105 protein-coding genes and 2 pseudogenes (1 of these 107 running past the window's edge) are annotated in these 112,925 nt (G+C 73.7%); 34 read left to right on the top strand and 73 right to left on the bottom strand.

Going from position 1 to position 112,925, the window contains the following annotated elements; genetic code table 11:
• The 5 genes from AB0C02_RS12165 to trpC form a co-directional block, all read right to left on the bottom strand.
• Window positions 1-751, bottom strand: the 5' portion of a protein-coding gene (locus tag AB0C02_RS12165) for an NAD(P)/FAD-dependent oxidoreductase (protein ID WP_357545754.1). Its footprint begins 437 nt before the window's first position; 751 of the gene's 1,188 nt are visible here — the first part of the coding sequence; the start codon lies at window positions 749-751; the stop codon falls past the left edge of the window.
• Between the two features lie 11 nt (window positions 752-762).
• Window positions 763-1,872 carry a prolipoprotein diacylglyceryl transferase gene (gene lgt / locus AB0C02_RS12160; protein WP_357545744.1) on the bottom strand — a complete coding sequence of 370 codons (1,110 nt, stop codon included), beginning with the start codon at window positions 1,870-1,872 and terminating at the stop codon, window positions 763-765.
• Between the two features lie 421 nt (window positions 1,873-2,293).
• Window positions 2,294-3,097, bottom strand: coding sequence for a tryptophan synthase subunit alpha (gene trpA, locus AB0C02_RS12155; RefSeq protein WP_357545730.1), 804 nt, complete (start codon window positions 3,095-3,097; stop codon window positions 2,294-2,296).
• Window positions 3,098-3,179: 82 nt separating this feature from the next.
• Window positions 3,180-4,406 (bottom strand): tryptophan synthase subunit beta, encoded by a 1,227-nt coding sequence (gene trpB / locus AB0C02_RS12150; protein ID WP_357545725.1) that lies wholly within the window; start codon window positions 4,404-4,406, stop codon window positions 3,180-3,182.
• A 38-nt stretch (window positions 4,407-4,444) separates the two neighbouring features.
• Entirely contained in the window at window positions 4,445-5,308 is an 864-nt protein-coding gene (gene trpC, locus AB0C02_RS12145) for an indole-3-glycerol phosphate synthase TrpC (protein WP_357545719.1), read from the bottom strand.
• 316 nt (window positions 5,309-5,624) lie between these two features.
• On the opposite strand from trpC, the gene AB0C02_RS12140 reads away from it, so the two are divergent.
• A complete protein-coding gene (locus AB0C02_RS12140; RefSeq protein ID WP_357545716.1) occupies window positions 5,625-5,885 on the top strand; it encodes a hypothetical protein in 261 nt (86 codons plus the stop codon).
• Here AB0C02_RS12140 and AB0C02_RS12135 read toward each other — a convergent pair.
• The 4 genes and pseudogenes from AB0C02_RS12135 to AB0C02_RS12120 all read right to left on the bottom strand — a co-directional run.
• Window positions 5,878-6,435: a Trp biosynthesis-associated membrane protein gene (locus AB0C02_RS12135; protein ID WP_357545713.1), complete on the bottom strand. Its 558-nt coding sequence runs from the start codon at window positions 6,433-6,435 to the stop codon at window positions 5,878-5,880. The two genes, AB0C02_RS12140 and AB0C02_RS12135, sit on opposite strands and share 8 nt — an antisense overlap.
• Before the next feature lie 55 nt (window positions 6,436-6,490).
• Window positions 6,491-8,044, bottom strand: a complete 1,554-nt coding sequence (locus AB0C02_RS12130) for an anthranilate synthase component I (RefSeq protein ID WP_357545707.1) — start codon at window positions 8,042-8,044, stop codon at window positions 6,491-6,493.
• Window positions 8,041-8,454: a phosphoribosyl-AMP cyclohydrolase gene (hisI, locus tag AB0C02_RS12125; RefSeq protein WP_357546307.1), complete on the bottom strand. Its 414-nt coding sequence runs from the start codon at window positions 8,452-8,454 to the stop codon at window positions 8,041-8,043. Before hisI ends, AB0C02_RS12130 begins: the two co-directional genes overlap by 4 nt.
• A 201-nt stretch (window positions 8,455-8,655) precedes the next feature.
• Window positions 8,656-9,318 (bottom strand): annotated as a pseudogene (locus AB0C02_RS12120) (phosphoribosyl-AMP cyclohydrolase); the annotation flags it as partial.
• A gap of 248 nt (window positions 9,319-9,566) precedes the next feature.
• Between AB0C02_RS12120 and AB0C02_RS12115 the strand changes: the two are divergent.
• From AB0C02_RS12115 to AB0C02_RS12105, 3 genes are read left to right on the top strand one after another with little or no spacing between them, the layout of a single operon-like run.
• A complete protein-coding gene (locus tag AB0C02_RS12115) occupies window positions 9,567-10,310 on the top strand; it encodes an ABC transporter ATP-binding protein (protein WP_357545700.1) in 744 nt (247 codons plus the stop codon).
• Complete coding sequence (locus tag AB0C02_RS12110) at window positions 10,307-11,062, top strand: ABC transporter permease (protein WP_357545690.1); 756 nt, start codon at window positions 10,307-10,309, stop codon at window positions 11,060-11,062. The genes AB0C02_RS12115 and AB0C02_RS12110 overlap by 4 nt, the downstream gene beginning before the upstream one ends.
• Entirely contained in the window at window positions 11,059-11,676 is a 618-nt protein-coding gene (locus AB0C02_RS12105; RefSeq protein WP_357545680.1) for a TetR family transcriptional regulator, read from the top strand. Before AB0C02_RS12110 ends, AB0C02_RS12105 begins: the two co-directional genes overlap by 4 nt.
• Window positions 11,677-11,749: 73 nt before the next feature.
• Here the strand turns inward: AB0C02_RS12105 and AB0C02_RS12100 are convergent, their stop codons facing one another.
• Both AB0C02_RS12100 and AB0C02_RS12095 read right to left on the bottom strand, forming a co-directional pair.
• Window positions 11,750-13,522, bottom strand: coding sequence for an ABC transporter ATP-binding protein (locus AB0C02_RS12100; protein ID WP_357545673.1), 1,773 nt, complete (start codon window positions 13,520-13,522; stop codon window positions 11,750-11,752).
• Window positions 13,519-15,396: an ABC transporter ATP-binding protein gene (locus AB0C02_RS12095; protein ID WP_357545665.1), complete on the bottom strand. Its 1,878-nt coding sequence runs from the start codon at window positions 15,394-15,396 to the stop codon at window positions 13,519-13,521. Before AB0C02_RS12095 ends, AB0C02_RS12100 begins: the two co-directional genes overlap by 4 nt.
• Window positions 15,397-15,527: 131 nt before the next feature.
• On the opposite strand from AB0C02_RS12095, the gene AB0C02_RS12090 reads away from it, so the two are divergent.
• The 3 genes from AB0C02_RS12090 (at window position 15,528) to AB0C02_RS12080 (ending at window position 19,174) form a co-directional block, all read left to right on the top strand.
• On the top strand, window positions 15,528-16,157 hold the full coding sequence (locus AB0C02_RS12090; RefSeq protein WP_357545658.1) for a TIGR03085 family metal-binding protein: 630 nt from the start codon (window positions 15,528-15,530) through the stop codon (window positions 16,155-16,157).
• 129 nt (window positions 16,158-16,286) lie between these two features.
• Window positions 16,287-17,237, top strand: coding sequence for a terpene synthase (locus AB0C02_RS12085; RefSeq protein ID WP_357545652.1), 951 nt, complete (start codon window positions 16,287-16,289; stop codon window positions 17,235-17,237).
• Between the two features lie 110 nt (window positions 17,238-17,347).
• Window positions 17,348-19,174, top strand: a complete 1,827-nt coding sequence (locus AB0C02_RS12080) for a long-chain fatty acid--CoA ligase (RefSeq protein WP_357545647.1) — start codon at window positions 17,348-17,350, stop codon at window positions 19,172-19,174.
• Between the two features lie 178 nt (window positions 19,175-19,352).
• On the opposite strand, the gene AB0C02_RS12075 is transcribed toward AB0C02_RS12080, so the two are convergent.
• A complete protein-coding gene (locus AB0C02_RS12075; RefSeq protein ID WP_357545643.1) occupies window positions 19,353-20,666 on the bottom strand; it encodes a low temperature requirement protein A in 1,314 nt (437 codons plus the stop codon).
• A 74-nt stretch (window positions 20,667-20,740) separates the two neighbouring features.
• Entirely contained in the window at window positions 20,741-22,198 is a 1,458-nt protein-coding gene (locus AB0C02_RS12070; protein WP_357545636.1) for a PLP-dependent aminotransferase family protein, read from the bottom strand.
• Between the two features lie 58 nt (window positions 22,199-22,256).
• Here AB0C02_RS12070 and AB0C02_RS12065 point away from each other — a divergent pair, with 58 nt between their 5' ends.
• Both AB0C02_RS12065 and AB0C02_RS12060 read left to right on the top strand, forming a co-directional pair.
• Complete coding sequence (locus AB0C02_RS12065) at window positions 22,257-22,928, top strand: hypothetical protein (protein ID WP_357545627.1); 672 nt, start codon at window positions 22,257-22,259, stop codon at window positions 22,926-22,928.
• Window positions 22,929-23,070: 142 nt separating this feature from the next.
• A complete protein-coding gene (locus AB0C02_RS12060; protein ID WP_357545623.1) occupies window positions 23,071-23,538 on the top strand; it encodes a hypothetical protein in 468 nt (155 codons plus the stop codon).
• Here AB0C02_RS12060 and hisF read toward each other — a convergent pair.
• The 9 genes from hisF to hisD all read right to left on the bottom strand — a co-directional run bounded on the left by hisF (window position 23,523) and on the right by hisD (window position 29,711).
• A complete protein-coding gene (gene hisF / locus AB0C02_RS12055; RefSeq protein WP_357545614.1) occupies window positions 23,523-24,290 on the bottom strand; it encodes an imidazole glycerol phosphate synthase subunit HisF in 768 nt (255 codons plus the stop codon). The genes AB0C02_RS12060 and hisF overlap by 16 nt on opposite strands.
• Window position 24,291: 1 nt before the next feature.
• Window positions 24,292-24,702 carry a RidA family protein gene (locus tag AB0C02_RS12050; RefSeq protein ID WP_357545599.1) on the bottom strand — a complete coding sequence of 137 codons (411 nt, stop codon included), beginning with the start codon at window positions 24,700-24,702 and terminating at the stop codon, window positions 24,292-24,294.
• On the bottom strand, window positions 24,699-25,427 hold the full coding sequence (gene priA, locus AB0C02_RS12045) for a bifunctional 1-(5-phosphoribosyl)-5-((5-phosphoribosylamino)methylideneamino)imidazole-4-carboxamide isomerase/phosphoribosylanthranilate isomerase PriA (protein WP_357545584.1): 729 nt from the start codon (window positions 25,425-25,427) through the stop codon (window positions 24,699-24,701). The genes AB0C02_RS12050 and priA overlap by 4 nt, the downstream gene beginning before the upstream one ends.
• 16 nt (window positions 25,428-25,443) lie before the next feature.
• Window positions 25,444-25,767, bottom strand: coding sequence for a hypothetical protein (locus tag AB0C02_RS12040; RefSeq protein ID WP_357545569.1), 324 nt, complete (start codon window positions 25,765-25,767; stop codon window positions 25,444-25,446).
• 67 nt (window positions 25,768-25,834) lie between these two features.
• Window positions 25,835-26,458, bottom strand: coding sequence for an imidazole glycerol phosphate synthase subunit HisH (gene hisH / locus AB0C02_RS12035; RefSeq protein ID WP_357545561.1), 624 nt, complete (start codon window positions 26,456-26,458; stop codon window positions 25,835-25,837).
• Window positions 26,459-26,534: 76 nt separating this feature from the next.
• Complete coding sequence (locus AB0C02_RS12030; RefSeq protein WP_357545537.1) at window positions 26,535-26,711, bottom strand: hypothetical protein; 177 nt, start codon at window positions 26,709-26,711, stop codon at window positions 26,535-26,537.
• Window positions 26,711-27,322, bottom strand: coding sequence for an imidazoleglycerol-phosphate dehydratase HisB (hisB, locus tag AB0C02_RS12025; protein ID WP_357545522.1), 612 nt, complete (start codon window positions 27,320-27,322; stop codon window positions 26,711-26,713). Before hisB ends, AB0C02_RS12030 begins: the two co-directional genes overlap by 1 nt.
• On the bottom strand, window positions 27,319-28,392 hold the full coding sequence (locus tag AB0C02_RS12020) for a histidinol-phosphate transaminase (RefSeq protein ID WP_357545510.1): 1,074 nt from the start codon (window positions 28,390-28,392) through the stop codon (window positions 27,319-27,321). The genes hisB and AB0C02_RS12020 overlap by 4 nt, the downstream gene beginning before the upstream one ends.
• Window positions 28,389-29,711, bottom strand: coding sequence for a histidinol dehydrogenase (hisD, locus tag AB0C02_RS12015; RefSeq protein ID WP_357545501.1), 1,323 nt, complete (start codon window positions 29,709-29,711; stop codon window positions 28,389-28,391). The genes AB0C02_RS12020 and hisD overlap by 4 nt, the downstream gene beginning before the upstream one ends.
• 107 nt (window positions 29,712-29,818) lie before the next feature.
• Between hisD and AB0C02_RS12010 the strand changes: the two genes are divergently transcribed.
• Window positions 29,819-30,508: an LON peptidase substrate-binding domain-containing protein gene (locus AB0C02_RS12010; protein WP_357545490.1), complete on the top strand. Its 690-nt coding sequence runs from the start codon at window positions 29,819-29,821 to the stop codon at window positions 30,506-30,508.
• On the opposite strand, the gene AB0C02_RS12005 is transcribed toward AB0C02_RS12010, so the two are convergent.
• The 25 genes from AB0C02_RS12005 to mraZ form a co-directional block, all read right to left on the bottom strand.
• Window positions 30,474-31,160 (bottom strand): DUF2567 domain-containing protein, encoded by a 687-nt coding sequence (locus tag AB0C02_RS12005; protein ID WP_357545484.1) that lies wholly within the window; start codon window positions 31,158-31,160, stop codon window positions 30,474-30,476. The two genes, AB0C02_RS12010 and AB0C02_RS12005, sit on opposite strands and share 35 nt — an antisense overlap.
• Window positions 31,161-31,201: 41 nt before the next feature.
• Complete coding sequence (locus tag AB0C02_RS12000) at window positions 31,202-32,671, bottom strand: AAA family ATPase (protein ID WP_357545479.1); 1,470 nt, start codon at window positions 32,669-32,671, stop codon at window positions 31,202-31,204.
• A gap of 142 nt (window positions 32,672-32,813) precedes the next feature.
• Window positions 32,814-33,719 carry a hypothetical protein gene (locus AB0C02_RS11995; RefSeq protein WP_357545472.1) on the bottom strand — a complete coding sequence of 302 codons (906 nt, stop codon included), beginning with the start codon at window positions 33,717-33,719 and terminating at the stop codon, window positions 32,814-32,816.
• A 9-nt stretch (window positions 33,720-33,728) separates the two neighbouring features.
• The gene (locus AB0C02_RS11990; RefSeq protein WP_357545468.1) at window positions 33,729-34,673 is read right to left on the bottom strand and encodes an RluA family pseudouridine synthase; all 945 of its coding nucleotides are present in this window, start codon (window positions 34,671-34,673) and stop codon (window positions 33,729-33,731) included.
• Complete coding sequence (gene lspA, locus AB0C02_RS11985; protein WP_357545461.1) at window positions 34,670-35,296, bottom strand: signal peptidase II; 627 nt, start codon at window positions 35,294-35,296, stop codon at window positions 34,670-34,672. Before lspA ends, AB0C02_RS11990 begins: the two co-directional genes overlap by 4 nt.
• A gap of 67 nt (window positions 35,297-35,363) precedes the next feature.
• Entirely contained in the window at window positions 35,364-35,783 is a 420-nt protein-coding gene (locus AB0C02_RS11980; protein WP_357545450.1) for a TraR/DksA C4-type zinc finger protein, read from the bottom strand.
• 224 nt (window positions 35,784-36,007) lie between these two features.
• A complete protein-coding gene (locus AB0C02_RS11975; RefSeq protein ID WP_357545440.1) occupies window positions 36,008-37,510 on the bottom strand; it encodes a potassium/proton antiporter in 1,503 nt (500 codons plus the stop codon).
• Between the two features lie 22 nt (window positions 37,511-37,532).
• A complete protein-coding gene (locus tag AB0C02_RS11970; protein ID WP_357545432.1) occupies window positions 37,533-37,841 on the bottom strand; it encodes a DUF167 domain-containing protein in 309 nt (102 codons plus the stop codon).
• A gap of 2 nt (window positions 37,842-37,843) precedes the next feature.
• Window positions 37,844-38,515: a hypothetical protein gene (locus AB0C02_RS11965; RefSeq protein WP_357545426.1), complete on the bottom strand. Its 672-nt coding sequence runs from the start codon at window positions 38,513-38,515 to the stop codon at window positions 37,844-37,846.
• A 71-nt stretch (window positions 38,516-38,586) separates the two neighbouring features.
• Entirely contained in the window at window positions 38,587-39,399 is an 813-nt protein-coding gene (locus AB0C02_RS11960) for a DivIVA domain-containing protein (protein WP_357545418.1), read from the bottom strand.
• 42 nt (window positions 39,400-39,441) lie between these two features.
• Entirely contained in the window at window positions 39,442-39,747 is a 306-nt protein-coding gene (locus tag AB0C02_RS11955; protein ID WP_357545401.1) for a YggT family protein, read from the bottom strand.
• Between the two features lie 29 nt (window positions 39,748-39,776).
• Window positions 39,777-40,490: a cell division protein SepF gene (sepF, locus tag AB0C02_RS11950; RefSeq protein ID WP_357545387.1), complete on the bottom strand. Its 714-nt coding sequence runs from the start codon at window positions 40,488-40,490 to the stop codon at window positions 39,777-39,779.
• Window positions 40,491-40,683: 193 nt separating this feature from the next.
• Entirely contained in the window at window positions 40,684-41,430 is a 747-nt protein-coding gene (locus AB0C02_RS11945; RefSeq protein WP_357545370.1) for a YggS family pyridoxal phosphate-dependent enzyme, read from the bottom strand.
• Window positions 41,431-41,439: 9 nt separating this feature from the next.
• A complete protein-coding gene (ftsZ, locus tag AB0C02_RS11940) occupies window positions 41,440-42,552 on the bottom strand; it encodes a cell division protein FtsZ (protein WP_357545347.1) in 1,113 nt (370 codons plus the stop codon).
• Between the two features lie 231 nt (window positions 42,553-42,783).
• Window positions 42,784-43,596: an FtsQ-type POTRA domain-containing protein gene (locus AB0C02_RS11935; RefSeq protein ID WP_357545336.1), complete on the bottom strand. Its 813-nt coding sequence runs from the start codon at window positions 43,594-43,596 to the stop codon at window positions 42,784-42,786.
• Window positions 43,593-45,086 (bottom strand): UDP-N-acetylmuramate--L-alanine ligase, encoded by a 1,494-nt coding sequence (murC, locus tag AB0C02_RS11930; protein WP_357545324.1) that lies wholly within the window; start codon window positions 45,084-45,086, stop codon window positions 43,593-43,595. The genes AB0C02_RS11935 and murC overlap by 4 nt, the downstream gene beginning before the upstream one ends.
• Window positions 45,087-45,117: 31 nt before the next feature.
• On the bottom strand, window positions 45,118-46,224 hold the full coding sequence (murG, locus tag AB0C02_RS11925) for an undecaprenyldiphospho-muramoylpentapeptide beta-N-acetylglucosaminyltransferase (protein WP_357545314.1): 1,107 nt from the start codon (window positions 46,222-46,224) through the stop codon (window positions 45,118-45,120).
• Window positions 46,224-47,657: a putative peptidoglycan glycosyltransferase FtsW gene (locus tag AB0C02_RS11920; protein WP_357546297.1), complete on the bottom strand. Its 1,434-nt coding sequence runs from the start codon at window positions 47,655-47,657 to the stop codon at window positions 46,224-46,226. Before AB0C02_RS11920 ends, murG begins: the two co-directional genes overlap by 1 nt.
• Window positions 47,658-47,871: 214 nt before the next feature.
• Window positions 47,872-48,996 carry a phospho-N-acetylmuramoyl-pentapeptide-transferase gene (gene mraY, locus AB0C02_RS11915; protein ID WP_357545304.1) on the bottom strand — a complete coding sequence of 375 codons (1,125 nt, stop codon included), beginning with the start codon at window positions 48,994-48,996 and terminating at the stop codon, window positions 47,872-47,874.
• Complete coding sequence (gene murF / locus AB0C02_RS11910; protein ID WP_357545286.1) at window positions 48,993-50,390, bottom strand: UDP-N-acetylmuramoyl-tripeptide--D-alanyl-D-alanine ligase; 1,398 nt, start codon at window positions 50,388-50,390, stop codon at window positions 48,993-48,995. Before murF ends, mraY begins: the two co-directional genes overlap by 4 nt.
• Window positions 50,387-51,946, bottom strand: a complete 1,560-nt coding sequence (locus AB0C02_RS11905) for a UDP-N-acetylmuramoyl-L-alanyl-D-glutamate--2,6-diaminopimelate ligase (protein ID WP_357545265.1) — start codon at window positions 51,944-51,946, stop codon at window positions 50,387-50,389. The genes murF and AB0C02_RS11905 overlap by 4 nt, the downstream gene beginning before the upstream one ends.
• A gap of 52 nt (window positions 51,947-51,998) precedes the next feature.
• Window positions 51,999-54,272, bottom strand: a complete 2,274-nt coding sequence (locus tag AB0C02_RS11900; RefSeq protein ID WP_357545255.1) for a penicillin-binding protein 2 — start codon at window positions 54,270-54,272, stop codon at window positions 51,999-52,001.
• Window positions 54,273-54,275: 3 nt separating this feature from the next.
• On the bottom strand, window positions 54,276-54,875 hold the full coding sequence (locus AB0C02_RS11895; protein ID WP_357545236.1) for a hypothetical protein: 600 nt from the start codon (window positions 54,873-54,875) through the stop codon (window positions 54,276-54,278).
• Window positions 54,872-55,981: a 16S rRNA (cytosine(1402)-N(4))-methyltransferase RsmH gene (gene rsmH, locus AB0C02_RS11890; protein WP_357545220.1), complete on the bottom strand. Its 1,110-nt coding sequence runs from the start codon at window positions 55,979-55,981 to the stop codon at window positions 54,872-54,874. The genes AB0C02_RS11895 and rsmH overlap by 4 nt, the downstream gene beginning before the upstream one ends.
• 207 nt (window positions 55,982-56,188) lie before the next feature.
• Entirely contained in the window at window positions 56,189-56,620 is a 432-nt protein-coding gene (gene mraZ, locus AB0C02_RS11885) for a division/cell wall cluster transcriptional repressor MraZ (RefSeq protein WP_089006009.1), read from the bottom strand.
• A 355-nt stretch (window positions 56,621-56,975) separates the two neighbouring features.
• Here mraZ and AB0C02_RS11880 point away from each other — a divergent pair, with 355 nt between their 5' ends.
• The 3 genes from AB0C02_RS11880 to AB0C02_RS11870 are packed head-to-tail and all read left to right on the top strand — an operon-like array spanning window position 56,976 to window position 59,639.
• On the top strand, window positions 56,976-58,223 hold the full coding sequence (locus AB0C02_RS11880; RefSeq protein WP_357546291.1) for a MurT ligase domain-containing protein: 1,248 nt from the start codon (window positions 56,976-56,978) through the stop codon (window positions 58,221-58,223).
• The gene (locus tag AB0C02_RS11875; RefSeq protein WP_357545183.1) at window positions 58,213-58,935 is read left to right on the top strand and encodes a glutamine amidotransferase; all 723 of its coding nucleotides are present in this window, start codon (window positions 58,213-58,215) and stop codon (window positions 58,933-58,935) included. The genes AB0C02_RS11880 and AB0C02_RS11875 overlap by 11 nt, the downstream gene beginning before the upstream one ends.
• Entirely contained in the window at window positions 58,932-59,639 is a 708-nt protein-coding gene (locus AB0C02_RS11870) for a VTT domain-containing protein (RefSeq protein ID WP_357545177.1), read from the top strand. The genes AB0C02_RS11875 and AB0C02_RS11870 overlap by 4 nt, the downstream gene beginning before the upstream one ends.
• A gap of 142 nt (window positions 59,640-59,781) precedes the next feature.
• On the opposite strand, the gene leuS is transcribed toward AB0C02_RS11870, so the two are convergent.
• Complete coding sequence (gene leuS, locus AB0C02_RS11865; protein WP_357545166.1) at window positions 59,782-62,622, bottom strand: leucine--tRNA ligase; 2,841 nt, start codon at window positions 62,620-62,622, stop codon at window positions 59,782-59,784.
• A 393-nt stretch (window positions 62,623-63,015) separates the two neighbouring features.
• Between leuS and AB0C02_RS11860 the strand changes: the two genes are divergently transcribed.
• The 3 genes from AB0C02_RS11860 to AB0C02_RS11850 are packed head-to-tail and all read left to right on the top strand — an operon-like array spanning window position 63,016 to window position 67,847.
• Window positions 63,016-64,065, top strand: a complete 1,050-nt coding sequence (locus AB0C02_RS11860) for a MoxR family ATPase (protein ID WP_357545147.1) — start codon at window positions 63,016-63,018, stop codon at window positions 64,063-64,065.
• A 1-nt stretch (window position 64,066) separates the two neighbouring features.
• Window positions 64,067-65,365, top strand: coding sequence for a DUF58 domain-containing protein (locus AB0C02_RS11855; RefSeq protein ID WP_357545141.1), 1,299 nt, complete (start codon window positions 64,067-64,069; stop codon window positions 65,363-65,365).
• A 16-nt stretch (window positions 65,366-65,381) separates the two neighbouring features.
• On the top strand, window positions 65,382-67,847 hold the full coding sequence (locus AB0C02_RS11850) for a DUF3488 and transglutaminase-like domain-containing protein (protein WP_357545134.1): 2,466 nt from the start codon (window positions 65,382-65,384) through the stop codon (window positions 67,845-67,847).
• A gap of 146 nt (window positions 67,848-67,993) precedes the next feature.
• On the opposite strand, the gene AB0C02_RS11845 is transcribed toward AB0C02_RS11850, so the two are convergent.
• The 5 genes from AB0C02_RS11845 to AB0C02_RS11825 form a co-directional block, all read right to left on the bottom strand.
• Entirely contained in the window at window positions 67,994-68,386 is a 393-nt protein-coding gene (locus tag AB0C02_RS11845) for a DUF3040 domain-containing protein (protein ID WP_357545128.1), read from the bottom strand.
• A gap of 113 nt (window positions 68,387-68,499) precedes the next feature.
• Window positions 68,500-69,759 carry a DNA polymerase IV gene (locus AB0C02_RS11840; RefSeq protein ID WP_357545120.1) on the bottom strand — a complete coding sequence of 420 codons (1,260 nt, stop codon included), beginning with the start codon at window positions 69,757-69,759 and terminating at the stop codon, window positions 68,500-68,502.
• Window positions 69,760-69,808: 49 nt separating this feature from the next.
• Window positions 69,809-70,972, bottom strand: coding sequence for a nucleotide pyrophosphatase/phosphodiesterase family protein (locus AB0C02_RS11835; protein WP_357545112.1), 1,164 nt, complete (start codon window positions 70,970-70,972; stop codon window positions 69,809-69,811).
• Window positions 70,969-71,718, bottom strand: coding sequence for a methyltransferase domain-containing protein (locus AB0C02_RS11830; protein WP_357545110.1), 750 nt, complete (start codon window positions 71,716-71,718; stop codon window positions 70,969-70,971). Before AB0C02_RS11830 ends, AB0C02_RS11835 begins: the two co-directional genes overlap by 4 nt.
• Before the next feature lie 14 nt (window positions 71,719-71,732).
• Window positions 71,733-71,909: a hypothetical protein gene (locus tag AB0C02_RS11825; RefSeq protein WP_357545106.1), complete on the bottom strand. Its 177-nt coding sequence runs from the start codon at window positions 71,907-71,909 to the stop codon at window positions 71,733-71,735.
• Window positions 71,910-72,089: 180 nt separating this feature from the next.
• On the opposite strand from AB0C02_RS11825, the gene AB0C02_RS11820 reads away from it, so the two are divergent.
• Window positions 72,090-72,809, top strand: coding sequence for a sulfite exporter TauE/SafE family protein (locus AB0C02_RS11820; protein ID WP_357545102.1), 720 nt, complete (start codon window positions 72,090-72,092; stop codon window positions 72,807-72,809).
• Between the two features lie 10 nt (window positions 72,810-72,819).
• On the opposite strand, the gene AB0C02_RS11815 is transcribed toward AB0C02_RS11820, so the two are convergent.
• From AB0C02_RS11815 to AB0C02_RS11800, 4 genes are all read right to left on the bottom strand, one after another.
• A complete protein-coding gene (locus AB0C02_RS11815) occupies window positions 72,820-76,209 on the bottom strand; it encodes an error-prone DNA polymerase (protein ID WP_357545100.1) in 3,390 nt (1,129 codons plus the stop codon).
• A gap of 96 nt (window positions 76,210-76,305) precedes the next feature.
• Window positions 76,306-77,982 (bottom strand): DNA polymerase Y family protein, encoded by a 1,677-nt coding sequence (locus tag AB0C02_RS11810; protein WP_357545093.1) that lies wholly within the window; start codon window positions 77,980-77,982, stop codon window positions 76,306-76,308.
• Between the two features lie 67 nt (window positions 77,983-78,049).
• Window positions 78,050-78,796, bottom strand: coding sequence for a hypothetical protein (locus AB0C02_RS11805; RefSeq protein ID WP_357545091.1), 747 nt, complete (start codon window positions 78,794-78,796; stop codon window positions 78,050-78,052).
• Between the two features lie 77 nt (window positions 78,797-78,873).
• The gene (locus AB0C02_RS11800) at window positions 78,874-79,323 is read right to left on the bottom strand and encodes an SAV_6107 family HEPN domain-containing protein (protein WP_357545085.1); all 450 of its coding nucleotides are present in this window, start codon (window positions 79,321-79,323) and stop codon (window positions 78,874-78,876) included.
• 522 nt (window positions 79,324-79,845) lie between these two features.
• On the opposite strand from AB0C02_RS11800, the gene AB0C02_RS11795 reads away from it, so the two are divergent.
• Genes AB0C02_RS11795 through AB0C02_RS11785 form a run of 3 tightly spaced genes read left to right on the top strand, consistent with a single transcriptional unit; the run spans window position 79,846 to window position 82,546 of the window.
• Complete coding sequence (locus AB0C02_RS11795; RefSeq protein ID WP_357545070.1) at window positions 79,846-81,243, top strand: ferredoxin reductase family protein; 1,398 nt, start codon at window positions 79,846-79,848, stop codon at window positions 81,241-81,243.
• Between the two features lie 20 nt (window positions 81,244-81,263).
• Window positions 81,264-81,722: an FMN-binding protein gene (locus AB0C02_RS11790; protein WP_357545055.1), complete on the top strand. Its 459-nt coding sequence runs from the start codon at window positions 81,264-81,266 to the stop codon at window positions 81,720-81,722.
• Between the two features lie 14 nt (window positions 81,723-81,736).
• Window positions 81,737-82,546 carry an FAD:protein FMN transferase gene (locus AB0C02_RS11785; RefSeq protein WP_357545043.1) on the top strand — a complete coding sequence of 270 codons (810 nt, stop codon included), beginning with the start codon at window positions 81,737-81,739 and terminating at the stop codon, window positions 82,544-82,546.
• Here AB0C02_RS11785 and AB0C02_RS11780 read toward each other — a convergent pair.
• Complete coding sequence (locus tag AB0C02_RS11780; RefSeq protein WP_357545038.1) at window positions 82,528-83,718, bottom strand: FAD-dependent monooxygenase; 1,191 nt, start codon at window positions 83,716-83,718, stop codon at window positions 82,528-82,530. The genes AB0C02_RS11785 and AB0C02_RS11780 overlap by 19 nt on opposite strands.
• Window positions 83,719-83,800: 82 nt before the next feature.
• On the opposite strand from AB0C02_RS11780, the gene AB0C02_RS11775 reads away from it, so the two are divergent.
• The 7 genes from AB0C02_RS11775 to crtI all read left to right on the top strand — a co-directional run bounded on the left by AB0C02_RS11775 (window position 83,801) and on the right by crtI (window position 89,917).
• Entirely contained in the window at window positions 83,801-84,523 is a 723-nt protein-coding gene (locus AB0C02_RS11775; RefSeq protein WP_357545022.1) for a TetR/AcrR family transcriptional regulator C-terminal domain-containing protein, read from the top strand.
• A gap of 100 nt (window positions 84,524-84,623) precedes the next feature.
• Window positions 84,624-85,133, top strand: coding sequence for a YbaK/EbsC family protein (locus AB0C02_RS11770; protein ID WP_357545007.1), 510 nt, complete (start codon window positions 84,624-84,626; stop codon window positions 85,131-85,133).
• On the top strand, window positions 85,130-85,891 hold the full coding sequence (locus AB0C02_RS11765) for a monooxygenase (RefSeq protein WP_357545000.1): 762 nt from the start codon (window positions 85,130-85,132) through the stop codon (window positions 85,889-85,891). Before AB0C02_RS11770 ends, AB0C02_RS11765 begins: the two co-directional genes overlap by 4 nt.
• Window positions 85,888-86,460 (top strand): GNAT family N-acetyltransferase, encoded by a 573-nt coding sequence (locus tag AB0C02_RS11760; RefSeq protein WP_357544986.1) that lies wholly within the window; start codon window positions 85,888-85,890, stop codon window positions 86,458-86,460. The genes AB0C02_RS11765 and AB0C02_RS11760 overlap by 4 nt, the downstream gene beginning before the upstream one ends.
• Entirely contained in the window at window positions 86,457-87,293 is an 837-nt protein-coding gene (locus AB0C02_RS11755; protein WP_357544973.1) for a carotenoid biosynthesis protein, read from the top strand. The genes AB0C02_RS11760 and AB0C02_RS11755 overlap by 4 nt, the downstream gene beginning before the upstream one ends.
• Window positions 87,290-88,417, top strand: coding sequence for a glycosyltransferase family A protein (locus AB0C02_RS11750; protein WP_357544956.1), 1,128 nt, complete (start codon window positions 87,290-87,292; stop codon window positions 88,415-88,417). Before AB0C02_RS11755 ends, AB0C02_RS11750 begins: the two co-directional genes overlap by 4 nt.
• A gap of 12 nt (window positions 88,418-88,429) precedes the next feature.
• Window positions 88,430-89,917: a phytoene desaturase family protein gene (gene crtI / locus AB0C02_RS11745; RefSeq protein WP_357544945.1), complete on the top strand. Its 1,488-nt coding sequence runs from the start codon at window positions 88,430-88,432 to the stop codon at window positions 89,915-89,917.
• A gap of 15 nt (window positions 89,918-89,932) precedes the next feature.
• Here crtI and AB0C02_RS11740 read toward each other — a convergent pair whose 3' ends face one another.
• Together AB0C02_RS11740 and metF are read right to left on the bottom strand one after the other, a co-directional pair.
• The gene (locus AB0C02_RS11740) at window positions 89,933-90,622 is read right to left on the bottom strand and encodes a CDP-alcohol phosphatidyltransferase family protein (RefSeq protein WP_357544934.1); all 690 of its coding nucleotides are present in this window, start codon (window positions 90,620-90,622) and stop codon (window positions 89,933-89,935) included.
• A 45-nt stretch (window positions 90,623-90,667) separates the two neighbouring features.
• Window positions 90,668-91,585 carry a methylenetetrahydrofolate reductase [NAD(P)H] gene (gene metF / locus AB0C02_RS11735; protein WP_357544923.1) on the bottom strand — a complete coding sequence of 306 codons (918 nt, stop codon included), beginning with the start codon at window positions 91,583-91,585 and terminating at the stop codon, window positions 90,668-90,670.
• Window positions 91,586-91,808: 223 nt separating this feature from the next.
• Between metF and AB0C02_RS11730 the strand changes: the two are divergent.
• A pseudogene (locus tag AB0C02_RS11730) lies at window positions 91,809-92,033 on the top strand (helix-turn-helix transcriptional regulator); the annotation flags it as partial.
• A gap of 268 nt (window positions 92,034-92,301) precedes the next feature.
• Window positions 92,302-93,384, top strand: coding sequence for a polyprenyl synthetase family protein (locus AB0C02_RS11725; protein WP_357544912.1), 1,083 nt, complete (start codon window positions 92,302-92,304; stop codon window positions 93,382-93,384).
• A 17-nt stretch (window positions 93,385-93,401) separates the two neighbouring features.
• Here AB0C02_RS11725 and AB0C02_RS11720 read toward each other — a convergent pair whose 3' ends face one another.
• Complete coding sequence (locus tag AB0C02_RS11720; RefSeq protein WP_357546282.1) at window positions 93,402-93,767, bottom strand: Rv2175c family DNA-binding protein; 366 nt, start codon at window positions 93,765-93,767, stop codon at window positions 93,402-93,404.
• Window positions 93,768-93,931: 164 nt separating this feature from the next.
• Between AB0C02_RS11720 and pknB the strand changes: the two genes are divergently transcribed.
• Both pknB and AB0C02_RS11710 read left to right on the top strand, forming a co-directional pair.
• Complete coding sequence (pknB, locus tag AB0C02_RS11715; RefSeq protein WP_357544908.1) at window positions 93,932-95,914, top strand: Stk1 family PASTA domain-containing Ser/Thr kinase; 1,983 nt, start codon at window positions 93,932-93,934, stop codon at window positions 95,912-95,914.
• A gap of 56 nt (window positions 95,915-95,970) precedes the next feature.
• The gene (locus AB0C02_RS11710) at window positions 95,971-96,831 is read left to right on the top strand and encodes a deoxyribonuclease IV (protein ID WP_357544900.1); all 861 of its coding nucleotides are present in this window, start codon (window positions 95,971-95,973) and stop codon (window positions 96,829-96,831) included.
• A 101-nt stretch (window positions 96,832-96,932) separates the two neighbouring features.
• On the opposite strand, the gene AB0C02_RS11705 is transcribed toward AB0C02_RS11710, so the two are convergent.
• From AB0C02_RS11705 to AB0C02_RS11690, 4 genes are all read right to left on the bottom strand, one after another.
• Complete coding sequence (locus AB0C02_RS11705; RefSeq protein WP_357544890.1) at window positions 96,933-97,967, bottom strand: GntG family PLP-dependent aldolase; 1,035 nt, start codon at window positions 97,965-97,967, stop codon at window positions 96,933-96,935.
• Window positions 97,968-98,016: 49 nt separating this feature from the next.
• Window positions 98,017-99,423 (bottom strand): class II 3-deoxy-7-phosphoheptulonate synthase, encoded by a 1,407-nt coding sequence (locus tag AB0C02_RS11700; protein ID WP_357544880.1) that lies wholly within the window; start codon window positions 99,421-99,423, stop codon window positions 98,017-98,019.
• Between the two features lie 99 nt (window positions 99,424-99,522).
• Entirely contained in the window at window positions 99,523-99,966 is a 444-nt protein-coding gene (locus AB0C02_RS11695; protein WP_357544872.1) for a hypothetical protein, read from the bottom strand.
• A gap of 186 nt (window positions 99,967-100,152) precedes the next feature.
• Window positions 100,153-101,781: a glycosyl hydrolase family 18 protein gene (locus AB0C02_RS11690; RefSeq protein ID WP_357544868.1), complete on the bottom strand. Its 1,629-nt coding sequence runs from the start codon at window positions 101,779-101,781 to the stop codon at window positions 100,153-100,155.
• 142 nt (window positions 101,782-101,923) lie between these two features.
• On the opposite strand from AB0C02_RS11690, the gene AB0C02_RS11685 reads away from it, so the two are divergent.
• On the top strand, window positions 101,924-102,412 hold the full coding sequence (locus AB0C02_RS11685) for a glutathione peroxidase (protein WP_357544858.1): 489 nt from the start codon (window positions 101,924-101,926) through the stop codon (window positions 102,410-102,412).
• A 61-nt stretch (window positions 102,413-102,473) separates the two neighbouring features.
• On the opposite strand, the gene AB0C02_RS11680 is transcribed toward AB0C02_RS11685, so the two are convergent.
• The 3 genes from AB0C02_RS11680 to AB0C02_RS11670 all read right to left on the bottom strand — a co-directional run bounded on the left by AB0C02_RS11680 (window position 102,474) and on the right by AB0C02_RS11670 (window position 107,240).
• Window positions 102,474-104,444, bottom strand: coding sequence for a glycoside hydrolase family 44 protein (locus AB0C02_RS11680; RefSeq protein ID WP_357544848.1), 1,971 nt, complete (start codon window positions 104,442-104,444; stop codon window positions 102,474-102,476).
• 199 nt (window positions 104,445-104,643) lie between these two features.
• Window positions 104,644-105,447, bottom strand: coding sequence for an SGNH/GDSL hydrolase family protein (locus AB0C02_RS11675; protein WP_357544835.1), 804 nt, complete (start codon window positions 105,445-105,447; stop codon window positions 104,644-104,646).
• 191 nt (window positions 105,448-105,638) lie between these two features.
• Window positions 105,639-107,240 (bottom strand): NAD(P)/FAD-dependent oxidoreductase, encoded by a 1,602-nt coding sequence (locus AB0C02_RS11670; RefSeq protein ID WP_357546275.1) that lies wholly within the window; start codon window positions 107,238-107,240, stop codon window positions 105,639-105,641.
• A gap of 302 nt (window positions 107,241-107,542) precedes the next feature.
• Here AB0C02_RS11670 and AB0C02_RS11665 point away from each other — a divergent pair, with 302 nt between their 5' ends.
• A complete protein-coding gene (locus AB0C02_RS11665) occupies window positions 107,543-108,028 on the top strand; it encodes a hypothetical protein (RefSeq protein WP_357544821.1) in 486 nt (161 codons plus the stop codon).
• A 108-nt stretch (window positions 108,029-108,136) separates the two neighbouring features.
• Here the strand turns inward: AB0C02_RS11665 and AB0C02_RS11660 are convergent, their stop codons facing one another.
• From AB0C02_RS11660 to AB0C02_RS11645, 4 genes are read right to left on the bottom strand one after another with little or no spacing between them, the layout of a single operon-like run.
• Window positions 108,137-108,382 carry a hypothetical protein gene (locus AB0C02_RS11660; protein WP_357544817.1) on the bottom strand — a complete coding sequence of 82 codons (246 nt, stop codon included), beginning with the start codon at window positions 108,380-108,382 and terminating at the stop codon, window positions 108,137-108,139.
• Window positions 108,382-109,455 (bottom strand): oxidoreductase, encoded by a 1,074-nt coding sequence (locus tag AB0C02_RS11655; protein ID WP_357544813.1) that lies wholly within the window; start codon window positions 109,453-109,455, stop codon window positions 108,382-108,384. Before AB0C02_RS11655 ends, AB0C02_RS11660 begins: the two co-directional genes overlap by 1 nt.
• A complete protein-coding gene (locus tag AB0C02_RS11650; RefSeq protein ID WP_357544811.1) occupies window positions 109,452-109,814 on the bottom strand; it encodes a hypothetical protein in 363 nt (120 codons plus the stop codon). The genes AB0C02_RS11655 and AB0C02_RS11650 overlap by 4 nt, the downstream gene beginning before the upstream one ends.
• On the bottom strand, window positions 109,805-110,059 hold the full coding sequence (locus tag AB0C02_RS11645) for a hypothetical protein (protein WP_357544809.1): 255 nt from the start codon (window positions 110,057-110,059) through the stop codon (window positions 109,805-109,807). Before AB0C02_RS11645 ends, AB0C02_RS11650 begins: the two co-directional genes overlap by 10 nt.
• A gap of 247 nt (window positions 110,060-110,306) precedes the next feature.
• Here AB0C02_RS11645 and AB0C02_RS11640 point away from each other — a divergent pair, with 247 nt between their 5' ends.
• Complete coding sequence (locus tag AB0C02_RS11640; RefSeq protein ID WP_357544806.1) at window positions 110,307-111,578, top strand: helix-turn-helix domain-containing protein; 1,272 nt, start codon at window positions 110,307-110,309, stop codon at window positions 111,576-111,578.
• Here the strand turns inward: AB0C02_RS11640 and AB0C02_RS11635 are convergent.
• Complete coding sequence (locus AB0C02_RS11635) at window positions 111,558-112,592, bottom strand: NAD-dependent epimerase/dehydratase family protein (RefSeq protein WP_357544790.1); 1,035 nt, start codon at window positions 112,590-112,592, stop codon at window positions 111,558-111,560. The genes AB0C02_RS11640 and AB0C02_RS11635 overlap by 21 nt on opposite strands.
• Window positions 112,593-112,925 lie beyond the last annotated feature (333 nt).

Below are 112,925 nucleotides of genomic sequence, written 5' to 3'. Positions count from 1 at the left end.
TCGCGTACCAGCGCTTGAGCAGGGCGAGCTGCGTCTCCGGGGGCTCCGGGCGGGGCGCGCCGGCGGCGGTGGCCACCCAGTAGATGCCGCCCCGACGGGAGGCGCCCGCGGTGCCCCGCTCGCCGAGCGAGGCGGCCACGAAGCGGTAGCCCGCGCCCAGCGTCTCTCCGTACACCGGCTGGTCGTCGGGAAGCTTCGGGGCCCGGTACCAGGGGATCACCGCCCGCCACGCGGCACAGCCGGAGCTGACCACCACCGCCTCCGGGGCCAACTGCCGGCGGATCTCGCTGTCGGTGCCGTCGGCCGCGACCACCAGGTCCGCCGTCACGGTGTGGCGGCCCTCGCCGACCGTCGGGCGTTCCCCGGGGACCGCCCGCACCGTCCGCACGGTCACCCCGGTACGCAACTCCACCTGGTCGCCCAGGCCGGCGATGAGCGCGTCGTGCAGGTCCTCCCGGTGCACCACCACCGGCATGCGCTCCGCCGGGGTGGGGCGGGGCTGCACCAGCCAGTGCCCGTCGGGGCGGCGTACCCCGCCGTCGGGAAGCGGGGTGGAGATCGCGTCCAGCCCGGCGCCGAGGCCGAGGGCGCGCAGCGCGCGTACCCCGTTGGGCCAGAGCATGACGGCGGTCGGCTCCGGGCGGACCCGGTCGGCCCGTTCGAGCAGGGTGACCCGCCACCCGGAGCGGGCCAGCGCGCCGGCCACCGCCAGGCCGCCGAGGCCGGCGCCGACCACCACCGCGGTACGCATGGCCGCTCCGCTCAGCTGTCCCGGTCGCTGACCGTCGCCGCGGCCTCGTCGGCCACCGGGGCTTCGTCGGCCAGGGCTTCGTCGGCCGGCGGCGGCTCCTCGTCGGGGAGCGCGCCGGTCTCCTGGTACGCGCGGAACCGCTCCTCGCTCACCACCCGGTAGCCCTCCGGCACGACCTGGCGCGGCCCGGCCGCCCCGGCGGCGAGGTCGACCTGCGACACGTCGCCGCCAGCGGGCGGGACCGGGGCGGCCGGGAGGCCGATCGGGACCAGGTACTCGCGGGGCCCGCGGACCCGCACGAAGTAGGCCAGCGCCCCGAGGAAGACCAGCCCCGCGGTCCACACGTTGAGCCGCAGGCCGAGGATGTGGTTGGCCTCGTCGGTGCGCATCATCTCGATCCAGAACCGGCCCGCGGTGTAGCCCATCACATACAGCGCGAACGCCCGGCCGCGACCGAACCGCAGCTTCCGGTCGAGGGCGAAGACCACCGCCGCGACGCCGATGTTCCAGACCGCCTCATAGAGGAAGGTCGGGTGGTAGAGCCCCGGCTGGAGGACCGCCTGGCCGGCGTCGTCACGCAACGCGTGCCCCGGATTGTCCGAGTCCATCACGTGCACCTGGAGGCCCCAGGGCAGGCTGGTGAGGCCGCCGTAGAGCTCGTTGTTGAACCAGTTGCCGAGCCGGCCGACCGCCTGGGCCAGCGGCAGGCCCGGCGCCAGCGCGTCGGCCACCACCGTGAGCGGGATGCCGAGCTGCCGGGCGGCGATCCAGGCCCCGATCGCACCGCCGGCGACCGCGCCCCAGACGCCGAGCCCACCCTCCCAGATGGCGAACGCCTTGAGCGGGTGCCCCCCGGCGCCGAAGTACTTCTCGGGCGAGGTGATCACGTGGTAGATCCGCGCGCCGACGATGCCGGTGGGCACCGCCCAGACGGCGATGTCGAGCACCGCACCGGGGGCGACGCCGCGCCGGCGCAGCCGGTGCTCGGTCACCACGCAGGCCACCACGATGCCGGCGATGATGCAGAGCGCGTACGCCCGGATCGGAACCGGGCCGAGCTGCCAGACGGCAGTGCTGGGGCTGGGCAGGGCCGCCAGTGCGGTCATCGGGGCGAGGGTCACGGGTGAACACGCTACCCGTGCGGACCGCATTTCCGGCACCCCGGTCGCCCCCGTCACGGATCGGCCGCCTTCCGGTTCATGCGCGCGACGCGTGACACAGTGTGATGAATCACCCCTGCCCGGGTAAACGGCACGGCAGACTTTGCTCTGCAGCCACCGACGCAACAGCAACTCAGCGTCACCGAAGGCGCTTCGGGAACCGCATGGCAGCCGACAGATTCCGCAGCTGAAAAGGGTGCTGCGCCGATGGCTGCAGAGCAAAGGGGGACGGAGGCGCTTCCCGAATCGGCCGGCTCAGGCACACAGCGTCACATCTCGCCCTCGAACACCGAGTGTCACCATCGAGGGAAAATGGCGCGAGAGAGCCGCCGACCGACCAACGGCTACTCCCGGACGGCGGAGGTGGCGGGGGCGGCGCGGCTCAGCGGACCGGGTTGCGGACGCCCTCGGCGAGTTCGGCGCTCAGCGCGCGCAGCGCGGCCAACCCGGCGGCCTGGTCCGGCGCGTCGAGCAGGCAGCGGACGAGCGCGCTGCCGACGATGACCGCGTCGGCGTACCCGGCGACGGTGCCGGCCTGACCGCCGGTGCCCACCCCCAGACCGACGCCGATCGGCAGGTCGGTGACCGCCCGCGTCCGGGAGACCAGCACCGGCGCCGCCTCGGAGGTCTGCGCCCGGGCACCGGTGACGCCCATGATCGCGGTGGCGTAGACGAAGCCGCGGCAGTGCTCGACCGTCATCTTCAGCCGGGCGTCCGTGGACGACGGGGAGACCAGGAACGTCCGGTCCAGCCCGTACGCCTCGGAGGCGGCCAGCCAGTCGCCGGCCTCGTCCGGGATGAGGTCCGGGGTGACCAGGCCGGTGCCCCCGGCGGCGGCCAGGTCACGGGCGAACGCGTCGACGCCGTACTGCTCGATCGGGTTCCAGTAGGTCATGGTGACCACGGACGCGCCGGTCGCCGCCACCTCCTCGACGACGCGCAGCGTGTCCCGGGTCCGCACGCCACCGGCGAGGGCGATGTCGCTGGCCCGCTGGATGACCGGGCCGTCCATCACCGGGTCGGAGTAGGGAATCTCCACCTCGATGACGTCCACGCCGGCCTCGACCATGGCCTTCATCGCCGCGATGCTGCCCTCGACGGTCGGGAACCCGGCCGGCATGCAGCCGACCAGCACGGCCCGACCGTCCGCCCGGGCCTTGTCGAACACCACCCCGATCCGGCTCATGCCACCGCCTCGCTTCGCTCCGCGGCGGCGCGAGACGCCAGGCTGCTGAGCTGAATTGTTCGCTCGCTCCGCTCGCTCACGTCTACTCCTTGTCGAGGATGCCGAAGTATTCGCCGGCGGTGTGCACGTCCTTGTCGCCCCGCCCGGAGAGGTTGACCACGATGACCGGCTCACGCCCCAGCTCGGCGGCGAGCTGCGGAGCGATCTTGCAGGCGCCCGCGAGGGCGTGCGAACTCTCGATCGCCGGGATGATCCCCTCGGTACGGCAGAGCAGCTCGAACGCCGCCATCGCCTCGTCGTCGTCGACCGGCAGGTACGTCGCCCGCCCGCTGTCGTGCAGCCAGGCGTGCTCCGGCCCGACGCCCGGATAGTCCAGCCCGGCAGAGATCGAGTGCGACTCGATCGTCTGCCCGTCCTCATCCTGCAGCACGTACGTCCGGGTGCCGTGCAGCACCCCGGCGGAGCCGCCGGTGATGCTGGCCGCGTGCCGGCCGGTCGCCATGCCCGCGCCGCCGGCCTCGAAGCCGTAGAGCCGGACCCCGGCGTCGGGCACGAAGGCGTGGAAGATGCCCAGCGCGTTGGAGCCGCCGCCGACGCAGGCGGCCACCGCGTCCGGAAGCGCGCCGGTCAGGTCGAGGCACTGCTGGCGGGCCTCCTCGCCGATGCCGCGGACGAAGTCCCGGACCATCTCGGGGAACGGGTGCGGGCCGGCGGCGGTGCCGATCAGGTAGTGGGTGCGGTCGACGTTGGCGACCCAGTCCCGCATCGCCTCGTTCATCGCGTCCTTGAGCGTCCGCGAGCCGTTGGTGACCGGGATCACGGTGGCGCCGAGCATCCGCATCCGGGCCACGTTGAGCGCCTGCCGCTGGGTGTCCACCTCGCCCATGTAGACCACGCACTCGAGGTCGAACAGGGCGGCGGCGGTGGCCGTGGCCACCCCGTGCTGCCCGGCGCCGGTCTCGGCGATCACCCGGGTCTTGCCCATCCGCTTGGTGAGCAGGGCCTGGCCGAGCACGTTGCGGACCTTGTGCGCCCCGGTGTGGTTGAGGTCCTCCCGCTTGAGCAGGATCCGCGCGCCGGTCTTCGCCGAGAACCGCCGGGCCTCGTAGAGCCGCGAGGGCGTGCCGGCGTAGTCGCGCAGCAGCGCGTCGAGCTCGGCGCGGAACCCCTCGTCGGCCATCGCCTTCCGGTACGCCGCGTCCAGCTCGTCGAGCGCCGCCACCAGCGCCTCCGGGACGAAGCGCCCGCCGAACCGGCCGAAGTGACCGGCGGCGTCGGGGAGCTGGGCGGCCGGGGCGTCAGCGGTCATCGCGCTGTCCTCTCGAGACGTGTCGGTACCGGCGCGGCTCAGCGCACCGGACGGGGCGTGGCCGGATGGTTGCCGGCGTTGACCAGTTCGGCGACCGCCTCGCGGGGGCTCTTCTGGGTGACCAGGCCCTCGCCCACCAGGACCGCGTCGGCGCCCGCCGAGGCGTACCGGATGAGGTCGTGCGGACCACGCACCCCGGACTCGGCGATCTTGACGACGCTGCTGGGCAGGCCGGGCGCGATCCGCTCGAACACCGACCGGTCGACCTCCAGGGTACGCAGGTCACGGGCGTTGACCCCGATCACCTGAGCGCCGGCCTCCAGGGCCCGGTCGGCCTCCTCCTCGGTGTGCACCTCGACCAGCGCGGTCATGCCGAGCGACTCGATCCGCTCCAGCAGCCCGACCAGGACGTTCTGCTCCAGCGCCGCGACGATCAGCAGCACCAGGTCGGCGCCGTGTGCCCGCGCCTCGTGCACCTGGTAGCTGGAGACCACGAAGTCCTTGCGCAGCACCGGGATGTTGACCGCAGCCCGCACGGCGGCCAGGTCGTCCAGCGACCCGCCGAACCAGCGGCCCTCGGTCAGCACGCTGATCGCCCGGGCACCGCCGGCCGCATAGTCACCGGCCAGGTCGGCCGGGTCGGCGATCTCGGCCAGCCGCCCCTTGGACGGCGAGGCGCGCTTGACCTCGGCGATCACGGCCACGCCGGGTCGGCGCAGGGCCGCGTACGCGTCCAGCGGCGGCGGCGCGGCGGCGGCCAGCTCGCGGATCCGCTCCAGCGGCACCTGTTCCTGTCGCCGTGCCACGTCCTCGCGCACGCCGGCCAAGATCTCGTCGAGTACGCCTGCGGAAGCCGTCGAACCGGCCTCGTCCCCCTCCGCGTGCGCATGCTCAGCAGTCACCAACGGACTCCCCTCTCCGGGTGTCATGCGCCGATGCTAGGGGTCGCCGCCGCGTGCCAAGTGCCGGGGGTATGGCGCACCTCACCAGATGGGTTGTGGCATGATGGCCTGCCTCGGTGAACGGCCTGTCACGCACGGCCACCCCCGGCGCTGTGACCAAACTCAAGGCCGAACGCCTCTGCCCAGGTCACCCCGGCTTCCCGGACAGTTGACCCGGACGTCATGGCGGCGAAACGCGAGCCGGACAGGATTCCGCTCGGGCAGACTCGTTGAGGCGCCCGTCAACCGGCGTCAACGGATCTCGTGCGGGGTGACCATGAGCGCCAACGGGCCGAACCACATCGGGCTCACCACCATTTCCCGGACCGTGGCGTCGCTCGCCGTCGGTGTGGTGCACACCCTCGAACGCGCGGTGGTCGGCGACAGCCGGATGCGGACCGCCCGTGGCAACGCCTGGGAGGCGGTCTGCGCCGACCGGGCCCGCGCAGCGCAGCGCCGCGAACTGGACCGCCGGGTGGCCGAGCTGGCCGCCGCCCGCGTCGGGGTGGGGGATGACGCGCGGACGACGGTCAGCTGACCGTCGGGTCCTCGCCCCGGTCGAGCGCCTCCCAGGCGTCCCGGGTACCCCGCTCCACCGCCGGCCGCTCGTCCGCCCGGACCGACGGGCGGGCCCGCCGCTCGTAGCGGGCGCCCATCGCCGGCCAGCCGTCGCCGCGCAGCCCGGTGAGCACCCCGCCGCCCGCCGCGATCAGCCCGCCGACCAGCACCAGCGCCGGCCACTGCCGGCCAGCCCCGGCGAGGGCGGCGGTCAGGCCGTAGCCGCCACCGGCCGCCACGGCCAGCCCGACCAGGGTCAGCAGCCCGCCCAGCAGACGCCGAACCCGGCCCCGGGTGGCCAGCACCGCGCCGCCGCCGGCCAGCCCGACCAGGGCGAGGGCGGAGACCCAGGGCAGCAGGTCCGCGCCAGTGCGCGCGTGCCGCGCCGCCGGCAGCGGCCCCCGGGCGGTCAACTCGACCGACCAGGTCCGGGTCACCGCCCACAGGGCCAGCCCCGCACCGGCCAGGCAGAGCAGCACCGCGTACGTCAACTCGCGTCGGCTCCGCTGCGCTGCACTCCTCGCGCTCACCGGATCCGCCTTTCGTTCGCGACTGCGGGGCTCCGCTGCGCTGCACTCCTCGCGCTCACCGAGCCGGCCTCAGGGTCTCGGCGGCGGCGATCGCGGCGAGCACCGCGGCGGCCTTGTTCCGGGTCTCCTGGTCCTCGGCGGCGGGATCGGAGTCGGCCACCACCCCGGCCCCGGCCTGCACGTAGGCCCGGCCCTCACGGATCAGGGCGGTACGGATGGCGATGGCCATGTCCAGGTCACCGCCGAAGCCGAAGTAGCCGACCGTACCGCCGTAGAGGCCCCGGCGCACCGGCTCCAGCTCCTCGATGATCTCCATGGCTCGCACCTTCGGCGCCCCGGAGAGGGTGCCGGCGGGGAAGGTGGCGGCGAGCGCGTCGAATGCGGTCCGGTCGTCGCGCAGCTCCCCCACCACGGTGGAGACGATGTGCATGACGTGGCTGTACCGCTCGATGGTGGCGAACTCCGGCACCTCGACAGTGCCCGGGCGGCACACCCGCCCCAGGTCGTTGCGGCCCAGGTCGACCAGCATGACGTGCTCGGCCCGCTCCTTCGGGTCGGCGAGCAGCTCGGCGGCGAGCCGGGCGTCCGCCCGCGGGGAGTCGCCCCGCGGGCGGGTGCCGGCGATCGGGTGCAGCAGCGCCCGCCGCCGGCCGTCCGCGCCGACGCTCACCTTCAGGTGCGCCTCCGGCGAGGAGCCGACGATGTCGAAGCCGTCGAAGCGCAGCAGGTACATGTACGGGCTGGGGTTGGTGGTGCGCAGCACCCGGTAGACGTCGAGCGGGTCGGCGTGGGTGTCCCGCTCGAACCGCTGGCTGAGCACGATCTGGAAGCACTCGCCGGCCCGGATCGCCTCCTTGGCCGCCGCCACCGCCTTCGGGTAGCCGCCCTCGGGCGTACGGCTGACCACGTCGCCGGCCGGGGGCCGGGCGACCGCCGAGATCATGGGCGGGATCGGTCGGGACAGCGCCGTGGTCATCGCGTCCAGCCGCCCCACCGCGTGGTGGTACGCCGCCGCGACCAGCTCCGGCCGGCCGGGCGCGTCCAGCGGCGGCAGGACCGCGTTGGCGACCAGGATCGCCGAGCCCTCGTAGTGGTCGAGCACCACCAGATCGGTGGCGAGCATCAGGCCCAGCTCGGGCAGGTCGAGGTCGTCCTCGGTCAGCTCGGGCAGCCGCTCGAAGCGGCGGATCAGGTCGTAGCCGAGGTAGCCGACCATGCCCCCGGTGAGCGGCGGCATGCCGCTGGCCGGGTCCCAGGCCGGGCCGGCCAGGGCGGCGACGGTCTCCCGGAGCACCGCCACCGGGTCGCCGGTGGCCGGCACGCCGGCGGGCGGCTCGCCGACCCAGACCGCCGCGCCGTCCCGTTCGGTGAGGGTGGCGCCGCTGCGCACGCCGACGAACGAGTAGCGGGACCAGGCCGTCCCGGCCGAGCCGACGCCCTGCTCGGCGGACTCCAGCAGGAACGTGCCCGGGCCGCCGGCGAGCTTGCGGTAGACGCCGACCGGCGTCTCCGCGTCGGCCAACAGCCGCCGGGTGACCGGCACGACCCGCCAGCGGGCCGCCAGGTCGACGAAGGTGGCCAGGTCCGGGCTGACCGTGCCGTCCGTCATGACGTCACCTCCGGGTGGCTGACCGGCAGCTCGGTGAAGAAGCAGGTCCGGTGCCCGGTGTGGCAGGCCGGGCCGACCTGGTCGACGCTGACCAGCAGGGCGTCCCCGTCGCAGTCCAGCGCCACGGAACGGACGAACTGGTGGTGGCCGGAGGTGGCGCCCTTGACCCAGTATTCCTGGCGGCTGCGCGACCAGTAGGTGGCCCGGCCGGTGGTCAGGGTGCGGTGCAGCGCTTCGTCGTCCATCCAGGCGACCATCAGCACCTCGCCCGAGTCGTGCTGGCGCACCACCGCGGCCACCAGGCCGTCGGGGGTACGGCGCAGCCGGGCCGCGATGTCCGGGTCGAGCTGGGACGGGCGGGCCGGGCCGGGCGGCACGGCGCCGCCGGAGTTGGCGGGGGCGCCGGTCACCGGCGCGTCAGAGGCGGGCACGGTGAGCCATTCTCCCGCACGCGGGGCGGGCACCGAAGACGTGTCCCGGGAGGTGGCCACGGGACGGTCGAGCGCGCGGGTCAGTTGCGCCAGGTAGCGGTCCAGCCGGCCGTCGACCAGGGCGTCCGCCAGGTCGGTGCCGGCCACCGCGGCGATCTCCTCGGCGTACGGGTGGACGAGGGGGACGATCCCGGTGACCAGCCGGCCCGCGGCGGCGGCGACCTCGCCGGTGGTGCCGGGGCGCAGCCCGAGGCAGCGCAGCATGTCGTCGCGGTAGCCGGGCGGGGCGACCGCAAGGTCCAGCGCGGCGGCGAGGGCGTCCCGGCGGAAGGCCACCCGGACCGAGGGGTTCACCAGCCGCAGCACGGACGGGCAGAGCCGGGCCAGGTCGGCGGCGGCGAGCCGGACCCCCACCGGGTCGCCGGCCCACCGGGCACCGGCGATCTTGCCCAGGCTGGCGATGATCTCCTCCAGCCGGGGCTCGTCGGCGGGCTGGCAGAGCACCGGCAGGTCGATCCGGCGCCGCCACTCCGGGACGGCCCAGATCAGCCGGGCGGGTGCGGTGACCGGCAGCCCGAACGCCCAGTCGGCCGGTTTGCCGAGCCGGCGCACCCAGGAGCGGACGTCCCGGGCGGCCACCGAGACGTGCACCAGGCGTCCCGCGAACTCGACCAGGTACGCCCGCCACGCGGCGTACGAGGCGGCGGGCCGGGACGCGGCGACGGGCGGGTCCGTCGTGCCGGGAGCCGGGTCACCCGGCCGCTCCTCCTCGGTGACCAGCACGTCGACGTCGACGTCACTGTGCTCGGTAGCGGCCCGCCGCGCGTGGCTGCCACGCAGCATGATGCCGACCACGGGACGGTCGGCGCCCTGCCGCAGCCGGGCGGCCCACTCGTCGAGGAAGCCGCTGTCGGGCAGCGGAGCGGGACCCACCGCGACATGGTGCCCGAGTCCGATCTTCGGTGCAATGACCGTTGACGGACCCCGTGTCCGTTGAGAAGCCTGGTGCCCGACTCGGCATCGACCGTTGCGTTTCCACACCCAATTCACTTAGCGTTGAGTTCAACGGCTGATGACTTTCGGAGGCGGCCATGGACGATGCGGTCGTGGTCCGTGACCTGGTGGTCGACCGGGGCCGGCGGCGGGTGCTCCAGAGCATCTCGTGCGCGGTGCCCCGCGGCGCGGTCACCGGGCTGCTCGGGCCGAGCGGCAGCGGCAAGACCACCCTGATGCGCGCGATCGTCGGGGTGCAGACGATCGGCTCGGGCACGGTGACGGTGCTCGGCCGGCCGGCCGGGACGGCGTGGCTGCGGCACCGGGTCGGCTACCTGACCCAGGCGCCCAGCGTCTACGCCGACCTGACCGTCCGGGAGAACGCGCGCTACTTCGCCGTACTCCAGGGACGCGGCCGGGCCGAGGCGGACCGCGCGGTGGCCGACGTCGGGCTGGCCGAGGCCGCCGACCAACTGGTCGGCACCCTCTCCGGCGGGCAGCGCAGCCGGGCGTCGCTGGCGTGCGCCCTGGTCGGTGACCCGGAGCTGGTCATCCTCGACGAGCCGACCGTCGGCCAGGATCCGGTGCTGCGGGCCGACCTGTGGGCCCGGTTCCACGCCCTGGCCGCCACCGGGACCACCCTGCTGGTGTCCAGCCACGTGATGGACGAGGCGGCCCGCTGCGACCGGCTGCTGCTCATCCGGGACGGCCGGCTCATCGCCGACGACACCCCGGACGCAGTCCGCGCCACCACCGGCGCGGACGACCTGGAGGAGGCGTTCCTCCGGCTGATCCGGGCGAACGAGGCGGGCCGGGCGCCCGCCGGAGGGGAACGGTCGTGAGCCTCCGCATCCTGGCCGCCACCACCGGGCGGATCCTGCGCCAGCTCCGGCACGACCGGCGGACCGTCGCGCTGCTCGTCGTGGTGCCCACCGTGCTGCTGACGCTGGTCTACTACATGTACGCCGACCAGCCGACCCCGCCGGGCCAGCCGAGCGTCTTCGACCGGGTCGCGCTGATCATGCTGGGCTTCTTCCCGTTCATCATCATGTTCCTGGTGACCAGCATCGCCATGCTGCGCGAGCGCACCACCGGCACGCTGGAGCGGCTGCTCACCACCCCGCTGGGCAAGCTCGACCTGCTCTTCGGCTACGGCATCGCGTTCGGGCTGGCCGGCGTGGCGCAGTCGACCATCGCCTCGCTGGTGGCGTACCGGGTGTTCGGGCTGGACACCGCCGGCAGTCTCTGGCTGGTCGTCATGATCGCCGGGATCAACGCGGTGCTCGCCGTGGCGCTCGGGCTGTTCTGCTCCGCCTTCGCCCGCACCGAGTTCCAGGCCGTGCAGTTCATGCCGGTGGTGGTGGCGCCCCAGCTGCTGCTCTGCGGGCTGTTCGTGCCGCGGGGGCAGATGGCCGGCTGGCTGCAGGCCGTCAGCGACGCGCTGCCCCTGTCGTACGCGGTCGAGGCGCTCCAGGAGGTCGGCGCGCACGCCGAGCCGACCGCGACGATGTGGCGGGACGTGGCGATCGTGGCCGGGGCGGCGGTGACGGCCCTGGTGCTCGCCGCCGCGACGCTGCGTCGCCGCAGCGGTTGACGGCCCGGCGCACCGGCCGGCGCCCCGGCAGGCCGGACACCCGGGCGGCCATCCTCGCGGCAGCCCGGGTGGCGTTCGCCGAGCGCGGCTTCGACGCCGCCTCGATCCGGGCGATCGCCACCGCCGCAGGGGTGGACCCGGCGCTGGTGCACCACTACTTCGGCTCCAAGGAGGAGCTGTTCCGGGCCACCGTGGCGATCCCGATCGACCCGGCCGAGCTGCTGCCGGCCGTGCTCGCCGCCGGCCCGGACGAAGCGGGCGAGCGGCTGGTCCGCACCTTCCTGTCGGTCTGGGACTCTCCGGCCGGCGGAGCGGCGGTGGCCTTGCTCCGCTCGGCGGTCAGTAACGAGTGGACGGCCCGGCTGGTGCGCGAGTTCCTGATCACCCAGGTGCTGCGCCGGATCCTCGAGCACCTCGACCTCGACCCGGCCGAGCTGCCGCTACGCGGCGCGCTGGTCGGCAGTCAGCTGATCGGCCTGGCCATGATGCGGTACGTCATCCGGCTCGAACCGGTCGCCTCCGCCGCCCCGGAAACCCTGGTCGCCGCGCTAGCCCCCACCATCCAGCGCTACCTCACCGGCCCCCTGACCGCTGCCCCACCCCCGAAGGGTTGATCAAGGAGTTTGCGTCGGGATCGGACCGTCCTGAGACGCAAACTCCTTTATCAACGGGGCCACGGCGCACGGGTCAGCGGGTCTGCTCCAGCCAGGAGGCATAGAGGAGGGCGTAGACCGAGTCGGGATCCTGCACCAGTTCGTCGTGGGGACCGCGCTGGACGATTCGGCCCCGGTCCACCACGATCACCTCGTCGGCGGCCTGGGCGGTGGAAAGCCGGTGGGCGATGGCCAGCGTGGTCCGGCCCCGGGTGACCGCGTCGAGGGTGCGCTGCAGGCGTACCTCGGTGGCCGGGTCGACGGCGCTGGTCGCCTCGTCGAGCACCAGCAGGTCGGGGTCGGCCACGTACGCCCGGGCCAGCGCGACGAGCTGCCGCTCCCCGACGCTGAGCGCCTCACCCCGCTCGCCGACCGGGGTGTCCAGGCCGGCCGGCAGCCCGTCCAGCCAGTCCGCCAGACCCAGCTCGGTGAAGGCGGCGGTGAGCTGCGCGTCGGTCAGCTCCGGGCGGCCGAAGCGGACGTTCTCCCCGACGGTGGCGTCGAAAAGGAAGCCGTCCTGCGGCACCATCACCACCCGGGAGCGCAGCGAATCGAACCGCACCTGGCGCAGCGGCACACCGGAGAGCAGCACCTCGCCTTCGGTGGGATCCATCAGCCGGGTGAGCAGCTTGGCGAAGGTGGTCTTGCCGCTGCCGGTCTCGCCGACCACGGCCACCCGACTCTTCGCCGGAATGTCCAGGGTCACGCCGTGCAGCACCGGCGGCCCACCCGGGTAGGCGAAGGTGACCCGCGCGAAGCGGATGTCCAGCGGGCCGGCCGGCAGCTCCTTCCCCCGCTCGCCCGGGTCGGCCACGTCCGGCGTGGCGTCCAGCACGTCGAGCACCCGACGCCAGCCGGCGATCGCGTTCTGCGCCTCGTTGAGCACCTCGGTGGCGATCTGCACCGGCTGGATGAACAGGGTCACCAGGAACAGGAACGCGGTGAGCTGGCCGATGGACAGGGTCCGGTCGACGCCGAGGCTGACCCCGACGACCACCACGCCGGCCAGGGCCAGGCCGGCCGCCAGTTCCCCCACCGAGCTGCCCACGATGCTGATCCGGATTGCCTTCTGCTGGGCCCGCCGCTGCCCCTCGATCGCGTCGTCCAGCCGCCGGGCGGTGCGCCCGGCGATCCCGTACGCCCGGATCACCGGGGCGCCCACCACGCTCTCGCCGATGGTGCCGAGCAGGGCGCCCGTCCGCTGCCGGACCAGGCCGTACGCGCCGCCGAGGCGGCGCTGCAACACCCGGATCACCAGCACCGCTGGCGTGAAGGCGCCGACCACCACCAGGGTCAGCTGCCAGGAGTACGCCAGCATGACGGCCGTGGTCACGACGAGCTGGCCCAGGTTGACGAGCAGAATCACGCCGCCCCACTGGAGGAACTGGGTGATCTGGTCGACGTCGCTGGTGACCCGGGAGACCAGCGAACCGCGCCGCTCCGACTGCTGGTGCAGCATCGACAGGTCGTGCACGTGCCGGAAGGCCCGGGTGCGCACCCCGGCGAGAGCGGTCTCGCTGACCGTGAAGAGCCGGCGCATCATCAGGTAGCCGCAGGCGGTGGTGACCACCAGCACGGCGGCGGTGGCGATGACGGTCAGCGAGACCACGTCCACATCGAGCCCGCCCACGATGCCGTGGTCGATGCCGCGCTGCACGGCCACCGGCACGGCGACCCGGCCGACCATGTAGACCAGCGCCAGCCCGAGCGTGCCGGCCAGCCCGGTCTTCAGCTCGGGGGAGAGGGCCAGGCCACGCCGCAGCGTCCGCCAGGTCGACTCGGTCGCCTCCGTCGTCACCGTCGTCACCGGTCAACCTCGACTTCCAGGCCGGAGGTCAGCGCGGGACTGACCTCGTCGTACGGGTGGGGCTGCTCGCGTTCCTGTTCGGCCTGCTCGTACGCGGTGACCAGGTCGGTGTAGCCGGGCACGGTGGTGAGCAGTTCCGCATGGGTCCCCCGGGCCACGACCCGTCCCTGCTCGACGTAGATCACCTCGTCGGCGAGCGCGATGGTGGCCCGCCGGTACGCGACAACCAGGATCGACGCCGGCGCTCCGCCGGCGGCCGGGGCACGCAGCCCGGCCAGGATGGCCGCCTCCACCCGCGGGTCGACGGCGCTGGTGGCATCGTCGAGCACCAGCAGCCGGGGGCGGCCGGCGAGCGCCCGGGCCAGGGTGAGCCGCTGCCGCTGGCCGCCGGAGAGCGAGGTGCCCCGCTCGCCGACCATGGTGTCCAGCGCGTCGGGCAGCGCGGCGACGAAGCCGTCCGCCTCCGCCAGCCGCAGCGCCGCCCACGCCTCCTCGTCGCCGATCCCGGGCCGGTCCAGGGTGATGTTGGCCCGGACGGTGTCGTCGAAGACGAACGGCACCTGGGCCACCAGGGCCACGTTCGCGGCGAGCGAGGCGGCGGTCAACTCGCGGACGTCGACGCCGTCCAGGGTGACCGTGCCGGCGTGCGGGTCGACCAGTCGGACGGCGAGCGAGGCGATGGTGGACTTGCCGGCGCCGGTCGGCCCGACCAGTGCGACCGTCTTCCCGGCCGGCACGGTGAAGGTGACCTCGCCGAGCACCTCGGTGCCGGGCAGGTGCGCCTCGGCCGGCTCGTAACCGAAGTGGACGTCGTGGAAGGCGAGGGTGGCCGGCGTCGGCGCGGCCGGGTCGAGGGTCAGCTCCCCGTACGGCATCTCGCCGGTGGCGTCGAGGACGTGGCGTACCCGGTCCCAGCCGGCGACGCTGCGCGGCACCTCGGCCAGCACCCAGCCGATGGCGCGGACCGGGAAGGCCAGCACGGTGAACAGGAACGCCACGCTGATCAGTTCGGTCACGCCGATCGCGCCCTGCCGGAGCCGGATCGCGCCGACCACCAGCACGGCGAGGGTGCCGAGGCTGGGCAGGGTCTCCAGCATCGGGTCGAAGACGCCGCGCAGCCGGCCGACGGCGATCAGGGCGTCGCGCAGCTGCCCGGCGCGGGCGGCGAACCGGGCGGTCTCCTGCGCCTCGCGGCCCATCGTCTTGACCACCAGCGCGCCGTCGAAGCTCTCGTGGGCAATGCCGCTGACCTCGGCGCGCAGCCGCTGGGCGCGGGCCTGGCGGGGGGCCATCCGGCGGGAGTAGACCACGTTGAGCGCGAACAGCGACGGGAAGACGGCGAGGCCGACCAGGGCGAGGGCCCAGTCGGTGAGGAAGAGGGTGACCACCGCGCCGACGAGCATCACCAGGGTGCCGACGGCGAACGGCAGCGGCGCGATCGGGTACCAGGCGGCTTCCACGTCGGAGTTGGCGTTGGAGAGCAGGGTGCCGGTGGCGTTGCGGTGATGCCAGGACAGCGGCAGGTCGAGGTAGCGGCGGGTGACCCGGCGGCGATAGTCGGCCTGCAGCGCGTACTGCATGTAGCCGGCGCCGAGCCGGCGGCCGAAGATGCCGACCACCCGCAGCACGCTGATCCCGAACAGGGCGGCCGCGGCGAGCGCGAGCGTGCCGCCGGCCACCGAGCCGCGGGCGATGGCCGGCAGGGCCACCTCGCCGATCACCACTCCGACCGCCCTCGCGCTGGCGATCACCATGAGGCCGAAGAGCACGCTGCCGGTCACCGCGATCGCGAAGATCCGCGGTTGTTCCCGGATGGCCTGGCCGAGCACCCGCAGCCCTCTGCCGAGGACGTCCCGACTTGTCTTGCTCGCCACGCTGCTCCCCCGCCGTAAGCCACCGTTTTCTCCCACATCCTTACTCCTCCGGGCCAGTTCCGCCGAACCGGAGGGGACATGCCCGGCGACGGCCCACGCCGGCGGGCCACCGCGGGCCTACGATCGGGCCCATGCCGCGGTACGCCCGATCGGAGCGCGAGGCGCTCGCCGATCTGCTGCTGGACCTGGGTCCGGACGCTCCGACGATCAACGAGGGTTGGAACACCCGCGACCTCGCGGCGCACCTGGTGGTGCGGGAACGCCGGCCGGACGCCGCCGGCGGCATCCTGCTTCCGTCGCTGCGCGGGTACGGCGAGGCGGTTCGCCGGCGGGTGGCCGCCGGCCCGTACGCCGACCTGGTGGCCCGGGTCCGCCGTCCGCCGGCGTGGAGCCCGGTGAGCAACCCGCTCACCGACGAGCTGACCAACACCATGGAGTTCTTCATCCACCACGAGGACGTACGCCGGGCGCAGCCGGGTTGGCGGCCTCGGGACCTGCCGGCGGGGTTCGCGGCGGTGCTGTGGAAGCGGGCGGCGATGCTGGCCCGGCTGGCGTTGCGCCGCTTCCCGGCGGACCTGCTGATCCAGGCGCCCGGTCACGGCGAGCGCGCCGCCGGCCGGGGTGGCGAACGGCTTCGGGTGGTGGGCAACCCCGGCGAGTTGGTGCTCTTCCTGTCCGGTCGGCAGCGGGTGGCACGGGTGCAGGTGGACGGCCCGGCAGCGCCGGCGGACCGGTTGCGGGCGGCCCGCCTGGGCCTCTGAGCTGGGGCGCGGAAACGGCCACGGCGAAAATGAAAATTGCACCGCCCGAATGATCACTGCCAATTCCCGCTGTCGTAGGCTCCTGTCCCGTCGGTGCACTGCTGAGTGGCTGCACAGGGGGAGGCAGGGATGCGCAGCTTCGCGATCTCGGCACTGCGCGAACCGCCCTTCCCGGTGAGCCGGCACGACGGGGTCGAGCTGGTCGCTGCCGCGAGCGCCGGATGGGTACGCGAGCTGGGCTTGATCGACACCTCGGCGGGGCTGGGCCGGCTGGCCGCCGCCAACCCGGCGGACCTGGCCGGCCGGGCCTGCCCGGAGGCGCCGGTGGAGGGGCTGCGCCTGCTCACCGACCTGATCTGCTGGCTGTTCGTGATGGACGACGCCTGCGACGAGGACGGCCTCGCCGCCAGCCCGACCCGACTCGCGCCGACCCTGGCGGAACTGCTGGCGGTGCTCGACCGGCACGGCGACCCGACCGTCCCGGCGCCGACCGGTGTGGGGCCGCTCGGCGTCGCGCTGGACGACCTGTGTCGGCGGGCCCGCGCCCGGCAGCGGCCGGCCCTGTTGCTGCGCCTGCTGAGCGACCTGCGGGAATATCTGCTGGCGCTGCTCTGGGAGGCGGCGAACCGGGAGCACCGCCGGGTGCCCGGGGTGGCCGAGTACGTGCAGATGCGCCGGCACACCGGCGGCACCCGGCCCAGTTTCACCCTCACCGACCTGGCGTACGACGGACTGCCCGAGGTGGGCCCGCGGACTGATCCGGCGCTGGCCGCCCTGGATGCCCTCGCCTCCGACCTGGTCTGCTGGTGCAACGACGTGTTCTCCTACGACAAGGAGCGCGCCGACACGTCGGACGTGCACAACCTGGTCGCCACGATCCTCGACGAGACCGGGCAGGACGAGACGGCCGCGCTGCGCGCGGCGGCCACCCGGTTCAACGAGGGCCTGGCCGAGTACGCGCGGCGGGAGGCGGCGCTGGCCAGCGGGGCGGATGAGGCGGTCCGGGCCTTCCTCACCACGCGGCGGAACTGGATCCGGGCCACCTACGACTGGTCTTTGGCCGCCTCCCGATACGCCTGACGCGGGCCGCCCGCACTAGCCGCTGCCCGGGAACAGGCCATACTCTTCGGTAACCGCAGGCCGACGTGACCCCCATCACGTCCCTCCCATCCCTGAAGGCGGCTACCGCGATGGCTCTCGATGTACCGTACCGTTCCATTCCCGACATGTTCCTCAAGCGCGTGGCGGCGACCCCGGACCGGCCCGCGTTCGGCCATCCCGCCCCGGACGACTCCGGGCCGGTCTGGCTGAGCTGGGAGCAGGTCGGGCAGCGCGCCAAGGCGGTCGCGGCCGGCCTGCACGGGCTCGGCGTCGGCCTGGAGGACCCGGTGGCGATCCTGGCAAACACCCGGCTCGACTGGGTGATCGCCGACTTCGGCATCATGTGCGCGGGCGGCGCCACCACCACCGTCTACCCGACCACCGAGCCGGACGACGCGACCTACATCATCGCCGACTCCGGGTCGAGGGTGCTATTCGCCGAGGACCCGGCCCAGGCAGCGAAGATCGTCGGCGCGGAGCTGCCGGCGCTGACCCACGTGGTGCTCTTCGACGGCGAACCGGACCCGGCCGCGGCCGTCCCGCAACTCACCCTGGCCGACCTGGAGGAGCGGGGCACCCGGGCCCTGGCCAACGAGCCGAACCTCGTCGACATGCTGGTCGCCGGCATCGGCCCGGACCACCTGGCCACCCTGATCTACACCTCGGGCACCACCGGCCAGCCCAAGGGCGTCGAACTGCTGCACGGCGGCTGGTGCTGGGAGGGGGTGGCGCAGGAGGAGGTGAAGCTGCTCCGCGACGACGACCTCCAGTACCTCTGGCTGCCGCTGTCCCACTCGTTCGGCAAGACGCTGCTCTGCGGCGCCACCCACGTCGGCCTGCCCACCTACGTCGACGGTCGGGTGGAGAAGCTGGTCGAGCTGCTCGCCGTGGTCCGGCCGACGCTGATGTGCGGCGCGCCCCGGGTCTTCGAGAAGGTCTACAACAAGGCGGTCACCACGGCCCAGGACGCCGGCGGCGCGAAGGCGAAGATCTTCGCCTGGGGCGTCGCGGTGGGCAAGGAGAAGGTCGCCCTGGAACAGGCCGGCAGGCCGCTTCCGACCGGGCTGAAGCTGCGGTACGCGCTGGCCGAGAAGCTGGTGTTCAGCAAGCTCCAGGCCCGGCTCGGCGGCCGGATCCGGGTGCTGGTCTCCGGCGCGGCGCCGCTCAGCCAGGAGATCGCCACCTTCTTCGCCGCCGCCAACCTGCCCATCTCCGAGGGGTACGGCCTCACCGAGAGCAGCGCGGGCAACTTCGTCAACCCGCCGGACGGGCTGCGCATCGGCACCGTGGGTCGGGCGATGGGCGACCTCGAGTGCCGGATCGACACCGACGGCGAGATCCTGGTCCGCGGCCGGCCCGTGATGCGCGGCTACCACAACCTGCCCGAGGAGACCGCCGCCGCGTTCACCGACGACGGCTTCTTCCGCACCGGGGACATCGGCAGCCTCGACGACGACGGCTACCTGCGGATCACCGACCGGAAGAAGGACCTGGTCAAGACCTCGGGCGGGAAGTACATCGCCCCGTCGCACATCGAGGGCATGTTCAAGGCGATCTGCCCGTACACCTCGCAGGCGATGGTCATCGGGCAGGCCCGCAACTACTGCACCATGCTGGTCACCCTCGACCCGGACGCGATCCGGGACTGGGCGGCCGGCGGCCCCCTCGACGGCCGCGACTACGCCGACATCGTCACCTCGCCTGAGGCGCAGGCGATGGTCGAGGGCCACCTGGCGGAGCTCAACGCCAAGCTCAACCGCTGGGAGACGGTCAAGAAGGTGACCGTCCTCCCCCGCGACCTCGCCATCGAGCACGGCGAGATCACCCCGTCGATGAAGATCAAGCGTCGGAGCGTGGAGAGCAACTTCGCCGCCGAGATCGAGAAGATGTACGCGGGCAGCCTCGCCGAGCTGTAGCTTCGACAACTCCAGCTCGGCTGGCGGCCATAATTCGGTCTCCGCGCCGCTAGACGGCGCTCCGGACCGAATGAAGGCCGGTCTGGCGCCGCGCCGCGACCTGGAGCCGTCGTCCCTCATCCACCGGTGGCCGTGCCCCTCCGTCTCGGGGCACGGCCACCGCCGCGCCCGGGGCCGGTCACAGGTGCTGCCGGCGCCACCGGCTCTGCTCCACCTCGACCGCGAACTGTTCCTCCAGCGCGAGCTCCCGGATCTGCCGCCGCCGGCCGGTCTCGCGGAGCGTCTCGGCCACCATGGTGACGACGCAGAGCACCGCCAGCACCGCCACCGCCACCAACTCCGGCAGCCCCGCCGCCCCCAGGGCGACCAGGACGATCACCACCACCCCCGCCAGCAGCGGCCAGCGCACGGCGCGCAGCACCAGCAGCGCGCAGCCGGCGATGCTGAGCAGGTAGACGGCGACCCCGCCGTAGAGGACGGTCACCCAGTACGCACCGAGCGGATCCCCCCAGGGCGGCGTGTCAGGCAACGCCGCCTCGGCGAGCTGATCCTTGAGCCCGAGCGCGAAGAAGATGATCCCGGCGACCATCGGCAGGTGCAGGTAGGTGTACGCGTTCCGGGCCAGCGGGGCCCGGGCGTCCGGCTCACGGGCGGCGTGCAGCCGCTGCTCCATCCCGGGGGCGAGGGTGTCGAAGTACGCCCACCAGAGCGCCGCGGCGATCGCGATGCCGAGCACCGCGGCGGTGATCACCGGCCAGGTCAGCGGCAGCGCGCTGATGGCCTTCGGCCCGAGCCCGAGCGCGATGATCGACTCACCGAGCGCGACCAGGATGATCAGGCTGTGGCGCTCCGCCCAGTGCCCGGCAGAGGCCACCACCCAGTACGAGCCACCCAGGACGATGCCCGGAACGTACTCCACCAGCACCGCCGCCGTCCAGAAGCCGAGTTGTAGCCCGGTCTCCAGGGCGCCGGAGGTGACCCGGGTTGGCACCTGCCCGGCGATGACCAGCAGCACCGTGGCGATCACCGGCAGGGCGGCGAGCTGCCGCCAGAGCCGGAACGCGGCCGGGTCGGACCGGGCCACCCAGCCGAAGACCGCGAGCTGCGCGGCACGGACCAGGAAGTAGCAGACGGCGAAGACGAGCGGGCCGTTCAGCCCACCTGGCTCGCTGACGAACGCGCCCGGGATGCTCAGCACCAGCAGGAAGGTGGCCGCACCGATGACGAAGCCGACCGCCGGCAGCACGCCCTGGTCGGCGCGGACGACGTTGCCGATGCCGGCGAAACCCTGCCAGCTCCACCAGAGCAGCGCCAGCATGAGCAGGGCCCGGAAAAGGTTGACCCAGCTGGGCCGGCTCGCGGTCAGGCCGGTGACGGTGAGGAACGCGAAGGTGAAGACGAGGTCGTAGAAGAGCTCCAGCCGGGTCACCCGGGACCCCGGCGCGCCGAGCCTGACCAGGCTCGACCACCGGGTGCCGCCGCTGTTCCCCACCCGCGCAGTCTCGCAGCCCGGGTGGCCCGGCGAGCCCGAACCGGGCAGCTCCACGTCCGGCCGGGGCTGCGCGGTCAGGCGATGACGGACGGCTCCCGCCACTGCGGGCGGCCGGCCCGGTCCAGGTCGTAGCGGACGGCGGCGAGCCGGCCGACCGCCTCCACCAGATCGGCGGCGGGCAGCGTGAAGGGCAGCCGCAGGAACCGTTCGAGGGTGCCGTCCAGGCCGAACCGGGGCCCGGGCGCCAGGCGTACGCCGACCTCCTCGGCCGCCCGGGCCAGCGCGCTGGAGATCGGTCCGTCCAGCTCGGCCCAGAGCGTGACACCGCCGCGCGGCACCGCGACCCGCCAGTCGGGCAGCCGCACGGCGAGCGCGCTGACCAGCGCGTCCCGCTGGGTGGCGAGCTGGGTCCGCCGGGCGGTCACGATGTTCGAGGCCTCGGCCAGCAGGTGCACCGCGAGCAGCTGGTCGAGCACCGGGCTGGCCATGTCGACGCCGACCCGCGCGGCAGCGAGCCGCTGCACCTGCGGAGCGGACGCCCGGACCCAACCGATCCGCAGCCCACCCCAGTACGGCTTGCTCATCCCGCCGATGCTGATCACCCGGGAGTGCCTGTCGAACGTGGCGACCGGCGGCGGCAACGGGGTGCCGTCCAACGGCAGGTCCACGAAGGACTCGTCGATGACCAGGTCGGTCCCGGCGGCGTGGGCGGCCCCGACGAGCCGCTCGCGCAGCCCGGTGTCCATGAGGTGACCGGTCGGGTTCTGGAACTCGGGGATCAGGTAGGCCACCTTCGGCCGGGCCTGCCGGATGCTGCCCAGCAGCAGGTCGGCGTCCCAGCCGGCGCCGTCGGTCGCCAGGCCGTGGGTGGTGATCCGAGCCCGACGGGCGGACAGCGCGGCGAGGGCGTTGGGATAGGTCGGGGACTCCACCAGCACCCCGCCGCCGGGCGACAGGGCCAGCCGCAGCACCAGGTCCAGCGCGTGCTGGGTGCCGCTGGTGACCATGATCTGCTCCGGGCTGGTCGACAGCCCCCGCTCGGTGTACGCGTGGGCCACCGCCTCGCGCAGCTCGATGATGCCGGTCGGGTGGTAGCCGGCGCCGCCGAGGTAGCGCGGCAGGTCCTCGGTGGCGGCCCGAGCGGCCGCCAGGAGCTGTGGCGGCGCGGCGAGCGCGGCCACCCCGAGGTCGATCATGTCCCGGTCGTCGATCGGGGTCCAGAGCCCGGTGCTGGCCACCCGGTGGGTGCCGGGCAGCATGGTCCAGCTCCCGGCACCCCGGCGGCTGGCCAGGTGGCCGCTCTCCCGCAGCTCCCGGTACGCCGCGGTGACGGTGGTTCGGCTGACCCGCAGCGCCTCCGCCAGCTCCCGCTCGGCGGGCAGGCGTACCCCCAGGGGTAGCCGACCGTCGGCGAGCAGGCCGCGGACGGCGGCGGCGAGCGCGGCGTAGTCGGGGCTGCGCCGACGGCCGGGCAGAGCGTGCCACTGACCGAGCAGCCGAGCCAATTGGACGCCACGCACCTGACTCGTCATAGCCACCCCTCCGTAATTGGCTCTATTCTGGCCAGAATTGGCCCCTAGAGTGGCATGCATGGCAGCGATCGGCAATCTCCGGTACCGGCCGACCCGGCGGCTCACCCAGCTCTACGTCGGGCTCGCCCTATACGGCGTCAGCATGGCGTTGATGATCCGGTCCGGCCTCGGCCTCGACCCGTGGGACGTCTTCCACCAGGGCCTCGCCCGGCAGACCGGGCTGACCGTCGGCACGGTCACCATCGCGGTCGGCGCCGCCGTCCTGCTGCTCTGGATCCCGCTGCGGCAGCGCCCCGGCCTCGGCACGGTAAGCAACGTGGTGGTGATCGGCCTGGTGTTGGACGCCACCCTGGCCCTGCTGCCATCCGACCCGGGGCTGCCGGTGCGGGTCGGGATGCTGGTCGTCGGGATCATCGCCAACGGCGCGGCCACCGGGCTCTACCTGGGCGCGGCGCTCGGCGCCGGCCCGCGTGACGGTCTGATGACCGGGTATGTCGCCCGCCGTCCCGGCCGGTCCATCCGGCTGGTCCGCACCGTCATCGAGGTGGCCGTGCTGGCGCTCGGCTGGCTGCTCGGCGGCACGGTCGGCATCGGCACCGTCGCCTACGCGCTCGCCATCGGGCCGCTCGCCCAGGTCTTCATCCCGCTCTTCGCGGTGCCCGCGCAGCCGGCGCCGGCCGCCGCGGAGCTGGTCAGCTGCACGCCGCAGCCGGCCGGCGAGACGGCCTGACCCCCGCTCGACCACGCAACCTCATCCCGGCCTGCCCCGGCGGCCAGGGAATGGGACGGGCAACAGCACGGTGAGCTGCGGTGACACCCGACGGACGACACCAGGTGTTTCCTCAGCCACCTTCACCGGGCATCATTCGTGCATGGGGGAGAACGAATGGCGCCGGACCGACGCCTGGATCTTCGTCGCGCTGGTGATCGCGAGCGGCGCCGGGCGACACCGCCGGGCGGCCGCCAGCCGTCGTCCGGAGGGAGTCCGCCTCGCTGACGTCCTCTCGACCGCCGATTACCTCAACCGGTCCATCCCCGACCGGCACGAAGTGGAGGGAGCGGTCCGCCGGCTGACCGGCGCGGGCCTGGTCAGCGTCTCCGACGGCTGGTTCCGGATCACCCCGGACGGCGAACGGCTGTGGCGCACCCGGCCGAGCGCCGGTCTGGGGACCACCGTCGACACGGTGCAGGGAGTGCTGAGCCGCCAGCACGCCCCGGGCGAGTCCGACTGGCGCCTCGCCGAGGACGACCACGCCGCCGCCGTTCAGGAGTACGTCGTCCGCTCCATCCCGATGCCGCGCCGCTCCCCCGAGGGCCACCCGGGTCAGCGCACGGGGTGACCGGCGCCGCGTAGGGCGTCCTTGACCTCGCCGACGGTCAGCTCGCCGAAGTGGAAGACGCTCGCCGCCAGCACTGCGTCGGCGCCCGCGCCGATCGCCGGCGGAAAGTGCGCCACCGCGCCGGCGCCGCCACTGGCGATCACCGGTACGTCGACGACCTCCCGGACGGCCCGGATCAACGACAGGTCGAAGCCGGCCTTCGTGCCGTCGGCGTCCATCGAGTTGAGCAGGATCTCCCCCGCGCCCAGCTCGGCACCGCGCCGAGCCCACTCGACCGCGTCGAGGCCGGCGCCCCGGCGACCGCCGTGCGTGGTCACCTCGAAGCCGCTCGGCGTACCGCCGGCCGGCGCGCGCCGCACGTCGAGCGAGAGCACCAGCACCTGCCGACCGAACCGGTCGGCGATCTCGGTAAGCAGCTCCGGCCGGGCGATCGCCGCGGTGTTCACCCCGACCTTGTCCGCACCCGCGCGCAGCAGGGTGTCGACGTCGGCGACCGCTCGGACACCGCCGCCCACGGTGAGCGGGATGAAGACCGACTCGGCGGTGCGCCGGACCACGTCGAGCATGGTGCCCCGATCGGTCGACGAGGCGGTGACGTCAAGGAAGGTCAGCTCGTCCGCGCCGGCCCGGTCGTACGCCGCGGCCAACTCCACCGGGTCGCCGGCGTCCCGCAGGTCGCGGAAGTTGACCCCCTTGACCACCCGCCCGGCGTCCACGTCCAGACAAGGGATCACCCGTACCGCCACCGTCATGCTACGAGCCTATCCGCTGCTGGGGCAGGTAGGCCTCCAGCTCGACCTCGACCAGGTGGTCCTCGTCGATCAGCCCGGCCACGACGACCATGGTCGCCACCGGACGGACCACCCCGAACACCGCCTGGTGCGCCCGCCCGACCTCGTCGGCGTGGCTTCGGTCGGTCACGTACAGCCGGGTCCGGATCACGTCGGCCGGCCCCGCGCCCACCTCGGCGAGCGCGGCCAGGCCGATCCGCAGCGCCTGGGCGGTCTGCGCCGCCGCGTCCCCGACGTGCGCCACCCGGCCGTCGACCGTCGAGGTGCAACCGGCGGTGATCGCCAGATCGCCGGCCCGGACCACCCGCGAGTAGCCGTACCGGGCCTCCCAGGGACCACCCGAGCCGAGCCGGGTGACGGTGGGGACGGTCACCCGGCGGCCCGCAGCGTGGCGAGGGCCTCGGCGACGTTGAACGCCCCGGCGTACAGCGCCTTGCCGGCGATCACGCCCTCCACGCCCAGCGGCTCCAGGCCGGCCAGGGCACGCAGGTCGTCCAGGGTGGAGACGCCACCGGAGGCGATCACCGGGGCGTCGGTGCGGGCGCACACCTCACGGAGCAGGTCCAGGTTCGGCCCGCGCATGGTGCCGTCCTTGGTGATGTCGGTGACGACGTAGCGGGAGGCGCCCGCCTTGTCCAGCCGCGCCAGCACCTCGTACAGGTCACCGCCCTCGCGGGTCCAGCCCCGCGCGGCGAGGGTACGGCCGCGCACGTCCAGCCCGATCGCCACCCGGTCGCCGTACTCGCCGCAGATCCGGTCGCACCACTGCGGGTCCTCCAGCGCGGCCGTGCCGATGTTGACCCGGGCCGCCCCGGTCGCGAGGGCGGCCCGCAGCGACGCGTCGTCCCGGATCCCGCCGGAGAGCTCCACCTGCACGTCCAGCTTCCCCACCAGCTCGGCGAGCAGGGCGGCATTGGAACCCCGGCCGAAGGCGGCATCCAGGTCGACCAGGTGGATCCACTCCGCGCCGTCGGACTGCCAGGCGAGAGCCGCTTCGAGCGGGTCGCCGTACGCGGTCTCGCTGCCGGCGGCGCCCTGCACGAGCCGGACGGCCTGACCGTCGGCGACGTCCACGGCGGGCAACAGGGTGAGGCTCAAAACTCTTCTCCTCGCATCAGGTACGACGATCCAGGGCGATCACCACGATCGCCGGCAGGACCAGCAGCAACAGCACGACCAGCGCCAGCCGCAGCGCCAGATCGTCGACGAAAGTCCAGATGCCGACCACCGCCAACCCGGTGAGCAGCACGATCGCGGCGCGCTCGCCCCGGGTGTGCCGAGCCAGCCGGCCCGTCCGGCCGCGCCGCAGACGCGGGGTCAGCCGGCGTACCAGGGCGCGGCGGCGCTCCCGGCGCGCCACCCGGCGGCGACGGGCGGCACGCTCCCGCTCAAGCTCGGCCTCACGGGCCTCCCGGCGGCGGGCCCGCTCCTTGCTCACCTCGCGCTCACCGTGCCCACCTTCATTCGCGACTGCGGGGCTCGCAAACCCGGCTCACTCCTCGCGCTCACAGCGTCGCGAGCCAGTTACGCAGCAGGGCGGCACCGGTGTCGGCCGACTTCTCCGGGTGGAACTGGGCCGCCGACAGCACACCCCGCTCCACGGCGGCGACGAACTCGGCCCCGTGCTCGGCGGTGGTCACCGCCGCCCCGGTCGCGGCCAGCGCGGCGGGCTCGGTCACCCCGTACGAGTGGACGAAGTAGAACCGGGCGTCGGCCGGCAGGCCGGCGAAGAGCACCGACCCCACCGGCGCGTGCACGGTGTTCCAGCCCATGTGCGGCAGCCGCTCCGCCGGCAGCCGGGTCACCCCGCCCGGCAGCAGGCCGAGACCCTTGGTAACCACCCCGTGCTCGTCGCCGTGCTCGAAGAGCACCTGCATGCCGATGCAGATGCCGAGCACCGGCCGGCCGGCGGCGACCCGCTCGGCGATGACCGGCCCGGCGCCCAGCGCCTCGATGCCGGCCATACAGGCGGCGAACGCGCCGACCCCCGGCACCACCAGGCCCTCGGCCTCGGCGGCGGCGGACAGGTCGTCGGTCACGGTGACGTCCGCGCCGGCCCGCGCCAGGGCGCGCTCGGCCGAGCGCAGGTTGCCCGAGCCGTAGTCGAGCACCACCACCCGCTCGCTCATGCCGGCACTCCGCTGCGTTCCGTGCCGCCATGAGGCACCACGGCGCTGTGCCGATGATTCGCTCGCTGACGCTCGCTCATGCCGACCCTCCGACCGGCAGCAGCCAGAGGAGCCCGCCGGCGGTGGCCAGCACGGCCAGCAGCCCGACGACCACCACCGTGCCGCGCGGCGCGCCCTGCTTGTGCAGCGACCACGTCCCGCCGACCAGCACCCCGGCCAGGATCAGCAGCAGCGTCGGCAGCACCCCGCCCATCACAGGGCCCCCTTCGTGCTGGGAATCGCGCCCCGCGCGCTCGGGTCGATGGCGGTGGCCTCGCGCAGCGCCCGGGACACCGCCTTGAACTGCGCCTCGACCACGTGGTGGGCGTCCGGGTGGCCACCGGGGCGGGCCGCCCGCAGCACGTCGACGTGCAGGGTGATCCGGGCGGCCTGGCCGAACGACTCCCAGATGTGCCGGGTCATGCTGGTCGGGTAGACCGGCCCGATGTACGGCGCGAGCGGCGGCTCGTCGTGCACCACGTACGGCCGGCCGGACAGGTCGACCGCGGCGCGGACCAGGACCTCGTCCATCGGGACGGTGGCCGAGCCGTACCGCCGGATGCCGGCCTTGTCGCGCAGCGCCCGGTCGAACGCGGCGCCCAGGGCCAGCGCGGTGTCCTCCATGGTGTGGTGCGCGTCGATCTCCAGGTCGCCGACGGTGTGCACGGTCAGGTCGAAGCCGCCGTGCCGGGCGATCTGGTGCAGCATGTGGTCGTAGAAGCCGACGCCGGTCTCGATGTCGGCCCGGCCGGTGCCGTCGAGGTCGAGCTCGACGAGGACCTTGGTCTCCTTGGTGACCCGCTCGATCCGGGCGGTGCGACTCATCGGATTTTCTCCATGGCGGAAAGGAAAGCGTCGGTCTCGGCGGACGTGCCGGCGGTGACCCGCAGCCAGCCCGGCAGGCCGACGTCGCGGACCAGCACACCCGCATCCAGCAGGGTGCGCCAGGCGGCGGCCTGGTCGCCGCCGACGGCGAAGAGGACGAAGTTGGCGTCGCTGTCGGCGACCCGGTGCCCCCGGGCGCGCAACTCCGCCACGATCCGGTCGCGCTGCTGCATGATCGCGGCGACCGTGCCGAGCAGGGCGTCGCGGTGCGCCAGCGCCGCGCGGGCGGCGGCCTGGGTGAGCACGGAGAGATGGTAGGGCAGTCGTACGAGCTGCACCGCCTGCACGACGGCCGGGTCGGCGGCCAGGTAGCCGAGCCGCCCGCCGGCGAAGCCGAACGCCTTGCTCATCGTCCGGGTGACGACCAGCCGGGGGTGGTCGGGCAGCACGGCGAGGGCGCTGACCGTCCCCGGTCGGGCGAATTCGGCGTACGCCTCGTCCACGATCACCATGCCGGGCGCCTCGTCCAGCACGGCGGCGACCACGGCCGGGGCGAGCGCGGTGCCGGTCGGGTTGTTCGGCGAACAGAGGAAGACCACGTCGGGCCGGTGCGCCCGGACCTGGGCGACCGCGTCGGCCGCGGTCAGGCCGAAGTCGACGCCGCGCTCGGCGGGGACCCAACCGGTGCCGGTGCCGAGCGCCAGCAGCGGGTGCATCGAGTAGGCCGGGGTGAAGCCGAGCGCGGTGCGGCCGGGGCCGCCGAACGCCTGCAGCAGCTGCTGCTGGATCTCGTTTGAGCCGTTGGCCGCCCAGACCTGGTCGACGGTGAGCCCGTGGCCCAGGTAGGCCGCCAGGTCGGCGCGGAGCGCCCCGGCGTCCCGGTCCGGGTAGCGGTTGAGGTCGCGCAGCTCCGCCGCGAGGGCCTTGGCAATCGCGTCCACCACCGCCTCGGGCAGCGGGTAGGAGTTCTCGTTGGTGTTCAGCCGGACCGGCACGTCGAGCTGCGGCGCCCCGTACGGCGTGAGCCCGCGCAGATCGTCGCGGATCGGCAGGTCGCCCAAGGTCGTCACGAGATCTCTCCCGGGAAGCGCACGCTGACCGCCTGCCCGTGCGCCGGCAGGTCCTCGACGCCGGCCAGGGTGACCACGTGCGGGGCGACCTCGCGCAACGCGTCCTGGCTGTATTCGACCAGGTGGATGCCGCGCAGGAAGGACTGCACGGACAGCCCGGAGGAGTGCCGGGCGCAGCCGCCGGTGGGCAGCACGTGGTTGGAGCCGGCGCAGTAGTCGCCGAGCGACACCGGCGACCAGGCGCCGACGAAGATCGCCCCGGCGTTGCGTACCCGCATCGCCCACTCGCGGGGGTGCTCGGTCTGGATCTCCAGGTGCTCGGCCGCGTACGCGTCGACCACCCGCAGGCCCGCCTCGAGGTCATCGACGAGGACGACGCCGCTCTGCTCGCCGCCCAGCGCGGTGGCGATCCGCTCGGCGTGCTTGGCCGCCGGCACCTGCCGGGCCAGTTCCGCGTCGACCGCGTCGGCGAGCGCCACCGACGGGGTGACCAGCACGCTCGCGGCGAGCGGATCGTGCTCGGCCTGACTGATCAGGTCGGCGGCGACGTGCGCCGGGTCGGCGGTGTCGTCGGCGAGGATGGCGATCTCGGTGGGGCCGGCCTCGGCGTCGATGCCGACCACGCCGCGCAGCAGCCGCTTGGCGGCGGTGACCCAGATGTTGCCGGGGCCGGTGACCAGATCGACCGGCGCGCAGTGCTCGGCGCCGGCCGGGTCGACGGCCGACCCGTACGCCAGCATGGCCACCGCCTGGGCGCCGCCGACCGCGTAGACCTCGTCGACGCCGAGCAGCGCGCAGGCCGCGAGAACCCGCGGGTCGGGCAGGCCGGCGTTGTCCTGCTGGGGCGGGCTGACCACCACCAGCGAGCGGACCCCGGCCGCCTGGGCGGGAACGACGTTCATCACCACGGTCGACGGGTACATGGCCAGGCCACCGGGGACGTAGAGGCCGACCCGGTCGACCGGCACCCAGCGCTCGGTCACCGTGCCGCCCGGCACCACCTGGGTGGTGTGGTCGGCCCGGCGCTGATCGGCGTGGACCCGGCGGGCCCGGCTGATCGACTCCAGCAGCGCCGCGCGGACCTGCGGGTCGAGTGCCCCCTCGGCCTCGCGGATCGTCTCGACCGGCACCCGCAGGCGTTCCGGGGAGATGCCGTCGAACCGTTCGCTCGCCTCCCGGATCGCCCGGTAGCCATGGTCCCGGACCGCCTCGACCAGGGGACGGATCCTCTCGACGGCCACCGACACGTCGAGCTGGGCACGGGGCAGCAGGCGGCGCGGGTCGCGCGTCCCGCCGCGCAGGTCGATCCGAGTCAACACCCTTGCGAGTCTAGGCGGGCCGCCCCCGGACCGACCGGCACCGCCCGTACGGCGAGACGGTGAGCCGGGACACGCCGGTCCGGCGCGGTCGGGCTACGCTCGGACGCGTGACCGCACGGCTGCCGGTGTTCCCGCTCGGGACGGTCCTCTTCCCCGGGCTGGTTCTCCCGCTGCACATCTTCGAGGAGCGTTACCGGGCACTGGTGCGCCACCTGGTCGAGCTGCCGGAGGAGGCCCCCCGGGAGTTCGGGGTGGTGGCGATCCGGGCCGGCTGGGAGGCGGCCCTCGGCGCGGGTCGGGCCGACGGCGAGGTGACCCTGCACGAGGTGGGCTGCACCGCCGAGCTGCGGCAGGTCACCGAGCTGGCCGACGGCGGCTTCGACATCGTCACGGTGGGCCGGCGGCGGTTCCGCATCGCCGACGTCGACGAGAGCGAGGCGCCCTACCTGACCGCCGAGGTGGAGTGGCTGCCCGAACCGGCCGGCACCGACGAAGTCGCCGACCTGCTCGCCCCCCGGGTGATCTCGGTCTTCCGGCAGTACCTGGGGCTGATCCGGCCCGGCCCGCAGGAGATCTCCGAGCAGCTGCCGGAGGATCCCACCGTGCTGTCGCACCTGGTGGCCGCCACCGCCGCGCTCACCGTCGCCGACCGTCAGCGGTTGCTCGCCATCGACGACACCGCCGCCCGGCTCCGGGCCGAGCTGCGCCTGCTCAACCGGGAGGCGTCACTGTTGCGCCATATCCGGGCGGTCCCGGTCCCGCTCAACGAGCTGGCGGGTCCCCCGGGGTCGAACTGAGTTCGGGGCCGGCCGGCGGCCAGCCGTCGTCGGGCTCCGGGCGCAGCGACGGCCACCGCGACCAGCCGGCCAGCAGGGTGTACGTCACGGCCACGCCCAACGCGGGCAGCAGCAGGTTGCCGTACGGCACGGGCAGCACGTGCAGGAACCAGTCCACGCCGCCGGCCCGCAGGTCGGCGGGCTTGGTGAAGGGGGTTCCGTCCGGCGCGGTGGCCAGCAGCCGATGGTAGGTGCCCAGCCCGAGCCGGCGGCCGAGCTGCCAGGCCACCAGCGCCGCACCGAGGCCGCCCAGGGCCCCGGCGAGCAGGCCCACCGGGCCGCGCCGGCGGCGCAGCAGGAACCACAACGCGAGCGCGGCGAGCACCCCGAAGCCGAGCCCGAGCAGGCTGAACCAACCATCGGCGGCGATCGGCTGCTCCGGCTGCGGTGTGGCGTAGATGGCGCCCTCGGCGGTCTTCAGCACCGGGGTGCCCGGCGCGACGGCCGCCCAGAGCAGCCCCAGCGGCGCACCCAACCCGGTCAGCACGAGCGCGACGCCGAGGGCGATCCAGACCGGCCGGCCGCGACCGGCGACGGCCGGGTGCTCGGGCGCCGGGTGATCAGAGACGGGACGGTCGGCGGCCCGCTCGGGGTCAGGGGGGTCCGAACTCACCCGGTGATCCTCTCAGGCGGCGGGCCGGCGCGGGGTGGCGGTCAGCGGGTGAACGGCTCCAGCATCACCGCGGCGGCCTTGAGCCAGGCCTGCCGGGTCTCCGCCTGGAGCTGGTGGTACTCGATCGAGGAGCCGGTCTCCAGGGCCGTATCGTAGGGCACCACCGCGACGGCCCGGGTGCGAGTGGCGAAGTGCCGCTCCAGGTCGTCCTGCAGGGTGCTGCGCCCCGGCGTCGGGCAGGAGATCAGGGTCACCGCGTTGTCGGCCAGCTCACCCATGCCCACCTCGTGCAGCAGGTCGAGCATCCAGTCGGCGCTGAACGCGGCGTCCTCGCGCGGCACGGTGGTCACCACGAGCTGGTCGGCGGCCTGCATGACGGTACGCCAGTTCGGGCTCTCCACGTTGTTGCCGGTGTCCACGCAGACCACCTCGTGGGTACGCCGCAGCAGCTCCAGCACCCGCTTGACGGTGAACTGGTCCAGCCGCTGGGCGAACCGGGGGCTCTCCTCGCCGGCCAGCACGTCGTACGAGCCGTCGGAGGCGTGCCGCAGGTAGTCGTCGAGGTGCTCCAGCAGGGTGTTGCCCTCCAGGATCTCGATCTGGGCGAGGTCGTGGATCAGGTGCCGGATGGTGCGGGCGTGCCGGGCACTGCCGGCCCGCAGCCCGAGGGTGCCGCGCAGCTCGTTGTCGTCCCAGGCGAGCACCCCACGTCCGCGTACGCTGCCCACCGTCGCCGCGGCGAGCACGGTCGCGGTGGTCTTGTGCACCCCGCCCTTCGGGTTGGCGAAGGCGATCACCCGCGGACCGCCCAACTCGCGGCGGAGCACTCCGGTGGCCCGCTCCACCTCAGGGTCCGGCGCCGGGGCGCGCCAGTCCACCCGGGCCCGCTCGGTCCGCGGCGGGTAGCCGTCGGCGGCGGGCGGGGCCGAGTAGGTCGGGGCGGGCTGGGCCGGCTCCGGGGGCTGGTGATTCTCCGGACGGTAGCGGCCCCGGTCGAGCAGCGCGTACCGGGACTCCGGCGGCGCCGGATCGGCCCGGTAGCCGCCGTCGAGCAGCGCGTACCGGGACTCCACGGGGGCACTGCCCCGGCCGCGCGGGGGTGCGGGCTCCGGGTCGGTCCGGTACGCCGGCTCGGCCCGCCGGGACGGCTCGGCAGGCGGTTCCGGTTCGGTGCGGTACGCCGGCTCGCCCCGGTACGGCGGCTCGGCACCATACCCCGGGTCGGCCCGGTAGGCCGGCTCCACCCGGTAGGTCGCCTCGGCCCGGTAGGGCTGCTCGGTGCCGTACGACGGCTCGACGGGCGGCCCGACGGGCTGCGCCCGCCCGGTCCAGCCGGCGCCGGCGCCGGCAGCGCGCCGGGGCAGCGCCTCGGGCGGTGGCTGCTCCTCGGCGCGGCGGTCCGTCTCAGCCTGCTCCCCGCCGCGACCGCCGAGCCGGGCCCGGTCGAGCAGCGCCCGCCAACGCGGTGCCGGCTCAGCCTGCCGACCCCAGCCGGTCTCGCTGCCGTCCACGCCTCCGCCCTCCCAGCCCCATCGATCTCTGCCTGTGACTCAGGCTACGAAGGAAACCGTATCCGGACCACACCACGCTTCGCACACTGCCCGGTGCCCTTCGTGCCACCGGTCCGGTCGGCCGCCTGTCGGCGGGCACGTCTCAGGAGGTGGGGGCGGGGTTCGGCGGCCCCGCGCCGGTCGCCGAGCGGCCGGGAGAGAGTGCTGATCCCGCCACCGTCGGTGCGGCTTCCGACGAATCGCCCATGCCGGGGGCGGGCGGGCCGTCCAGTTCGGTGTCGGCCGGCGGCCGGACGACGTCCCGCTGCTCGGGCAACGGCGGGGTGAACACCGTACGGTCCAGCCGCCGCACCCGCGGCGCGGCGTCGACCACCCGTACGTCGGGGCGGGTGGCCAGGGCCCGCAGCGCGTCCGGGGTGTCCCGGACCACAGCGGCGTACACGCAGGCGCAGCCCGCCCGGTAGGCGACCGCCTCCCGGGCCGAGACCGACGCGCCCGCGTCGTACACCCGACGCAGCTCGGCGTCGGCGGAGGCCGACGGGGCGGCGGCGCGGGCCCGGTAGTCGGCGGCCTCCCGCTCCTTGCGGGCGGCCACCTCGGCCATCCCGCCGAGCACGTCGTCGGGCAGGCGCATTGCGGCGATCCGGACGATCTCGGTCTGCCGGCCGGGCAGCGGCACCCGGGCGACCACCGCGGAGACCGGGGTGCCGCCCAGCGTGTCGGCCAGCCGGGCCGGCGTCAGGTAGGCCGCGAACGAGACCAGGGCGTAGTCACCCGGGCCCGGGGTGGCCGGTGCGGTCAGGGCGGCCAGCCTGGCGGCGGCGGCCCGCTGGTAGTCCGGGATGGAGTCGCCGTCCACCACGCCGACCCGGGTGACCTCGCCGACCGTACGGTCGCTCACCGGCTCGCGCCGGCGGTCCCAGAGCCCGACGGCCAGCACCGCCAGCGCGCAGACCAGCGCGATCCAGGTGAGCGGGCCGGACCGCGCCGACCACCGCCGGGACGGGCGCGGCGGTGCGTCGGCGGGCACGATGTTCGTCGGGTCCATGGGCGGCGGTCAGTCGCGGAGGATCTCCAACGCCCGGGCCAGGTCGTCCGGGTAGTCGCTGACGAAGGTGACCTCGTCGCCCGTACGCGGGTGCAGGAAGCTCAGCGAGCGGGCGTGCAGCCACTGCCGGGCCAGCCCGAGCCGGGCCGACAGCGTCGGGTCCGCGCCGTAGGTGAGGTCGCCAACGCACGGGTGCCGCAGCGTGGAGAAGTGCACCCGGATCTGGTGGGTACGCCCGGTCTCCAGCCTCACGTCGAGCAGGCTGGCCGCCGGGAACGCCTCCAGGGTGTCGTAGTGGGTGACGCTCGGCTTGCCGCCGGAGACCACCGCCCAGCGGTAGTCGTGGTGCGGGTGCCGGTCGATCGGCGCGTCGATGGTGCCGCGCAGCGGGTCCGGGTGGCCCTGCACCACGGCGTGGTAGCGCTTCTCCACCTCGCGGTACTTGAAGGCCCGCTTCAACGCGGTGTACGCCTGCTCGCTCTTGGCCACCACCATGATCCCGGTGGTGCCGACGTCGAGCCGGTGCACCACGCCCTGCCGTTCGGCGGCGCCGCTGGTGGAGATCCGGTGGCCGATCGCGGCCAGCCCGCCGATGACGGTCGGGCCGGTCCAGCCGGGGCTCGGGTGGGCGGCCACCCCGACCGGCTTGTCCACCACCACGATGTCGTCGTCGGCGTGGACCACGGTCAGGCCCGGCACAGCCTGCGGCACCACGGTGGGCGGCGCGGCCGGCGCGGGCAGGGTCACCTCTAGCCAGGAGCCGGCCTTGACCTTGTGCGAGTTGGCCCGCGCCACGCCGTCGACCAGCGCGTCCCCGGCGTCGACCAGGCCGGCGGCGGCGGTCCGGGAGAGCCCGAAGAGCCGGGCGACGGCCTGGTCGAGCCGCATCCCGTCGAGGCCGTCGGGGACCGGCAGGGACCGGTGATCGCCACCGGCGGCGAAGACGGAGGTCATACCCGCCCCCGCTGCTCGCCGCCGCGGGTCGCCTCGGTGGACGCGGACCCGGCGGGCTCCGCCGGCTCGGCGCCGGCCCGACCGCCGTCGCGCTGCCGGCCGGTCAGCTCGAGCAGCACGGCCAGGACCACCCCGCACACCAGGGAGCTGTCGGCCAGGTTGAACACCGGCCACACCTGGCCGTACGGGTCGAAGAGGCTGATCATGTCGACCACGTGACCGACGAAGTGCCCGGGCGCCCGGAAGATCCGGTCGGTGAGATTGCCCAGCGCCCCGCCGAGCACCAGCCCGAGCGAGACGGCCCACGGCAGCGAGCGCAGCCGCAGCGCCATCCAGCCGATCCAGGCGATGACCCCGAAGGTGATCAGCGGGAAGACCCAGGTGTGACCGGAGCCGATGCTCCAGGCCGCGCCGCTGTTGCGGGTCAGGGTGAGATAGACGGCGCCGCCGAGCAGCTTCACCGGGCCCCGGCCGGTGAGCTCCGAGAGCGCGAACTGCTTGGTGACCAGGTCGGCGACGAGCGAGACCAGGGCGACACCGAGGAGGACCCCGGCCGCCCTGCGGCGGGGTGTGCCGCGGCGCGACTCGGCGGTGCCGGACCCGGCGGGCGGTGCTGCGGTCATCTGCTCCCCATCGACGCTCGCGACGGTGACCCTCACCGTCTGGCGATCTAGTCGCCGGGGAGCAGTCTCAGCGCCGCTCCTCCAGCTGCTTACAGGTCACGCAGAGGGTGGCCGACGGGAAGGCGGCGAGCCGCTCCACCGGAATCGGGTTGCCGCACCGCTCGCACCAGCCGTACCCACCCTCGTCGAGGCGCTCCAGGGCACGCTCGACCTGCGTGATTCGTTCCTTGATGCTGTTGGCGAGAGAGATCTCCTGCTCCCGCTCGAACGTCTTGGTGCCGGTGTCGGCCTGGTCGTCCCCGGCCGAGTCGGTCAGCCGATCGCGCTGCAGCTCGGTAATCTCGCTCAGCGTCTGATCGTACTCGGCGTTCAGCTCGTCCCGCCGTGCCGCCAGCGCGGCCCGGATCTTCTCGGTCTCCGCCGCGCTGCGGGTGGCCTTCGTCACCGGCTTGCGGCCGGCAGTCCTGGTGTCGACTGGCTTCGCCATCGTCAGCTCCCTCGGCCGCGTGCCGCGGCGGTCGGCGGTGCCTGGGCAGGGTCCACGGGCCTGGTGTGTCCCCCATGTACGAAACGGTGCACGGCGACACGGGCCGCGCACTCCGGAGGGTGGCAAGAATACGGAACGTACAGGCGTCCGACAACGTGGCGCACCGTCGCACCGCGAAACAACCCCGAATAGCCACCAATCGGGGTAAAGGGAACGCTAGCAGATCAATTCTGGCGATCCTCGCCGTACTCGCCAAACCAGCGGGCCAGCCGGCCCCGGCGACTGACCGCGCGCAGCCGCCGCTCCACCTCGTCGCGGACCCCGACGGTGGCGACGATGAGCAGGCTGTCCCCGACCTTGAGCCGGGTGTCCGGGCCGGGCACGAAGCCCGCCCCGTCCCGCAGCACCAGGGTCACCGAGGCGCCCACCGGCAGCCGCAGCTCGTCCACGTGCACCCCACCCAGCCGGGACCCCGGCGGCACCTCCACCTGGAGCAGGTCGGCCCGCATCCGTTCGAGCGGGGCCGTCTCGACCCGGATCTCGGCGGCCTCGGCCGGCGCGGTCACCCCGAGCCGCCGGGCCGCCGGCGCCAGGGTCCCCGCCTGAAGCAACGTGAAGATCACCACCAGCACGAAGACCGCGTCGAACAGCCGGTTCGCCCCGGGCACCCGTTGCGACAGCGGAATGGTGGCCAGCACGATGGGCACCGCGCCGCGCAGCCCGGCCCAGGACAGGAAGAGCTGCTCGCGCGGGCGGAACCGGAACGGCAGCGCCGAGACCGCCACCGACAGCGGCCGGGCGAACAGCACCAGGGCCAGCCCGGTGACCACCGCCGGCAGCACCGCCGCGCCCAGCCGGCTCGGCGCGACCAGCAGGCCCAGCAGCACGAACAGGCCAATCTGGGCCAGCCAGGCCAGCCCGTCGGCGAACCCGAGGATGGCCTGCCGGTGCGGCAACCGGGCGTTGCCGAGCAGCACACCCGCGACGTAGACGGCGAGGAAGCCCGAGGCGTGCAGCACCGCGCCGGCCGCGTACGCCAGCACCGTGAAGCCGACCACCGCGATCGGATAGAGGCCGGCCGCCGGCAGCGCGGCCCGGCGCAGCGTGTACCGGCCGGCGATGCCGGCGGCCACTCCGACGGCGGCGCCGACGCCCAACTCGTAGCCGACCAGGAGCACCTCGAACCACCAGGGGTGGACGGCCGCGACGTCGCGGGAAAGCAGCAGCACCACGATCACTGCGGGGGCGTCGTTCATGCCCGACTCGGCCTCGAGGGTGGCCACCAGCCGGGGCGGTAGGCGCAGCCGCCGCAGGGTGGCGAAGACGGCCGCCGCGTCCGTGGAGGAGAGCACCGCGCCGTAGAGCAGCGCCAGCCGCCAGTCCAGCCCGAGCAGCAGGTGCACCACGGCCCCGACCACCAGGATGCTGATCAGCACGCCGACCGTCGAGAGCGCGGCGGCCATCCCGAGCACCGGGCGCAGGGTGCCCCACCGCGCGCTCAGCCCGCCCTCGGCGATGATCACGATGAGGGCGCAGAACCCGAGCACCCTGGTCAGTTCCACGTTGTGGAACCGGATGCCCAACCCAGCCTCGCCGATCGCCACCCCGAGCGCGAGGTACACCAGCAGACTCGGCAGGCCGAGCCGGGTGGAGAAGCGCACCGCGCCCACCGCGACCAGCAGAACGGCCGCGCCGAGCAGCAGCGCGAGGTCGAGGCCGGGGGTCATCCGCGGCCGGCCCCGGCGATCCTCACTCGGCCGATCCGTCCCGGAGCCGACGCAGCACGTCGGGCAGCCCGGGGGCCGGGCGCTCGACCAGGAAGAGCTTGTCCCGGCTGGCCATGCCGGTGCGCAGCGAGACCACCGCCGGCCGGATGCCGAGCGCCTCGGCGAGGGCCCGCCGGGCCGCCTCGGTGGCCCGGCCGTCCACGGCGGGAGCGGTCACGGCGATGACCAGGGCCGGCCCGTGCGGGCCGTCGAACCGTCCGCCGACCCGGGCGCGGGAGGAGCCGGGCTTCACCCGTACGGCGACGGTGAGCGTGTCGTCCACGGCGGCCATGATCAACCAGACTGGGCGTTGGCGAGTAGAAAAGTGACGGGCGCGCAGCGGGCGCACGGGGTGAAGCCGAGCTCGACCGCCTCGGCGACGGGCAACGCCTCGTCGTCCCGGCCCGCCAGATGGGAACAGCCGGGCAGGTGGAACCGGGGATGTCCATCGACCACCCGGACCGGGTCATCGAGCCGGACCAGCCGGTCGACGTCGGCTTGCGACAGGTGCTGCGCCGGCGGCTCACCGTCGAACGGGCCGTCGTCGGCCGGTGAGCCGAGCGCCGGGGCGTCCGCGTCCGAGACGGCCGGCTGCCGCGGGCCAGGCGGGACGTAGAAGTCGGCCACGGCCGGCTCGCTCGGGTCGGTCACCGGGGACCCGGGTGGTTGCCGCCACTCGGGGCCACCGGCGTCGACCGTCGGCGGAAGGTGCTGGAGCGGAATCTCCGGCTCACCGAGCCGGGGCCCGTACGGGACGCCGGCCGGTTCGGTACGGCTGCGCGGGCCGGTGCTCCGGCCCGCCGCAGCCCGGTTGGCGGCCGCCTGGCGGGCACCCGCGACGAGGGACACGGCGGCCAGCAGACTGGCCGCGATGGAGGCGATCAGCAGCGGACTGGACCCACCGGCCAGCCCAGCCACCAGGAAGATGACCGCGACGAGGATGAGCAGGATGCTCGTGACTATCACGGCTCACCCCCGCCGCGTCGTGTCGGTCTGTGCGTCGGCGGCCGTCGGTCCGACGGCCGCCGACGGCGGCGTCAGCGGCCGGACTCGAGCGAGCCGGCGCGGCCGCCGCCGTATGAGCCGGCGAGGCCGGCGGTGGCGAGGCCGTTGCTGCCCCCGACAGCGCGGCTGCCCTCGGCGCGGTCGATCTCGGCATCCAGGCCCTGGCCGCGACCGTCGAGGTCACGCAGCTGGCTCTCCAGGTACGCCTTGAGGCGGGTGCGGTACTCGCGCTCGAACTGCTTCAGCTCCTCGATGTGCTTCTGCAGCGCGGTGCGCTTGGCGTCCAGGCCGCCCATGGCCTCCTGGTGCCGCTGGCGGGCGTCCCGCTCGAGCGCATCGGCCTTGGCGCGCGCCTCGCGGGTGACCTCCTCGGCCTTGGAACGGGCCTCGGAGAGCAGCTGGTCGGCTTCCCGGCGGGCGTCCGTGACGTGGTCGTCGGCGGTGCGCTGGGCCATCATCAGCACCCGCAGCGCCTGCTGCTCGCCGTCGGCGGCGGCCGCAGCAGCAGCCGGGCCGCCCTGGACGCGGACCTGCTCCAGCTCGGCCTGCATCGCCCGGGCCGCCTGCTCGGCGGCCGCCTTGTCGCGCTGCACCCGGTCGAGCTGGGCCTTGACCTCGTTGAGCTCCGCCGCGAGCCGGGCGTCGCCGCCGGGGCCGGCGGGAGCGCCACCCCGACCGCCGCGCTCCACCTGGGCGCGCAGCTCGTTGTTCTCCTCGATCAGACGGGCAAGCTCACGCTCGACCTCGTCCAGGAAGGCGTCGACCTCCTCCTCGTCATACCCCCGCTTGCCGATCGGCGGCTTTTTGAAGGCGACGTTGTGGACGTCGGCCGGGGTCAGCGGCATCGAAACTCCTCGGGTCAGTTGCGGCCGCGAAAAGCGCGCTGGTCAGGCAAATGCCAGGATCAGCGGCGTTAACACAAACCTCATCAGCACGAACAGGATAACCAGGAGCACAAGCGAGGCCAGGTCGATGCTCACGGTACCAATTCGCAGTGGTGGGATCACACGCCTCAACGCGCGCAGGGGCGGATCAGTGACGCTCCACACCGACTCAAGTCCCGCTGCGGCTCCCCGTCTCGGTTGCCACCGGCGACCGTACGCCAGCACGGCGCTGAGAACAAATCGGGACAAAAGCACGAGAAGGAACAGGTAGGTGATCAGGTAGAGCACCTGGAACAGGATCGACAACACGGCAGGCGACGTCCCTCGGTCGTGCGGGCCTAGCTCAGGCTGAAAAAGCCGCCCTCAGCGATCTTGGCCTTGTCCTCCGCGGTGACCTGGACGTTGGCCGGTGAGAGCAGGAACACCCGGTTGGTCACGCGCTCGATCGTACCGCGCAGTCCGAACGCGAGCCCGGCGGCGAAGTCCACCAGCCGGCGCGCGTCCGCCTCGTCCATCTCGGTGAGGTTGATGATCACCGGTACGCCGTCCCGGAAGTGCTCGCCGATGGTGCGCGCCTCCCGATAGGTGGTCGGGTGCAGCGTGGTGATCTGGTAGCGCTGCTCCTCCTCGGCCACCACCGCCCGCTCCCGGGACTGCACCTGCGGCGCGAGGGCGAGATTGTCCCGGGTGTGGTAGGCCAGCGCGCCGGAGGTCTCGCCGGCGCCCGAACGGGTGATCGACCGGACACTGGCCCGCTCGGCCCGCTCGGCCCGCTCGGCTCGCTCCGGGCGCTCGACCTCGGCCCGGTCGGTGTCCACGGCGCGGCCCGCGGCGCGCTCGGAGAGCCGGCCACGGTCGCCGATCCGGCTACGGCTCGCCCGCGGCTCGTCGGACTCGTCGTCCTCGTCATCGGCGAACTCCTCGGCGTACCGGCTCGACCGGTAGCGCGAGTCCCGGTAGCCACCCTTTTCGTAGCCACCGTCCTCGTACGCCCGCTCGTCGTCCTCCTCGACGAGCCCGAGCCAGACCCCCGCCTTGCGCAGTGCGCCCATCCCCGCGCCCTTCCGTCCGCCGTGCGGCACGCGCCCCCGTGCCGTGTCGCTTGATCACGAGTGGACAACCAATGCCCACCGGACCGGATCGGCAATCCCCCGGTGAGCGGTTCGCGGTCCGCTCACCACGGCCCCTGGCTGCGGGAACGCCGTTCCTAACCACACTGATGTAATTTGCTTCTTCGCGGTCAGGCTACCCCAGCGGGGGGCGCATTCCGAGCAACGCGCTGCCGACGCGGACATGTGTCGCGCCATACTCGATCGCGGTTTCCAGGTCGCCGCTCATCCCGGCCGACAACACGGTCGCCTCCGGGTGCCCGTCGCGGAACCGGTGCGCCACCTCGGCCAACCGGGCGAAGGCGCGTTCCGGCTCCCAGCCCAGCGGAGCCACCGCCATCAGCCCGCCCAGTCGCAGCGCCCCGGCGCCGGCCACCGCCGCGGCCAGCGGACCGAGGCCCCGGTCGGGATCCGCCGAGTCGGGCAGTGCCCCGCCCCGGGCCGGGTCGCCGTCGATGCTCACCTGCACCAGCACCTCCAACGGCCGGTCCCGGCCGGCTGCCGCGGCGGCGTCGAGGGCGGCGGCCAGGCGCGCGCTGTCGACCGACTGGACGACGTCGGCGTACCGAACCACCGAGCGGCACTTGTTGCGCTGTAACTGGCCGATGAAGTGCCAGCGGGGGGTGACCCCGGCCGCCGCCACCTCGGCGGCCTTCGGCGCCGCCTCCTGGTCGCGGTTCTCCCCCACGTCGGTCACGCCGAGCCCCGCGAGGGCCACCACGTCGCCGGCCGGGTACGTCTTGGTCACCGCGACCAGGGTGACCTCGCCGCGGTCCCGGCCGGCGGCCGCGCAGGCGTCCACGATGCGCGTACGGATCCGGGCGAGCCCGGCCGCGAGCTCGGCGCGACGGTCGGGTCGCACCGGGGCAGGTGTGTCGGTCATCGGTGCGGCTCAGGACCCGTTCTTGAGGAAGTCGGGCACGTCGACGTCGTCGAAGAGCACCCGACGCGGCTGCTGGGGGGCCGGCATGGTGGTCGGCGGCGCGACCGGCGGGTTCGGCTGGGCCGGCTGGTTCTGGTTGGTCTTGCGGGGCGGCTCGACCGCCTTGTACGCGGGCGTGCCCCCGTCGAAGCCCGCCGCGATCACGGTCACCCGCACCTCGTCGCCGAGCGCGTCGTCGATCACCGCGCCGAAGATGATGTTGGCGTCCGGGTGCGCCGCGTCGGTGACCAGCTGCGCGGCGTCGTTGATCTCGAACAGGCCCAGGTCGGAGCCGCCGGCGATGGAGAGCAGCACGCCGCGCGCACCGTCCATGCTCTGCTCCAGCAGCGGGCTGGAGATGGCCGCCTCGGCCGCCTCCACGGCGCGGTTCTCACCCCGGGCGCTGCCGATGCCCATCAGCGCGCTGCCGGCGCCGCTCATCACGCTCTTGACGTCGGCGAAGTCCAGGTTGATCAGACCCGGCGTGGTGATCAGGTCGGTGATGCCCTGGACACCGGAGAGGAGCACCTGGTCGGCGGTGCGGAAGGCGTCCATCATGGAGATGTTGCGGTCGCCGAGCGCGAGCAGCCGGTCGTTCGGGATGACGATGAGCGTGTCGCACTGGTTGCGCAGCTCCTCGATGCCCGCCTCGGCCTGCACCTGACGGCGCTTGCCCTCGAACGAGAACGGCCGGGTGACCACACCGATGGTGAGCGCGCCGAGCTTGCGGGCGATATTCGCCACCACCGGCGCGCCGCCGGTGCCGGTGCCGCCGCCCTCACCGCAGGTCACGAAGACCATGTCGGCGCCCTTGAGCACCTCCTCGATCTCGTCGCGGTGGTCCTCGGCGGCGTTCTTGCCGACGTCCGGATTCGCGCCGGCGCCGAGCCCCCGGGTCAGCTCCCGGCCCACGTCGAGCTTGACGTCGGCGTCGCTCATCAGCAGCGCCTGCGCGTCGGTGTTGATCGCGATGAACTCGACGCCCTTGAGCCCAACCTCGATCATCCGGTTGACGGCGTTGACGCCGCCGCCCCCGATGCCGACGACCTTGATGACCGCCAGGTAGTTGTGCGGAGGTGTCATCTCCGGTCCTTTCCCTTCGAGATTGGCATGGGCCGACCCCACACGGCTTGGCCGGACCAGCGGTGGAGCATCACCCAGCGGGGTCGAAACCCTCACCCTCTACTAGAGGCTTAGAGTAATGTCAACCACTGATCTCTTCGGGGCAACGTATGCGCCGCCGCGCGATGAGCCAAGGACCTTTTCGGCGTGTCGCCGGCCAGAGCGGGACGGCTCACGTTCCTGACCGACGAATCACCGGAAGGTGACCACGTCCGGGGCGCTGACGTCGATCGTGTCGGCCTTCCGGTCGAGCAGGGCGGTGGCCACCCTGGACTTGTCCTCACCCCGGGTGGCGTCCCCCCAGAAGACCGTCCGGTCGCTGCGCAGCCGCAGGCTGATCCGGGCCAGCCCGGCCACGTCCACCGAGACCAACTCGGCGCGCAGCCGCGGGCTGAGCGCGGCGAGCACCGCCAGCCCGGCCCGGGTGCCCGGGTCGTCCGGCGCCGGCCGACCCACCCTGACCACCGCCAGCCCGTCGGGCAGGGTGGGCACGGTCTGAAAGACCACGCCGGACCGGTCGATCACCGCGTAACCGTCGCCCTGTGGGACCGCCGCCGCCGGGGCCCGCTCCACCACCCGGATCACCAGGGCGTCCGGCCAGTCCCGCTCCACCGTGGCCCGTTCCACCGGGGCGAGGGCGCCGACCCGCCGGGCGATCGCCGCCAGGTCCACCCGGGCCAACGGCACGTCGTCCGGGACGGCCGCGGCTTCGCGTACCTGGACCGGGGTGACCAGCCGCGCGCCGACCACCCGTACCTCGCGCACGCCGAACAGGCCGGTGCCGAGCACGATCCAGGCGACCAGGCCGGCGATGGCGAGCACGGCGACGGTGACCGCCCAGGGCAACGCCGCGCGCATCCGCCGGCGCCGGGCCCGCGCCATGAACCGCCGGGTGGACGGCGGCACGGCGTCCGCGCCGGCCCGGACCAACTGCCACCGCCGCACCGGGTTGCGCCGGCCGGCCCCGCCGTCCTGCCCCGGGCCGCGGGCCGGGCCGGGGCTCATCCGGCCGTGGTCGCCGCGCCGTCCGAGCCGGCACCGCTACCGACCGCCGCCGCCTCGCCGGCCCCGGCGGCGGTACGGGCCAGCAGGGCGTCGAGCAGCTGGTCGCCCATCAGTGAGATCGGCGGCGCGCCCATGGTCACCACCACGTCGCCCGGGCGGGCCCGGTGGGCCACCTCGGCCGGCACGTCGTCCCACGCCTCGACGAAGACCTTCCGGTCGGCCGGCAACGGCACCGCCTCGATCAACGCGACCGAGCCCTCGCCCGGCTGGCGCAGCTCCCCCGGGCCGAAGACCTCCAACAGCACCAGCTCGTCGGCGATGCCGAGGGCCGCGGCGATCTCCGCCTGCAGGTCCCGGGTGCGGTAGAGCCGGTACGGCTGGAAGACCACGAGCAGCCGGCCCTCGCCGGCCACCTCGCGCAGCGTCTGCAGGGCCAACGTCATGGCGGTCGGGTGGTACGCGTACTCGTCGTAGACCAGCACGCCGTCCGCGACACCCTTGCGTTCGAAGCGCCGCCGCACGCCGGGGAACGTGCCCAGCGCCGCCTCGGCCGCCTCGACCGGCAGCTCCAGCAGGTACGCGGCGAGCACCGCGGAGGCGCTGTTGAGCCCCATGTGCCGCCCCGGCACCGGCAGCCGGATCTCGCCCAGCGACCGGCCGTCGATCTCGGCCAGGTAGCGCACACCCTGGGCGGACGAGGCTATGTCGCTCAACCGCAGGTCGGCGTCGGGCGACTCGCCGTACGTCCAGACCCGACGCCCCTCGGCCCGCAGCGTCTCGGCCAGCCGCCGGCCACCCGGGTCGTCGGCGCAGGTGACGATGAACCCGTCCGGGTCGGTGAGCCGGGCGAACTCGGCGAACGCCGCCTCCAGGGTGGCCAGGTCGCCGTAGGTGTTGAGGTGGTCCGCCTCGATGTTCGTGATGATCGAGACGTACGGACGGTAGATGAGGAACGAACGGTCACTCTCGTCCGCCTCGACCACGAAGTGTTCGCCGGTGCCGTGGTGCGCGCCGGAGCCGACCTCAGAGATCTCCCCACCGATCACGAAGGACGGATCGGTGCCGGCCTGCTGCAGCACCATGGTGACCATCGAGGTGGTGGTGGTCTTGCCGTGTGTGCCGGCGACCGCCACCGTCCGCCGGCCGGTCATGGCCGCGGCCAGGGCCTCGGACCGGTGCAGCACCCGCAGCCCGCGCCGGCGCGCCTCGACCATCTCCAGATGGTCCTGCGGGATCGCCGAGGAGTAGACCACCGTGTCCACGCCGTCCAGGTTGGACGGCTCGTGGCTCATGTGCACGGTGCCGCCGAGCGCCCGCAGACCGGCCAGGGACGGCCACTCCCGCAGCTCGCTGCCGGAGACCGGCAGGCCCCGGGTGAGGAAGAGCCGGGCCAGGCCGCTCATGCCGACCCCGCCCACGCCGATCAGGTGGATCCGGCCCAGGTCCTCCGCGGTCATCGTGCCGGCGGGGGTGAACTGCGCGGTGTTCATGAGCGGTGCCTTCCCGTCGGGGTGGTGATCGTCATCGGGCCACCGCCTCGTAGACGAAGTTCAGCAGGGCAGCGTCGCCGTCGCGCCGGCCGTACGCGGCCGCGGCGGCGCCCATCGCGGCGAGCCGCTGCGGATCCCGGACCAGCGGGATCACCGTACGCTCCAGCCAGGCCGGGGTCAGCTCGGCGTCGTCGACGAGCAGCCCGCCGCCGGCCTCCACCACGGGCAGCGCGTTGCGCTTCTGCTCCTGGTTGCTGTGCGGATAGGGCACGTAGATGGCGGGCAGGCCGATCGCGGCCACCTCGGCGCAGGTCATCGCGCCGCCCCGGGCCAGCATCAGGTCGGCGGCGGCGTAGCCCAGCTCCATCTCGGACAGGTAGGGCAGGGTCACGTACGGCACCGGCAGGTCGGTGGGGACGGAGATCGGCTCGTTGCGCGCGCCGATGACGTGCAGCACCTGCACGCCGTGGCGGGCCAGTTCCTTGGCCGCCCCGGAGACCGCGAGGTTGATCGAGCGGGCGCCCTGCGAGCCGCCGGCGACGAAGAGCACCGGCAGGTCGGGGCGGAGCCCGAAGCGGGCCCGGGCGGCGTTGCGCATGGCGGCCCGGTCCAGGCCGGCGATGCCCCGGCGCAGCGGCACCCCGACCACCCGGGCGTCGCGCAGCGACTCCGCCTGCGACGGCTGGTGCGGGAAGCCCACCGCGACGTTCTTGGTGAACTTCATCCCGAGTCGGTTGGCCACGCCCGGCGGCACGTTCACCTCGTGGATCACGATGGGCAGCTCGCGCCGCCACGCGGCCAGGTAGCCGGGCACCGAGACGTACCCGCCGAAGCCGACCACGGCGTCGGCGCGCACCTCGTCGATCACCTTGCCCGCCGCGCGGGCCGCCTTCCACATCCGGTCCGGGGTGCGGACCAGGCTCATGTTGATCGAGCGGGGCAGCTGGTAGGCCGGGATCTGGCGCAGGTCGTAGCCGGCCGGCGGAATCAGCTCGTTCTCCAGGCCCTTGGGTGTGCCGAGGCAGGTGATCCGGACGCTCGGGTCGTGTCGGCGCAGGCAGTCGGCGAAGGCGAGCAACGGGTAGATGTGTCCTCCCGTACCCCCTCCGCAGAGCACCACCGAACGCAGCGGACCCATCAGCGTCTCCTCTCGCTCGCCGTGCCGGCACGCGTCCGGCCCGGCCGGGCGCCGCGGGCTGCGGCCTGGTCGTCGGACCGCCGCGTCCGGGACCGGGGTACGGACCCACGGTCCGCCGGTGGCGACGCCGGTCGGCGGCGCCGGCCGGGAAGCGGCGGCAACGGGGCCCAGACTAGTCGGACCCACCGGGCCGGTGGACGGGCATGCAGGGCTCGGGCCGCGTCCGGCTCGGCGCGGGCGAAACTGGCGAGCAGCCCCACCGCCGCGAGGGTCACCACCAGGGCGCTGCCGCCGTCGGAGATGAACGGCAGCGGTACGCCGGTCAGCGGCAGCAGCCCGACCACGCCGCCGATATTGATCACGGCCTGGCCGACCAGCCAGGCGGTGACCCCGGCGGCGGCGAGCCGGCGGAACGGGTCCTCCACCCGCCGGGCGATCCGCAGCCCGGTGTACGCCAGCACGGCGAAGAGCACCAGCACCACCGCGCAGCCGACCACGCCCAGCTCCTCGGCGACGATCGCGAAGATGAAGTCGTTGTGCGCCTCGGGCAGCCAGTCCCATTTGAAGGTGCTCTTGCCCAGCCCGACCCCGAACCAGCCGCCGTGGTCGATGGCATTGCGGGCCTGGATGGTCTGGTAGCACCAGTCCTCGAAGCACTTCTTCGGATCGGGCGGGCTGACGAACATGGTGAGCCGCGCCAGCCGATAGTTCTCGGCGTCCCGCGAGCCGGAGCCGGCGCCGAGGGACGCCGCGGCGACCAGCAGACCGATGCCGAGCAGGCCCACCGCGGAGAGGGTGGCGAAGACCTGGAGCCGGACGCCGGCCGCCCAGAGCATGCCGACCAGCAGCGCGAGGAGGCAGAGCATGCTGCCCAGGTCGTTGTAGCCGACCAGGACGAAGAGCAGGCCGACCACCGGGAAGAGCGGGGTGGCCAACTCCTTCCACCAGCCCAACGCGGCGCCCTTGCGGGCCAGGACGCGCGCGGCCCAGAGCACCAGCGCGAACTTGGCCACCTCGACCGGCTGGATCGTGATCGGGCCGAGGAAGAGCCAGAGCAGGTCGGCCTTGAGCGGACCGATCGACTTCACCCGGAACAGCGCCTCCAGGGCGACCAGCAGGTTGAGGATCAGCAGCAGCACCACCGCCACACCGAGCACCGGCCGGCCCAGCGCCCGGAAGGTGCGGGCGGGCAACCGCTGGCACGCCCAGAACGCCACGATGCCGATCACCGCGAAGATCGTCTGGCGAACCAGCGACACCGAGGCGTCACCGCGATTGGCGTAGTCCCGAACGCTGGTCGCCGAGAAGACCATGGTCAGGCCGATCAGCAGCAGCAGGCCGGCGCTGGAGAGCAGCAGGTAGTAGGAGGCCAACGGCCGGGCCAGCAGCCCGCGCAGCGCGGCCAGCCCGCCGGCGGCGTCCCAGCCGAGCAGCGGCGCCGGCGGGTCCGCCGTCCGGGTCGCGGCGGGTGGCCGGCGGGCCGGCGTGTCGGTGTTGCCCTCGATGTCTCGTCCCGTCCCCACCCGCTCATCATCGCGGCTCGGCCCGCCCGCCCGTGGCCCAACCGCCCGGTCGGCGTGTCGAAAGGAGGGGCCCTTCGTTAACAGGCGTCTGTTAACAAAGGGCCCCCTCTTTACACCGGGGCGGTCAGGTGACCGCGGAGAGGAACTCGCTGAAGAACAGGCCCAGCGCGATGGCCACGCCGATGCCGGCGATGATCCAGAACCGGACCACGATGTTGACCTCGCTCCAGCCGGCCAGCTCGAAGTGGTGCTGCAGCGGCGACATCCGGAACACCCGCTTACCCGTGGTCCGGAACGAGATGATCTGGATCACCACGGACATCGTGATGATCACGAACAGCGCGCCGATGATCGGCAGCAACAGGATGGTCCGGGTGGACATCGCCATGCCGGCGATCAGGCCGCCCAGGCCGAGCGCGCCGGTGTCGCCCATGAAGATCCGGGCCGGCGACGTGTTCCACCAGAGGAAGCCGACGCAGGCGCCGGCCGCCGCGCCGGCGATCAGGGCGATCTCCAGCGGGTCCCGGACCGTGTAGCAGTACGCCGCGGTGTAGTCCGGGTCAGCGCACCAGTGCCGGTACTGCCAGAACGCGATCAGCGAATACGCGGCGAGCACCATCACCGAGGCGCCGGTGGCCAGGCCGTCCAGACCGTCGGTGAGGTTCACCCCGTTGGTCGCCGCCATCACCACCAGGATGATCACGATTACCGCACCGATCTTGCCGATCTCCAGGGCCGGGATGTCGCGGATGAAGCTCAGCGTGGTGCTGCCCACCGTCTCGGCGTTGGTCCGGACGCCGCGGACGTCGTACATGGTGCTCGGGAAGTAGAGCGCGACGACGCCGAAGACCGCGCCGACGATGATCTGGCCGGCCAGTTTGCCCCGCTTGTTGAGGCCACCGCTGTGCCGCTTACGCACCTTCAGGAAGTCGTCGATGAAGCCGACCGCGCCGGAGAACACCATCAGCCCCAGCAGCACCAGCGCCGTGATGGTCGGCTCGACCTGGGCGATCTGCTTGTCCGGCAGGGTGGTCAGGGCCAGGTGACCGGCGACGTACGCGATCACCGTGGCCAGGATGAAGACCACGCCGCCCATCGTCGGCGTGCCCTTCTTGGTCTGGTGCATGGCCGGGCCCTCGGCCCGGATCGGCTGCCCGGCCTTCAGCCGGGTGAACACCTTGATCGCGATCGGGGTGCAGAACAGCGAGACGATGAAGGCGACCCCGATGGCGACGATCACCGCCCTCATGAGGCGGCCCCGTTCCCGGCGGCCGTACGCAGCGCGTCGGCCACCTCCCAGGTGCGGTACCGGGAGCCCTTCACCAGGACCACGTCCCCTGGACGCAGTTCGCTCCGCAGCACCTCGACGGCCGCCGCCTGATCGGTGAGCAGCACCGACTCTCCTCCCCAGTCACTTACCGCTGTGGCCCCTTCGTGGATCGGCGCCGCCGGCTCGCCCACCACGAGCAGCCGGTCGACACCCAGTTCGGCCGCGAGCCGGCCGACTTGTTGGTGCCCCTCCGTCTCGAAGTCGCCCAGCTCGGCCATGTAGCCGAGCACCGCGACGGTACGCCCCGACCCGCGCATGCTGGCCAGCGACCGCAGCGCGACCGCCATCGAGGCCGGGTTGGCGTTGTACGAGTCGTCGATGACGGTGACCCCGTCGGGGCGCTCGAACACGTCCATCCGCCGGGTGGAGACGAGGCCCAGCTCGCCCAGCGCGGTGGCCAGGTCGGCCAGGGGCATCCCCAGCTCGCGGGCCACCGCCGCGGCGGCGAGGGTGTTGGAGACCTGGTGCCGCCCGGTCAGCCCGAGCCGCACCGGCGCGCTCCCCTCCGGGGTCAGCAGGGTGTACGACGGCCGCCCCCGCTCGTCCAGCATCACGTCCACCGCCCGCACCTCGGCCCGCTCCGACTCGCCGTACCGGACGACCCGGGCCTCGGTGCGGTTGGCCATCGCGTCGACGAGGGGGTCGTCGGCGTTCAGCACGGCCAGCCCGTCGGCGGGCAGCGCCTCGACCAGTTCTCCCTTGGCCAGGGCGATGGTCTCCACCGAGCCGAACTCGCCGAGGTGCGCGACCCCGACGTTGAGCACCACCGAGATCCGCGGGGGCACCACGTCGCAGAGGTAGCGGACGTGCCCGACGCCACGGGCGCCCTTCTCCATCACCAGGTAGCGGGTCTGCGGGCCGGCCTGCAACGCGGTGTACGGGTGCCCCAGCTCGTTGTTGAACGAGCCGGGCGGCGCGACGGTCGGGCCGAGCCGGACGGCGAGCTGGGCGATCAGGTCCTTGGTGGTGGTCTTGCCGGACGAACCGGTCAGCCCGATCACGGTCAGCCCGGGCAGCCGGTCGACCACCACGCGGGCCAGCCGCCCCATCGCGTCGAGCGCGTCGGCGACCAGCACCATCGGCACGCCGGGCACCTCGCGGGTGCCGAGCACGGCCGCCGCGCCCGCGGCCACCGCGACGGCGGCGTAGTCGTGCCCGTCCACCTTCTCGCCGGGGAAGGCGACGAAGAGCCCGCCGGGGCCGACCTTGCGCGAGTCGAACTCGACCGTGCCGGTGACCCGGACGTCCGGGTCGGCTGCGACCAGCCGGCCGTCGACGGCGGCTGCCACCTCGGCCAGGGTCAGCGGGATCATCGCTGCCCCACCAGGTCGCCGAAGCGGGCGCGCAGCGCCTCCGCCAGCTCCACCCGGTCGTCGAACGGCAGCACCTCGCCGTTGATCTCCTGGCCGCGTTCCTGACCCTTGCCCAGCAACGCCACGATGTCACCCGGTTCAGCCACCCGGACCGCCTCCTCGATCGCGGCCCGCCGGCCGGGCGCCTCGATGATCCGCGCACCGGTGTCCGCCGCGTACGCCCCGGTCAGTACCTCGGCCCGGATCGCGGCCGGATCCTCGGTGCGGGGGTTGTCGTCGGTCACCAGCACCACGTCGGCCCCCTGGGCCGCCACCGCGCCCATCACCGGCCGCTTGCCCCGGTCCCGGTCGCCGCCGGCGCCCAGCACGCAGATCAGCCGGCCCGCGGCCAGCTCCCGCAGGGCGGTCAGCACCGCCTCGATGGCATTGGCCTTGTGCGCGTAGTCGACGACCCCGAGCACCGGGGCCTCGCCGCTGACCAACTCCAGCCGGCCGGGCACCCCGCCGCAGGCGGCCACCCCCGACGCGGCGGTGGCCGGGTCGACCCCGGCAGCCACCAGGGTGGCGATGGCGAGCAGGGCGTTGGCCACGTTGTGCCGGCCGGGCAGCGACACGCCGGTGGGCACGGTCACCCCGTCCGGGCCGTGCACGGTGAAGCGCTGCGCGTACCCCTCGCCGTCGACGCCGTCGGCCCACCAGGTGGCGGTCGGGTCGCCGGCCGCCGAGTAGGTCACGGTCGTCGGCTTGAGCAGCGGACGCAGCGCCGGGTCGTCGTGGTTGAGCACCTCGACCTGGCAGCGCCCGTCGAAGAGCTTCGCCTTGGCGGCGAAATAATCCGCCTCGTCGGCGTGGTAGTCCAGATGGTCGGACCCGAAGTTGGTGTAGCCGCCGACGTTGAACCGGACCCCGCCGACCCGCCCCATGGCCAGGGCGTGGCTGGACACCTCCATGACCACCGCGTCGACCCCACGCTCTCGGGCCACGGCGAGCATGGCGTGCAGGTCGGTCGCCTCCGGCGTGGTCCGGACGCTGTCGATCACCAGGTCGCCGAGCCGGGCCTCCACCGTGCCGATCAGGCCGGTGGTGTGCCCGGCGGCGCGCAGCCCGGACTCGATCAGATAGCTGGTGGAGGTCTTGCCGGCGGTGCCGGTCACACCGATCACGGTCAGCCCGGCGGTCGGGTCGCCGTAGACGGCGGCGGCGACGGTGCCGAGCACCGCCCGCGGGTCGTCGACCACCAGGGTGGGCAGCCCTGCGGCGGCGGCCCGCTCCGCGCCGGCCGGGTCGGTCAGCACGGCCACCGCGCCGGCCTCGGCCGCGGCGGCGACGAACTCCGCGCCGTGCCGGCGGGCGCCCGGCAGGGCCGCGTACAGGTCGCCGGGGTGGACTTCCTGGCTGGCGTGGGTCACCCCGGTGACGGTCACCTCGGCGTCTGCCGGCGGGATGGCGGCCACCCGGGCGGCGAGGTCGCCGAGCCGGACGGGATTCACGGTACGGGGACGTGGATTGCCGGGCACGGCGTCAGACCCTACCCGGTCGTGCGGTCCCGACCGCACAGCCGCCCCGGTGGTTCGTCCCCACTCACCGATGATGTCCCTCCGTGCCCGCTCAGTGCGGAAAGACCTCGAACTTGGGGGACCTGTCGGTCGCCGAAGGCGGCACCCGGTAGTGGGCGAGAGTGAAGCCCATCATCTCCCGGAAGGCCGGCGCGGACACCCCGGCGGCCTCCCCGCCCGGGCTCCAGACGAAGACCGCCACCACGTACCTCGGCTTGTCCGCCGGGGCCATCCCGATGAACGAGTGGACCTCGCCGGTCTGTTTCTTGCCATCGACGTACCGCAGCCCGGTGCCGGTCTTGCCGGCCACCCGATAGCCGGGGACGGCGGCGGCCAGGCCGGTCGCCTGCCCGTCCGGGCCGTCGACCGTGGTGACCGCCTCCAGCATCCGGCGCAGGGCGGCCGCGTTCTGCGGGCTGAGCACCGGCCGGGTGACCGGAGTGGCGGCCGGCGTCCGCTTCCCGTCCGGGTCGATCACGTTCTTGATCAGGTGCGGCTGGACGTACGTCCCGTCGTTGGCGATCGCGGCGTACGCGGCGGCCATCTGCAACGGGGTGGCGTCCACGCTGTGCCCGATCGGCACCGACCCGTACGACGACTCGCTCCACTCGTCGGCGGGGAGCAGCCGCCCGGCGGCTTCCCCGGGCATGCCCTCGCCGGTGGCCCGCCCCAGCCCGAACCGCTTCTGGTAGTCGATGAGGCGGTCCCGGCCCAGCCGCTCGGCGATCTCGATCGTCCCGACGTTGGACGAGAAGGCGAGCATGCCGGGGATGCTCATCTGTCGCCCGTTGGCCGGGTGGGTGTCCTCGAAGAGGACGCCGCCCCTGGTGATCGTGTTGGCCACCGGAAAGGTGGTGTCCGGGGTGATCACGCCCTCCTGGAGGGCGGCGCCGTAGGTGATCGCCTTGTGGATCGAGCCGGGGTCGACCACGAAGCTGGTGGCCGCGTCCGCCCGGTCGGCCGGAGAGTTGACCTTGCCCGGGGCGGCCGCGTCATAGCCGGGGTAGCTCGCCTGGGCCAGCACCTCGCCCGAGGGGATCTCGATGGCCACCGCCGCGCCGACGCCGTCCCGGGCCTGGGCCATCTTGGCGGACATGATGCGCTGGAACCGGAACTGGAGGTCGCGGTCGACGGTGAGTTCCAGCGAGCCGCCCGGCTTGGCCTCGGTGGTCTCGCTGTAGCCGCCCGGGATCGGTGCGGCCAGGTCGCCCTGCCCCACCTCGTACGTCTTCTTGCCGGGCTGGCCCTCCAGGAGGTCGTCGTACTTCGCCTCCAGGCCCTCCAGCCCGACCATGTCCGGGCTGACGAAGCCGAGCAGGTTGGCGGCCAGGTCGCCCACCTCGCGCCGCTCGTCCCGGTGCACGCCGATGCCGGCCAGGTCCAGCGCCATGATCTGCTTGGCCTTGTCGATGTCGACACCGCGGGCCAGGTAAACGAACTGGGACTGGGTGGTGGTGCCGGGCAGCGTACGGCGCTTCATCCTGTCGGCCAGTTCGGAGGCGGGCACGCCGAGCAGCGGTGAGAGCTGTTTCGCGGTGGTGAGCCGCTCCTTTTCCTCGATCAGGGTCGGGTCGGCGTAGACGTAGCGCGCCTCGACGCTGTGCGCCAGCGGGGCACCGGTCCGGTCGTAGATGGCCCCGCGCGGGGCCGGCAGCTCGACCGAGACCACCCGTTTGTCGAGCCCGCCGTCGGCGAACGCCGGCGGGGTGAGGGTCTGCAGGATGACCAGCCGGATACCGATGGTGGTGAAGAGAGCCAGGACGAGCAGCGTGCCGAGCCGCAGCCGGCGGCGCGGATCGGCGAGCTTCGGCGGGCGGCGCGGCTTGCGCGACGGCCGGCGGGCGGCGGGCCGCCGCGGGCCCGGCGAGCGCCGCGACGGCGCGGGCTCGTCGTCGTCGAAGGGCTCCCGCACCGGCCGGGCCGACACGGACCGGACCGCGCCGGCCCGGCCACCCGCCCCGGCCTCGCGGCGGCCAGCACGGGCGGCGCCGGCCCGGCCGCGCTCGGGCGCCGCCGCGGTCTCCCGGCGGCCGGTGCGGGTCGTCCCGGCCTGGCCGCCGTCGAGCACCTGCAACGCCGGCCGGAACGGGTCGCCGGAGCGGCCGCTGCGCGGCGTACGCCGCTGCTGGGCGCCCCCGCCCGCCCCGGTCCGGGTGGCGCCGCCCCCCTCCCGGATGGTCCGCCCCCGCGGCGTGTACGCCCGCGCGTCGGAGATCCCGCCGATCCGGGGCTCACCGGAGCGGGGCACGTCGTCCCGGCCGCCCCGGGACGAGTCGCGCCGGGAGCCCGTGGCGTCCCGGCGCGGATCCTCCGATCTCGGCGGCACGACTCAGCCTCCGTTGCCCTGCTGGCTGGTGATGGCCGGCATGCCCTCCGCCGGGTGCGGGACGCCGATCATCTTGCCGTCCGGCAGCCGGATGTACGCCGGATCCGCCGACTCGACCAGGCCGAGCCTGCGGGCGTTGGCGGTCAGGTTGCCCGGGGCGTTCTGGTCGGCGATATCCTTCTCCAGCTGCTGCTGGTCGACGTCGAGCTTCGCCTGCCGCTGCTGCAGCTCCCGCAGCTTGAACGCGTTCTCATTGATCTTGGTGTTGACCGCCAGGATGCCGAGCACCCCGCCGACCACCAGGACCAGGATCAGGCCGACGAACGGAGCCCGCGGCACGGACACCGGCGGCGGCGGGGCGACCCGCAGCCGTGGCGCCGGCGTACCGGTCGGCTGGGTCCGCTCGGCCGGCCGCAGCGCGGCGCTGCCCTGGGTGGGGAACTCGCGCGCCCCCCGGGCGCGAGTCTCCTCCCGACGGTCGCGCCGGTCGGCCCCCGCCGTCGCGGTCGCGGCCCGCGTGGTGCGCTGCGCCGCGGTCCGGCCCCCCGACCGCGGTGCGCGCTGCCCGACGGCGTCCCGGCCGTCGCGCTGATTGACGTTCATGTCCCCTCCCCCTCATCGTCCGTCCCGTTGTCGTCCCCCTGGGCCGATCGCGGATCCGAGCCGGATTCCGGCGACCCCGTACCCGGTTGGTGCATCGCCTTCACCCGGCGGCGGTACCGTTCGCGGTCGGTACGCCCCTGCTGGGCCGCCTCCGGGTCGAGCCGTTCCGCGGCCCGCAGCCGCACCGAGGCGGCGCGGGGGTTCGCGGCGACCTCCGCCTCCCCGGGCAGCTCGGCGCCCCGGCTGAGCAGCCGGAACGTCGGGCCCGACCCGGGCAGTTCGACCGGGAGGTCGACCGGGCCCTTGCTGCGGACCCGGTCGGCGAGCGCCTGCTTGGTGAGCCGGTCCTCCAGCGAGTGGTAGGACAGGACCACCATGCGGCCACCCACGGCGAGCTTGTCGAGGGCGGCCGGCAGCGCCGTCTCCAGCACTGCCAACTCTCGGTTTACCTCGATGCGTAAAGCCTGAAACGTTCTCTTTGCCGGGTGTCCCCCGGTTCGTCGGGCTGGCGCCGGAATGCTCTCCCGGACCAGCTCGGCCAGTCGCGCCGAGGAGGTGATCGGCGCCCGTTCCCGTTCCCGGATGATCGCCGAGGCGATCTTCCCGGCGAACTTCTCCTCGCCGTACACCCGCAGCACCCGGGCCAGCTCGGGGTGGCCGTAGGTGTTGACCACCTCCTCGGCGGTCACCCCCCGGGTCTGGTCCATGCGCATGTCCAGCGGCGCGTCCTGCGCGTACGCGAACCCGCGGTCGGGCGCGTCGAGTTGGAGCGACGACACGCCGAGGTCGAACAGGATCCCGTCGATCGTCGGGTAGCCGAGCCGGTGGAGCACGTCGGGCAGCTCGTCGTAGACGGCGTGCTCGAGGTGGATCCGGTCGGCGAACCGAGCCAGCCGGACCCGCGCGTGGGCCAGGGCCTCGGTGTCCCGGTCCAGGCCGATCAGCACCGTGTTCGGATGCGCCGCCAGCACCGCCTCGGCGTGGCCGGCCAAGCCCAGCGTGGCATCGACGTGCACGGTGCGTCGGTTTTGGCCCAGCGCGGGGGCCAGCAGCTCGAGACACCGCTCAAGCAGCACCGGCACGTGCGTGCCGCGTAGCTCCCCCATGTCGACCCCCACTGGTTGAAAACCAACTTCCGTCCGTGCCGCGTCCGTCGTCGCCACGACGCCCCTCCGTACCGCCAGATCCCCATCCGCTCCCGCCCGCCGGAGGCCGCGGCCCTCCGATCGGATCGTGCGCCTGGCACCGGGGAAGGGGTGCCAGGAACTCGAAAGCGGCTGGAGATCTCGCAGTACGTCGGGCGCCGTCACGCCCTACAGACCGCCGGGCAGCACCCCCTCCTCGATGTCGGCGAAGTCGTCTTCGCTCTCCGCGAGGTAGGCCTCCCAGGCCGCCTTGTCCCAGATCTCCACCCGGGTGCTCGCGCCGATCACGACCAGATCCCGGTCGAGGGCGGCGTAGGACCTCAGGTGCGCGGGGATGGTTACCCGCCCCTGCTTGTCCGGCACCTCGTCGTGCGCGCTGGCGAAGAAGACCCGGCTGTAGGCCCGGGCCGCCTTGCTCGTCATCGGCTGCGCGCGCAACTGGTCGGCGATCCGCTGGAACTCAGGCATCGGAAACACGTAGAGGCAGCGCTCCTGCCCTTTGGTGATCACGACACCCCCCGCCAGCTCGTCCCGGAACTTCGCCGGAAGGATCAACCGGCCTTTGTCGTCCAGGCGCGGAGTGTGGGTGCCGAGGAACATCGGCCCAACCCCCTCGCCCCGAGCGGCGTTCGCGGCGCCGCTGACCCCCCGGGCCGGTGTGGCCCTCCCGGCCTCACCATCGCGCCCCACTCTACTCCACTTCCCTCCACCCGCAACCGGAAACGCCGCTGCGGCGCGTCGTTTCCGGGCGCAAAAGAGCACGTCAGATGGGGTGGGGCGGAGTGGAGGGCCAGCGCGGCCCCCGCCGCGCGTCCACAACCCGACATAGATCGACTCTGTCCGGCGGAGCATCCGGTGACCGTCCGCCGGATGGCACCGCCCGAACGGTTCGCCGTCCGCAACGATCTGGCGGACGCCGGGGTCCGGTAACCTCGCTCGCGTGACGGACGCGAAGATGCCCCTGCGGGCAAAGGTGGCCAGCTCCGTGTCACGGACCGCCGCGGCGCTGTCCCGGGCCGCGGGCCGTGGCGACGGCTCGGTGATCGGCGGCTGGATCGGCCTCAAGATCGACCCTGACCTGCTCGCCCACCTCTCGGCGGGGCGGGCCATTGCCCTGGTGTCCGGCACCAACGGCAAGACCACCACAACCCGGCTCACCACCGCCGCCGTCGGCGTGCTCGGCCGGGTGGCCACCAACTCGTTCGGCGCCAACATGCCCAGCGGCCACACCTCGGCCCTGGCCAAGGCCGGCAGCACCCCGTACGCCGTGCTGGAGGTCGACGAGCACTACCTGGCGCAGGTGCTGGAGGCCACCGAACCGCACGTGGTGGCCCTGCTCAACCTCTCCCGCGACCAGCTCGACCGGGCCAAGGAGGTCGCCATGATGGCGCAGCTCTGGCGCGCCGCGCTGGTCCGGCACCCCGACGTCCGGGTGATCGCCAACGCCGACGATCCGCTGGTGGTCTGGGCCGCCACGCCGCCCGCCGACCCGGCCCAGGGCCACATCCCGCCGCACGTCACCTGGTTCAGCGCCGGCCAGCGGTGGCACGACGACTCGTGGGTCTGCCCGGAGTGCGGTTCCACCATTCAGCGCTCGGGCGAGCAGTGGCGGTGCACCGGCTGCCCGCTGCGCCGCCCCGAGCCGCAGTGGGCCGTCGAGGACGACGGCGTGCTCGACCCGACCGGCGCCTGGCACAAGGTGCAGCTCCAGCTCCCCGGCAAGGTCAACCTCGGCAACGCGGCCACCGCCCTCGCCGTCGCCGCCGAGTTCGGCGTACGGCCGGTGGACGCGGTCGTCCGGCTCGGCACGGTCACCTCGGTGGCCGGCCGCTACGCTCAGGTAGACCGGGACGGGCGCAACATCCGGCTGCTGCTGGCCAAGAACCCGGCCAGCTGGTTGGAGGCGTTCGACATGGCCGACGAGGCGCCGACGCTGCTGTCCATCAACGCGCGCGAGCCCGACGGGATGGACACCTCCTGGCTCTTCGACGTCGACTTCGCGCCGCTGCGCGGCCGGCAGGTGCTGATCACCGGCGACCGGGCGTACGACCTGGCCGTCCGGCTCGACATCAACGACGTGCCGTTCCAACACGTACGCAGCTTCGACGAGGCGATCCGGGCCGTGCCACCGGGCCGGCTGGAGGTCATCGCCAACTACACCGCCTTCCAGGACATCCGAGCGGAGCTGGACCGTGTCAACTGAGAGCCTGCGCATCGTCTGGATCTACCCCGACCTGCTGTCCACCTACGGCGACCGGGGCAACGCGCTGATCCTGGCCCGCCGGGCCCAGCTGCGCGGCATGCCGGTCGAGGTGGTGGAGGTCCGTTCCGACCAGCGGCTGCCCGCCACCGCCGACATCTACCTGCTCGGCGGCGGCGAGGACGGCCCGCAGGCGCTCGGCGCCCAGCGGCTGATCGCCGACGGCGGCCTGCACCGGGCGGTCGCCCAGGGCTCGGTGGTGTTCGGCGTCTGCGCCGGCTACCAGCTCCTCGGCACCTCGTTCTTCGCCAAGGGCACCCAGTACCGAGGCCTCGAACTGCTGGACATCTCCTCCGACCGGGGGCCCACCCGGGCCGTCGGGGAGCTGGCCGGCGACGTCGACGCGCGGCTGGGCCTCCCCTACCTGACCGGGTTCGAGAACCACGGCGGGCGGACCCATCTCGGCCCGGGGGTGTCACCGCTGGCCCGGGTCACCGCCGGGGTCGGCAACGACGGGGCGACCGAGGGCGCCTGGCGGGGCAAGCTGCTCGGCACCTATTCGCACGGCCCGGCGCTGGCCCGCAACCCGGCCCTGGCCGACCTGCTGCTGCGCTGGGCGACCGGCATCCACCAGCTACCCGCGCTCGACGACACCTGGGCCGACCGGCTCCGGTCCGAGCGCCGCGCCGCGGTGGCCGCGTCCGCCCGGGCATGAATTCCGCTACCCGGCGGCCGTCCGCGCACCGGCTCGCGCGGCTGCTGCGACAGCCGTCCGCGCGCCGGTTCGGGCTGCTGCTCCTGCTGCTCGCCGGGTTCGGGGTGGCCCTGCTGCTGGCGCCCCGGCCGGACCCGGCCGAGTTGCCCCGGCTCGCCGACGCCCTCGGCGGGTACGCCCCGATCGCGGCCGTCGGCGGCGGCGCGCTGCTGATGGCGGCGCTGGTCCCGCGTACCTTCGTCACGCTCGCCACGGGTGCGATCTTCGGCCCGGTGGCGGGCGGCGCGTACTCCCTCGGTGCGGCACTGCTCGCGGCGGGGCTCGGCTTCGCGATCGGCCGCCTGCTGGGCCGGGACTTCGTGGCCGAGCGGGTCCGGGGCCGACTGGCCCGGCTGGACGGCTGGTTCACCCGGCAGAGCCTGTTCGGGGTGATCACCGTACGGCTGCTGCCGATCGCCGCGTTCGGGCTGGTCAGCTACGGCTACGGCACCACCGGCGCCCGGCCGCTGCCGTACCTGGCCGGCAGCGTGATCGCCGCCGCCCCCACCGCCGTCGGCTACGCGGCGCTCGGCGCCGCGGCCACCTCCCCCGACCCGGTCAACTGGTACGCCGCCGCGCCGGCCAGCCTCGGCCTGATCGCCAGCGTGGTCATCGTGCACCGCTGGTGGCAGGCGGAGCGCCAGCGCCGCCTCGGCCCGAGCTGAGCCGACGCGGCGCTGGGCCGCCGATGAAGGTCCGCGCAGTTTCCCGGAACGTGGGGCCTCCCGGCGCGGGGAGGCCACACTTTCCCTGAAGTCGCTGCCTCCCCGGCCGGGGGCCGGGGAGGCTAGGCGCGCGAGGCGGGGGTCAGGCGACGATTGAGACCATGCGGCCCTTGATCACGATGACCTTGCGGGGCTCCTTGCCGGCCAGGGTGCTGGCGACCGCCTCCAGGGCGGCGGCCCGGACGGCATCCTCGGACGCGTCGGCGGCCACCTCGATCCGGCCACGCACCTTGCCGTTGACCTGCACCGGGTAGGTCACCGTCTCGGCGACCAGCAGCGCCGGGTCCGCGGTCGGGAAGTCCGCGTACGCCAGGGAGGTGTCGTGGCCCAGTCGCTGCCACAGCTCCTCGGCGATGTGCGGGGCGAACGGCGCCAGCATCAGCACCAGCGGCTCGGCCACCTCGCGCGGCGTCGCCGGCAGCCGGGTCAGCCCGTTGGTCAGCTCGATCAGCTTGGCGATCGCGGTGTTGAACCGGATCGCCTCCATGTCGCCGCGGACGCCGTCGATGACCTTGTGCAGCAGCCGCCGGGTCGCCTCGTCGGCCGGCGTGTCGGTGATGCGCGGTTCACCGGTCTGCTCGTCGACGACCGCCCGCCAGACCCGCTGCAGGAACCGGTACGAGCCGATCACCGCCCGGGTCTCCCACGGGCGGGACACCTCCAGCGGGCCCATCGACATCTCGTACACCCGGAAGGTGTCCGCGCCGTACGCCGCGCACATCTCGTCCGGGGTGACGACGTTCCGCAGGGACTTGCCCATCTTGCCGTACTCGCGCCTGACCTCGGTCTCGCCGTGGAAGAACTGGCCGTCGACCTCGACGACCTCCTCGGCCGGCACGTAGGTGCCCCGGACGTCGGTGTAGGCGTACGCCTGGATGTAGCCCTGGTTGAACAGCTTGCGGAACGGCTCGACCGACGAGACGTGGCCCAGGTCGTACAGCACCTTGTGCCAGAACCGGGCGTACAGCAGGTGCAGCACCGCGTGTTCGGCGCCGCCGACGTACAGGTCGGTGCCCCCGCAGTCACCCGCGCCGCGCGGGCCCATCCAGTACGCCTCGTTCTCCGGGTCGACGAAGCGCTCGCTGTTCGTCGGGTCCAGGTAGCGCAGCTCGTACCAGCAGGAGCCGGCCCACTGCGGCATCACGTTGGTCTCCCGGGTGTAGCGCTTCGGCCCGTCACCCAGGTCCAGCTCCACCTCCACCCAGTCGCGCCGCCGGGACAGCGGGGTCTCCGGGTTGCTCCCGGCGTCCTCCGCGTCGAACGTCTTCGGCGAGAAGTCGTCCACCTCGGGCAGCTCGACCGGCAGCATCGACTCGGGCAGCGCGATCGGCGCGCCGGTCTCGTCGTACACGATCGGGAACGGCTCGCCCCAGTAGCGCTGCCGGGAGAACAGCCAGTCCCGCAGCCGCCAGGTCACCGCGCCGGTGCCGTGCCCGTCGGCCTCCAGCCACTCGATGATCCGGGCCTTGGCGTCGGCCACCCCCAGGCCGTTCAGGTCCAGGCCGCGCTCGGGCGCGGCGCTGTTGATCGCCGGGCCGTCCCCGGTGTACGCCTTGCCGGCGAAGCCCTCCGACGGCTGCACGGTGCGCACGATCGGCAGGTCGAAGACCTCGGCGAAGTCCCAGTCCCGCTCGTCCTGGGCGGGGACCGCCATGATCGCGCCGGTGCCGTAGCCGGCCAGCACGTAGTCGGCGATGAAGATCGGGATGCGCGCGCCGGTGACCGGGTTGGTGGCGTACTCGCCGATGAAGACGCCGGTCTTCTCCCTGGTCTCCGCCTGCCGCTCCACGTCCGTCTTGGCCGCGGCGGCCTTCCGGTACGCCTCGACGGCGACTCGCGGGCTGGCGTGCCCGGCGGTCCAGGCGTCCTTCGTCCCCTCCGGCCACGCGCCCGGCACCAGCACGTCGACCAGCTCGTGCTCGGGGGCCAGCACCAGGTAAGTGGCGCCGAAGATGGTGTCCGGCCGGGTCGTGAACACCCGCACCGGGCCCTGGTCGGTCGGGAAGTCGACGTGCGCACCCTGGGACCGACCGATCCAGTTGCGCTGCATCAGCTTGATCGGCTCCGGCCAGTCCAGCTTGTCCAGGTCGTCCAGCAGCCGGTCACCGTACGCGGTGATCCGCATCATCCACTGCTTCAGGTTGCGCTTGAAGACCGGGAAGTTGCCCCGCTCGGAGCGGCCGTCGGAGGTGACCTCCTCGTTGGCCAGCACGGTGCCCAGCCCCGGGCACCAGTTCACCGGTGCCTCCGAGACGTACGCCAGCCGCTGGTCGTCGACGACCTTGCGCCGCTCGCCCACGGTCAGCTCGGCCCACGGCCGGCCGTCCGGGGTGGGCCGGTTGCCCCCCTCGAACTCGGCGATCAGCTCGGCGATCGGTCGGGCCTTGCGCACGTCCGGGTCGTACCAGGAGTTGAAGACCTGCAGGAAGACCCACTGGGTCCAGCGGTAGAAGTCGGTGTCGATGGTGGCCACCGAACGACGCTCGTCGTGGGCCAGCCCCAGCCGGCGCAGCTGCGCCTTGTAGCGCTCGATGTTCTGCTCGGTAGTGGTCCTGGGGTGGGTGCCGGTCTGCACCGCGTACTGCTCGGCCGGCAGGCCGAACGCGTCGAAGCCCATCGCGTGCAGCACGTTGCGCCCGGCCATCCGCTGGTAGCGGGCGAAGCAGTCGGTGCCGATGTAGCCCAGCGGGTGGCCGACGTGCAGGCCCGCGCCCGACGGGTACGGGAACATGTCCAGCACGTACAGCTTCTCGGCGCCGGCCCGCGGGTGGCTCGGATCGGCCAGCGGCCCGGTCGGGTTCGGTGCGTGGAAGGTGCCCGCCCGCTCCCAGGTGTCCTGCCAGCGGTGCTCGATCTGCGCGGCCAGGGTCGCGGTGTACCGGAACGGGGGGATGTCGGTCGCCGGTGCGGCTGCCTCACTCATGGCGTCTCCTCGGCGCGGGGTCAGGTCGGATACGGCAGGTCTGCTGCGGGCACGAAAAAGCCCCTCACGCAGGAGGGGCCGCCGTGCTGTCGCGCGCTCAGCGCATCAGCACGGCTCGGTAAGAAGCAGGAAGACTCCGGCCACGACCGGCAGTCTACTCCTCCTACCCGTCGGCCGATCCGCCCGCTCCACGGATCGGCGCATTCTCCCACTCCGAGCGATTATTCGGACGTAAGCCACCAGACCGCCTGCGGGGGCCCGAGGCGACGGCAAACATGGTTAGCCTGAGAGGCCAGTGAGATTTCTGCGGCAAACGAGGCTCGGCGTCGCGAACCCAACGGCGGGTCCAGGTGCTCTATTCAGAGCTGCCGTCCAGCGACGAGGAGGAGGCCCGTGACACAACAGACCTGGGACGAGGTGGGCGGTCTGCTGCCGCACGACGAGTTCCGCGCCGCCAGCGAGGCCATCGTGGCCAACATCGAGCAGGTCATCGAGGGCAAGACGGCCACCGTCCGGCTCGCCCTGGCCGTCCTGCTCGCCGAGGGCCACCTGCTGATCGAGGACGTGCCGGGCGTCGGCAAGACCAAGCTAGCCAAGGCCCTCGCCCGCTCGATCGACTGCTCGGTGCGCCGGATCCAGTTCACTCCGGACCTGCTGCCCAGCGACGTCACCGGGGTCAGCGTCTACAACCAGGAGACGCACGACTTCGAGTTCCGCCCGGGCGCGGTCTTCGCCAACCTGGTGGTCGGCGACGAGATCAACCGAGCCTCGCCGAAGACCCAGTCCGCCCTGCTCGAGTGCATGGAGGAGCGGCAGGTCACCGTCGACGGGGTCACCTACCAGCTGCAGACCCCGTTCATGGTGATCGCGACGCAGAACCCGATCGAGATGGAGGGGACGTATCCGCTGCCGGAGGCGCAGCGCGACCGGTTCACCGCCCGAATCGCGATGGGCTACCCGGACCCGGGGGCCGAGCTGGCCATGCTGGACGGCCACGGGGCCACCGACCCGCTGAACGAGCTGCGCCCGGTCTCCGACGCGGCCACCGTCCGCCGGCTCATCGGCCACGTCCGGCAGGTGCACGTCGCCGACGCCGTCAAGCAGTACGCGATCGACCTGGTCACCGCCACCCGCGAGGCAGCCGACCTGCGGCTCGGGGCGTCCCCGCGGGCCACCCTCCAGCTGCTGCGCACCGCCCGCGCGGTGGCCGCCCTGGAGGGGCGGGACTATGCCCTCCCGGACGACCTGCAGGCCCTCGCGGTGCCGGTGCTGGCGCACCGGATCATCCCGACCGCCGACGCGCAGTTGGCCCGGCGCACCACCGACGCGATCGTCGCCGAGCTGGTGCACCGGCTGCCGCTGCCGAACGACCGCAAGCGCTCCCCGTACGACACCCGGCCCGGCGGCACCGGCCGCGGACCGTTCGAGCCGCGGAGGCCGTGACGTGCGCGACGGGCTGCGCGGGCTGACCACCCGCGGCCGCTCCTTCCTCGCGGCCGGGGTCGCCGCCGCCCTCTCCGCCGGCATCCTCGGCGAGAAGGACCTGCTCCGGGTGGCTGTCCTGCTGATCATCCTGCCGCTGCTCGCGGCGGCCTACGTCGGTCGCAGCCGCTACAAACTCGCCTGCGACCGCTCCCTGGAACCGCACCGGGCGCCGGTCGGGGCCAACTCCCGGGTGGTGCTGCGCCTGCAGAACCTGTCCCGCCTGCCCACCGGCACGCTGCTGCTGGAGGACCGACTGCCGTACGCGCTGGGCAGCCGGCCCCGGGTGGTGCTGGAGCGCCTCGGCGCGCACCAGGCCAGCTCGGTGGCGTACACCGTCCGGGCCGACGTGCGCGGCCGATACGAGGTGGGCCCGCTGGGGATCCGGCTGACCGACCCGTTCGGGCTCTGCGAGCTCAGCCGCGCCTTCCCCAGCGTCGACCACCTCACGGTCATTCCGCAGGTCACCCCGCTGCCGGCGGTTCGCCTCCCCGGCGAGTACGCCGGCAGCGGCGACAGCCGGGCCCGCTCGGTCGCGGTGCACGGTGAGGACGACGCCGCCACCCGGGAGTACCGGATGGGCGACGACCTGCGCCGGGTGCACTGGAAGTCGACGGCCCGCACCGGCGAGCTGATGGTGCGCCGGGAGGAGCAGCCCTGGGAGAGTCGGGCCACGGTCGTGCTGGACACCCGCGCCGCCGGGCACCGTGGTGACGGGCCGACGGCGAGCTTCGAATGGGCGGTCTCGGCCGCCGCCAGCATCGCCCTGCACCTGCGCCAGGCCGGCTACCGGCTGCGCCTGGTCACCGGCTCCGGTGCCGACGTGGACGCCACCGAGGCGGCCGGCGAGGGTCTGCTCCTCGACCATCTCGCCGAGGTGAGCCTGGACAGGCGTGGTGAGATCACCACGCTCGTGCAGCAGGTCCGGCAACGGGCCGACGGCGGCTTGATCATCGCGCTGTTCGGCACGCTCAGCACCGCCGAGGCGGAGCTGCTGGCCGGTCTGCGCGGCAACGGCGCGACCTGCGTCGGCTTCGTCCTCGACAGCAACACCTGGCTGAACCTGCCACCGAAGGCCCGGGCCGAGGCGGAACACGCGCACGGTGCGGCCGCGCTCACCCTGTTGCAGAGCGGCTGGCGGGTGATCGGCGTGGAGCACGGCAACCGGCTGCCCGTGCTCTGGCCGCAGGCGGCCCGCGGCTCGCAGGGCTTCGCGCTGCGGGCGGCGCTGGCGGAGACGGTGGCCGGAGGCGTGCGATGACCGAAAGGGTGAGCCCGTGACCGCGCACCGCAACCTCGGCTTCGTCGCGGCGGCGGCGACCCTGCTGGCCGCGGCGCCGCTGTCGGCGATTTTCGACCGCTGGACGTGGCTGATCGAGGCGGCCATCGCGGTCGCCGCGGTGGCCGCGGCCGCCGCGGTGAGCCGGCTGGCCCGGGCTCCCCTGTGGGGCCAGGTCCTGGCCATGCTGGCCGGCCTCACGCTGGGCCTGACCTGGCTCTTCCCGGGCGGCGCCGAGCTGCTGGCGCTCCTGCCCACCCCGAGCACCTTCCTCCACTTCGGCGAGTTGCTCGGCGCGTCGATGCAGGACATGCGCACGTACGGCGTGAAGGTGCCCGACGTCGACTCGTTGCTCTTCCTCGCCGTGCTCGGCGTCGGCGCCGTGGCGGTGCTGGTGGACGTGCTCAGCGTCGGGCTGCGCCGGCCGGCCCTGGCCGGGCTGCCGATGCTGGCCATCTACTCGGTGCCGGTGGCGGTCTATGTGGACAGCGTCCCCGCCACCGGGTTCGTGGTGGGCGCCTGCGGCTACCTGTGGTTGCTGGTGACCGACAACGTCGACCGGGTACGCCGGTTCGGCCGCCGGTTCACCGGCGAGGGTCGCGACGTCGACGTCTGGGAGGCGTCGCCGTTGGCCGCCACGGGGCGTCGGCTGGCCGTGGTCGGGGTCGCCCTCGCGGTGGCGCTGCCACTGGCCGTGCCCGGGATGACCGGCGGCCTGTTGAACCCGGCCGGCAACGGCATGGGCGACGGCACCGGACGGTCCGGGCAGGGCGGCAACCCCGGCCGGGTCGACCTGTTCGCCGCGCTCAGCGGCCAACTCAACCAGAACACGGTGACCGAGTTCGCCAGGGTCACCACCAACGAGCCCGCACCGTTCTACCTGCGCTTCGGCGTCGCCGACGAGCTGCGCCCGGACGGCTTGCGGGACCGCGCCCCCAGTGGGCGGCCGGCCAACCGAAACCTGCCCGACCCGTCGGAGCGCGCCGGCCACGGCATCGAGCGACACCGCTACCGTGCCACGGTCGAGGTGAAGAACCTCAACATGCCGCTGCTGCCGGTCTACGCCGAGCCGGTGAAGACCGACAACCTCAACGGCAACTGGCTCTACGACCCGAACCTCCAGATCGTCTTCTCCAACCGGGAGAACTCGCGAGGCAAGCGCTACACGTTCGACTACGTCCGTTCCACATACACCCCGGCCCTGCTGCGTGGGGCACCCTCCCTGCCGGCCGACGACCCGGTGCTGCGCGCCCAGACCGTCACGCCGTCGGTCCGCGCCGTCGACCAACTGGTGGAGCGGCTCGTCAAGGGCAAGCAGAGCGACTACGACAAGGTCCGGGCGATCTACGACTACTTCTCGGCAGAGAACGGGTTCAGGTACTCGCTCTCCACCCGGCCCGGGACCAGCGGTGACGACATGACCGATTTCCTCGCAAACAAGGTGGGCTACTGCCAGCAGTACGCCGCCGCGATGGCCTGGCTGGTCCGAGCGGCCGGCATCCCGGCCCGAGTGGCGTTCGGCTTCACCAACGGCAACAAGACCGGCGGCGGCACCTACGTGCTGACCAACAAGAACCTGCACGCCTGGACGGAGGTCTACTTCGGCGGGATCGGCTGGGTGCCGTTCGACGCCACCCCGGCGGCCAGCGTGCCGGGGTCGGTCCGGTCGGCCTGGGCCCCGGACACCGACGCCCCCGAGGACACCGCTCCGTCCCCGGGAAGCACCACCGCCCCGGGTGAGGTGGACCCCTCGGCCGGCCCGAACCGTCCGGACCGGCTCGACAAGGACGCCGACCAGGGTCTCTCCATCGGCGACGGCGGCCCCGCCCGACGGTCGCCGGTCTGGCCGTGGTGGGTGGCCGGCCTGGTCGCCCTGCTGGCACTGCTGGCGGTGCCGGCGCTGCGCCGCTCCGCGCTGCGTCGGCGTCGGCGGGCCCGGGCTCCGGCACCCGCGGCAGTCACGCTGGCCACGGTGCCCGGCCAGCGCGGCGAGGTGCGCGATGTCGTGGTCGGGGTGGACGCCGACCAGGCCCGCGCGCACGCGCACGCGGCCTGGGACGAACTATTGGACACCCTGGTGGACTTCCAGGTCCGGGTCGACCGGACGGAGACGCCCCGGACGACCGCCGAGCGCCTGGCTCGGGAGGCCGTCGGCGAGGACGCCGGGGCGGTGACCGGGGTACGGCTGCTCGGCCGGGCGGAGGAGCGGGCCCGCTACGCCCGCGACCCGCTGACCGGCGAGGAACTGCACCCGGGTCTGCGGGCGGTACGCGGGGCGCTCGCCGCCCGGGCGGACCGGCGTACCCGGATCATGGCGGCCCTACTGCCGCCGTCGGTGCTGCTGCGCTGGCGGGCCGCGGCGGCGGAGCGCTCGGCCCGCCTGGTCGTCGGCGGCGGGCGACTGCGGCAGCGGCTGCTGCGCTGGAGCCCACGGCGCCTGCTGGCGGGCCGGCCGGCCCGCTGACCGGTGGTCCTGCCCGCCGGCGCTCCCCCGTCGGCGGGCGGGACCACCGCAGGCGCTGTTCCGCTGGCAGGCGGGACCACCACAGGCGCTCGCTGTTCCGCTAACCGAGGGCGCCGGTCAGCTGAAAACCACCGCGGCGGGCCTGGTCAGCGGTGCCCCTCGGGGCGCTGCCGCCAGCGATCTTCCATCCGGTCGAGGAACGAGCCCCGCCGGCCGCCCCGGCCGCGGGTGCGACGGCTCGTCGTGCCTCCCACCACGTGCAGGTCGGGCGACTGGGACCGCCGGTGCGACTGCACCGCGTAGCCCAGCGAGGCGAGCATGACGACGAAGCCCGCCACGGCCAGCGGAGGCGTCTTGATCACGGCCCCGTAGATCAACAAGGCCAGACCAGCGATGACCACGCAGGCAGCGACGAGCAGGCGACGCCGCGCGTGGAAACGCGGATCGCTGGCGCGCACGGCCGAGGCGAACTTAGGGTCCTCGGCAAGCGACCGTTCGATCTGCTCGAACAGCCGCTGCTCGTGCTCCGAGAGCGGCACGGCACCTCCCCGGTCACGTTGGTCGGTCCGTTCGGGCCGACAGACCGTGGCAGCCAAACGGCTGCTTACCCACAAGTCTACGAGGGGGCTCGCGCGTCGGAAAGCGGGACGACCTATGGCCCGGCCGGTTTTTCGATCCGTCGCGTGTCACGCTTGCCGAGCAGACTGGCCGGACCTATGACGGACCGCCCGAATCGGGCGGCCGCGGCGTCCGCCGCCGCCTCCGCCTCCCGCCAGCCGCGCTCCGGCGCGCCGAGGGTGAGCTGACGCGGCGTCTCCGCCGCGGCGGCCAGCCCCTCCAGGCGTACGCCGACCAGACGGACCGGCTCACCGGGAGCCAGCGCGGTCCACAGCGCCCAGGCGGTGTCGAACATCTCCCGCGCGGTGTCGGTCGGCACGGTGAGGGTGCGGGAGCGGTTGACCGTGCGGAAGTCGGCCAGCCGAACCTTGAGCGACACGGTGCGCCCCACCTGGCCGGCCGTGCGCACCCGGGCGCCGACCTTCTCGGCCAGCGCCAGCAGGGCACGGCGGATCTCCGCCGGGTCGGTGACGTCGGTGTCGAAGGTCACCTCCGCGCCGATCGACTTCTCCACCTGCTCCGGGGAGACCCGGCGCGGGTCCCGCCCTGAGGCCAGCTCGTGCAGGTGGATCGCGGCCGCCTCGCCGACCGCCCGGCGGAGCAGACCGGTCGGTGCCTCGGCCAGCTCGCCCACGGTGCGCAGGCCGAGCCGACGCAGCGCCTCCGCGGAGCGCTCCCCCACTCCCCAGAGCGCCTCGACCGGCAGCGGGTGCAGGAACTCCAGGACCCGGGCGGCGGGGATCACGAGCAGCCCGTCCGGCTTGGCCCGGGTGGAGCCGAGCTTGGCCACGAACTTGCTCGGGGCCACGCCGACCGAGCAGGTGAGCCCCTGCTCCTCGGCGACCCGGCGGCGGATCAGCCGGGCGATCCGGGTCGGGGGCCCGAAGAGCCGACGGGCGCCGGTCACGTCGAGGAAGGCCTCGTCCAGGGAGAGCGGCTCGACCAGCGGGGTGACGTCCCGGAAGATCTGCATCACGGCCCGGGAGGCCGCGGAGTATTGCGCGAAATCCGGTGGCAGGTAGACCGCGTGCGGACAGAGCGCCCGGGCCCGGGCGGTGGGCATGGCGCTGCGGACGCCGTACCGGCGGGCCTCGTAGCTGGCCGAGCTGACCACCCCGCGCGGCCCGATCCCGCCCACCACGACCGGCCGGCCGCGCAGCTCGGGCCGGTGGCGCACCTCCACGGAGGCGAAGAAGGCGTCCATGTCGACGTGCAGGATCGGGCAGCCGGTGTCGTCGGCGTCCGGCCCGAAGCGCGGATCACCGCCCCGGGGCAACGACTGGCTGCGGCCCATTCCGGCAGGTTAACCGCCCGGTCCGACAGTTCCGCCGCCCGGCGGGCCGTCAGCCGCGGACGACCAGCAGCGGGATGGTCATCTCGGCCGCCGTGTCCGCGCCGTGGTACGCCACCAGCCGGGACTCGATCGGCGTCTCCGAGCGGGTGGCGACCACCGCGTACGTGCCCCGGCAGACCACCACCACGTCGCCGATGCGGCGCAGGTGCTCCTCGGGCACCGGCCCGAACCAGCCGGTGGCCACCGCCTCGTCCCGGGTCGTCACCCGGGCGGCCCCGTCCAGCACCGCCGACCAGGCGGCCACCACGTCGGCGGTGGCCCCCGGCTCGACGTGCAGGTACCGGACGCGGGGTTCGCCGGCGACCACCCGCACCCCGGCGCGCAGCCGGGGATCGGTGTCCAGGTCGATCCGGTGCTCGTCCGGCACGTTGAGCTGGCCGTGGTCCGCCGTGACCAGCAGCGCCGCGTCCGGCGGGAGCCCGTCGACCAGCCGGGCGAGCAGCCGGTCCACCTCGGCGGCGGCCAGCCGCCATGGCACCGAGTCGACGCCGCTCAGGTGCCCGTGCCGGTCCAGGTCAGGGTGGTATCCGGAGACCAGGGTCGGGCCGGCGCCTGCCGCGAGGGCGGTGAGCATCTGCCCGGCCAGCGCGTCGACGCCGGCGGCCCCCCGGTAGTCGCCGCCCCGGTTGGCGGCCAGGGTGAGGCCGCTGCCGCCGTATTCCGGGCGGCTGACCACGGTGACCGCGACCCCGGCCGCCCGGGCCCGCTCGTACCAGGTCGGGACGGGCTGCCAGCGCAGCGGCTCCGGGTCTCCGGCCCACTCGATGTGGCTGAGGACCCGGTCGGTGTCGGGGACCCGGACCTTGAAGCCGAGCACGCCGTGCGCGCCGGAGGGCGTGCCGGTGCCGAGGCTGACCAGGCTGGTCGGGGTGGTGGAGGGAAACCCGGAGGTGAGTACGGTGCCGGCGGTGGCGGCCAGCCCGGCCAGGGTCGGGGCGTACGGGGCGGCGGTGGGGATCTGGTACCAGCCGAGCCCGTCGACCAGCAGCACGGCGATCCGGCGTACCCCGGCCAGTCGGGGGCCCAGGCCGAGCAGGTCGACCGCGCCGGGCACGCCGAGCGCCGCGAGGGCGCTGGGCAGGATGTCGGCGAGACTGCCGCCGCCGTAGCGGGGCGCGACCTGATCGAGCGGACCCACCGCCGGACCGGTCATGCCGGGCGGCGGGCGAACAGGTGCAGTTGGGCGGCGAGATCCCGGTACGGCGGCCGGGCCGCCAGGGCCCGTTCCAGCTCGACCAGGGCGGCCGGCTGGCCGTCCGCCACCGCGGCCGGGAGCAGGTCGGCGAGGACGCGTACGCCGTGGATCTCCTCGACGGCGAGCCCGGCGGCGGCGAGCAGCGCCGCGGCCCCGGCGGCGTCGTACCGCCGGCGCAGGGTGTCCCGGGGGCCGGCGCTGCCGTCCGGGTCGGAGGCCAACGCGGCGGCGACGTCGAGGTGCCCGTTCATCGCCCGGGTCAGCACGGCGGCGGCCCGGCCGGCGACCAGGACGCTGGCCGCGCCGCCGGGGCGCAGGGCGGCGGCCAGCGCGGCGACCACCGGGGCGGGATCGTCGACCACCTCCAGCACGGCATGGCAGAGCACCAGGTCGACGGTGGCCGGCTCGACCAGCCCGGTGAGCGCGTCACCGTCGCCCTGGATCGCGCGTACCCGGTCGGCGACCCCGGCCTCGGCGGCCCGGCGGGTCAGCGCGGCGAGCGCGTCGGGGCTGGCGTCGACCACGGTGACCCGGTGGCCGGCTTCGGCGAGCGGGACGGCGAAGCCGCCGGTCCCGCCGCCGACATCGAGCACGGTGAGCTGCTCGCCGGCCCGCCGGTCCAACTCGGCCCGGAGCGCTGCCCAGATCACGGCGGTACGGGGGGTCAGGGTTCGGGTCTGCTCCACCCCGCCGAGCCTAGTCACCCGAGCCGCCCGGGTCAGGAGTCGCCACCTCCGGCCGGGTCGTCCTCGTTGCGGGAGCGGTGGGCGTTGGCCACCGGGCCGTCGGTCACCGGATATTCGTGGACCTCGGTGTCGTGCACCGGGACCCAGTCCGCACCGAGTCGGGTCCGCCGGGCATTGGCGACGCCGCGATAGGTGTTGCTCCCCATCATCGTTCTCCACCTTCTTCCTACGTGGGCCACTCTGCCCACGTCGGCGAACGTATCTCCGGCCCGTCGATCCCTGGAACGCGAGTGTGATCAACAACATGCCCTCAGCCAGCGCCGTGTGGTGAAGATCACCACCAGGTGGGGCCGTTGCCGGCCCACCGTCGACCGGATCAGGCTCATCCGGTGACCGTCCTGCTCAGCGCCTTCGGCATCGTGCTGCTCGGGGCCTTCGCCCAAGCGATCAGCGGCTTCGGGTACGCGTTGCTGACCGTGCCGCTGCTGGCCGCCGTGATCGACCCCCGCAGCGCGGTCGTGCTCTCCGCGTTGACCGGCATCGGGCTGACCCTCACGGTGGCGGTCCGGGAGCGCGGGCACGCCCGATGGCGGGTGGCGGCGGCGCTCAACGCGACCGCCCTGCTCGGCCTGCCGGCCGGCCTGCTGGTGCTCACGTACGCGCCGCAATGGCTGCTCAGCGTGCTGATCGCGGTGGTGGTGCTGGGCTGCGTCGCGCTTGTCGCCAGCGGTGCCCGGATCCGCACCGGGCGGCTCGGGCTCGGCGCGGTCGGCGTGCTCGTCGGCGTGCTCACCGCCGCCACCGGCACCAACGGGCCGCCGCTGGTCGCCGCGTTCCACTCGCTCGGCTACGACCCGCGTACCTTCCGGGCGACGCTGGCGGCGACATTCTCCGGCACCGGGCTCATCGGGCTGGCCGGATTCCTGCTCGCCGGTCAGGTGCACGCCGAACTGGTGTGGATCTCCCTCGTGGCACTGCCCGCCGTGCCGCTCGGCTGGTGGCTGGGGAACCGGCTGTTCCACCGGATCGACCCGGTGGTGTTCCGCCGGATCGTGCTGGTCGGGCTGCTCGGCAGCGCCGGCGCCGCGCTGGCCTCGCTGGCCGGGTGAGCCGTGCGGGTCAGCGGAAGTCGCGGGAGGCCGGCGTGACCGGCGGCTCGATCGCGTCCAGCCGGTCGGCGGTGAGGCTGGTGACGCCCTCGTGCCGCTGCAACCGGCCCCGCACCACCAGCGCCGCGCTGGTGCGGGCGATTCGCCGGTAGCGCTGCCACAGCCCCGGGGAGCAGGTGACGTTGAGCATGCCGGTCTCGTCCTCAAGGTTGAGGAAGGTCACCCCGCCCGCGGTCGCCGGCCGCTGCCGGTGAGTGACGATCCCGCCGACCCGGACCCGCCGGCCGGGCTCCACCCGTCCGAGCCGGGCGATCGGCACCGCGCCGAGGGCGTCCAGCCGGTCGCGGATGAACCGGGCCGGGTGGCTCTCCGGGGACAGGCCGGTGGCCCAGACGTCGGCGACCAGGCGGTCCACCGCCTCCATCCCGGGCAGGGTGGGCGCGGCCGCGCCGGTCACTGTGCCGGGCAGCCGACCCGGCCGGTCCTGGGCCGCCGCGCCGGCGGCCCAGAGGGCCTGCCGCCGAGTCAGCCCGAAACAGGCGAAGGCGTCCGCGGTGGCCAGCGCCTCCAGCTGCGCGGCGGTCAGGCCGACCCGGCGGGCCAGGTCCGGCATGTCGCGGTACGGCCCATGGGCCGCCCGCTCCGCCTCGATCCGCTCGGCCACGCCGTCGCCGAGGGTGCGTACGCTGCCCAGCCCGAGCCGAACCGCCGGGCCGCCCAGCCCCCACGCGTGCGGCGGCTCGCCCGGCTGGCTCCCCCACCGGGTCTCCGGCGCGGACTCCAGCACCGCCTTCGCGCCGCTGGCGTTGATGTCCGGCCGGCGCACCTCGACGCCGTGCCGGCGGGCGTCGTCGACCAGGGTCTGCGGCGAGTAGAAGCCCATCGGCTGGGCGTTGAGCAGCGCGGCCAGGAACGGGCCCGGGTGGTAGCGCTTGAGCCAGGAACTGGCGTAGACCAGGTAGGCGAAGCTCATCGCGTGGCTCTCCGGGAAGCCGTAGCTGGCGAAGGCGGTGAGCTTGCGGTAGACGTCGTCGGCCAGCTCGCCGGTGATGCCCCGCTCGGCCATCCCGGCGTAGAGCCGGTCGGCGATCTGCGCCATCCGTTCCACCGAGCGCTTCGCGCCCATCGCCCGGCGCAGCTGGTCGGCCCCGGCCGCGTCGAAACCGGCCAGGTCGATGGCGAGCTGCATGAGCTGCTCCTGGAACAGCGGCACGCCGAGGGTCTTCTCCAGCGCGTTGCGCATCAGCGGGTGCGGGTACGCCACCGGCTCCTGGCCGTTCTTGCGCCGGATGTACGGGTGCACCGAGCCGCCCTGGATCGGGCCGGGCCGGATCAGCGCCACCTCCACCACCAGGTCGTAGAACTCGCGAGGCTTGAGCCGGGGCAGGGTGGCCATCTGGGCCCGGCTCTCCACCTGGAACACCCCGACCGAGTCGGCCCGGCAGAGCATGTCGTAGACCTCGGGGTCGTCCAGGGTCATGTCGCCCAGGTCGAGCCGGGACCCGATCAGGTCGTAGCCGTAGTGCAGCGCCGACAGCATGCCGAGGCCGAGCAGGTCGAACTTGACCAGCCCGACGGCGGCGCAGTCGTCCTTGTCCCACTGCAGCACACTGCGGCCGGGCATCCGCCCCCACTCCACCGGGCAGACCTCGATCACCGGCCGGTCGCAGATCACCATGCCGCCGGAGTGGATGCCCAGATGCCGGGGAAACGTCTGCAGCTCGTTGGCGTACTCGATCACCTGCTCGGGGAGGTCCGCCGCGTCCACCGCCGAGACCGAGCCCCACCGGTCGATCTGCTTGCTCCAGGCGTCCTGCTGCCCGGGCGAGAAGCCGAACGCCTTGGCCACGTCCCGCACCGCCGACCGGGGCCGGTACGAGATGACGTTGGCGACCTGAGCGGTGTGCTCCCGACCGTACCGGGCGTAGACGTGCTGGATCACCTCCTCCCGGCGGTCGGACTCGATGTCCACGTCGATGTCGGGCGGCCCGTCGCGTTCCGGGGCGAGGAACCGCTCGAAGAGCAGCCGGTGCCGGACCGCGTCCACGTTGGTGATCCGCAGTGCGTAGCAGACCGCCGAGTTGGCCGCCGAGCCCCGGCCCTGGCAGTAGATGTCCTGCTCCCGGCAGAACGTGACGATGTCGTAGACCACCAGGAAGTAGCCGGGGAAGCCGAGGTCCTCGATCATCCGCAGCTCGTGCTCCAGCTGCGCGTACGCCTGCGGGTGCGCCTCGGGCGGGCCGTAACGCTCCCGCGCGCCGGCCATGGTCAGCCGGCGCAGCCAGCTCATCTCGGTGTGCCCGGGCGGCACCGGGTACGCCGGCAGTTGCGGCGCGACGAGCTGCAGGTCGAAGGCGAGTTCCGCGCCGAACTCGGCGGCCCGGGCCACCGCGCCCGGGTACGCGGCGAACCGCGCCGCCATCTCCGCTCCGCTGCGCAGGTGGGCGGTGGCGGCGGCGGGCAGCCAGCCGTCGATCTCGTCCAGGCTGCGCCGGGCCCGTACGGCGGCCAGGGTGGTGGCCAGCCGGCGACGGCTCGGGGTGGCGTAGTGCACGTTGTTCGTGGCGACCGTGGGCAGCCCCGCCGCGGTGGCCAACTCGGCCAGGGCGTCGTTGCGGTCGGCGTCGACCGGGTGGCCGTGGTCGGTCAGCTCCACCGCCACCGTCTCGGCGCCGAAGAGCGCGGTGAGCCGGTCCAGCTCTCGGGCGGCGGCGTCGACGCCCTCGGTGAGCAGGGCGGCGGGCACGTGCCCCTTGCGGCAGCCGGTGAGCACCAGCACGTGGTCGCGCAGCTCGGCGGCGATCTCCTCGAGCTCGCCGTAGACCGGGCGGCCCTTCTCGCCGCCGCGCAGCTGGGCGCGGGAGATGGTGGCGGCCAGCCGGGCGTACCCCTCGTGGCCGTGGGCGAGCACCAGCAGGTGCCGGCCGAGCGGATCGGGCTCACCGTTCTGCGGGCCGGGCAGCCCGAGGGAGAGCTCGGCGCCGAAGATCGTCGGCAGGTGCAGCGCGCGGGCCGCCTCGGCGAAGCGCACCACGCCGTAGAAGCCGTCATGGTCGGTGACGGCGAGCGCGGTGAGCCCCAGCCGGGCGGCCTCCTCGGCCAGCTCCTCGGGGTGGCTGGCGCCGTCGAGGAAGCTGAAGTTGGAGTGCGCGTGCAGCTCCGCGTAGGGCACCGCGTCGTCCGGGCGGGGCAGCTCGGGCGGCTCGTAGTGCTCCCGCCGGCGGCTCCACGCCGGGGAGTCGCCACCGTCGGCGTCCACCGCGAGGGGATCCACCACATGCAGGTGCCGCTCGCCCCTGCTTTCCCGGGCCCGCCCCTTGCCGGACCGCCCGTCGCCGGGCCGCCCGGAGAGCACCCGTTCCAGCTCCGACCAGCGCATCTCCGGATTGTGGAAGCTCACCGACCCACCCCTCGCACGGCCCGCGTCGAGATCTTGGAAGATTGACGCCCCTCCAGGGGCCGAAAACGTCCAAGATCTCGAACAGCCTGGGGACGGTCAGTCATAGATCGCCTCCACCAGCCACTGGCCGCCCTCGACGGCGAGCAGCAGGGCGGTCCCGTCCGCCAGGCAGACCTGGAACCGGGCTCGACGCCGGGCCTCGGTCGGCGCCCACCAGCGCTCGTCCACCGGCCACGGGCCGGCCCAGCCGATGATCTCGGCCGGTCGGCCGGTGCCGACGACCAGCCGCGCGGGCGCGGCGCTCACCGTCAGCCGAGCACTGACCAGCACCGGCTCACCGGCGGCGTCGTGCACGGTGGCGAGGAACGGGGTCGGCAGCACCACGGCCGGCGCGGGCGGCGGCAGCCGCCCCGGCCACGGCGGAACCGTCGCCAGCCCGCCCGAGCGCGCGGCTCCACCCGTCCGCGCCGCTCCGGCCGAGCACGCCGCCCCGGCCGGCGGGGCCGCCTCGCCCGTCGGGTCAGCGGGCAGCGGCGGTGGACCGGGACGGGCGGGCAGCCGTTCGTCCCCCCACGGGACCAGGCATACCTGGTCGGCCGGGGTGCGTCCGCCGCCGAGCACGGCGGTGACCACCGCCTCGGGACCGAGGATGCCCTGCACCCGGCTCAGCGCCCGGTGCGCCCGCTCCCGCTCCGCACCGGTCTCCCCCCACAACCCGGGTTGCAGGCCGGCCTGGGCGAGCACCCCGTCCGGCACCAGCCGCAGCCGAATGATCCCGGCGGTGGGGCGGGCCGGGCGGGCGCCGCCCCGGCCGGTGCTGCCGGAGAGCCAGCCGTCCAACTGCCACCGCACCCGGTCGGCGATGGCAACGGCGGTGAGCAGACCGTCGTGCCGCCAGACCCGGTGCAGCTCCTGGCCGTGCGCGGTGACCGCCTCGATACCGAGCCGGGTGCAGGCCAGCCCGTACCCGGCCAGCCGCTCGTGCAGCTGTTCGGCCAGCGCCCGGGCGGCGAACGCCGCGGCGTCGACCCGGTCGATCGGCTCGTCGTACCCGGCGGTGACCGTCAGGTCGGCCGGGGGTTGCCGGACCGCGAGGGGCCGGTGGTCCCGGCCGGCGGCGAGCCGGTGGGCCAGCGCCCCGTCGAAGCCGAACCGGGCCAGCACGTCGCCGGCGGGCAGCGCGGCGAAATCGCCGAGGGTACGCACCCCGAGCCGGCGCAACAGGTCGGTCAGGGCGGGTCGGCCGAGCGCCTCGACCGGCCGAGCGGCCAGGAACTCCGAAGTCCCGCCGGGCGGCACGATCCGCCCGTCCCGGGCGGCCAGCCCGGCGGCGAAGACCCCGTCGGCGATGCCGACCTGGCTCTCCACCGCACAGGTCTGGGCGACGTGCTCGACGATCCGCTCGGCCGCCGCCTCCTCCCCGCCGAGGTAGCGGCTCGGCCCCCGGGCGGCCAACGCACACGCCCCGGGGCGGACCACCTCCACCCCGACGGCCACCTCCTCGACGGCGGCCACCACCGGCTCGAACGCCCGGGCGTCCCGGCCGGGGTCGTGGTCGACGACGGTGAGCTGCGGGCAGCGCCCCTGCGCCTCCCGCTTGCGCAGCCCCCGACGTACGCCCTCGGCGCGGGCCCGCTCGGAGCAGGCGATCACCCGGTTGGCGTGCAGCACCGCGACCGGGCCGGTGGCGGGCACCCCGTCGACGATCTCGGCAGCGAGGACCGGCCAGTCCGGGCACCAGAGCAGCAGGGTCCGCACCGGCGCACCGGTCATGCCGGCACTCCGCTGCGCTCCGCGCCGCCATGAGGCACTGCGTTGATGATTCGCTCGCTGCGCTCGCTCATGCCGGCACTCCGCTGCCATGAGCGGGCGCCACCACGCGGAGCCGGGGCGGGTTGGCGCGGGCGGCGGTGCCGGTCGCCCGGGGGATGACCCGGGTCAGCTCGTCGCCGGGCAGCCAGACCTTGATCTCCTTGGCGCGGGCGGCCGCGCCCCGCCCCCGCGCCGAGACGGTCACCTCCCGGCGGCGCAGCCGCCCCCGGCCCGGCCCGAGCCCCTCCCAGACTCCCCGGACCACCTGGAGCGTGACGTCCGCGCCGTCCCACCGGCCGTACGGGACGAGCACGCTGCCGCGCTGCCGGGCCCGGGCGGCCAGCCGGTTGGCGACGGAGACGGAGACCGTGGCCGGCACGGCGGCGACCACCACGTCGACCCCGTCGATGAGCGCGGCGACGACGGTGGGCCACTCGGGCCCGGGGTGCGGCACAAGGGCGAGCCGGTCCAGGGCGATCCCGGCCTCGGCCGCCGCGCCGGCCCCGAAGGTGGGCACCCCGACCACGGCGCACCACGAGCCGGCCCGGGACGCCTCGGCGAGCAGGGCGAGGAGCAGCGAGGTCCCGCCGCTGTGCCGGGGCTGCCCGACGCCGACCGCGATGGTGCTGCCGCGGCGCAGCCCACGATGGGGCAGCAGCCCGGTCAGCTCGGGCCGGACGGGCAGCACCCGGTGGCCGCCCGCCGGGTCGGGCGCGCTCGCCGGACGTACCAGCTCGGCCAGTGCGGTGGAACCGACCACCATGCGGCCCGCCATCGGACCTACCCCCTGTCGTGTGTCACCCACCTCCTGGTGGTGCTGCTGGATCTCCGCCGGTGGCGGACCTCGCCCGGTCAGACGGCGAGACCGTCGAGCGCCGGCTGGTGCGCCAGGCCGAGGGCGGTCTCCACCACGGCCACGAACTGTTCGGCGGCGCGGAGCAGGTCGTCGGCCTCCCGGGCGGTGACCACCCGGGGGATCCCGGCCTCGGCGGCGGCCCGCTTGCTCGCCCCGACGGCGAAGTAACCGGCCCACTCGTCGAGCTCGGGGGCGACGGCGGCGAGCAGGACCCAGACACTGGTGATCCGGCTACGCCGGGTGGGCGTGGGACGGGCGCGGGCGGCGAGCAGGGCGGCGGCGGCGCGCAGCGCCGCGAGATGGGCGGCGGCGTACCGGAGGCCGTCGGGACGGGTCCGGGCCGCCTCGGCCAGTCCGTGGCGCGCGATCACGAGAAGTTGGGCGGGGGTGCGGTGCGGCAGCACGTGCGCGGGCACCGTCGGCGCCTGGGCCGGACTGGTCGGCATGGGTCTCCTCCTCCGCGTGGCCAGGGCGGGCGGGCCGCGCGGCGGATCGGATCCACCGGCGGTCGCCCGGAGCGGGATGGTGCGGAGGAAGACGCACCGGGTGGGCCGGCCGGGTGTGGACGCTTCCCCACACCACACCCGGCCGGCGTACCGGCGGGTCCATCGCCCGCCGCCCGGGGGTCGTGGGCGGCGGGCGACGATCCTGCCTGGCGGGCCCGGACTCGCGACTGTCCGGGCCCGGCGCGGTCCGCGGAACCGCACCTGCCGGGAGCCGGCGCCGCGAAACGCCGCTCCCGGACGTTGGAACGGGCGTACGACCGAATCGAACACTCGTTCTAACTGCCCTGACAGTACACCTCCCCGCCGGCGAAAATGCAACGTGTGACCCGCCCGGCGGGTCGGCGTCGACACCCCATCGGCCGAAGGATTCTCAGGTGGCGCACAGCACCGGCAAAGGGGGCGCCGAGTTCCCGGGCCCAGAATTGACGCCGTGAACGTCGGCCGTATCGAACCCATCGCCCGGTGACCGCGACCGTCGCCGACCGGCGGGCCGTACGGCGCACCCTGCCGGCGGTCCCCGCCTGGTGGGCCGACGTCGCCGTCAGCGTCGCGGTGCTCAGCCTGCTGGTCGTCACCGCCCTCTGGACCGCCAACCGCGGCGTGCAGGAGCTGCTGGCCGGCCCCGCCACCGGCCTCACCTCGCTCGGCCGGCTCGCCGGCCTGGTCAGCGCCGACCTGATGCTCGTCCAGGTGGTGCTGATGGCCCGGGTGCCGCTGATCGAACGACGCTTCGGCCAGGACCGGATCGCCCACTGGCACCGACTCGCCGGCTTCACCTCCTTCCACCTGCTGCTCGTCCACGTGGTGCTGACCACCCTCGGGTACGCCGGCACCGCCCGGCAGGGCGTGCTGGCCGAGACCTGGGACCTGGTCGTCACGTACCCGGGGATGCTGCTGGCCACCGCGGCGCTGGCCCTGCTGGTGCTGGTGGTGGTGTCCTCGGTCCGCGCGGCCCGGCGCCGGCTGCGCTACGAGTCCTGGCACCTGCTGCACCTGTACGCGTACCTCGGCGTCGCGCTGGCGCTGCCGCACCAGCTCTGGACCGGCACCGACTTCGTCGGCTCGGCGGCGGCCCGCGCCTACTGGTGGACGGTCTACCTGCTGACGCTGGCCAGCGTGCTGGTCTACCGGCTCGGGCTGCCCGCCTGGCGGTCGCTGCGGCATCGGATCGAGGTGGCCGCGGTGGTCACCGAGGCGCCCGGGGTCACCTCGGTCTGGCTGCGCGGGCGCGACCTGCACCGGCTGCCCGCCCGATCCGGGCAGTTCCTGCTCTGGCGGTTCCTGGACGGCCCCGGCTGGTCCCGGGCACACCCGTACTCGCTGTCGGCGCCGCCGAACGGAAACCTGATGCGGATCACCGTCAAGGACCTCGGCGACGGCAGCGTCCGGGTGGTCGCCCTGCGCCCTGGCACGAAGGTGCTGGTCGAGGGGCCGTACGGGCGGCTGACCGGGCAGCACTGGCGCGGCGGCGGGGTCACCATGCTCGCCTGCGGAGTCGGCATCACCCCGCTGCTGGCGCTGCTCTGGGAGCTGCCGTACGCCCCCGGCGAGGCGGTGCTGCTCTACCGCGCGCGTACCCCTGAGGACCTGGCCTTCCGGGCCGAGCTGGACCAGCTCGCCGCGGAGCGCGGGCTGGTCGTGCACCACCTGGTCGGCCCGCGGGCGCGGCGCCCGTCCTGGCTGCCGGCGTACGTCGAAGGGATGTCCGACGCGGAGGCCCTGCGCCGGCTCTCCCCCGGCATCGCCGCGCACGACGTCTTCCTCTGCGGCCCGGACGGCTGGGTCGACGCCGCCCGCGCCGCCGCCCGCGCGGCCGGGGTCCCCGACGCGCACGTCCACCACGAACGCTTCGCCTGGTGACAGGTGCGAAAGGAGGATCCGTGCGACGAATCACCCTCTGGCTGCTCTCCACCGTGGCCGTCCTGGTGCTGCTGTTCAGCTACAAGACCAGCACCATGGGCCCGGGCGGGGAGAGCGGTGCCGTCGCCGCCGGCGGATCCGACGGGGTGGTGGCGAACCCCGGGAGCGCGACCGACTCCTCCGGCTCCGGCTCGGCGTCCGGTGGCACGGTCACCGGGTCGGTGGCGCAGACCCGGTGGGGGCCGGTGCAGGTCAGGATCACCGTCTCAGGCGGGAAGATCACCGACGTTCAGGCCGTACGGGTGCCGGACGGCAACCGCCGGGACCAGGAGATCAACGGCTACGCGGTGCCGGTCCTGCGGCAGGAGGCGCTGGCCGCGCAGAGCGCCCAGATCGACACCGTCTCCGGGGCCACCGTCACCAGCGACGGCTACCGCGAGTCCCTCCAGTCCGCGATCGATGCGGCGCACCTGAACTGAGCGGGGTGACGGTGATGAACCTGGCGACGGAGCCGGACCGGCGGGCCTGGGTGATGCAGGTGATGGGGCTGCCGGTCAGCGTGCACCTGCGCGGGCCGTGGGTGCGTACCGACCCGGTGGCGGAGCGGGTGGAGCGGGTCTTCGCCGAGTTGGGCGAGGTGGATGCGGTGTTCAGCACGTACCGGCCGGAGAGCGTGCTGGGCCGGCTCGGCGGCGCGCTGCCCGACCCGGCCACCGCCGAGCCGGTGGTGCGCGAGGTGGTGGGGCTCTGCGAGCTGGCCCGCATCCGCACCGACGGCTGGTTCGATGCCCGGCGGCTGCCGCTGCCCGGCGGCGGCACCGGCTTCGACCCGTCCGGCCTGGTCAAGGGGTGGGCGGTGGAGCGGGCCGCGCGCCACCTCGCCGACCTGCCCGACCACGACCTCTGCCTGAACGCGGGCGGGGACGTGCTGCTGCGTACCGCGCCGGGCCGGCCGGCCTGGCGGGTCGGGGTCGAGGACCCCGACCACCCCGAGCGGATGCTCGACGTCGTGGAGCGGGCGGGCGGCGCGGTCGCCACCTCGGGCACCGCGCGACGCGGCGCGCACATCGTCGACCCGCGCGCCGGCCGGCCCGCCGAGGCCGTCCGGTCGGTCACCGTGGTCGGTCCCGAGCTGCTCTGGGCCGACGTGTACGCGACCGCGGCCGCCGCCCGTGGCGCGGACGCGCTCGACTGGCTGGCCACCCTCGACGGGTACGCGGCCCTGCTGGTGGACGCCGCCGGCCGGGTCCGGGCCACCCCGAACTGGCCGGGCACCTGGGCGACTCACACCTGCACCGCGTAGTCGGGCAGGCCGGCGTCGGTGGCCAGCGAGTCGGTGCTGCGCACCAGCAGCGTCTGGACCGCACGACGGGACAGCAGCCGGTCGCGCAGCCACAGCCCCCACCCGCTGGCCGGGGCGAGGAAGTGACCGGGGTTGGCACCGCGCTGCCAGCGGGACGCGTACCCGCGCATCCGCCGCTCGTACGCGGGCAGGGCCACCCGGAGGTCCCCGCCGGCCACGGCCAGCTCGCCGGCGAGCACGTACGCCCCGACCAGGCCGGTGCCGACCCCCATCCCGCCGAGGGTCACCCCCCACGCCGCGTCGCCGAGCAGCACCGTCCGGCCGGTGTGCCAGCGCGGCACCCGGACCCGGCCGATCGCGTCGAAGTAGAGCTCCGGCGCGTCGCGCAGGCCGGCGAGCAGGTGCGGCACGTGCCAGCCCATTCCGGCGAAGGCCTCGGTGATCAGCGCCTGCTGCCGGTCGAGGTCGAGCCGGTCGTACTCCTGCCGGGGCCCGGCGAAGACGACGAAGGCGCCCGCCCGGCCCGGGTCGCGCTGGTCGGCGGCGACGCTGGCCATCCGCCCGGGCACGTTGTACTGCCGGGGGACGGTGTCGAAGCCGCGATCGTTGGGCAGGTCCCAGCCGGCCAGGTGGTAGCCGAGGTGGGTGAGGTACGCCGACTCCGGGCCGTGCACGAGCCGGCGCACCCCGGAGTGCAGCCCGTCCGCGCCGACCACCAGGTCGACGGTGCGGGAGTCGCCCCGGGCCAGCTCGACGTGTACCCCGTCGGCGGTCTCGGTGAGCGCGGTGATCCGGTCGCCGAACCGGTACTCGACCCGGTCGGCGCCGTGCTCGTACAGGATCCGGGACAGGTCCCGGCGGAGCACCTCCAGCTCGCCGCCGGCGAACTCGGCCGGCAGCCGGAAGATCTCCCGGCCGTGCTCGTCCACCCGGCTCATCGCGCCGGCGTGGGTCTGCACCGCGCGCAGCTCGTCGAGCACGCCCATCGCGGCCAGCACGCCGAGGTGGGTCGGCCCGCGGAAGTCGACCGCGAAGCCGCTGGTCCGCAGCGCCGGGGCGGCCTCGACGACGGTGACCTCGGCGCCGTAGCGGGCCAGCCACCAGGCCACCGCCGGGCCGGCCACTCCGGCGCCGGAGACGAGCACGCGCGAGCCGTGCAGCGGAAGAGACATGATTCCCCCCGATCAAAAACTGCGTCCGTCGGATACAGAGTACGATAGACACAGTTTTGGTCCGGCGACAAGAAGGGTGATCGTGGCGACCGGTGACGTGGACCAACGGCGGCTGTACGAGCTGTTGTGGAGTACGCCCAGCGGGCCCCGGCGTGGGCCCCGCCCCACGCTGACGCTGGCCGCGATCGCCCGGGCCGGGATCGCCATCGCCGACGCCGACGGGCTCGACGGGCTGACCATGCAGCGGGTGGCCGAGTCGCTGGACGTCACCAAGATGGCGCTGTACCGGTACGTGCCCGGCAAGGCGGAACTGGTCGCGCTGATGCTGGAGGCGGCGATGGGGGAACCGCCCCCGCCGCCGGAGGGCGCCGACTGGCGTGGTCAGCTCGACGACTGGGCCCGGCAGCTGTTCGACCGGTTCCGCCGCCACCCGTGGGCGCACGCGGCCACCATCGGCCCCCGACTGCCCGGCCCGCACGAGCTGGCCTGGCTGGAACGGGTCGTCACCGCCCTCACCGACACCGGGCTGACCGGCGACGAGCAGCTCGACGTCGCGGTGCTGCTGGTCGGGCACGCCCGCAACCTGGCCCAGCACGCGGCGCCTCCCACCGACGCCCCCGGCCCGAACCAGGAGGCCGGGCTCGCCGCGCTGCTGCGGGGCCGGGAGGAGCGCTTCCCGGCGCTCACCGCCGCCCTACGCTCCCCCCGCGACGGCGACCACGCCCTCGACTTCGGCCTCGCCCGCATCCTCGACGGCATCCAGGCCCTCATCACCGCCCGCGCCACCGACGCCCACTCGGGTTGATCATGAAGTTGTTGCGGCCCGCCCGGCGTGTCGCGACAACAGTTTCATGATCACCGGGGGCGGGGTGGGGGGTGGGTGGCGTGGGAAGCAGAATGGGGGCATGCAGTCACAGCCAGACGTGCAGGCGGTCCACCCGAACGTGCAGGCGGTGCAGCGCGCGCTCGACGACGCGGGCGCGCGGGACGGCTCCGGCGCGGCGAGCCAGGTCCGCGTGCTGCCCGAGGCGGTGCACACCGCCGCTGCGGCGGCCGAGGCGCTCGGCGTCAGCGTCGGCGCCATCGCCAACTCGCTCATCTTCGACGCGGACGACGAACCGCTGCTCGTGCTCACCTCCGGCGCGCACCGGGTGGACACCGCCGGCCTGGCCGCGTCCATCGGGGTCACCCGGCTGCGCCGGGCCACCCCCGAGTTCGTCAAGCGGCACACCGGGCAGGTGATCGGCGGGGTCGCCCCGGTCGGTCACCCCCAGCCGCTGCGTACCCTGGTCGACACCGCCCTGGCGGCGTACGACGAGGTGTGGGCGGCCGGGGGCGTGCCCCGGGCGGTCTTCCCCAGCACCTACGCGGAGCTGCTGCGGATCACCGCCGGCGCCGCCAGCGAGGTGGCGTGAGCGTTCCCGGGCTCGTCACGCTGCACGTGTGGCGGATCCCCCGGCCGGCGGTCCCTCGGGCGCTGGCCCGGATGGCGGCGCACCCACGACGACTGCGCCGCGTCCCCGGCGTACGGTTCGGCAAGCTGCTCGGCACCGGGACGGGCACCGGCTTCGGCCCCGGCGACGCCGACCTGACCCGGTGGGCCGCCCTGGTGGCCTGGGACTCCCCGGCCGCGGCGGCCGGCTTCGACGCCTCGCCGGTCGGCCGGTCCTGGGCCCGGATCGCCCGCTCCTCGGTCCGGCTGGAGCTGCGCCCGTTGACCAGCCGGGGCGAGTGGTCCGGCCACCGGCCGTTCGGCGAGCCGTCCGGCGGCCACCGCCCCGGCCCGCCGGCCGAGTCCGGCCGGGACACCGGTCCGGTGCTGGCGCTGACCCGGGCCCGGCTGCGGGCCCGCCGGGCGGTCACCTTCTGGCGGGCGATCCCGCCGGTCGCCGCTGCCCTGCACGCCGCGCCCGGGCTGCTCGCCCGGTTCGGCGTCGGCGAGGCACCGCTGGGCTGGCAGGGCACGGTGAGTGTGTGGCGCGATCCGGCGGACCTGGTCGCGTTCGCGTACCGTCACCCGGGGCACCGCGCCGCGATCACGCGCACCGCCACCGAAGGGTGGTACGCGGAGGAGCTGTTCGCGCGGTTCGCGGTGTGCGACGTGGTCGGCGACCGCGCGGTGCTGGGATGGGCCGCCGAGGGCGACCCGGAATCGGTGAGAGGACACGCATGAGGCTGGTGCGGTGGACGCCGGACGACCTGGTCCGGCGGCTGGACGACGTGGTGGCCGTCTACGGCGAGGCGATGGGCTACCGCGCCGACCTGCTGGAGGCACGGCGCGGCTACATCGCCACCCACGTACGCCGCCCCGGCTTCCGGGCCGTGGCCAGCCTCACCAGCGAGGGGCACCTGGCCGGCTTCGGCTACGGCTACCTCGGCGGCGCCGGGCAGTGGTGGCACGACCAGGTGCACCGGGCGCTGGACGCCGAGGCCCGGCGGCGCTGGCTGGCCCACCCCTTCGAGGTGGTGGAGTTGCACGTCCGTCCACCCGCGCAGGGGCACGGCCTCGGCGCCGGCCAGCTCCGCGCCCTGCTGACCATGGCGGAGGGGAGCACCACGCTCCTCTCCACCCCGGAGGCCGACGAGCAGAAGTCGCGGGCCTGGCGGCTCTACCGCCGGTTCGGCTTCGTCGACCTCCTGCGCGACTTCCACTTCCCCGGTGACGAACGGCCGTTCGGCGTGCTCGGCCGGGACCTGCCGCTGCCCCCACCGGCCGTCCCCGGGGCGGCGACCACGCCGTGATCCGCCGCCGGCTGCCCTGGGCGCTGCTGGCCGTCCTGGTCCTCGCCCAGATCTGCTACCCGCTCACCGCCGGCGCCACCCGGGCCGGGCTGACCACGGCCACCGTCGTGCTCGGCTACCTGCTCTCCGTCGGCCACGCGCTGCTCAGCCGGGGTACGCGCACCGCGCTCGCGCTGGTCGCGGTGGCCACCGGTGGCGGGTTCGCCGTGGAGGCGCTCGGGGTGGCCACCGGCTTCCCGTTCGGCGGCTACGACTACTCCGGGGAGCTGGGCCCGCAGCTGGCCGGAGTGCCGCTGATCATCCCCCTCGCCTGGACCTGGATGGCCTGGCCGGCCTGGCTCACCGCGGTTCGGCTCACCGCCACCCCGGCCGTCGGGGCACGGCGCCACGCCGGCCGGATCGCGCTGGCCACGGTCGGTCTGGCCGCCTGGGATCTCTTCCTCGACCCGCAGATGGTGGCCGAGGGCTACTGGCGGTGGCGGGACGCCACCCCGGCCCTGCCCGGGCTGCCCGGCGTACCGGCCAGCAACTACCTCGGCTGGCTGCTCTTCGCGGTGGTGCTGGCGGCGACGCTGCGCCCGCTCGCCGGGCCGGCCGTCGACCGCACCGACCGGCGGGACGCGCCGATGTTCGCGCTCTACCTGTGGACGTACGCCGCCAGCGTGCTGGCGCACGCGGTCTTCCTCCGGCTGCCGGCCTCGGCGCTCTGGGGCGGGATCGGCATGGCGGCGACCGCCGTGCCGCTGGCGGTGGCGCTGCTGCGCGCCCGCCGCCACGCCCGCGCCGACCGCGGGACGGCGGAGCCGGCGCCGAGCGTCGACACAATGGCATGACCGCCGTCCTCGCCCTGCTCGTCGCGGTCGCCGCATGCACCCTGCACAGCTGGGTCAACGCCACCCGCTGGCTGCGCCGCCCCGCTGCCGGGCCGGTGGAGGTGACCGAGGCGGTGGCCGTGCTGCTGCCGCTGCGCGACGAGGCCGACCGGGTGACGCCGTGCCTGCGCGCGCTGCTGGCCCAGCGCGGAGTGCCCGACCTGCGCATCGTGGTGCTCGACGACAGCTCGACCGACGACACCGCCGAGGTGGTCCGCGCGGTGGCCGGCGACGATCCCCGGGTCACCCTGCTCACCGGGGTCGCCCCGCCACCGGGCTGGCTGGGCAAGCCGCACGCCTGCTGGCAGCTCGCCACCCGGACCGGACCGGCCCCGACCGTGCTGGCCTTCGTCGACGCTGATGTGGTGCTCACCCCGTACGCCGTCGCGGCGGCGGTGACCGAGCTGCGCAAGGCGGGGGTCACGCTGCTGTCGCCGTACCCCCGGATCGTGGTGCGGACGGCAGGCGACCGGCTGGTGCAGCCGCTGTTGCAGTGGCTGTGGCTGACCTTCCTGCCGCTGCGCGCGATGGAACGCTCGCCGCGGCCGTCCCTCGCGGCGGCGGGCGGGCAGTTCCTGGTCCTGGACCGGGCCGGCTACCTGCGGGCCGGCGGACACGCGGCGGTGGCCGACAAGGTCCTGGAGGACATCGAGCTGGCCCGGGCGGTGAAGCGCGCGGGCGGCCGGATCGCCCTGGCCGACGGCTCCCGGCTGGCCGCCTGCCGGATGTACGAGACCTGGCCGGAACTGCGCGACGGCTACACCAAGTCGCTCTGGGCCTCGTTCGGGCACCCGAGCGCCGCGACCGTGGCGGTGGCCCTGCTGCTCCTGCTCTTCACCGCGCCCCCGCTGCTGGCCCTCGGGGCGCTGCTGGCCGACACGCCGCTGGTCGCCGCGCTCGCGCTGGCCGCCTACGCGGCGGGCGTCGCCGGGCGGGTGGTCAGCGCGCGGGCCACCGGCGGGCGGGCCTGGCCCGACGCGCTGGCCCACCCCGTGTCGGTCGTGTTCCTCGGTTGGCTGACCCTGCGGTCGTACCATCTGCGGAAGCGACGCCGGCTGAGCTGGCGGGGTCGCCCGGTCACCTAGGAGGGGCGCGGCATGGCGCGGATCGTGGTCATCGGCGCCGGCGTGGGCGGGCTGGCCACCGCCGCCCGGCTGGCGGTCACCGGGCACGAGGTCACCGTCTTTGAGCGGGCCGACACGGTCGGCGGCAAGCTCGGCCGGTACGTCCACGACACCCCCGAGGGGGCGTACCACTTCGACACCGGGCCGAGCCTGCTCACCCTGCCGCAGGTCTTCCACGACCTGTTCGAGGCCACCGGCGCGAAACTCGACGAATACCTCGACCTGGTGCCGCTGGACCCGATCGTCCGGCACGTCTTCCCCGGTGGCGGCCCCACCCTCGACTCCTGCGCCGACCCGGCCGAGTTCGCCGCCCGGATCGGCGCGGCGTTCGGCGACCGGGCCGCCACCGACTGGCAGCGGCTCTGGCGGCGGGCCACCCGGGTCTGGGCGGCGTCGCACCGGGACGTCCTGCGCCGCACGATCGACTCTCCCCGGGACCTGGCCGCGTTGGCCTGGCGGCTCGGCGACCTGGCCGCGATCGGCCCCGGCCGCACCCTGCGCGGCCTCGGCCGCCGCTACCTGTCCGACCCGCGGCTGCGGATGCTGCTCGACCGGTACGCCACCTACACCGGCGCCGACCCCCGCCGGGCACCGGCCGCGCTGGTCGCCGTCCCGTACGCCGAGCTGACCTACGGCGGCTGGTACCTTCGCGGCGGGCTGGGCACCCTCGCCGACGCGCTGCTGTCCCGCTGTCTGGACCTCGGCGTGGTGGTGCGGACCGGCACCACGGTCACCCGGATCGACGCGGCCGGCGGCCGGGTGCACGGGGTACGCCTCGCCGGCGTCGCCGCACCCGTCCCCGCCGACGTGGTGGTGGCCAACGTGGACGCGCTCAACCTCTACCGGGACCTGCTGCCCACCCCGCGCCGGCTGGCCGGGCTCACCGACCGCAGCCTGGCCGGCTTCGTGCTGCTGCTCGGCGTACGCGGCGACTCGGGGCTGGCGCACCACACCGTCTTCTTCCCCGACGACTACGACGCCGAGTTCGACGCGGTCTTCGGCGCACCGGGGCGAGGCGTACGGGCCCGGCCGGCCGTCGACCCGACGGTCTTCGTCACCGTGGCGGACGACCCGGCGGTCCACCCGGCGGGACACGAGGCGTGGTTCGTGCTGGTCAACGCCGCCCGCCACGGCACCGCCACGGGCGCGGTCGACTGGCGGCGGCCGGGGCTGGCCGAGGCGTACGCCGATCGGATCCTCGACGTGCTCGCCGAGCGGGGCGTGGACGTCCGGGACCGGCTGGTGTTCCGCGAGATCCGTACACCGGCCGACCTGGACGCGGCGACCGCCGCGCCCGGCGGGGCCATCTACGGCACGGCGGGCGGCCTGCTGCGCCCGGCCAACCGGGGCCCGGCGCACGGGCTCTGGCTGGTCGGCGGCTCCAGCCACCCCGGCGGCGGCCTTCCCATGGTCACCCTCTCGGCCGAGAACGTCGCCACCGAGATCGGCCCCGCCTGGTAAGGAGGCGCGGGCGGGTCAGCCGGCGTTGATCAGGGCGCGGCGGACGGCGGCGAGGAGCTGCCCGAGGCCGAAACCGGCCAGCAGCACCCAGACCGTGGCGGCCATCGTGATCGTGCCGGCGATCACCTCGGTGTCGATCAGCCCGGTGAGCCCGGCGACCAGCAGCCCGCCCAGGGCCACGCAGACCCGGGTGGGGCGCTCCCCCACCGTCACCGTGCCGATCTCACGCATCCCGGCGGCGATCGCCCGGGCCCGGACGTACTCGTGCAGCCAGGAGAGGCCGCCGGCCGCGGCGACCAGCGCACCCGGCGCGCCGAGCAGCCAGAACGCGACCAGCCAGGCGACCTCGCCGAGCCGGTCGGCGACCGAGTCGTAGACGTAACCGAGGCGGGTGGTGCGGTTGGTGACAACCGCCACCGCCCCGTCGGCGCTGTCCGCCACCGAGGCGAGCAGCACGAACAACGCGCCGAGGAACGGCCCGTCGCCCGGCCGCCCGACCAGCAGGGGGACGCAGACGCAGAGCAGCACCCCGAACACGGTCACCGGGGTCGGACCGACCCGGAGCCGGCCCAGGACGTATCCGAGGTGGTAGGCGAAGCGCAGCCAGGCGCGGACCACCGGCGCGGCGGCCCGGGGATCGAACCCGCCGTGCAGCCGCGCCCACGCGGTCGCGTACTGGTCCCAGTTCAGCTGTGTGCCCACCACGGGATCAACCGTAGAAGGCCGGCCCGGGTGTCGTGGGGCCGCTGGTCACACCCGTGCGCCGGCCCGCAGGTGCTGCCAGACCTCCCGGGTGGCGGTGGAGCGGTTGAGGGTGATGAAGTGGATCCCCGGCACACCCTCGTCCAGCAGCCGCGCGCACATCTCGCTGGCCTGCTCGATGCCGAGCCGGCGGACCGCCTCCGGATCCTCGGCGACCCGGGCGAACCGCTCCGCCAGCGCGGGCGGGAACGGCGCGCCGGAGAGCTGCACGGACCGCTCGATGGTGCCCAGCTGGGTCACCGGCATCACGCCGGCCAGGATCGGGGTGTCGCAGCCGGCCGCCGCGACCCGGTCCCGCAGGCGCAGGTAGTCGTCGGCGTCGAAGAACATCTGGGTGATGGCGAACGCGGCGCCCGCCTGGCACTTGCGGACGAAGTGCTCGGTGTCGCTGGCCACGTCGGGCGAGCGCGGATGTTTGTAGGGGAAGGCGGCCACCCCGACGCTGAAGTCACCGGCGTCGCGGACCAGCCGAACCAGCTCCTCGGCGTACCGCACGCCCTCCGGGTGCCGAACCCACTCGCCGCCGGGATTGCCCGGCGGATCGCCGCGCACGGCCAGCACGTTGCGGACGCCGACGGAGGCCAGCCGGCCGATGACGTGCCGCAGCTCGGCGACCGAGTGGTTGACCGCGGTCAGGTGTGCCATCGGCAGCAGGGTGGTCTCGGTGGCGATCCGCTCGGTCACCGCGACCGTGGTGTCCCGGGTCGAGCCGCCCGCGCCGTAGGTGATCGAGACGAACGAGGGGCGCAGCGGCTCCAACTCGCGGATGGCCTGCCAGAGCAGACGTTCCCCCTGCGGCGTCTTGGGCGGGAAGAACTCGAACGAGAAGGTCGGCTGGCCGGCACGGATCAGCTCCCCGATAGCCGGTTGCGGGTTGGGAAGGACCGAGGGAAGACCGAGCGCCACGGATCGACTGTAGCCGTGATCTTTCCCCGTACCCAGGGTCTTCCCAGCTTGCGAGCACGGGCATGAGGAACGTCGTACCCCGGGGTAGAAACGGCGGCAGCGCGGTGGGGCCGGGCGGTGGCCGGCCCCGGGGGCCCGCGTGGGGGTCAGCAAGATCGGCGGCGCGTCGGTCCGGCACTGCCGGCGTGCGCGCCGTCGCCCGCGCCGACACCCCGGAGGACCGATGACCTCGTTCCCGCCATCCGAGCCGCGGCCGCTCGGGCAGCTCCTGACCGAGCTGCGGTCCACGCGCGGCTGGAGCCAGCAGCGGGTCGCCGCCGAGCTCTGTGCCGCCTCCGGCGTGCCGACGCTGACCAGACACGAGGTCTCCCGATGGGAGCGGCAGTGCCGGCTGCCCGGCGACTTCTGGTCGGGCTGGCTCGCGCGGGTCCTCGGGGTACCGGGCGAGCTGCTCGCCGAGGCCGCCGCGCACAGCCGCCGACTCCGTCCGGTCCGGCTCGCCCCGGGGGTCGGCCAACTCGTCGCGGTACGCCGTCGGCTGGCCGCGCGCCGCGACGGGCCGGCGGCCCGCCGGTACGCCGGCCGGCTCGCCGTGGCCCGCCCGTACCTGCCGACGGGTGCGGCGGACGGGCCCGCAGCGGCGGGATCCCGACGCCCCGCCCGGCAGAGCGACATGGGGGGACGACACGTCCGGCGGGACCGGCTAGCGTCGTGGCGTGACCCACGCTGCTCCCGTCTCCCCCGTCGACCGCGCCGGCCTGCGCCAGCGGATCGACAAGGCCCTCACCGAGTTCCTCGCCGGCCAGCGCGCCTGGCTGACCGCAGTCGACGACGGTCTGGCACCGGTCGCCGAGGCGATCGAGGCGTTCGTGCTGGGGGGTGGAAAGCGGCTGCGCCCGGCGTTCGCGTACTGGGGCTACCGGGGGGCCGGCGGGGTCGACTCCGACCAGGTGGTGGCCGCCCTCGCCGCGCTGGAGTTCGTGCAGGCCAGCGCCCTGATGCACGACGACCTGATGGACCGCTCGGACACCCGGCGCGGCGAGCCGGCGGTGCACCGGCGCTTCGCGGCCCGGCACCGTGCGGCCGGCTGGGGCGGCGACCCGGACGGATTCGGCGACGCGGCGGCGATCCTCCTCGGCGACCTCTGCCTGGTCTGGTCGGACGAGCTGCTGCACTCCGCCGGCCTCGACCCGCGTACGGTGGCCCGGGCCCGCCCGGTTTTCGACAAGATGCGCACCGAGGTGACCGTCGGGCAGTACCTCGACGTGCTGACCCAGGTGACCGGGGACACCTCCCGGGAGCGGGCCGGCAAGGTGGCCCGCTACAAGTCGGCGAAGTACACGGTCGAGCGCCCGTTGCTGCTGGGCGCCGCGCTGGCCGACGCTTCGCCCGAGGTGCACGCGGCGTACTCGGCGTACGGGCTGCCGCTGGGCGAGGCGTTCCAGCTCCGCGACGACATGCTGGGCGTTTTCGGGGACCCGGAGCGCACCGGCAAGCCGGCCGGCGACGACCTGCGCGAGGGCAAGCGGACGTACCTGGTGGCGACCGCCCTGGAGGGGGTCGACGAGGCCGGCCGTGAGCTGCTGCTTCGCGGGCTCGGCGATCCGGGGCTGGACGTGGACGGGGTGACCCGGCTGCGCGAGGTGATCGTGGCCAGTGGAGCGTTGGAGCGTACCGAGCGGCGGATCGCGACGTTGACCGAGAACGCGCTCGCCGCTCTCACCGGGGTCGACCTGGACACCGAGGCCCGCCAGGCCCTGGTCGACCTGGCCATCGCCGCCACCCGCCGCACCGACTGACCGGCCGGGCCGGGCTGTCAGAAGCCGAGGGCCTGGGCGCGGCGTTTGACCTCGCGGGCCTGGTCACCGCCGAGGGCAACGGCCGGCGTGCCGGAAAGGGTGGAATCCTCCTCGTAGAGCCAGCGCAGCGCCTCCTCGTCGTCGTACCCGGCGTCGGCGAGCAGGTTCAGCACGCCGGGCAGGTGCTTGAGCACGGTGCGGTTGGCCACCAGGTCGGCCGGTACGCGGCGGATGCCGTCCCGGCGTACCGCGATCAACTCCCGGTCCCGGATCATCTGGTGGACCTTGCTGATCGACAGGTCAAGGCGCTCGGCCACGTCCGGCAGGGTCAGCCAGCCGGCCGGGTCGGTCGGTCCGGGCAGGTCGGCGCCGTTGGCGGCCATGTCGGCGGGTACGGAATCGGTCACCCGACCACCCTGCCACGCGCCTCGTCGGCCCGGGCACCGGCACCCCCCGTCCCGCCACCGCCTGTCGAACCTGCCCGCGCCGACCCCGGCTGTAGCATCCTGTTCAACCTTCACCCCTTGGACACATAGACTGCCTGCCGATGGACACACAGGTCGCCGACACGTTGCTGGGCTCGCTGATCGACGGGCGCTACCGCATTCGCGGTCGCGTGGCCCGTGGCGGCATGGCGACCGTGTACACCGCCACCGACGAGCGCCTCGAACGCACCGTGGCGGTCAAGATCATTCACCCGACCCAGGCCCCCGACGCCCGGTCCCGGATGGCCGGCTTCGTCGAGCGATTCACCGACGAAGCGAAGACCATCGCCCGGCTGACCCATCCCAACGTGGTAGCGGTCTACGACCAGGGCACCCACGGCGGCCTCCCCTACCTGGTGATGGAGTACGTCCGGGGCCGCACCCTGCGCGACGTCCTCGCCGAGCGGCGCCGACTCAACCCGGACGAGGCCCTCGCGATCGCCGAACAGATGCTCGCCGCGATCGCCGCCGCCCACCGGGCCGGCCTCGTGCACCGCGACGTCAAACCGGAGAACGTGCTGGTCGCCGAGGCGCCCACCGGCGGCACCTTCAACCTGGTGGACAGCGTGGTCAAGGTAGCCGATTTCGGGCTGGCCCGCGCGGTCGAGGCGAGCGCCGAGGAGGAGAACGGCAACCAGCTGATGGCCACCGTGGCGTACGTGGCCCCGGAGCTGGTCACCGCGGGTCACGCGGACCCGCGCACCGACGTCTACTCCGCCGGCATCGTGCTGTTCGAGATGCTCACCGGCCGGGTGCCGTACGACGGCGACCGTCCGGTGGACGTCGCGTGGCAGCACGTCGACCGGGACGTGCCCGCCCCGTCGACCCTGGTGCCGAGCCTGCCGAAGATCCTCGACGACCTGGTCGGCCGGGCCACCCGGCGCGACCCCGGCGCCCGGCCCGCCGACGCCGGCGCGCTGCTGGCCGAGGTGCAGGTGGCCCGGGACAATCTGGGCAACGTCAACTCGCACACCACGGTGCTGCCCACGGTGGGCGGCGAGACCACACCGATAGCCCAGCCCACCATGGTGGTGGCGGCGGTCCGCCCCGCCGAGCGTCCCGCCTGGGCCCGGCTGCCCGAGAGCGACGGGCAACGCCCGCACCGCCGCCGGGCCGTTCCTGCGGACGACCGGGGCGGCGGGCTGGCCGAGTTGCGCGCCCGGGTGCTGGGTTCGCCCCGCGGCCGGCTGGCGGTGGCCGCGGTGGCCGTGGTGCTCGGCCTGGTCGCCGCAGTCGGCGGCTGGTGGTTCGGGGTGGGCCGCTACACGGTCGCCCCGCAGCTGGCGAGCCTGACGAAGGCCGACGCGAAGGCACGGGCCGCCCAGGGCGGCTTCACCCTGAAGTACGCCGAGTCCCGCTACGACGAGAAGGTGCCGAAGGACAGCATCCTGCGGCAGGATCCGGCCGCTGCGGCCCGGATCGTCAAGGGCGGCACCATCACGTTGACCCTGTCGCTAGGTCCGGAGCAGCTGCCGGTGCCGGACGTGGTGGGCAAGGAGTTCGAGCTGGCGCAGACGGAGCTGACCGACGCCAAGCTGGTGGTGGCCAAGGGCCCGAACAAGTACGACGACGAACTGCCGGCCGGGGTCGTGTTGTCCACCAACCCAAAGGTGGGCACGATGGTCAAACCGGGCACGAAGGTGACCGTGACACTGAGCAAGGGCCGCGCCCCGGTCAGCGTGCCGAACCTGGTGGGCAAGAACCTCGACGAGGCCCGGGGCATCCTCGGCCAGCTCGAGCTGACCCTGGTGGAGTCGTACAAGGACTCGGACAAGCCGCAGGGTGAGATCATCGGGCAGAGCCCGGCCGACGGCGCCGGCGTGGAGAAGGGCGCCCAGGTCCGACTGGAGATCAGCAAGGGGCCACCGCAGGTGGCCGTGCCCCGGGTGATCGACATGCCCTGCGATCAGGCCAAGCAGCTGCTGGAGAGCCAGGGCTTCCCGACCAGCATCCAGGTCAACCCCAGCGGGGTGGCCCGCTTCCAGAACCCGGGCGAGAACACGCCGGTGCCGCCAGGCACCCCGGTCACGGTGACGTGCCTGTGAGCGCGAGGAGTGAGCCGGGTTTGCGAGCCCCGCAGTCGCGAACGAAAGGCGGCCCTGTGAGCGAGCGGCGGCGGGTTGGCGCGCACACCCCCACCTCGGGTGGCCTGGCGAAGGCGGCGCTGCCGTACCTCGACGCGACGGCCTCCGAGGTGGTGCAGGTCTACGTCTCGAACTCCCGTGGCTGGGCCCTGCCGGCGGGCGACCCGGCGCAGGACGCGCTGTTCCGGGACGGCTGCGGCGAGCGGGAGGTGCCGGTGTTCATCCACGCCTCGCTGCTGGTGAACCTCGGCTCCCCGACGCCGGCCACCGTCGAGCGGTCGACGCAGACCCTGGCGCACGCGTTGCGCCGGGGCCGGGCGATCGGCGCCGAGGGGGTGGTGTTCCATGCCGGCAGCGCGGTGGACGCGGGGCACGCCGAGACGGCGCTGCGGCAGGTACGCGAGGCCCTGCTGCCGCTGCTGGACGAGGTGGCGGCCGTCGGCGGGCCGATGCTGCTGGTCGAGCCGAGCGCCGGGGGCGGCCGGTCGCTGGCCTCCCGGGTGGAGCACCTGGGCCCCTACCTGGACGCGGTGGACCGCCACCCGATGTTGGGCGTCTGCTTCGACACCTGCCACGCCTGGGCTGCCGGCCACGACCTGGCCGCCGAGGGCGGGATGACCGCCACGCTGGACACCCTGGTCGCCACCGTCGGCGCGGACCGGTTGAGGCTGGTGCACGCGAACGACTCGAAGGATCTGTGTGGCTCGACCCGGGACCGGCACGAGAACATCGGCAAGGGCAGCATCGGCGAGCCGGCGTTCGCCGAGCTGATGCGTCACCCGACGACTGCGGGCGTCCCGATCCTGGTGGAGACCCCGACGGAGAAGCACCTCGGCCACGCCGCCGACATCGCCACCCTCAACCGCCTCCACCCCTGACAGCCCACCCCCGCCCCGACCGGGTCGGCGTTGATCAAGGAATTTGCGTCGGCCGTGTCACGGAATCCGACGCAAACTCGTTGATCAACGAAAGCCTCCGGTCAGGCGCGGAGGACGCGGGTTAGGGCCTGCGCGGCGCGGTCTACGGCGGCGTCGGTGACGTCCAGGTGGGTGACCAGGCGGGCGGTACGCGGGCCGAGCACCGAGATCAGCACGCCCTCCGCCCGGGCGGTGGCGGCCAGGGCCTTCGCGTCGAGCGGGTGCTTGGTCAGGTCGAGCGGAACGATGTTGGTGCGCACCGGTGCGGCGAGCACCCCGAACGGGGCGACGGCCTCGGCCAGCCGGGCCGCCTTGGCGTGATCCTCGGCGAGGCGCTCGACGTGGTGGGCGAGAGCGTACCGGCCGGCGGCGGCGAGGATTCCGACCTGCCGCAGGCCGCCGCCCATCCGCTTGCGGATGAACCGGGCCCGGGCGATCTTCTCGGTGCTGCCGATCACCAGGGAGCCGACCGGCGCACCGAGCCCCTTGGAGAGGCAGACCGACAGGGTGTCGAAGAGCGTGCCGTACTCCGCCAGCGGCACGCCGTCGGCGACGTGCGCGTGCCAGATCCGGGCGCCGTCGCAGTGCAGGGCGAGCCGGTGCTCGTCGGCGACCCGGCGCAGCTCGCGCAGGGTCGCGAGGGGGATCACCCCGCCGCCGCCCCGGTTGTGGGTCTGCTCGACGGCGATCGCCCGGGTCGGCACCGCGAAGTAGCCGTCCGGCCGGACCATCCCGGCCACCACGTCCGGGTCGATCTCCGCGCCGACGGCCGGCCAGGTCCGCGAAGAGATCCCGCCGTACGCGGCCGCCGCGCCGATCTCGTACGTGACGACGTGCGCGTCGGCGTCGCAGAGCAGTTCGTCGCCCTGCGGCACGACCAGTTGGAGGGCGATCTGGTTGGCCATCGAGCCGCTCGGGGCGAACAGCGCCGCCTCGTGCCCGAAGAGGGCGGCGACCTCGGCCTCCAGCGCCGCGACCGTCGGGTCCTCGCCGTAGACGTCGTCGCCGACCTCGGCGGTGGCCATGGCCTCCCGCATCCCGGGCGTCGGCCGGGTCACCGTGTCGGAACGCAGATCAACAAAGTCAGCCACAGTCATCCTTTCGGCTGCCGACTGCGGGGCTCGCAAACCCGGCTCACTCCTCGCGTCAGCCACGGAGCATCTCCGCCACGAGGAAGGCCAACTCCAGCGACTGCTGGGTGTTCAATCGCGGATCGCAGGCGGTTTCGTACCGGTCGGGCAGGTCGAGGTCCTCGATGCCCTGGGCGCCGCCGAGGCACTCGGTGACGTCCTCGCCGGTCAGTTCGACGTGCAGGCCGCCGGGGTGGGTCTCCAGGCCACGGTGCACCTCGAAGTAGCCGAGCACCTCGTCGACGATCCGGTCGAAGTGCCGGGTCTTGTAGCCGTTGGAGGACTCGTGGGTGTTGCCGTGCATCGGGTCGCACTGCCAGACCACCTTGGCGCCGGCCGCAGTGACCTTGGCCACGATCGGGGGCAGGGCGTCGCGGACCCGGTGGTTGCCCATCCGGCTGATCAGGGTGAGCCGACCGGGGATGTTGTCCGGGTTGAGCTTCTCGCAGAGCTCGATGGCCTCGTCGGGGGTGGTGGTCGGGCCGAGCTTCACGCCGATCGGATTGGCGATCCGGGAGATGAAGTCGATGTGCGCCCCGTCGATCTGCCGGGTCCGCTCGCCGATCCAGAGGAAGTGCCCGGACAGGCCGTAGGCCCGGTTGCCGGAGATCCGGGTGAGCGCCCGGTCGTACTCCAGTGCCAGGGCCTCGTGGGAGCAGTAGAGGGTGACGGTGCGCAGCGCCTCGTCCTGGGTCATCCCGCAGGCACGGATGAAGGCGATGGCCCGGTCGATCTCCCGGGCGATCGCCTCGTAGCGCTCGCCGGCCGGCGACTGCTTGACGAAGCCCTTGTTCCAGTCGTGCACCGCGTGCAGGTCGGCCAGCCCGCCGGCCAGGTACGCCCGGAGCATGTTCATCGCGGCGGCCGAGTTGGCGTACGCCCGGATCATGCGCTGTGGGTCGGCGATCCGGGCCTCCGGCGCGGCCTCCAGCGAGTTGATCATGTCGCCGCGGTAGGCGGGGAGGCCACGGGCGTCGGTCGGCAGGGACCGGGGCTTGGTGTACTGGCCGGCGACCCGGGCGACCTTGATCACCGGCAGCGACGCGCCGTACGTCAGCACGATCGCCATCTGGAGGAGGGTGCGGGCGTTGGCCAACAGGTGGCTCTCGGTGTTGTCGGCGAAGGTCTCCGCGCAGTCACCGCCCTGGAGCAGGAACGCCCTGCCCTCGCAGACCAGCGCGAGCCGCTGCCGGAGCTGGTCGACCTCGTAGGGCGCGACCACTGACGGAACGGTGTCGAGCACCTTGCAGACCTCGGCGACCTGGGCCGGGTCCGACCAGGGCGGCGTCTGCGCGCGGGGAAGCTCCCGCCAGCGGTCCAGGCCGAGGGCCGCGTCCTCGGCGGAGTCGGCGGTCGGACGGCTGGTCCGCAGTTGTGGGCTGCCCACCGCGGGGTGACTCAGCTGATGCCACTCATGGCGCATGAGAGAAAGCGTACGGCGACGGTGGTCGTGGCCTGTCGCCGAGGGGGACGGTTCCGGTGGTTGGGAGAGCACCGACACATTCCGGGCCGACGCCGCCCGTCAGGGGGCGGTGGCGGGCTTCGGGGTGTGGCCGCCCGGCGCCTCGGCCGAGATGCACCAGTCGGCGCCGCTGCGGGTGACCGTGAACAGCAGCGGCCGGGTGGCCTTGCGGGAACCGACGGCGACGGTGATCGCGGTGCTGACCTGCTGGCCGTCCGGGCCGGACCGGACGTCGGTGATGGTGGCCCGTGGCACGCGGAAGTGGTCGGCGAAGTCACCGTTGGGGCCGGTGGCGGCGGCGTCGAAGGCGGCCTGGGCGGGCGCGCAGAGTTGGCTGCGGCCGGCGTCGACGTCCTTGGCGGCCATCGCGTCGAGGTACGCCTGCACCCTGGCCGCCGCCTCGTCGGCCGGCGACCGCTGCGCCCCGCCCTGCCCGCAGCCGGTCAGGACGATCGGCAGGAGCGCGAGCCCGGCCACGCCGGCCAGCGGCCTCAGGTGCGTCATCGATCCTCCCCATTGACGCCGGCATCGGGACATGCCGAGCGGCGAGTCTGCCACACATCGACCCCGGGCCGGGGCTCCGCGGCCCGGCCCACCCCGACCGTCCCCGTGAACCGGTCCCGGCACGGCGGGCGGGGAGGGGCCGGTGTGGCCCCTCCCCGCCGGGTGGGTGGTGCGTCGGCCCTCGGCTCAGCCGAGACCGCCCTTGATGGCGCCGATCAGCTCGCCGTTGCTGGTGTCACCGGAGAGCTCCCAGAAGAAGGCGCCACCGAGGCCCTGGTTCTTCACGTACGTCATCTTTCCGCCGATGGTCGACGGGGTGTCGTAGCCCCACCAGTTGCTGCCGCACTTGGCGTACGCGGTGCCGCCGATCGTGCCGGTGGCGGGGCAGGTGTTCTTGAGCACCTTGTAGTCCTCGATGCCCTGCTCGTAGGTGCCGGGCGCCGGGCCGGTGGCGGTGCCGCCCGGCGTGGCCTGGGTGACCCCGGTCCAGCCACGGCCGTAGAAGCCGATGCCGAGCAGCAGCTTGTCCGAGGGAACCCCCTTGCCCTTGAGCTTCTGGATCGCCGCATCCGCCCAGAAGCCCTGCTGCGGGATGGGGACGTACGAGGTGAGCGGCGAGTGCGGCGCGGTCGGGCCCTGCGGGTTGAAGGCGCCGAAGTAGTCGTACGTCATCGGCATCAGCCAGTTGAGGTTCGACACCGCGCCCGCGTAGTCGGCCGCGTCGATCTTGCCGCCGTTGCTGCCGTCGGCGGTGATCGCGGCGGTGACCAGGAAGTTGGCGCCGAACTTGCTCCGCAGCGCGCTGACCACGTTCTTGAAGGCGTTCGGGCCGCTGCTGTCGCACTGCAGGCCGCAGGCGTTCGGGTACTCCCAGTCGATGTCGATGCCGTCGAAGACGTCCGCCCAGCGCGAGTCCTTGATCAGCGAGTAGCAGGAGTCGGCGAACGCGGCCGGGTTCTGCGCGGCCTGGGTGAAGCCGGCCGACCAGGTCCAGCCGCCGAAGGACCAGAGCACCTTGAGGTTGGGGTACATCTTCTTCAGCTTGCGGAGCTGGTTGAAGCTGCCGCGCAGCGGCTGGTCCCAGGTGTCGGCCACGCCGTCCACGCTGTCCGCCGCCGTGTACGCCTTGTCGTAGTCGGCGTAGCTGTCACCGAGGCTGCACCGACCGCCCGTGGTGTTGCCGAAGGCGTACAGGATGTGGGTGAGCTTGCTCGCGGACCCGCTGGTGTGAATGTTCTTGACGTGGTAGTTGCGGGCGTAGACGCCCCACTCGGCGAAGTAGCCGACCACCTTCTTGCCGCCGCTGGGCGGCGTCGTGGTGGGCGGGGCCGTCGTCGGCGGTGCGGTGGTGGGCGGGGCCGTCGTCGGCGGGGTGGTCGTCGGCGGGGCCGTGGTGGGCGGCGGAGTGCCGCCGCCAGCGCAGGAGGCACCGTTGACGGTGCAGTTCGTCGGCGCCTTGTACGCCCCGGTGCCGTTGTAGCCCCAGCTGAAGCTGGCACCCGGCGCGAGCGGGCCGGCCCAGCTCTTCTGCACCGCGACGTAGTGGTTGCCGCTGCTGGTGACGTCGGCGTCCCAGAAGGTGCTGATGGTGGTGCCGGCGGGCAGGTCGAACTCGATGCGCCAGGTGCTCACGCTGGCGCTGCTGCCGTTGGTGACGGTCACCTTCGTCTCGTGGCCGGTCCCCCAGTCCTGCACCTTGGCGAAGGTGGCGGTCACGCTGCCCGCGGCGGACGCGGTCGCCATCGGTACCGCCGCGATCGTCAGCGCGACCACGGCACCGGTGGCCCAGAGGGCCCGGCGGAGCGATCTCTTCATGCGGCGCCTCCCAAACGGTTAGGAAAGTTTCCTAATTGATTGCTGAGACGCTACTCAGACCGTCATCACTTCGTCAAGATGCAGATGCTTCGATTTGTCGCCGCCCGCGCCGTCCGGCCCGCGCGGTGCGTAACCTCACCTCATGAGCGTTTTCGACGTAAGGATCGACGCCCTCTCCGGCGGCCCGGCCGAGCTCGGGCGGTACCGCGGCCGCGCCCTGCTGGTGGTAAACGTGGCCTCCCGGTGCGGCCTGACCCCGCAGTACGCCGGCCTGCAGGCCCTCGCCGACGAGTACGCCGACCGAGGCCTGACCGTGCTCGGGGTGCCGTGCAACCAGTTCGCCGGCCAGGAACCCGGCACGGACGCGGAGATCGAGGAGTTCTGCCAGGTCAACTACGGCGTGACGTTCCCGCTGACGGAGAAGGTCGACGTCAACGGGCCGGGCCGGCACCCGCTCTACGCCGAGCTGGTGTCCACTCCCGACGCCGAGGGACACACCGGCGACGTGCGGTGGAACTTCGAGAAGTTCCTGGTGGCTCCGGACGGCACGGTCGCCGCCCGATTCGCCCCGCAGGTCACCCCGGACTCCCCCGACCTGCGCGCCACCATCGAAAAGGTCCTCCCGGCCTGACTGATGACGGCGGCGGGCCCGGGGCGTCACCGCGCCCCGGGCCCGCCCCGGCCGGATCGGGTCAGGTGCAGCGTCGGCCGTTGAGGGTGAAGGACGTCGGCACCGGGTTCGAGCCGGTCCAGGCGCCGTTGAAGCCGAGGAAGACCGAGGCACCCGGCTCGATCCGCGCGTTCCAGCTCAAACTCTCCGCCGTCACGGACGCGCCCGTCTGCCGCCAGTCCGCCGACCAGCCGTGGGTGACCTCCTGGCCGGCGGCCGGGAAGTCGAAGCCGAGCCGCCAGCCGTTAGTCGCCGTGGTGCCGGTGTTGGCGATGACGACCTGCGCGGTGAACCCGCCCGGCCAATCCCCCGGCACCGTGTAGGAGACCTGGCAGTCACCCTTCGGGGCGGGCGGCAGCACCAGGTGCGTGATCGAGTTGGCCGGGAAGGTGGCGGTGAAGCCGCTCGGCGTGACCGCCTGGTCAGCCGCGCGGACGATCCCGGCGAGGTTCGCCTCGCTGTAGCGGTAGACCTGGGCGGTGGTGGCGGAGACGCCGGCCAGGGACACCGCGCTGGTCAGGTCGTCGCCGGACTTGTTCACCACGACCAGGGTGAGCGCCTTGTCGCTGGCGCGCTCGGCCGCGTACACCGCCAGTTTGCCCTGGTCGGCGCTCGTGGCCGACACGGAGGTCTCGCCGAACGCGCCGCCGGCGCCGTCATAGTTGCGGTAGATCCGGAAGGCGTTGGCGACCGGCTGGTCCGCCGACGGGGCGGTCCACAGGTTGGCCAGGTCGAGCCCCTCGCGGCCGAAGATGCCCAACACGTCCGCCTCGGCGAGCGCCCCGTTCATGGACCCGTACCCGCCCCAGTTGTACTCGGTGATCGCGAGCTTGGTGCCCGGGTAGTGCTGGTCGACCATGTCCCGCAGCCGCGGGATGAACCGCACCGGCTGGTTGATCCAGCTCTCGTCCACGTACGTCGGGTCCCAGAGCTGGCGGGTGGAGCGCAGCCGCAGCGCCTGGGTGGCCGCGTCACCGGCCGCGTCACCGAACACCCCGGACTGCTGGGGGTAGATGTGGATGTCGAAGTAGTCGAGGATGCGGGTGCCGTGCCGCTCCTCGTACTCGCGCATCCGGTCCAGATACCAGGGGCCGAGGTCCTGGCCGCCGTGCGCGGCCTTGTCCGGCGGGTTCCCCCAGCAGCCGGTACGGCTGCAGACGTCCTGGTCCAGCCCGGAGAAGACGGTCGAGTTGAGCCCCCAGCCGACCGGGCCGAGGGTCTTCGCGCCCGGGTCGGCGGCCTTGATCGCGGCGGCGTACTCGTAGGTGCGGTCACGCAGTTCGTCGTAGCCCAGCCCGGTCGGGCGGACGTCGCGGTGGGTGGAGTGCCACAGGTCCGGCTCGTTGTCCAGGTCGTAGAACTGGACGCCGCCGTTCGCCGCCGAGCCGAACTGTCCCTTGAGGTGGGTGATCCAGTCGGCGACGTACTCCGGGCCGACCGCGACGCTGGTGTCCGTCGGGTCGTTGCCGGTGATCGGGGTGCCGTCCGGCTTCCTACCGTTGCCGCAGTCCGGCGCCCAGTAATCGGTCGACTCCTGCGGCCCGTACTTGGCCACGCTGAAGCTGCAGGAACGGGCCCGGTCCTTGGCGATCCAGCCGATCATCGGAACGGTCATCACGGTCTGCGTGCCGGTGGCCTTGTTCTGCTGGACGAAGCGGTCGGTCTCCGAGCCCTTCGGCAGGCTGGCCGGGTCCGGGTTGTCGTTCGGGATGTTCTCGAAGTACCAGTCCGAGGCGCGGTTGGTGGTGTCGGTGCGGAAGTTGTAGCGGGTGGTGTGGTTGCCGCCGTACCGGTGCACCGGCAACCGGATGTCCCGGGCCAGGGCCTCGTCGGCGAAGTTCATCCCATAGATGTATGGGCTGATCGAATGTCGATCGGCGGTGGCGTCGACGGTCAGGGCGGGGCCGGCGACGGCCAGGGCGGGTTCCGGCAGGGCCAGGCCGCCGAGGGCGGCGGCCAGCACGACCGGGAGCAGTGCTGTGGTGGGACGCACGAGCTTTCCTTCCTGAAGGAATCGAAGCTCGCCGTTGGGAGCGCCTGCCCAGGATCACGTTTCCCCGTCCGGCCGTCAATCCCGACCGCACGTCACTCCCGGCGGTACGGCAGTCCCGGCGGCACGGCAGTCCCGGCCGTGCGGCGGGCCGCGCCGATCGCGGACGAGGATCGGCGCGGCCCGTGCGTCCGCCCCCGGCTCAGCCCGCGGCGGAGCGGAAGACCGGGTAGTAGCCGCCGGACTGCCCGGCGGCCGTCGGGTGGTACGAGATGGTGAGGTTGAGGAAGTTCAAAGCGTGCAGCCACTTTTCGCCGTAGCTGCACAACTGGTGGCCGACGAAGATCGACCGGACGTCGGCGAACGTGAAACCGGCCGAGGTGGCGGCCGTCTTCGTGATGTCGTCCACCAGGTTGATGCCCTCATTGATCTTCGCGCGGGAGGTCTCGGTGAGCCCGACGCAGACCATGCCGAGCTGGTAGAAGACCGGGTAGCCGACGACCACCACCCGCGCCGAGGGTGCCTTGCTCTTGATGCCGTTGTAGACGTTGGCGAGCTTGCCGGGCAGCTCGCTGCGGGCCTTGTTCTCGGCCGCCTGGATGGCGGCCACACACTGGCTCTCGCCCTGCAGGACGCAGGTGGTCATGATGTTGGAGAAGCCCACGTCATTGCCGCCGATGGTGACGCTGACCAGGGTGGTGGTCGACGACAGCGCGGAGAGCTGGTTGTTGATGACGTCGGCTGTGGTCGCGCCGGAGCAGGCCACCGAGCGGTACGAGGCCGGCTTGATGTTGGCGTTGTAGAGCGCGGGGTAGGCGTTGTTGCTGCGCATACAGGAGCCGCTCTCGGAGGTGTAGCTGTCGGCGCCGACGCCGGAGGCGTACGAGTCGCCGAGCGCGACGTAGCGGTCGGCCGCGGCGGCCTGGGCGGGGGCGGCCAGGGTCAGCATGATGCCGAGCGATGACGCCAGGGTCAGGGCGAGGGAGGCGAGACGGGATCTCCGCACGTGTCACTCCTGGGGGTGTGAAGTGATGGTGCGAGATTGATATCAATAGATTCGACCGAGGCGGAAGATCATCGATTTGCAGGGAGCGCCGATAGACCCTTTTGATCACAAATCAGCACCAGGGCAGGCCATGGAAGCGGTTGGACGCCGGTCGACGCCACTCCCCGCAGCCCGCTGCCCGGGGTGCTCGATCAACGGAGCAGTTGCTGGGCGACTATGAACCCGGACCCGCCGCTGACGCCGGCCCCCGGCCAGGTGCCGGCACCGAGCTGGTACAGCCCGTCGATCGGCGTACGGTGGCCGGGCTGGCCGGGCAGCGGGCGCAGCAGATAGTTCTGCGCCAGGTCCTGTGCACCGCCGTACGGGTCGCCCGGGCCGCAGTTCGGGTTGTACCGTGCCAGGTCGTCCGGAGTGGTGACGGCGTACGCGACGATCGCGTCGGGGATGTTGGGAATGTGCCGGCCGACAATGGCGATGACCCGGTCCACCACCCGCTTGGTCAGGTCGTCACTCCAGCTGCCGTCGCCCACCTCGATCACCCCGGCCGCGTCCCCGCGCGGGCGGATCGGCATCTCCAGCAGCTGCACACGAAGGATCGCCGCACCGGCCGGAGCGCGGCTGGGATCCCGCGCGGTCGGGCAGTCCACGGTGAACGTCGGGTCGGCGGGCAGCAGACCTGCCATGCTCTGCGCCACGGCAAGCGCGCATTCGTTCAGGCCGCTGGTCAGGTGCGGCTGACCGATGGTCGCGAAACGGGGGTCCGGCCAGCGCGGCGGTTCCCGTAGGGCGAGCTGGATCTGTACACATCCACGGCCGTACCGGTAACGGGCGGCCTGAGCGCGCAGCTGATCCGGGGCGTCGCCGCCGAGCAACTTGAGATACAGCTGGTCGGCGTTGGTTCCGGCGAGCACCGCCTGACGAGCCGCTATCCGGGTTCCGTCGGCGGTGACCACCCCGGTTGCCCGTCCATGCTCGACCGGGATCTGATGGACCTCCGCGCCGGTCACGATCCGCCCTCCGTGATCGGTGACCAACTGGGCCAGGGCGGTGACCAGGGCTTCGCTGCCACCGATCGGGATTGGCATGCCCGCAAGCATCGCGGCCTGGGCGAACAGGGTGACCCAGATGCCGCTGCCCGGCTCGTTCGGGGTACGCCCCGCGTGGAGTACCCAGGGAGCGAGCATCGCCTGCAGGACCGGCGAGGAGAACCGTGACACGGTGGTCTGTGCGGTGTCGAACAGGTCGACCGCGAAGGGGGTCAGCCCCGGTCCGTCGCCGCGGAGCAGCCGACCGACGGTGGCCATGGCCTCCGGCTCGCTGAGCTCGCGCGAGAAGAGTCCGAAGACGTCGTCCGCGTACGGCGCGAAGGCCGACATCCAGGCTGCGAAGGAGGGGCCGTCGCCGGGCGAGAGCTGGTCCGCCTCGGCCACCATGGCATCCATCGACCGGTGCAGGACGGCCGTGCGGCCGTCCGGAAAGGACACGCCTGTGGGCAGTTCCGTGTTGACGTAGCGTAGTCCGCGCGCGGTCAGCTCCCCGCCCAGTTCGGCCCAGACGGGGCCGGCGAGCAGCATTGGATGCGACGCGGAATACACGTCGTGCAGGTATCCCGGCAAGGTCATCTCTTCGGTGCGTACCAGCCCGCCGGGCCGGTCGTTACGTTCCAGGATCAGCACCTCGCGCCCGGCCCTGGCCAGGTACGCGGCGGCGATCAAGGCGTTGTGCCCGCTGCCGATGACAATGATGTCGTAACTGTCCACCGCGTCGCCCCAACGTTCGCCCGTTATCAGCATGCCGAGCAACGACGCCACTGTGTGGTAGTTACTCCCCGACCCGGAGCGGAGCGAGCGCGCCGCCATTGGTACAGGCATCCGTCACCTCCCGGGCCATGTGTTGTGCATGAGCGCGTCGGTAATGACACGGGGAAACGGTCCGCAGAGAAGACAAATGCCGACAGGGGAGGCCGCCGTGCCGGGTCGACCGCCCCAAGCCGTCGGGACCGCTTTACCACAGCGGGCAGAGCCTCTAACGTATCGATGACTGTCGTTTGGCCGTTACCCCTGGATACTCCCCACCACGCAGAAAGGAACCGACGATGAGAGCAGCTCGCCTCGTGGCGGCCCTGGCCGCCCTGCTGGCGGTGGTAGCCGCTCCGGGCATCGCCCACGCCGCCACCATCAGCCAATCGTTCTACGCCGACTCCGGCGATGCATGCCGGTACGGCGTAACCGAGGGCACCCTCGGCTGGCGCTACGGCACCGCTTCGCCGGCGCCGGTGCTCGGCGTCGACGTCAGCGGCAAGCTCACCGACCGACCGGTGCCCAACGCCCCCACCACCTGCGCCAGCGACGGGTACTACAGCAGTGCCACGTTCATCGCCTACGCCGGCACGGTCGAGGTTGACCGGCAGACCCGGGTGGCCGACAACAGCGTCGTGCCGTTCACGTTCACCCTGGGTGGCAACCCCATCAAGACGGGCATCAACCGCGTCGTGGTCCAGGTCTGCCGCAGCCCGGTCATCACCCTCCCACCCAGCTACTGCGGCACCCCGGTGACCTACCTGGCACCGCCTGTCGCCTGACCTCCCCCGCTGTCGCGCGCCACACGACACGGACGGCACCGCGGGCAAGCGCACGGAACCATCGGGGCCGGTTGATCACCGGCCCCATCGCGCACGGCCAATCGGCAGTCACTCTTTCCTGATGCTGGTCTGCCAGGTGCGGAGGGCCTGCTTGAGGCGGCGGTTCTCCTCCTGCGCAAGATCGAGCCTCCGGGCCCGCTCCCCCACCTCGCACGCGAGCCGGTGCAGCAGGGCGTCGACGTCCTCGGGCCGGTAGCCACGCCGGCCGAGCTGGGTACGCGGCAGTGGCAGCTCGCGGATGCGGCCCGGAGTGAGCGGGCCGGCGAGCGCGTTGCGGCTGCGGTAGACGGCCATCAGCCGGCGAACCCGTCGGGCAGGTGAATCCGCTCGGCCGGCACCCCGGCGGCGAGCAGCCGTAGCCGCGACCCGGCCACCATCAGCGGCGGCCCGCACAGGTAGACCTCCTGGCCGGGCCGATGATGCTCCATCGCCACGGTGAGCGCGTCGCCCCGCGCCCCCGGCTCGGCCAGCGGATCGTGCGAGAACGCGGGCACAATGGTCAGCCAGTCGTGGGCGGACTGGAGCTTGTCCAGGCTGACCGCGTCGTAGAGGTCGGCGAACGTGCGGGCACCAACGACCAGAGTCACCCGCCGCCCGGCCGGCGACGCGGCGACCTGCTCGACCAGAGCGCGCAGCGGCGCCAGCCCGGTGCCCCCGGCCACCAGCAGCAGGTCCGCCTCCGAGGCCGGGTCGAGAGCCAGGCCGGTGTCGTGCGGCGGGCCGAGCCAGATCGGGTCGCCGGGGCGTACCGAGTGCACCAGGGCGCGGGAGACGGCGGCGACGGTACGGACGTGAAACTCCAGGGTGCCATCGGGGCGTGGGGCGTTGGCCGGCGACAACCAGCGCCACCGGCCGGGCCAGCGTTCGGTGCAGACCAGCACCGCCTGGCCGGGCCGGAAGAGCAGACGTCGCCAGGGGCGTACGGTCAGGATGGCGAAGCCATCGGCGGCCCGGTCGTGGTCGATGACCTGGGCCGGCCACCAGGCCGGGCCGTCGCCGGCCCGCGCGGCGCTGTCGATCGCCGCCGCCGACGCCCGCCGGCCCGCTTGTGCCCAGGCCGCGCTCAGCTCGGGCGTCCACGGTGCGTGGCGGGCGACGGTGGCGGCCAGCGCGTCCTCGATGGTGAGCTGGTGCGGCAGCAGCCGGTAGCGGCGGTAGGCGCGGCCGAGCACGGCCAGCTGCGCCGCTCGCCCGGCTAGGTCGTCGCCGCCGCTGGCCAGCCGCCCCAGCGCGGTGAGGAACACGCCGGCCATCCGCTCCGGCAGCAGCCCCCGGCAACGATCCTCGACGGTGCACCAGAAGTCGTCGGCCGCCTGGCGGGCGTACCGCAGGGTGGCGGACCACGACGCGGCGAGGGCGGCGGTCACGAGCCGGCCTCGTCCGCGAAGGCCCGCCGCGCCGCATCGACCGCGTCGGCCGGCACGTCGAGCGCCCACAGCACCCCGGCCAGGTAGTCGACCACCCGGCGGTGCTGCGCCTCGGTCAGGCCCAGGCCGCGCCACGCCCCGACCGCCGGCCGGGCGATGTCGCCGGCCGGCCCGCCGAGGGCCACGGTGAGGGTCAGCGCCAGGTGCCCGGCGAGCCGGGCCTGATCAACCCCGATGAGGTACGGCGCAAGCTCCGCGTCCGCCGCCACCAGCCGCAGCCACCGGGCCACCGCGTCGCGCACCCCCGCCGGCCCCAGCCAGCCCTCCATCGGGTACGCCCCGAGGCCGGTCACGCCCACGGCCAGGCGTCCGGGTCCCCGGCCGCGACCAGCTCATCGACCCGTGCCTCGGTGAGCCCGGCCGCCCGCGACGTGCCCCGACCCCACCGGGCCAGCCGGCACGGATGTGCCACCCGCTCGCTGCGGCATAGTGGACCCGCCGGCCACCGCTCCGGCGCGTGCGTCAACACCGCCCGTACGGCCAGCGCCACATCCTCGTCGCTGACCGGAGTGAGCACCGGGAAGTCGTCCAGCACCGCCGCCATGAAGAGCCCTTCCGTCGAGAGTTGGAGCGGCACCGGAGCGGGCGGGGACGGCGAAGACGCGATCGGGGGAAACGCCCCGCCGGAGCCCAGCACCCGCCCCGGGCCATGCGTCCACCCTCTTGGCAGCGGCGTTTCCGCCACAGGGCAGCAACTTGGCGAAACAGTCGCGCAGATGTTGCATCACGATCACCGGTTGGAGTAACTGTGTAGTGCTGTTCAGTAACCGTCCGCAACGGAAGGTGCCGTGATGGCCCTGAAGCGACAGCGCCTCGCCCAGCGGCGTAAGACGGTCGGCCACACCCAAGAGAGCCTCGCGGAGAAGCTCGGCGTCGACCGCACCACCGTCGTCCGGTGGGAGCGCGGCGAGTCAGCACCTCAACCGTGGGTCCGGCTCGGGCTTGCGGAGGCGCTTCAGCTCGCCCCCGACCAGTTGGACGAGTTGTTGACCGATGCAGGGCGGGCGGGCTGCGGGCCACCGAGAACGTTGAGCACGAGCCGTGGTGCCGACGCGACAGCTGATGTGGTTTGCCAGGCTGCCGACGCCCTCGCCAATGACCCGCTGTTGCTCGCCGCGCCGATGTCGCATGACTGCATCGAATCCCTGCGGGACGACATAGCCGTTCTGGCTCGGACGGTCAGCATGGCGGCTGCCGACGTTTTCGCTTCCGCCCGCCAGCTCAGTACAGAGGCTCGGACGTTGGCTGAACAGACCCGACGGCCAGGCGACCTTGCCGACCTCTACTTGGTGATCGGCCAGGGAACCGCCCTGATGGCGTCGGCGGCCTTCGACCTCGGCTGTTGGAACGAATCGGCCGCGCTTGCCCGCGCCTCGAACCAGTACGCCGGCCTCGCCGGCCAGGCATCGCTGACGGTGTGGACGTTGGGTCTCCAGATGACGCTCGCAAACTGGCGCAACGAACCCGACGCTGCACTCGCGTACTTCGCCAAGGCAATGCCGAGCGCACCCGATGGCGAGCCGAAGTTGAGGCTTCGGCACATCGCTGCGCGGTCACACGCGTTGCTCGGTGACTCACCATCCCTGAGGGAGGCTCTACAGGACGCCCGCCGGGACCAGGAGCTCGCGGCGGAGCGTCCGGATGAACTCAGCGTGTCGCTCGGAGGCGAGTTTACCTTCGGGCCAGCCAGAGCCGCAGCTTGTGCAGCCGCCGCATGGCTCGACGTCGGCGATGGTGAAGAGGCCGCCAGGTGTGCACAGGAGGCCCTCGACGCTTACCACCACCTGCCACCTGCCCGGCGGCCATACTCACAGGTCAACGGCATCAAAATCGATCTCGCGGCCGCGCACCTTTGCATGGGTGACAGGGACGGCACCATCCAGGCGCTGGGCGACGTCCTGAACCTTCCCACCGAAAAGAGAAACACGTCGCTGACGGGTCGAATGACGAGAGTCCGGCACCTGCTGAGCGGATCGCCGTGGGACCACGACCAGGATGCTCGGCATCTCGCAGAGGAAGTCTCCGGATGGCTGGCCGAGAAGTCACCCGTGCTGATGGACTGATCGGTGCCACGCAGCCAGCACCCGAGCCTCCTTCTCCGGGTCCAGGCCGATCTCGGTGGCGCGCTCGTCGGCCCGGGCAGCTCCGCTGGTTTGGAGCCACTGCCAGGTGTCGGCGACCGTCTCGTGCAGCGGCCGGCAGCGCAGGCCGACGCTCTGCGCCTTGGTCGAATCGACCTGCCACACTCCCTCGAACGTGCGCCACAACGGCAGCTCCGACCACTGCCGCACGCCGTATTGAAGCAGCATGTCACCGGGAACCCAAGTGAAGACCGGAGCGGCACCGGTCGCATCGGCGCAGGCGCGCATCAGGCCGCCAAAGGTGGCACCGCCAACGGGGCGACAGACGTTGTACGCGCCGGATAGGTCATCGGTGATCGCGCGTAGCGCGAAGGTCGCGACGTCGCGCACATCGATCGGCTGAATCGTTCGGTTGGGCGAGCCGGGTGCCAGGACCTCTCCCCCGGCTACTACTCGTCGCAGCCACCAAGGAAGCCGGCCGACGTATTCGCGAGGACCGAGTATCACCCCGGGGCGTAGGAGAGTGGCCCGTTCCTCACCAAACGCTGCGGTCACCGCCGCCTCGCAGCCTGACTTCTGATAGCCGTACCGCGTTGGTCCGTCCTCCGTGTCGCTGCCGTAGCCGGGTCCGGCGTCGGGCGGGCATGGGAGCACGTCAGAGTTCTCGGTGAGCGGCTTCGCCGGCCAGTCTCGATAGACACTGACCGTCGACATGAAAACGTATCGGTTGGCGACCGGGGCGAGAGCAGTGGCCACCTCCAGCGCATTCGCCGGAACGTAGCCTGAGGTGTCCACCACGGCATCCCAAGGGCCAGCGGCGGCCAAAGCGGCCACATCCCTTGGCTGCGTTCGGTCTCCCCGGACCCGTCGTGCGACACCATGAGCCGAAGCCGAGGTGCCTCGGTTGAAAACGGTCACATCCCAACGGGCGTCGATAGCCGAAGTGACGATGGCGTGACCAACAAATCGGGTCCCCCCGAGCACCAACAGACGCATGGCTCCATCTTGCGCCCAGGCCAATCGCTAGCAAACCCCCGTGTCGCCGTACGGGTGAACGTACACAGCCAGGTACAGCTGAACGTGCACAGCGTCGCGCAGATGGCGGAGGCACGTCCGAGCCTTCAACCGCGCGCGCCCGCCAGCGGATTCAGCGAGACCCACAGGTACGGGCGGGCGGCCATCGTGGCGTTCCGTTACCTGCGAGCCGGCATCGACCCTATGCCGTATCCGCTTCTGGCTCCCCTCTGTGTCAAGACACCGCCGAGATCGGGGTTCTAAGCTGGGTCTCGGCGGGTCCGGGAAGTGACTTCTCCGAAGAGCCGGCTTGGG

Origin of the sequence: Micromonospora sp. NPDC048999 (assembly GCF_040649295.1) — a bacterium.
Taxonomy (GTDB): Bacteria; Actinomycetota; Actinomycetes; order Mycobacteriales; family Micromonosporaceae; genus Micromonospora.
The sequence above is the reverse complement of the archived record's forward strand: the minus strand, read 5'-3'. Positions and strand labels throughout refer to the sequence as shown.

Coding starts and splice junctions, on each gene's coding strand:
- trpA (WP_357545730.1), bottom strand. CDS start 3,097: ATGAGCCGGATCGGGGTGGTGTTCGACAAGGCCCGGGCGGACGGTCGG.
- trpB (WP_357545725.1), bottom strand. CDS start 4,406: ATGACCGCTGACGCCCCGGCCGCCCAGCTCCCCGACGCCGCCGGTCAC.
- AB0C02_RS12140 (WP_357545716.1), top strand. CDS start 5,625: ATGAGCGCCAACGGGCCGAACCACATCGGGCTCACCACCATTTCCCGG.
- AB0C02_RS12130 (WP_357545707.1), bottom strand. CDS start 8,044: ATGACGGACGGCACGGTCAGCCCGGACCTGGCCACCTTCGTCGACCTG.
- AB0C02_RS12115 (WP_357545700.1), top strand. CDS start 9,567: ATGGACGATGCGGTCGTGGTCCGTGACCTGGTGGTCGACCGGGGCCGG.
- AB0C02_RS12090 (WP_357545658.1), top strand. CDS start 15,528: ATGCCGCGGTACGCCCGATCGGAGCGCGAGGCGCTCGCCGATCTGCTG.
- AB0C02_RS12085 (WP_357545652.1), top strand. CDS start 16,287: ATGCGCAGCTTCGCGATCTCGGCACTGCGCGAACCGCCCTTCCCGGTG.
- AB0C02_RS12080 (WP_357545647.1), top strand. CDS start 17,348: ATGGCTCTCGATGTACCGTACCGTTCCATTCCCGACATGTTCCTCAAG.
- AB0C02_RS12070 (WP_357545636.1), bottom strand. CDS start 22,198: ATGACGAGTCAGGTGCGTGGCGTCCAATTGGCTCGGCTGCTCGGTCAG.
- AB0C02_RS12065 (WP_357545627.1), top strand. CDS start 22,257: ATGGCAGCGATCGGCAATCTCCGGTACCGGCCGACCCGGCGGCTCACC.
- AB0C02_RS12060 (WP_357545623.1), top strand. CDS start 23,071: ATGGGGGAGAACGAATGGCGCCGGACCGACGCCTGGATCTTCGTCGCG.
- hisF (WP_357545614.1), bottom strand. CDS start 24,290: ATGACGGTGGCGGTACGGGTGATCCCTTGTCTGGACGTGGACGCCGGG.
- hisH (WP_357545561.1), bottom strand. CDS start 26,458: ATGAGCGAGCGGGTGGTGGTGCTCGACTACGGCTCGGGCAACCTGCGC.
- AB0C02_RS12030 (WP_357545537.1), bottom strand. CDS start 26,711: ATGGGCGGGGTGCTGCCGACGCTGCTGCTGATCCTGGCCGGGGTGCTG.
- hisB (WP_357545522.1), bottom strand. CDS start 27,322: ATGAGTCGCACCGCCCGGATCGAGCGGGTCACCAAGGAGACCAAGGTC.
- AB0C02_RS11995 (WP_357545472.1), bottom strand. CDS start 33,719: ATGGACCCGACGAACATCGTGCCCGCCGACGCACCGCCGCGCCCGTCC.
- AB0C02_RS11990 (WP_357545468.1), bottom strand. CDS start 34,673: ATGACCTCCGTCTTCGCCGCCGGTGGCGATCACCGGTCCCTGCCGGTC.
- lspA (WP_357545461.1), bottom strand. CDS start 35,296: ATGACCGCAGCACCGCCCGCCGGGTCCGGCACCGCCGAGTCGCGCCGC.
- AB0C02_RS11980 (WP_357545450.1), bottom strand. CDS start 35,783: ATGGCGAAGCCAGTCGACACCAGGACTGCCGGCCGCAAGCCGGTGACG.
- AB0C02_RS11975 (WP_357545440.1), bottom strand. CDS start 37,510: ATGACCCCCGGCCTCGACCTCGCGCTGCTGCTCGGCGCGGCCGTTCTG.
- AB0C02_RS11970 (WP_357545432.1), bottom strand. CDS start 37,841: ATGGCCGCCGTGGACGACACGCTCACCGTCGCCGTACGGGTGAAGCCC.
- AB0C02_RS11960 (WP_357545418.1), bottom strand. CDS start 39,399: ATGCCGCTGACCCCGGCCGACGTCCACAACGTCGCCTTCAAAAAGCCG.
- sepF (WP_357545387.1), bottom strand. CDS start 40,490: ATGGGCGCACTGCGCAAGGCGGGGGTCTGGCTCGGGCTCGTCGAGGAG.
- AB0C02_RS11945 (WP_357545370.1), bottom strand. CDS start 41,430: ATGACCGACACACCTGCCCCGGTGCGACCCGACCGTCGCGCCGAGCTC.
- ftsZ (WP_357545347.1), bottom strand. CDS start 42,552: ATGACACCTCCGCACAACTACCTGGCGGTCATCAAGGTCGTCGGCATC.
- AB0C02_RS11935 (WP_357545336.1), bottom strand. CDS start 43,596: ATGAGCCCCGGCCCGGCCCGCGGCCCGGGGCAGGACGGCGGGGCCGGC.
- murC (WP_357545324.1), bottom strand. CDS start 45,086: ATGAACACCGCGCAGTTCACCCCCGCCGGCACGATGACCGCGGAGGAC.
- murG (WP_357545314.1), bottom strand. CDS start 46,224: ATGGGTCCGCTGCGTTCGGTGGTGCTCTGCGGAGGGGGTACGGGAGGA.
- mraY (WP_357545304.1), bottom strand. CDS start 48,996: ATGAGGGCGGTGATCGTCGCCATCGGGGTCGCCTTCATCGTCTCGCTG.
- murF (WP_357545286.1), bottom strand. CDS start 50,390: ATGATCCCGCTGACCCTGGCCGAGGTGGCAGCCGCCGTCGACGGCCGG.
- AB0C02_RS11895 (WP_357545236.1), bottom strand. CDS start 54,875: ATGAACGTCAATCAGCGCGACGGCCGGGACGCCGTCGGGCAGCGCGCA.
- rsmH (WP_357545220.1), bottom strand. CDS start 55,981: ATGGGGGAGCTACGCGGCACGCACGTGCCGGTGCTGCTTGAGCGGTGT.
- mraZ (WP_089006009.1), bottom strand. CDS start 56,620: ATGTTCCTCGGCACCCACACTCCGCGCCTGGACGACAAAGGCCGGTTG.
- AB0C02_RS11880 (WP_357546291.1), top strand. CDS start 56,976: ATGCCCCTGCGGGCAAAGGTGGCCAGCTCCGTGTCACGGACCGCCGCG.
- AB0C02_RS11870 (WP_357545177.1), top strand. CDS start 58,932: ATGAATTCCGCTACCCGGCGGCCGTCCGCGCACCGGCTCGCGCGGCTG.
- leuS (WP_357545166.1), bottom strand. CDS start 62,622: ATGAGTGAGGCAGCCGCACCGGCGACCGACATCCCCCCGTTCCGGTAC.
- AB0C02_RS11840 (WP_357545120.1), bottom strand. CDS start 69,759: ATGGGCCGCAGCCAGTCGTTGCCCCGGGGCGGTGATCCGCGCTTCGGG.
- AB0C02_RS11835 (WP_357545112.1), bottom strand. CDS start 70,972: ATGACCGGTCCGGCGGTGGGTCCGCTCGATCAGGTCGCGCCCCGCTAC.
- AB0C02_RS11825 (WP_357545106.1), bottom strand. CDS start 71,909: ATGATGGGGAGCAACACCTATCGCGGCGTCGCCAATGCCCGGCGGACC.
- AB0C02_RS11810 (WP_357545093.1), bottom strand. CDS start 77,982: ATGACCGGTGCGCCGGTGCGGACCCTGCTGCTCTGGTGCCCGGACTGG.
- AB0C02_RS11805 (WP_357545091.1), bottom strand. CDS start 78,796: ATGGCGGGCCGCATGGTGGTCGGTTCCACCGCACTGGCCGAGCTGGTA.
- AB0C02_RS11800 (WP_357545085.1), bottom strand. CDS start 79,323: ATGCCGACCAGTCCGGCCCAGGCGCCGACGGTGCCCGCGCACGTGCTG.
- AB0C02_RS11785 (WP_357545043.1), top strand. CDS start 81,737: ATGAACCTGGCGACGGAGCCGGACCGGCGGGCCTGGGTGATGCAGGTG.
- AB0C02_RS11780 (WP_357545038.1), bottom strand. CDS start 83,718: ATGTCTCTTCCGCTGCACGGCTCGCGCGTGCTCGTCTCCGGCGCCGGA.
- AB0C02_RS11770 (WP_357545007.1), top strand. CDS start 84,624: ATGCAGTCACAGCCAGACGTGCAGGCGGTCCACCCGAACGTGCAGGCG.
- AB0C02_RS11760 (WP_357544986.1), top strand. CDS start 85,888: ATGAGGCTGGTGCGGTGGACGCCGGACGACCTGGTCCGGCGGCTGGAC.
- AB0C02_RS11750 (WP_357544956.1), top strand. CDS start 87,290: ATGACCGCCGTCCTCGCCCTGCTCGTCGCGGTCGCCGCATGCACCCTG.
- crtI (WP_357544945.1), top strand. CDS start 88,430: ATGGCGCGGATCGTGGTCATCGGCGCCGGCGTGGGCGGGCTGGCCACC.
- AB0C02_RS11720 (WP_357546282.1), bottom strand. CDS start 93,767: ATGGCCGCCAACGGCGCCGACCTGCCCGGACCGACCGACCCGGCCGGC.
- pknB (WP_357544908.1), top strand. CDS start 93,932: ATGGACACACAGGTCGCCGACACGTTGCTGGGCTCGCTGATCGACGGG.
- AB0C02_RS11705 (WP_357544890.1), bottom strand. CDS start 97,967: ATGACTGTGGCTGACTTTGTTGATCTGCGTTCCGACACGGTGACCCGG.
- AB0C02_RS11700 (WP_357544880.1), bottom strand. CDS start 99,423: ATGCGCCATGAGTGGCATCAGCTGAGTCACCCCGCGGTGGGCAGCCCA.
- AB0C02_RS11695 (WP_357544872.1), bottom strand. CDS start 99,966: ATGACGCACCTGAGGCCGCTGGCCGGCGTGGCCGGGCTCGCGCTCCTG.
- AB0C02_RS11690 (WP_357544868.1), bottom strand. CDS start 101,781: ATGAAGAGATCGCTCCGCCGGGCCCTCTGGGCCACCGGTGCCGTGGTC.
- AB0C02_RS11685 (WP_357544858.1), top strand. CDS start 101,924: ATGAGCGTTTTCGACGTAAGGATCGACGCCCTCTCCGGCGGCCCGGCC.
- AB0C02_RS11670 (WP_357546275.1), bottom strand. CDS start 107,240: ATGCTGATAACGGGCGAACGTTGGGGCGACGCGGTGGACAGTTACGAC.
- AB0C02_RS11665 (WP_357544821.1), top strand. CDS start 107,543: ATGAGAGCAGCTCGCCTCGTGGCGGCCCTGGCCGCCCTGCTGGCGGTG.
- AB0C02_RS11660 (WP_357544817.1), bottom strand. CDS start 108,382: ATGGCCGTCTACCGCAGCCGCAACGCGCTCGCCGGCCCGCTCACTCCG.
- AB0C02_RS11645 (WP_357544809.1), bottom strand. CDS start 110,059: ATGGCGGCGGTGCTGGACGACTTCCCGGTGCTCACTCCGGTCAGCGAC.
- AB0C02_RS11640 (WP_357544806.1), top strand. CDS start 110,307: ATGGCCCTGAAGCGACAGCGCCTCGCCCAGCGGCGTAAGACGGTCGGC.
- AB0C02_RS11635 (WP_357544790.1), bottom strand. CDS start 112,592: ATGCGTCTGTTGGTGCTCGGGGGGACCCGATTTGTTGGTCACGCCATC.